102 protein-coding genes (2 of these 102 cut by a window edge) are annotated in these 112577 nt (G+C 66.3%); 47 read left to right on the top strand and 55 right to left on the bottom strand.

All coding sequences use genetic code 11. The features are described 5' to 3' along the window. A protein-coding gene (locus V3596_RS19700) for a TonB-dependent receptor (protein WP_334279537.1) crosses the window boundary here: on the bottom strand, window positions 1-140 show its start. It extends 2923 nt beyond the left edge of the window; only the first 140 of its 3063 coding nucleotides appear in the window; it begins with the start codon at window positions 138-140; its stop codon lies beyond the left edge, outside the window. A 620-nt stretch (window positions 141-760) separates the two neighbouring features. Continuing rightward, window positions 761-2938 carry a malate synthase G gene (locus V3596_RS19705; protein WP_334279538.1) on the bottom strand — a complete coding sequence of 726 codons (2178 nt, stop codon included), beginning with the start codon at window positions 2936-2938 and terminating at the stop codon, window positions 761-763. A 147-nt stretch (window positions 2939-3085) separates the two neighbouring features. Between V3596_RS19705 and V3596_RS19710 the strand changes: the two genes are divergently transcribed. Continuing rightward, window positions 3086-4009 carry a LysR family transcriptional regulator gene (locus V3596_RS19710; protein WP_334279539.1) on the top strand — a complete coding sequence of 308 codons (924 nt, stop codon included), beginning with the start codon at window positions 3086-3088 and terminating at the stop codon, window positions 4007-4009. Here V3596_RS19710 and V3596_RS19715 read toward each other — a convergent pair. The 4 genes from V3596_RS19715 to V3596_RS19730 all read right to left on the bottom strand — a co-directional run bounded on the left by V3596_RS19715 (window position 3999) and on the right by V3596_RS19730 (window position 8226). Continuing rightward, complete coding sequence (locus tag V3596_RS19715) at window positions 3999-5114, bottom strand: YbdK family carboxylate-amine ligase (RefSeq protein WP_334279540.1); 1116 nt, start codon at window positions 5112-5114, stop codon at window positions 3999-4001. The two genes, V3596_RS19710 and V3596_RS19715, sit on opposite strands and share 11 nt — an antisense overlap. A 3-nt stretch (window positions 5115-5117) precedes the next feature. After that, window positions 5118-6326, bottom strand: a complete 1209-nt coding sequence (locus V3596_RS19720) for a cation:proton antiporter (RefSeq protein ID WP_334279541.1) — start codon at window positions 6324-6326, stop codon at window positions 5118-5120. A gap of 81 nt (window positions 6327-6407) precedes the next feature. Beyond that, complete coding sequence (locus V3596_RS19725; RefSeq protein ID WP_334279542.1) at window positions 6408-6803, bottom strand: hypothetical protein; 396 nt, start codon at window positions 6801-6803, stop codon at window positions 6408-6410. 49 nt (window positions 6804-6852) lie between these two features. After that, window positions 6853-8226 (bottom strand): serine/threonine-protein kinase, encoded by a 1374-nt coding sequence (locus tag V3596_RS19730; protein ID WP_334279543.1) that lies wholly within the window; start codon window positions 8224-8226, stop codon window positions 6853-6855. 37 nt (window positions 8227-8263) lie between these two features. Here V3596_RS19730 and argS point away from each other — a divergent pair, with 37 nt between their 5' ends. From argS to V3596_RS19780, 10 genes are all read left to right on the top strand, one after another. Then, window positions 8264-9982, top strand: coding sequence for an arginine--tRNA ligase (gene argS, locus V3596_RS19735; protein WP_334279544.1), 1719 nt, complete (start codon window positions 8264-8266; stop codon window positions 9980-9982). Further along, the gene (locus V3596_RS19740) at window positions 9979-10674 is read left to right on the top strand and encodes an SPOR domain-containing protein (RefSeq protein ID WP_334279545.1); all 696 of its coding nucleotides are present in this window, start codon (window positions 9979-9981) and stop codon (window positions 10672-10674) included. The genes argS and V3596_RS19740 overlap by 4 nt, the downstream gene beginning before the upstream one ends. A 65-nt stretch (window positions 10675-10739) precedes the next feature. Beyond that, the gene (locus tag V3596_RS19745) at window positions 10740-11402 is read left to right on the top strand and encodes a thiol:disulfide interchange protein DsbA/DsbL (protein ID WP_334279546.1); all 663 of its coding nucleotides are present in this window, start codon (window positions 10740-10742) and stop codon (window positions 11400-11402) included. Window positions 11403-11472: 70 nt separating this feature from the next. Further along, window positions 11473-12105, top strand: coding sequence for a lipopolysaccharide transport periplasmic protein LptA (gene lptA, locus V3596_RS19750; RefSeq protein ID WP_334279547.1), 633 nt, complete (start codon window positions 11473-11475; stop codon window positions 12103-12105). Then, on the top strand, window positions 12102-12881 hold the full coding sequence (lptB, locus tag V3596_RS19755) for an LPS export ABC transporter ATP-binding protein (RefSeq protein ID WP_334279548.1): 780 nt from the start codon (window positions 12102-12104) through the stop codon (window positions 12879-12881). Before lptA ends, lptB begins: the two co-directional genes overlap by 4 nt. Window positions 12882-12901: 20 nt before the next feature. Next, window positions 12902-14401 carry an RNA polymerase factor sigma-54 gene (locus tag V3596_RS19760; RefSeq protein ID WP_334279549.1) on the top strand — a complete coding sequence of 500 codons (1500 nt, stop codon included), beginning with the start codon at window positions 12902-12904 and terminating at the stop codon, window positions 14399-14401. Between the two features lie 444 nt (window positions 14402-14845). Then, on the top strand, window positions 14846-18622 hold the full coding sequence (locus tag V3596_RS19765; protein ID WP_334279550.1) for a TonB-dependent receptor: 3777 nt from the start codon (window positions 14846-14848) through the stop codon (window positions 18620-18622). Further along, entirely contained in the window at window positions 18619-20076 is a 1458-nt protein-coding gene (locus tag V3596_RS19770; protein ID WP_334279551.1) for an SEL1-like repeat protein, read from the top strand. Before V3596_RS19765 ends, V3596_RS19770 begins: the two co-directional genes overlap by 4 nt. Window positions 20077-20124: 48 nt before the next feature. Next, the gene (locus V3596_RS19775) at window positions 20125-21381 is read left to right on the top strand and encodes a THUMP domain-containing class I SAM-dependent RNA methyltransferase (RefSeq protein ID WP_334279552.1); all 1257 of its coding nucleotides are present in this window, start codon (window positions 20125-20127) and stop codon (window positions 21379-21381) included. Between the two features lie 70 nt (window positions 21382-21451). Next, window positions 21452-23011: an alkaline phosphatase D family protein gene (locus tag V3596_RS19780; RefSeq protein ID WP_334279553.1), complete on the top strand. Its 1560-nt coding sequence runs from the start codon at window positions 21452-21454 to the stop codon at window positions 23009-23011. Window positions 23012-23015: 4 nt separating this feature from the next. Here the strand turns inward: V3596_RS19780 and V3596_RS19785 are convergent, their stop codons facing one another. Then, entirely contained in the window at window positions 23016-23747 is a 732-nt protein-coding gene (locus V3596_RS19785; RefSeq protein WP_334279554.1) for a 16S rRNA (uracil(1498)-N(3))-methyltransferase, read from the bottom strand. An 80-nt stretch (window positions 23748-23827) separates the two neighbouring features. On the opposite strand from V3596_RS19785, the gene V3596_RS19790 reads away from it, so the two are divergent. Beyond that, window positions 23828-24256 carry a DUF6265 family protein gene (locus V3596_RS19790; protein ID WP_334279555.1) on the top strand — a complete coding sequence of 143 codons (429 nt, stop codon included), beginning with the start codon at window positions 23828-23830 and terminating at the stop codon, window positions 24254-24256. A gap of 34 nt (window positions 24257-24290) precedes the next feature. Here the strand turns inward: V3596_RS19790 and V3596_RS19795 are convergent, their stop codons facing one another. The 4 genes from V3596_RS19795 to V3596_RS19810 all read right to left on the bottom strand — a co-directional run bounded on the left by V3596_RS19795 (window position 24291) and on the right by V3596_RS19810 (window position 28928). Continuing rightward, window positions 24291-25967, bottom strand: a complete 1677-nt coding sequence (locus V3596_RS19795; protein ID WP_334279556.1) for a long-chain-fatty-acid--CoA ligase — start codon at window positions 25965-25967, stop codon at window positions 24291-24293. Between the two features lie 107 nt (window positions 25968-26074). Beyond that, window positions 26075-27499: an NAD(P)(+) transhydrogenase (Re/Si-specific) subunit beta gene (locus V3596_RS19800; protein ID WP_334279557.1), complete on the bottom strand. Its 1425-nt coding sequence runs from the start codon at window positions 27497-27499 to the stop codon at window positions 26075-26077. Next, window positions 27499-27807: an NAD(P) transhydrogenase subunit alpha part 2 gene (locus tag V3596_RS19805; protein WP_334279558.1), complete on the bottom strand. Its 309-nt coding sequence runs from the start codon at window positions 27805-27807 to the stop codon at window positions 27499-27501. The genes V3596_RS19800 and V3596_RS19805 overlap by 1 nt, the downstream gene beginning before the upstream one ends. Window positions 27808-27812: 5 nt before the next feature. Then, window positions 27813-28928 (bottom strand): Re/Si-specific NAD(P)(+) transhydrogenase subunit alpha, encoded by a 1116-nt coding sequence (locus V3596_RS19810; RefSeq protein ID WP_334279559.1) that lies wholly within the window; start codon window positions 28926-28928, stop codon window positions 27813-27815. A gap of 103 nt (window positions 28929-29031) precedes the next feature. Here V3596_RS19810 and V3596_RS19815 point away from each other — a divergent pair, with 103 nt between their 5' ends. The 5 genes from V3596_RS19815 to V3596_RS19835 all read left to right on the top strand — a co-directional run bounded on the left by V3596_RS19815 (window position 29032) and on the right by V3596_RS19835 (window position 33596). Next, window positions 29032-29529 carry an NUDIX hydrolase gene (locus V3596_RS19815; RefSeq protein WP_334279560.1) on the top strand — a complete coding sequence of 166 codons (498 nt, stop codon included), beginning with the start codon at window positions 29032-29034 and terminating at the stop codon, window positions 29527-29529. 40 nt (window positions 29530-29569) lie between these two features. Beyond that, window positions 29570-30403 carry an alpha/beta hydrolase gene (locus V3596_RS19820; protein WP_334279561.1) on the top strand — a complete coding sequence of 278 codons (834 nt, stop codon included), beginning with the start codon at window positions 29570-29572 and terminating at the stop codon, window positions 30401-30403. Window positions 30404-30443: 40 nt separating this feature from the next. Then, the gene (gene mnmA, locus V3596_RS19825) at window positions 30444-31565 is read left to right on the top strand and encodes a tRNA 2-thiouridine(34) synthase MnmA (protein WP_334279562.1); all 1122 of its coding nucleotides are present in this window, start codon (window positions 30444-30446) and stop codon (window positions 31563-31565) included. A 131-nt stretch (window positions 31566-31696) separates the two neighbouring features. After that, complete coding sequence (locus V3596_RS19830) at window positions 31697-32905, top strand: sensor histidine kinase (RefSeq protein WP_334279563.1); 1209 nt, start codon at window positions 31697-31699, stop codon at window positions 32903-32905. Window positions 32906-32912: 7 nt separating this feature from the next. Beyond that, window positions 32913-33596, top strand: coding sequence for a response regulator transcription factor (locus tag V3596_RS19835; protein ID WP_334279564.1), 684 nt, complete (start codon window positions 32913-32915; stop codon window positions 33594-33596). A 23-nt stretch (window positions 33597-33619) separates the two neighbouring features. Here V3596_RS19835 and V3596_RS19840 read toward each other — a convergent pair whose 3' ends face one another. From V3596_RS19840 to V3596_RS19855, 4 genes are read right to left on the bottom strand one after another with little or no spacing between them, the layout of a single operon-like run. Beyond that, window positions 33620-34198 carry a DUF5655 domain-containing protein gene (locus V3596_RS19840; RefSeq protein WP_334279565.1) on the bottom strand — a complete coding sequence of 193 codons (579 nt, stop codon included), beginning with the start codon at window positions 34196-34198 and terminating at the stop codon, window positions 33620-33622. Window position 34199: 1 nt separating this feature from the next. Beyond that, window positions 34200-34721 (bottom strand): SRPBCC domain-containing protein, encoded by a 522-nt coding sequence (locus V3596_RS19845; RefSeq protein ID WP_334279566.1) that lies wholly within the window; start codon window positions 34719-34721, stop codon window positions 34200-34202. Further along, complete coding sequence (locus V3596_RS19850; protein ID WP_334279567.1) at window positions 34718-35092, bottom strand: ArsR/SmtB family transcription factor; 375 nt, start codon at window positions 35090-35092, stop codon at window positions 34718-34720. The genes V3596_RS19845 and V3596_RS19850 overlap by 4 nt, the downstream gene beginning before the upstream one ends. Window positions 35093-35146: 54 nt before the next feature. Further along, window positions 35147-36001, bottom strand: coding sequence for an AraC family transcriptional regulator (locus V3596_RS19855; RefSeq protein WP_334279568.1), 855 nt, complete (start codon window positions 35999-36001; stop codon window positions 35147-35149). A 51-nt stretch (window positions 36002-36052) separates the two neighbouring features. Here V3596_RS19855 and V3596_RS19860 point away from each other — a divergent pair, with 51 nt between their 5' ends. Then, on the top strand, window positions 36053-37423 hold the full coding sequence (locus V3596_RS19860) for a cytochrome P450 (protein WP_334279569.1): 1371 nt from the start codon (window positions 36053-36055) through the stop codon (window positions 37421-37423). Here the strand turns inward: V3596_RS19860 and V3596_RS19865 are convergent, their stop codons facing one another. Both V3596_RS19865 and ssb read right to left on the bottom strand, forming a co-directional pair. Continuing rightward, window positions 37424-39223 (bottom strand): aspartyl protease family protein, encoded by a 1800-nt coding sequence (locus V3596_RS19865; RefSeq protein WP_334279570.1) that lies wholly within the window; start codon window positions 39221-39223, stop codon window positions 37424-37426. It lies immediately after the preceding gene. A gap of 137 nt (window positions 39224-39360) precedes the next feature. Then, on the bottom strand, window positions 39361-39903 hold the full coding sequence (gene ssb, locus V3596_RS19870; RefSeq protein ID WP_334279571.1) for a single-stranded DNA-binding protein: 543 nt from the start codon (window positions 39901-39903) through the stop codon (window positions 39361-39363). Between the two features lie 215 nt (window positions 39904-40118). Between ssb and V3596_RS19875 the strand changes: the two genes are divergently transcribed. Genes V3596_RS19875 through V3596_RS19885 form a run of 3 tightly spaced genes read left to right on the top strand, consistent with a single transcriptional unit; the run spans window position 40119 to window position 42729 of the window. After that, on the top strand, window positions 40119-41225 hold the full coding sequence (locus V3596_RS19875; RefSeq protein ID WP_334279572.1) for a sensor histidine kinase: 1107 nt from the start codon (window positions 40119-40121) through the stop codon (window positions 41223-41225). Next, window positions 41222-42001: a LytR/AlgR family response regulator transcription factor gene (locus V3596_RS19880; protein WP_334279573.1), complete on the top strand. Its 780-nt coding sequence runs from the start codon at window positions 41222-41224 to the stop codon at window positions 41999-42001. Before V3596_RS19875 ends, V3596_RS19880 begins: the two co-directional genes overlap by 4 nt. Further along, the gene (locus V3596_RS19885; protein WP_334279574.1) at window positions 41998-42729 is read left to right on the top strand and encodes a head GIN domain-containing protein; all 732 of its coding nucleotides are present in this window, start codon (window positions 41998-42000) and stop codon (window positions 42727-42729) included. The genes V3596_RS19880 and V3596_RS19885 overlap by 4 nt, the downstream gene beginning before the upstream one ends. Before the next feature lie 10 nt (window positions 42730-42739). Here V3596_RS19885 and V3596_RS19890 read toward each other — a convergent pair whose 3' ends face one another. Then, complete coding sequence (locus V3596_RS19890; protein ID WP_334279575.1) at window positions 42740-43699, bottom strand: sensor domain-containing diguanylate cyclase; 960 nt, start codon at window positions 43697-43699, stop codon at window positions 42740-42742. A gap of 54 nt (window positions 43700-43753) precedes the next feature. Between V3596_RS19890 and recQ the strand changes: the two genes are divergently transcribed. Beyond that, a complete protein-coding gene (recQ, locus tag V3596_RS19895; RefSeq protein WP_334279576.1) occupies window positions 43754-45628 on the top strand; it encodes a DNA helicase RecQ in 1875 nt (624 codons plus the stop codon). A 158-nt stretch (window positions 45629-45786) separates the two neighbouring features. On the opposite strand, the gene V3596_RS19900 is transcribed toward recQ, so the two are convergent. The 3 genes from V3596_RS19900 to V3596_RS19910 form a co-directional block, all read right to left on the bottom strand. Then, window positions 45787-46044, bottom strand: a complete 258-nt coding sequence (locus tag V3596_RS19900) for a hypothetical protein (protein ID WP_334279577.1) — start codon at window positions 46042-46044, stop codon at window positions 45787-45789. Between the two features lie 272 nt (window positions 46045-46316). Continuing rightward, complete coding sequence (locus tag V3596_RS19905) at window positions 46317-46574, bottom strand: hypothetical protein (RefSeq protein ID WP_334279578.1); 258 nt, start codon at window positions 46572-46574, stop codon at window positions 46317-46319. A 678-nt stretch (window positions 46575-47252) separates the two neighbouring features. Next, window positions 47253-47483, bottom strand: a complete 231-nt coding sequence (locus V3596_RS19910; RefSeq protein ID WP_334279579.1) for a hypothetical protein — start codon at window positions 47481-47483, stop codon at window positions 47253-47255. A gap of 71 nt (window positions 47484-47554) precedes the next feature. On the opposite strand from V3596_RS19910, the gene V3596_RS19915 reads away from it, so the two are divergent. The 4 genes from V3596_RS19915 (at window position 47555) to V3596_RS19930 (ending at window position 51759) form a co-directional block, all read left to right on the top strand. Then, window positions 47555-47695, top strand: a complete 141-nt coding sequence (locus V3596_RS19915; protein WP_334279580.1) for a hypothetical protein — start codon at window positions 47555-47557, stop codon at window positions 47693-47695. A 37-nt stretch (window positions 47696-47732) separates the two neighbouring features. Beyond that, window positions 47733-50636 carry an excinuclease ABC subunit UvrA gene (uvrA, locus tag V3596_RS19920; RefSeq protein WP_334279581.1) on the top strand — a complete coding sequence of 968 codons (2904 nt, stop codon included), beginning with the start codon at window positions 47733-47735 and terminating at the stop codon, window positions 50634-50636. Window positions 50637-50722: 86 nt separating this feature from the next. Continuing rightward, window positions 50723-51337 carry a 2-hydroxychromene-2-carboxylate isomerase gene (locus V3596_RS19925; protein WP_334279582.1) on the top strand — a complete coding sequence of 205 codons (615 nt, stop codon included), beginning with the start codon at window positions 50723-50725 and terminating at the stop codon, window positions 51335-51337. A gap of 41 nt (window positions 51338-51378) precedes the next feature. Further along, entirely contained in the window at window positions 51379-51759 is a 381-nt protein-coding gene (locus V3596_RS19930; protein WP_334279583.1) for a response regulator, read from the top strand. Between the two features lie 103 nt (window positions 51760-51862). Here the strand turns inward: V3596_RS19930 and V3596_RS19935 are convergent, their stop codons facing one another. The 5 genes from V3596_RS19935 to V3596_RS19955 all read right to left on the bottom strand — a co-directional run bounded on the left by V3596_RS19935 (window position 51863) and on the right by V3596_RS19955 (window position 57503). Next, the gene (locus V3596_RS19935; RefSeq protein WP_282827914.1) at window positions 51863-52279 is read right to left on the bottom strand and encodes an SWIB/MDM2 domain-containing protein; all 417 of its coding nucleotides are present in this window, start codon (window positions 52277-52279) and stop codon (window positions 51863-51865) included. 192 nt (window positions 52280-52471) lie between these two features. Next, window positions 52472-53596 carry an alpha-hydroxy acid oxidase gene (locus tag V3596_RS19940; protein WP_416384001.1) on the bottom strand — a complete coding sequence of 375 codons (1125 nt, stop codon included), beginning with the start codon at window positions 53594-53596 and terminating at the stop codon, window positions 52472-52474. Further along, window positions 53596-54279, bottom strand: a complete 684-nt coding sequence (locus V3596_RS19945) for a Fe2+-dependent dioxygenase (RefSeq protein WP_334279584.1) — start codon at window positions 54277-54279, stop codon at window positions 53596-53598. The genes V3596_RS19940 and V3596_RS19945 overlap by 1 nt, the downstream gene beginning before the upstream one ends. Window positions 54280-54412: 133 nt before the next feature. Beyond that, window positions 54413-56692: a TonB-dependent receptor gene (locus tag V3596_RS19950; protein WP_334279585.1), complete on the bottom strand. Its 2280-nt coding sequence runs from the start codon at window positions 56690-56692 to the stop codon at window positions 54413-54415. Window positions 56693-56795: 103 nt separating this feature from the next. Next, window positions 56796-57503 carry an energy transducer TonB gene (locus tag V3596_RS19955; protein WP_334279586.1) on the bottom strand — a complete coding sequence of 236 codons (708 nt, stop codon included), beginning with the start codon at window positions 57501-57503 and terminating at the stop codon, window positions 56796-56798. 165 nt (window positions 57504-57668) lie between these two features. On the opposite strand from V3596_RS19955, the gene V3596_RS19960 reads away from it, so the two are divergent. Next, on the top strand, window positions 57669-58025 hold the full coding sequence (locus tag V3596_RS19960; RefSeq protein WP_334279587.1) for a phage holin family protein: 357 nt from the start codon (window positions 57669-57671) through the stop codon (window positions 58023-58025). An 8-nt stretch (window positions 58026-58033) separates the two neighbouring features. On the opposite strand, the gene V3596_RS19965 is transcribed toward V3596_RS19960, so the two are convergent. Continuing rightward, the gene (locus V3596_RS19965; RefSeq protein ID WP_334279588.1) at window positions 58034-59614 is read right to left on the bottom strand and encodes a M48 family metalloprotease; all 1581 of its coding nucleotides are present in this window, start codon (window positions 59612-59614) and stop codon (window positions 58034-58036) included. Between the two features lie 67 nt (window positions 59615-59681). Here V3596_RS19965 and moaC point away from each other — a divergent pair, with 67 nt between their 5' ends. Further along, window positions 59682-60164, top strand: a complete 483-nt coding sequence (gene moaC, locus V3596_RS19970; RefSeq protein WP_334279589.1) for a cyclic pyranopterin monophosphate synthase MoaC — start codon at window positions 59682-59684, stop codon at window positions 60162-60164. 32 nt (window positions 60165-60196) lie between these two features. On the opposite strand, the gene V3596_RS19975 is transcribed toward moaC, so the two are convergent. The 13 genes from V3596_RS19975 to recA all read right to left on the bottom strand — a co-directional run bounded on the left by V3596_RS19975 (window position 60197) and on the right by recA (window position 73481). Further along, window positions 60197-61948, bottom strand: coding sequence for a PglL family O-oligosaccharyltransferase (locus V3596_RS19975; RefSeq protein WP_334279590.1), 1752 nt, complete (start codon window positions 61946-61948; stop codon window positions 60197-60199). Between the two features lie 63 nt (window positions 61949-62011). Then, complete coding sequence (locus V3596_RS19980) at window positions 62012-63619, bottom strand: phosphoethanolamine transferase (RefSeq protein ID WP_334279591.1); 1608 nt, start codon at window positions 63617-63619, stop codon at window positions 62012-62014. Window positions 63620-63887: 268 nt separating this feature from the next. Beyond that, window positions 63888-64343 carry a pilin gene (locus V3596_RS19985; protein ID WP_334279592.1) on the bottom strand — a complete coding sequence of 152 codons (456 nt, stop codon included), beginning with the start codon at window positions 64341-64343 and terminating at the stop codon, window positions 63888-63890. Window positions 64344-64609: 266 nt separating this feature from the next. Continuing rightward, complete coding sequence (locus V3596_RS19990; RefSeq protein WP_334279593.1) at window positions 64610-65389, bottom strand: 3',5'-cyclic-nucleotide phosphodiesterase; 780 nt, start codon at window positions 65387-65389, stop codon at window positions 64610-64612. A gap of 155 nt (window positions 65390-65544) precedes the next feature. Further along, window positions 65545-66204, bottom strand: coding sequence for an FHA domain-containing protein (locus V3596_RS19995; protein WP_334279594.1), 660 nt, complete (start codon window positions 66202-66204; stop codon window positions 65545-65547). A gap of 69 nt (window positions 66205-66273) precedes the next feature. Next, complete coding sequence (locus V3596_RS20000) at window positions 66274-67062, bottom strand: Stp1/IreP family PP2C-type Ser/Thr phosphatase (protein WP_334279595.1); 789 nt, start codon at window positions 67060-67062, stop codon at window positions 66274-66276. A 47-nt stretch (window positions 67063-67109) separates the two neighbouring features. After that, the gene (locus V3596_RS20005) at window positions 67110-68117 is read right to left on the bottom strand and encodes a serine/threonine-protein kinase (RefSeq protein ID WP_334279596.1); all 1008 of its coding nucleotides are present in this window, start codon (window positions 68115-68117) and stop codon (window positions 67110-67112) included. A gap of 9 nt (window positions 68118-68126) precedes the next feature. After that, window positions 68127-68852: a TerC family protein gene (locus V3596_RS20010; RefSeq protein WP_334279597.1), complete on the bottom strand. Its 726-nt coding sequence runs from the start codon at window positions 68850-68852 to the stop codon at window positions 68127-68129. A 126-nt stretch (window positions 68853-68978) separates the two neighbouring features. Beyond that, window positions 68979-69872, bottom strand: coding sequence for a succinate--CoA ligase subunit alpha (gene sucD, locus V3596_RS20015; protein ID WP_334279598.1), 894 nt, complete (start codon window positions 69870-69872; stop codon window positions 68979-68981). Between the two features lie 21 nt (window positions 69873-69893). Continuing rightward, window positions 69894-71054 carry an ADP-forming succinate--CoA ligase subunit beta gene (sucC, locus tag V3596_RS20020; protein ID WP_334279599.1) on the bottom strand — a complete coding sequence of 387 codons (1161 nt, stop codon included), beginning with the start codon at window positions 71052-71054 and terminating at the stop codon, window positions 69894-69896. A 30-nt stretch (window positions 71055-71084) separates the two neighbouring features. Continuing rightward, complete coding sequence (locus V3596_RS20025) at window positions 71085-71681, bottom strand: DUF2889 domain-containing protein (RefSeq protein ID WP_334279600.1); 597 nt, start codon at window positions 71679-71681, stop codon at window positions 71085-71087. Window positions 71682-71882: 201 nt separating this feature from the next. After that, a complete protein-coding gene (locus tag V3596_RS20030; protein ID WP_334279601.1) occupies window positions 71883-72434 on the bottom strand; it encodes a regulatory protein RecX in 552 nt (183 codons plus the stop codon). A 6-nt stretch (window positions 72435-72440) separates the two neighbouring features. Next, complete coding sequence (gene recA / locus V3596_RS20035) at window positions 72441-73481, bottom strand: recombinase RecA (RefSeq protein WP_334279602.1); 1041 nt, start codon at window positions 73479-73481, stop codon at window positions 72441-72443. A 134-nt stretch (window positions 73482-73615) separates the two neighbouring features. Between recA and V3596_RS20040 the strand changes: the two genes are divergently transcribed. Together V3596_RS20040 and V3596_RS20045 are read left to right on the top strand one after the other, a co-directional pair. Continuing rightward, window positions 73616-74287, top strand: a complete 672-nt coding sequence (locus V3596_RS20040) for a response regulator (RefSeq protein ID WP_282827846.1) — start codon at window positions 73616-73618, stop codon at window positions 74285-74287. A gap of 53 nt (window positions 74288-74340) precedes the next feature. Continuing rightward, a complete protein-coding gene (locus tag V3596_RS20045; RefSeq protein WP_334279603.1) occupies window positions 74341-75840 on the top strand; it encodes a sensor histidine kinase in 1500 nt (499 codons plus the stop codon). Between the two features lie 12 nt (window positions 75841-75852). Here the strand turns inward: V3596_RS20045 and rodA are convergent, their stop codons facing one another. From rodA to V3596_RS20070, 5 genes are all read right to left on the bottom strand, one after another. Further along, complete coding sequence (rodA, locus tag V3596_RS20050) at window positions 75853-77013, bottom strand: rod shape-determining protein RodA (RefSeq protein ID WP_334279604.1); 1161 nt, start codon at window positions 77011-77013, stop codon at window positions 75853-75855. Then, entirely contained in the window at window positions 77010-79040 is a 2031-nt protein-coding gene (mrdA, locus tag V3596_RS20055) for a penicillin-binding protein 2 (protein ID WP_334279605.1), read from the bottom strand. Before mrdA ends, rodA begins: the two co-directional genes overlap by 4 nt. A 14-nt stretch (window positions 79041-79054) precedes the next feature. After that, on the bottom strand, window positions 79055-79576 hold the full coding sequence (gene mreD, locus V3596_RS20060; RefSeq protein WP_334279606.1) for a rod shape-determining protein MreD: 522 nt from the start codon (window positions 79574-79576) through the stop codon (window positions 79055-79057). Continuing rightward, window positions 79573-80580 carry a rod shape-determining protein MreC gene (gene mreC, locus V3596_RS20065; protein WP_334279607.1) on the bottom strand — a complete coding sequence of 336 codons (1008 nt, stop codon included), beginning with the start codon at window positions 80578-80580 and terminating at the stop codon, window positions 79573-79575. The genes mreD and mreC overlap by 4 nt, the downstream gene beginning before the upstream one ends. Before the next feature lie 67 nt (window positions 80581-80647). Beyond that, entirely contained in the window at window positions 80648-81691 is a 1044-nt protein-coding gene (locus V3596_RS20070) for a rod shape-determining protein (protein ID WP_334279608.1), read from the bottom strand. Between the two features lie 306 nt (window positions 81692-81997). Here V3596_RS20070 and gatC point away from each other — a divergent pair, with 306 nt between their 5' ends. The 7 genes from gatC to V3596_RS20105 all read left to right on the top strand — a co-directional run bounded on the left by gatC (window position 81998) and on the right by V3596_RS20105 (window position 89803). After that, window positions 81998-82297 (top strand): Asp-tRNA(Asn)/Glu-tRNA(Gln) amidotransferase subunit GatC, encoded by a 300-nt coding sequence (gene gatC, locus V3596_RS20075; protein ID WP_334279609.1) that lies wholly within the window; start codon window positions 81998-82000, stop codon window positions 82295-82297. 22 nt (window positions 82298-82319) lie between these two features. Then, window positions 82320-83819, top strand: coding sequence for an Asp-tRNA(Asn)/Glu-tRNA(Gln) amidotransferase subunit GatA (gatA, locus tag V3596_RS20080; RefSeq protein WP_334279610.1), 1500 nt, complete (start codon window positions 82320-82322; stop codon window positions 83817-83819). Between the two features lie 88 nt (window positions 83820-83907). After that, entirely contained in the window at window positions 83908-85362 is a 1455-nt protein-coding gene (gatB, locus tag V3596_RS20085; protein WP_334279611.1) for an Asp-tRNA(Asn)/Glu-tRNA(Gln) amidotransferase subunit GatB, read from the top strand. Beyond that, the gene (locus V3596_RS20090) at window positions 85359-85973 is read left to right on the top strand and encodes an RluA family pseudouridine synthase (RefSeq protein WP_334279612.1); all 615 of its coding nucleotides are present in this window, start codon (window positions 85359-85361) and stop codon (window positions 85971-85973) included. The genes gatB and V3596_RS20090 overlap by 4 nt, the downstream gene beginning before the upstream one ends. A gap of 14 nt (window positions 85974-85987) precedes the next feature. Beyond that, window positions 85988-86722: an SDR family NAD(P)-dependent oxidoreductase gene (locus V3596_RS20095; protein ID WP_334279613.1), complete on the top strand. Its 735-nt coding sequence runs from the start codon at window positions 85988-85990 to the stop codon at window positions 86720-86722. Window positions 86723-86787: 65 nt separating this feature from the next. Further along, window positions 86788-87693, top strand: a complete 906-nt coding sequence (locus V3596_RS20100; RefSeq protein WP_334279614.1) for a Tim44 domain-containing protein — start codon at window positions 86788-86790, stop codon at window positions 87691-87693. 100 nt (window positions 87694-87793) lie between these two features. Next, window positions 87794-89803: a S9 family peptidase gene (locus tag V3596_RS20105; RefSeq protein WP_334279615.1), complete on the top strand. Its 2010-nt coding sequence runs from the start codon at window positions 87794-87796 to the stop codon at window positions 89801-89803. A 63-nt stretch (window positions 89804-89866) separates the two neighbouring features. On the opposite strand, the gene V3596_RS20110 is transcribed toward V3596_RS20105, so the two are convergent. From V3596_RS20110 to V3596_RS20120, 3 genes are all read right to left on the bottom strand, one after another. Then, window positions 89867-90538 (bottom strand): hypothetical protein, encoded by a 672-nt coding sequence (locus V3596_RS20110; RefSeq protein ID WP_334279617.1) that lies wholly within the window; start codon window positions 90536-90538, stop codon window positions 89867-89869. After that, complete coding sequence (gene pyrE / locus V3596_RS20115) at window positions 90538-91212, bottom strand: orotate phosphoribosyltransferase (RefSeq protein ID WP_334279618.1); 675 nt, start codon at window positions 91210-91212, stop codon at window positions 90538-90540. Before pyrE ends, V3596_RS20110 begins: the two co-directional genes overlap by 1 nt. A 108-nt stretch (window positions 91213-91320) precedes the next feature. Further along, window positions 91321-93555, bottom strand: a complete 2235-nt coding sequence (locus V3596_RS20120) for a TonB-dependent receptor (RefSeq protein WP_334279619.1) — start codon at window positions 93553-93555, stop codon at window positions 91321-91323. Window positions 93556-93717: 162 nt separating this feature from the next. On the opposite strand from V3596_RS20120, the gene V3596_RS20125 reads away from it, so the two are divergent. The 3 genes from V3596_RS20125 (at window position 93718) to V3596_RS20135 (ending at window position 97272) form a co-directional block, all read left to right on the top strand. Continuing rightward, window positions 93718-94506, top strand: coding sequence for an exodeoxyribonuclease III (locus V3596_RS20125; RefSeq protein ID WP_334279620.1), 789 nt, complete (start codon window positions 93718-93720; stop codon window positions 94504-94506). An 18-nt stretch (window positions 94507-94524) separates the two neighbouring features. Next, on the top strand, window positions 94525-96003 hold the full coding sequence (locus tag V3596_RS20130; protein WP_334279621.1) for a tetratricopeptide repeat-containing sulfotransferase family protein: 1479 nt from the start codon (window positions 94525-94527) through the stop codon (window positions 96001-96003). Between the two features lie 114 nt (window positions 96004-96117). After that, window positions 96118-97272, top strand: coding sequence for an NF038122 family metalloprotease (locus V3596_RS20135; RefSeq protein WP_334279622.1), 1155 nt, complete (start codon window positions 96118-96120; stop codon window positions 97270-97272). A 150-nt stretch (window positions 97273-97422) separates the two neighbouring features. Here V3596_RS20135 and V3596_RS20140 read toward each other — a convergent pair whose 3' ends face one another. After that, the gene (locus V3596_RS20140; protein ID WP_334279623.1) at window positions 97423-98547 is read right to left on the bottom strand and encodes an HD-GYP domain-containing protein; all 1125 of its coding nucleotides are present in this window, start codon (window positions 98545-98547) and stop codon (window positions 97423-97425) included. A gap of 121 nt (window positions 98548-98668) precedes the next feature. Further along, the gene (locus V3596_RS20145; RefSeq protein ID WP_334279624.1) at window positions 98669-99349 is read right to left on the bottom strand and encodes a TetR/AcrR family transcriptional regulator; all 681 of its coding nucleotides are present in this window, start codon (window positions 99347-99349) and stop codon (window positions 98669-98671) included. Between the two features lie 103 nt (window positions 99350-99452). Between V3596_RS20145 and V3596_RS20150 the strand changes: the two genes are divergently transcribed. Further along, window positions 99453-99911 (top strand): ABA4-like family protein, encoded by a 459-nt coding sequence (locus tag V3596_RS20150; protein ID WP_334279625.1) that lies wholly within the window; start codon window positions 99453-99455, stop codon window positions 99909-99911. A gap of 12 nt (window positions 99912-99923) precedes the next feature. Then, complete coding sequence (locus tag V3596_RS20155; RefSeq protein WP_334279626.1) at window positions 99924-100727, top strand: hypothetical protein; 804 nt, start codon at window positions 99924-99926, stop codon at window positions 100725-100727. Here V3596_RS20155 and V3596_RS20160 read toward each other — a convergent pair. Further along, window positions 100682-101158 (bottom strand): Cd(II)/Pb(II)-responsive transcriptional regulator, encoded by a 477-nt coding sequence (locus V3596_RS20160; RefSeq protein WP_334279627.1) that lies wholly within the window; start codon window positions 101156-101158, stop codon window positions 100682-100684. The genes V3596_RS20155 and V3596_RS20160 overlap by 46 nt on opposite strands. A gap of 97 nt (window positions 101159-101255) precedes the next feature. Here V3596_RS20160 and V3596_RS20165 point away from each other — a divergent pair, with 97 nt between their 5' ends. Both V3596_RS20165 and V3596_RS20170 read left to right on the top strand, forming a co-directional pair. Beyond that, window positions 101256-101894: a cation diffusion facilitator family transporter gene (locus V3596_RS20165; protein ID WP_334279628.1), complete on the top strand. Its 639-nt coding sequence runs from the start codon at window positions 101256-101258 to the stop codon at window positions 101892-101894. A 186-nt stretch (window positions 101895-102080) separates the two neighbouring features. Further along, window positions 102081-102422, top strand: coding sequence for a LysR substrate-binding domain-containing protein (locus V3596_RS20170; RefSeq protein ID WP_334279736.1), 342 nt, complete (start codon window positions 102081-102083; stop codon window positions 102420-102422). Between the two features lie 14 nt (window positions 102423-102436). Here the strand turns inward: V3596_RS20170 and V3596_RS20175 are convergent, their stop codons facing one another. After that, window positions 102437-103435 (bottom strand): glucokinase, encoded by a 999-nt coding sequence (locus tag V3596_RS20175; RefSeq protein WP_334279629.1) that lies wholly within the window; start codon window positions 103433-103435, stop codon window positions 102437-102439. 278 nt (window positions 103436-103713) lie between these two features. On the opposite strand from V3596_RS20175, the gene V3596_RS20180 reads away from it, so the two are divergent. From V3596_RS20180 to V3596_RS20190, 3 genes are read left to right on the top strand one after another with little or no spacing between them, the layout of a single operon-like run. Next, window positions 103714-105054, top strand: coding sequence for a glycoside hydrolase family 30 protein (locus V3596_RS20180; protein WP_334279630.1), 1341 nt, complete (start codon window positions 103714-103716; stop codon window positions 105052-105054). Then, window positions 105051-106316: an ABC transporter substrate-binding protein gene (locus V3596_RS20185; RefSeq protein ID WP_334279631.1), complete on the top strand. Its 1266-nt coding sequence runs from the start codon at window positions 105051-105053 to the stop codon at window positions 106314-106316. Before V3596_RS20180 ends, V3596_RS20185 begins: the two co-directional genes overlap by 4 nt. A gap of 28 nt (window positions 106317-106344) precedes the next feature. After that, entirely contained in the window at window positions 106345-107238 is an 894-nt protein-coding gene (locus V3596_RS20190) for a glycoside hydrolase family 16 protein (RefSeq protein WP_334279632.1), read from the top strand. A gap of 22 nt (window positions 107239-107260) precedes the next feature. Here the strand turns inward: V3596_RS20190 and V3596_RS20195 are convergent, their stop codons facing one another. From V3596_RS20195 to V3596_RS20205, 3 genes are all read right to left on the bottom strand, one after another. Further along, on the bottom strand, window positions 107261-108067 hold the full coding sequence (locus V3596_RS20195; RefSeq protein ID WP_334279633.1) for a polysaccharide deacetylase family protein: 807 nt from the start codon (window positions 108065-108067) through the stop codon (window positions 107261-107263). Between the two features lie 6 nt (window positions 108068-108073). Then, window positions 108074-109579: a tryptophan halogenase family protein gene (locus V3596_RS20200; protein ID WP_334279634.1), complete on the bottom strand. Its 1506-nt coding sequence runs from the start codon at window positions 109577-109579 to the stop codon at window positions 108074-108076. Between the two features lie 115 nt (window positions 109580-109694). Then, window positions 109695-112577, bottom strand: the 3' portion of a protein-coding gene (locus tag V3596_RS20205) for a TonB-dependent receptor (RefSeq protein WP_334279635.1). It continues 9 nt past the right edge of the window; 2883 of the gene's 2892 nt are visible here — the last part of the coding sequence; its start codon lies off the right edge, out of view; its stop codon occupies window positions 109695-109697.

Consider the following 112577-nt stretch of genomic DNA (forward strand, 5'->3'; position numbering starts at 1 on the left):
ACGGTGCCGGCCTTGGCCGAGCCGACGACGCTGCCGCTGGTGCTCTGGGCCATCACGATGCCTGCCAGGCAGGTGCCGACGGCTGCGGCCACCAGCGAGCGGGTCAAGCGCTTGCCGGCTTGACGGTTGAAGTGACTCATAGATTTCCTCCGATGAAGCAATGGTTGTCGCTTGCGCCTTTGTGTTTTGCAGCGCTTTCGACTTATGAGAATCCCCAGACCTGGCAGTCATGCAAGCGACGCTGCGCTGCTGCTGCAGTTGGCTGGGCACCTTCTCTCTGATGTCGCCGTTCTGGCGGCGGCGCGATATTGCCGCAACAGCCCTGCCGAAAGCCACCCGTGAGAAGGCACACCCCCAGCCGGGGCGGCCGGAAGACAACAGCCACCCCAGCCCCCCCAAGAGTCTGGTTGGCGTGTCATTTGTGCAAATCAGCACCTCCCTGCGCCGCTCGTCCACAAAAACGAAAGCGCTCCAGAAGCTGCGCCTTCGCTTCGGGCGACGCCGCACATCTGCGCCCAAATGCAGCGCTGAACACCGGCTCCCGGCGGCGATCAGCACCCAAGTTGCCGCAGGCCTTCTGCCGCCGCGCATGGCGGCCGCTCACTTGTGGCGTCAACGCATCGGCGCGACCCACCCAAATGGGTAGTCAGGCGGCCTGCTGAGGGCCGCTCGCCGGCACCGCCGCATGGGCAGCAGGGACTTGCGAGCATTGACGAGCGGCCAATGAAAGAGGCCCCGCGGGGCCTCTTTCATTCGGTCATCAAGCCTGCTGCTTCACGCGCAGTCGCCAGGCGTGCAGCAGCGGCTCGGTGTAGCCGCTGGGCTGCGAGCGGCCCTGGAACACCAGGTCCAGCGCCGCCTGGAAGGCCGCACCCTGAGGGTTCGCCGCCAGGCTCTTGTAGGCCGGGTCGCCGGCGTTCTGCTGGTCGACGACGGCGGCCATGCGCTTGAAGGTCTCGCGCACCTGGGCCTCGGTCACCACACCATGGTGCAGCCAGTTGGCGATGTGCTGGCTGGAGATGCGCAGCGTGGCACGGTCTTCCATCAGGCCCACGCCATTGATGTCAGGCACCTTGGAGCAGCCCACGCCCTGATCGATCCAGCGCACCACATAGCCGAGGATGCCCTGCACGTTGTTGTCCAGTTCCTGCTGACGCTCGGTGGCGCTCCACTCTGCCTTGGCCACGACCGGGATGTTCAGGAGCTTCTCGAGGATGGCTTCGCGCTCGGCGTCGGCATCGATCTTCTCCAGCTCGGCCTGCACCGCAGCCACGCTCACCTGGTGGTAATGCAGCGCATGCAGGGTGGCAGCGGTCGGCGAAGGCACCCAGGCGGTGTTGGCACCCGCCTTCGGGTGGCCGATCTTCTGCTCCAGCATGGCGGCCATCAGGTCGGGCATGGCCCACATGCCCTTGCCGATCTGGGCGCGGCCGCGCAGGCCGCAGGAGAGACCCGTCAGCACATTGCTGCGCTCGTAGGCCTGGATCCAGGCGCTCGTCTTCATGTCGCCCTTGCGCAGCATCGGGCCGGCCAGCATGGCGGTGTGCATCTCGTCGCCGGTGCGGTCGAGGAAGCCGGTGTTGATGAAGGCAACCCGGCTGGAAGCGGCGGCGATGCAGGCTTTCAGGTTGACGCTGGTGCGGCGCTCTTCGTCCATGATGCCCAGCTTGACGGTGCTGTCCGGCAGACCCAGCAGTTGCTCGACGCGGCCGAACAGCTCGGCCGCGAAGGCCACCTCGGCCGGGCCGTGCATCTTGGGCTTGACGATATAGATCGAGCCCGTGCGCGAGTTGCCGCGACGTGTCAGGTCATGCTTGGCAATGGCCACCGTGACCAGCGCATCCATGATGCCTTCGGGGATCTCCCTGGCTCCGCCGTCCCACAGGATGGCCGGGTTGGTCATCAGGTGGCCGACATTGCGCACGAACATCAGCGAGCGACCATGCAGCGTGACTTCGCCGCCAGCGGGTGCGGTGTAGACACGGTCGGGGTTCAAGGTGCGAGTGAAGGTCTTGCCGCCCTTGGCCACTTCTTCGGTCAGCGTGCCGAGCTGGATGCCGAGCCAATTGCGGTAGGCCAGAAGCTTGTCTTCGGCATCGACCGCGGCGACCGAGTCTTCCAGGTCGAGAATGGTGGACAGCGCCGCTTCCAGCACCAGGTCGCTGACGCCGGCGGCGTCGCTCGCGCCGATGGCGGTGGCGCGGTCGATCTGGAGGTCCAGATGCAGGCCGTTGTGACGCAGGAGCACGGAGCTGGGTGCGGTCGCAGCGCCTTGATAGCCGACGAACTGCGAGCCGTCGGCCAGGCCGGTGCTGGCGCCGCCGATGAGGCTCACGACCAGCTGCCCGTTCTCAACGCGATAGCCCGCCGCGTCCTTGTGCGAGGCGCCGGCCAGCGGCGCGGCCAGATCCAGCACCTGGCGGGCGTAGGCGATCACCTTGGCACCGCGGGCCGGGTTGTAGCCGCCAGCGCGTTCAGCGCCGCCGTCTTCGGAAATCGCGTCCGTGCCATAGAGGGCGTCGTACAGCGAACCCCAGCGGGCGTTGGCCGCGTTCAGCGCATAGCGGGCGTTCAGGATGGGCACGACCAGTTGCGGGCCGGCCTGCGTGGCGAGCTCGGCATCGACCTGGGCCGTGGTGACCTGCGTCTTCCCCGGCGGCGGCACCAGGTAGCCGATCTTTTCCAGGAAGGCCCGGTAGGCCGGCATGTCGGTGATCGGGCCCGGGTGGGCGCGATGCCAGCCATCGATCTCGGTCTGCAGCCGGTCGCGCTCGGCCAGCAGGGCGGCATTCTTGGGCGCCAGCTCATGGACGATGGCATCGACGCCAGCCCAATAGGCCTCGGGGCTGACGCCAGTGCCGGGCAGCACCTCGGTGTTGATGAAGGCGTACAGGGCGCTGTCGACCTGCAGGCGGTGGAGGGCGGTGCGTTGGCTCATGGCGGACTCCGAAAGGCAAGAAGGAGAAAGTAGCGAATACAGGAACTACCGCCAATTTAGACCCGGCGAACGGAAAGATTGCTGACGCCGGACGCATTGGATTCATTACTTTTATGCAAAGATCCAGCGAAATTCCTGGTTGATTACATGGATCGCCTGAAGCAGATCGAATCCTTCGTCGCCATCGCCACCAAGGGCAGCCTGAGCGCCGCCGCCCAGGCCGAAAGCGTCACGCCGGCCGTGATGGGGCGCCGGCTGGATGCGCTGGAAGCACGCCTCGGTATCAAGCTGATGCTGCGCAGTACGCGTCGGCTCACGCTGACGCACGAGGGCAGCGCCTTCCTGGAGGACTGCCAGCGTCTGCTCATCGACTTTGCCAATGCCGAGGCCTCGGTCAGCGCCGGCGGCATCCAGGCCAGTGGCCATTTGCGCCTGACCGCTCCGGCGGGCTTCGGCCGACGCCATGTGGCGCCGCTGGTGCCTGAGTTCCTGGCCGCGCATCCGGACCTCAGCGTTTCACTCAACCTCAGCGACCGCATCGTCGACCTGGCGGCCGAGGGCTATGACTGCGCCGTGCGCGTGGGCGACCTGCCCGACTCCAGCCTGGTGAGCCAGCGCCTCGCTGACAACCGCCGGCTCTGCGTGGGCGCACCTGCCTACCTGAAGCGGGCCGGCGCGCCGCGCCATCCGGCCGAGCTCACGCGCCACGCCTGCCTGGTACTGAGCTCGGACGCCAGCCAGTCGCGCGGCTGGGCCTTCATGATCGACGGACAACTGGTCCACACCCGGCCCAGCGGCCGGCTCGATTGCAGCGACGGCCAGGTGCTGCACGACTGGTGCCTGGCGGGCCTGGGCCTGGCCTGGCGCTCGACCTGGGAGGTCGAGGCCGACATCGCAGCCGGCCGCCTGCAAGCGGTGCTGGACGACTATGCCGCTGCGCCCAACGGCATCTACGCCGTCTACGCCCAGCGCAAGCATCTGCCGCTGCGGGTGCGGCTGTGGGTGGATTTTCTGAAGGCCCGATACGGCAGCGCGGCCTACTGGCGCGGCGCGTCCGTGCTCAAGACCTGAAGCGCTGCAGCGCGCTGGCCACGACGCCCTCCAGCCCGGCGCTGGATTGCTGGGCGTTGCGCAGAAACTGCGCGCCATTGCCGACGAAAAGCAGCTGGTGCAGCCGCTCCAGCCCGGCCTCGGCCCCCAGCCGCTCGGCCTGCGGTTGCAGGCGGCGCAGCGTGCGCAGCAGGTCTTCACGCAGGCTCAAGGACTCATGGCTGCGCGGGTCGACCAGGCCGCCATCGAGGCCGAAGCGGCAGGCCTGGAAGCGGTTGTAGTTGTAGACCAGGTAGTCGTCCTCGGCGGGCAGCTGGCTGCGGTCCTCCAGCAGCTCGGCGCACAGGCATTGCAGATAGACCGCCAGCGCGGCCGCGTCCTCGACCTGCAGCGGCGTGTCGCAGACGCGCAGCTCGATGGTCCCGTACTCGGGCTTGGGCCGGATGTCCCAGTAGAAATCCTTCATGCTCTTGACCACGCCGGTCGCTTCCATCTTGCGGAAGTAGCCGGTCGCAAACTCGTCCCAGGACAGCGTGAACGGCGCGCGGCCACTGAGCGGGAAGGCGAACACCGAGTTCAGGCGCGCCGAGCTGAACAGCGTGTCGCGGCCCTGCACATAGGGCGAGGAAGCCGCCAGCGCGATGAAATGCGGCACATAGCGCGACAGCGAGTGCAGCAGATACATCGCATCGTCGCCGCTGCTGCAGCCCACGTGCACATGCTGGCCGAAGATCGTGAACTGGCGCGCCAGGTAGCCGTAGAGCTGCGACACCTCCTGGAAGCGCGGCTTGGGAAAGATGCGCCGCTCGGTCCATTGCTGGAACGGATGCGTGCCGCCACCGGCCACGCCGATATTGAGCCGCTCGCCGGCCTCGACCAGGCGGTCGCGGATCTCATGCAGCTGGTCAAGCAGGCCGGCGTGGCCGGTCTGCACATCGGTCGACACCTCGATCATGCTTTCGGTGATCTCGGGCACCACATTGCCCGGGAAGGGCCGGCGGCCGAGCAGCTCCAGCATGTCGCGGCTGGCAGCCGTGAGGTCGTAGTCGCTCAGGCTGACCAGCTGCAGCTCCAGCTCCACGCCAAGCGTCAGCGCCGCCGAGGTCTTGAAGGGTTCCAGCGCCATCGCTCAGCCTCCCTCGCGTTCGTCGGGCAGCTCGCCGCCCAGGCGCAGCGCCAGCTGCAGCACGGCCGGCCCGAGCAGCTCCAGCACCAGGACCATGGCGGCCAGGGCCGGCAAGGCAAGGTTCAGCGACACACCCATATGTCTTGTCTGCTCCAGCAGGAGGATCACGAAGGCCGACAGCGGCGTCAGCGCCAGCCCGGTCAAAAGGCCCTTGCGCACCGTCGTACCGCTGGGCCGCGCCAGCAGGGCCACGGCACCGGCCTTGGCCAGCAGGCGCACGAGCACCAGCGCCAGGCCCAGGCCCAGGCCGGCCACGGCGGCGGACCCGTCGATGCGCGAAGCGATGAAGATGAAAAGCAGCAGCGAGAGCAGCTCGCCCAGCGCACCGAAGCCACGCTGCGCCCGGCCGAACACGATGCCCTGCTGGCGCACCGTCAGGCCGAAGGCCAGGGCCGCCACGATGGGCGAGAGCCGCAGCGAATAGGTCAGCGCCACCAGCAGCGCAACGCCGAGCACGAACAGCGGCGTGCAGTCGCGGTCGCCGCCGAGCAGGCGCAGCAGGCCCGGCACCAGGGCACCGGCCGCCAGGCCGAGCAGGGCCGAACCCATCACCACCACCGAGCTGGCATAGAGCGCCTGCAGCAGATTGCCCGATTGCTGGAACACGAACTGGCCCAGCAGCAGCTTGAAGGCCAGCACCGCCAGCACGCAGTTCAGCGCCGCCAGATGCAGCACCCGCTCAGTGATCTGGCCGGCGCTCCGGCGCTCATGGATCACGCGCAGGATGGCCGCCGGCGACGAGGCCATGGCCAGCACCGCCACCAGCCAGGCGTCCAGGTCCGCCAGGCCGAACAGCCGGGCCAGGCTCAGCACGGCCAGCAGGGTAAGCAGGCTCTCCAGCAGGCCGGCGGCAACCAGCCACGGGTTGCGCCAGAACCAGCGCAGATTGATGCGGTAGCCGAACTCAAAGAGGATCAGGCCGAAGGCCAGATTGGCGCCATACAACGCCAGGGCAGGCGCCGGGGCAGGCAGCCAGCCGAGTTGAGTGGGTGCCGCCACAAAGCCCACCAGCGCATAGACGCAGATGCGGGGCAGGCGCAGGGCGCGGTAAGCCCATTCGCCTGCCAACCAGGCCAGCAGCAACACGAGGGGCCAGGCGAGGTCGCCAAGCGGCAACCAATCGACCCAGCGGCTGGTGTCGGTCTCGAACATCGGCGCAGTGTAGGCGCCAGGGGAAAGTCAGGCCGGCCGCCGCCCAAGACCCCTCGGGCGGTGCCGGCATTCAGGAGGTGCTTACTTGGCGCCCGCGCCAGCGTCGGCCACGCACTTCTTGGTGAAGCTGTTCTTGGCAGCGCCGTGCAGCTTGCTGGCGGCGGCCTTGGCCTCGCAGGCCGCTTCCGGGCCGGCGGTCGCGGCGCCGCCTGCATCGGCCACGCATTTCTTCGTGAAGCTGGCCTTGGCTGCGCCGGCCAATTTCTTCTCGGCTGCCTTGGCGTCACAGGCCGATGCGGCATCACCGCCGCCACCGGCGTCCGCCACGCATTTCTTCAGGAAGCTGGTCTTGGCAGCGCCGGCCAGCTTCTTCTCGGCCGCCTTGGCATCGCAGGCGGAAGCTGCATCAGCAGCGCAGGCGGGCCCCGCCAAGGCGGCAGACAGGACAACGATCAGGGACAGCAGGGACTTCTTCATCACAACTACCTCTTTCTGGACAACAAGGGACAACAGGAAAGGAACTGAACTACATGATCCGCCGCGGATGTGACAGCTGCTCATGTGCCGCATGCAGGCGCCGCACCAGCACCTGGATGAAGGCGCGGTCGAAGCGATGCTGGCATTCGGGGCTCAGCAGGCCCAGCGACTCGGGCGTGAACGAAATCGTGGTGCAGACATCGCTCACGCGGATGTCGGTGCTGTGGCGGCGCAGGTCGGGGTTGGGCGCGAGGTAGGCCATCTCGCCGACCGAGGTGCCCTGGCCCAGCGTCACCACCTTGTTGCCATCGCGGAACACATCCACCGCGCCCTGGGCAATGATGTGGAAGGTATTGCCCTCCTGGCCTCGCCTGTAAAGCGCATGGTCCAGCGGATAGCGGCGCCAGCGCGCCCGGTGCACCACCTCCCAGAGCTCCACGTCGCCGAAGTCGGCGAAGAACTCCAGGTCGCGCAGCATGTTGAAACGCTCGGAGTCGCGCACCTCGTAGAGCCGCGCCAGCGGCACCAATTGCTTGGCCACCAGCTCGGACAAGGCACGCGCAAAGCTGCCCCAGTCCGGATAGCGCTCCTCCGGGTGCTTGGCCAGCGCCCGCGCTATCACCGCCTCCAGCTCCGGCGTCACGCCGCCACGCAGGTCGGCCAGCGAGGCCGGCTGCTGGTGGTAGATCTGGTGCATCAGCGCCATCTGGTTGGGCGCGTCAAAGGGCGGGCGGCCCGCAATCAGGTGGTAGAGCACGGCGCCCAGCGCATAGATGTCGGCGCGGCAATCGACGTCGCCGCCCTCCACCTGCTCGGGCGGCATGTAGGCGAGCGAGCCGACGCGGTGGACCTGCGTCTTGTCCGACATCAGGTTCAGCGCCGAGCCGAAGTCACTGACCTTCACATCGGTGACCTGGCCCTGCGCATCCAGCACCGCCAGCAGGTTGGCGGGCTTCACGTCCCGGTGGATCAGGCCTTGGCGGAACACATAGTCCAGCGCCATCGCGCACTTGAAACCGAGCTCGACGATCTGGTCCAGCGGCAAGAGCCGGTCGCTGCGGCAGAAGTTCTTCAGCGTGACGCCGGGCACGTACTCCATCACCAGATAGGGCGAGTCGGGGTCGGGCACGGCGTCGAGGATCTGCACCACGTTCGGATGCTGCAGCCGGCCGGCCAGCGCGGCCTCGGCGGCGAAGAAGCGGTTGCTGATCTGGCCTTCGATGTCGTCAGCGCCCAGCGCCCAGGAGCGCACGCGCTTGATCGCCACCTCCTTGCCATTGAAGCCGTCCATGGCCAGATAGACGTCGCTGGTGGCGCCTTCGCCGAGCCGGCGCAGCACGCGGTACTTGCCGACATAGGCAGGCAGGTCGGCTGTCGTACTGCCAATCGAGGCCAAGGGGCTGCCGGTCTCCGTGCTGCTCATGCGGCCATCATAAGCATGGACCCGTAGAATTCGGCCCATGATTCAAGCCAAGCAGGAACTGCTCGCCGCCCTGGGCGAAGCCATCCAGGAACTGAACCCCGGCGCCGACCTGGCCGCCGCATTCGAGTCCCCCAAGCAAGCCAGCCATGGCGATTTCGCCTGTACCGTCGCCATGCAGATGGCCAAGGCGCTCAAGACCAACCCGCGCGCGCTGGCCGAACAGCTGATCGCCGCCCTGCAGGCCAAGCCTGCTTTCCAGCGCTGGGTCGAGGGCCTGGAGATCGCCGGCCCCGGCTTCATCAACATCCGCCTGAAGCCCGCCGCCAAGCAGGCCGTGGTGGCCGAGGTGCTGGGCGCTGGCGCAGCTTTTGGCACCCAGCAGGCCAACGATACCCACGTGATGGTGGAGTTCGTCTCGGCCAACCCGACCGGCCCGCTGCATGTGGGCCATGCCCGCCAGGCCGCGCTGGGCGATTCGATCTGCCACCTGTTCGAGACCCAAGGCTGCCAGGTCACCCGCGAGTTCTATTACAACGACGCCGGCGTGCAGATCGCCACGCTGGGCTCGTCGACGCAGAACCGCCTGAAAGGCCTGAAGCCGGGCGATGCAGGCTGGCCCGAGGCCGCCTACAACGGCGACTACATCCAGGACATCGCTGACGACTTCCTGGCCAGGAAGACCGTCAAGGCAGACGACCGAGAGTTCACCGCCTCGGGCGACGTGAACGACCTGGACGGCATCCGCCAGTTCGCCGTGGCCTATCTGCGCCACGAGCAAGACCTGGACCTGCAGGCCTTCGGTCTGAAGTTCGACAACTACTTCCTCGAGTCCAGCGTCTACGCCGGTGGCCAGCTGGAGAAGGCTGTCGAGCGCATGATCGCCGCCGGCAAGACCTACGAGGAAGGCGGCGCGCTGTGGTTCAAGTCGACCGACTACGGCGACGACAAGGACCGGGTGATGCGCAAGAGTGAAGGCGGCTTCACCTACTTCGTGCCGGACGTGGCCTACCACGTCAACAAGTTCCAGCGCGGCTACACCAAGTGCATCAACATCCAGGGCACCGACCACCACGGCACCATCGCTCGCGTGCGCGGCGGCCTGCAGGCGCAGGGCCTGGGCATTCCGCAAGGGTTCCCGGACTACGTGCTGCACAAGATGGTCACGGTGATGAAGGGCGGCGAGGAGGTCAAGATCTCCAAGCGCGCCGGCTCCTACGTGACGCTGCGCGACCTGATCGACTGGACGAGCCGCGATGCCGTGCGCTTCTTCCTGATCAGCCGCAAGGCCGACACCGAGTTCATCTTCGACGTCGACCTGGCCCTGCAGCAGAACGACGAGAACCCGGTGTTCTACGTGCAGTACGCCCATGCGCGCATCTGCTCCATCATCCGCCGCTGGGTCGATGAAGAGAGCGGCGACGAGGCCGCGCTCAACGGTGCCGATCTGGCCCTGCTGACTGCCCCGACCGAGGCCGCCTTGATGCTCAAGGTGGCCGACTATCCGCGCATGCTCAGCAGCGCCGCGGCCGGCCTGGCGCCGCATGACGTGGCCTTCTACCTGCGCGATCTGGCCGGTGCCTTCCACAGCTACTATGCGGCCGAACGCGTGCTGGGCCAGGCTGCAGAGTTGACCCGTGCGCGAGTGGCCCTGCTGGCGGCCACGCGCCAGGTGCTGCGCAATGCGCTGACGGTGCTGGGTGTCAGCGCGCCGGAAGCAATGTCTCGTGGTGAACAAGCAACGACGGAGTCTGCATGAGCAAAGGTCAGGGCGGTGGTGGTGGTGGTGGCGGCAGCAGCGAGCGCGGAGGCTTCGTCCTCGGCCTGATCGTCGGCCTCTTGATCGGCCTGGCTGTTGCCCTGGGCGTGGCGCTCTACATCAACAAGACGCCGATTCCCTTCGTCAACAAGGTGCCGCAACGCACCGCCGAGCAGGACGCCGAAGAGGCCGAACGCAACAAGAACTGGGACCCGAACGCACCGCTGGCCGGCAAGAACGCCAAGGCCGCGAGCGGCGTGGTCAGCGGCGGCGAAGTGAAGCCGGCGGCACCTGCTCAAGCCCCTTCGAGCGCAAGCCCAGCACCCGCACCCGCGCCCGCGCCCGTAACCACGGCACCGGCCGCAGCACCCGCGCCAGCGCCAGCGCCGGCACCCGCCGCCAGCAAGGCCGGCAAGGCTGAGGCCAAGGTGGATGCCAAGGCTCCCGCGGCCGACCCATCGATCTACTTCGTTCAGGCCGGCGCGTATCTGAAGAATGACGACGCCGAAGCCCAGCGCGCCAAGCTGGCCCTGCTCGGCCACAGCGCCAGGATTTACGAATTCGAACAATCGGGCCGCACCGTGTACCGGGTCCGCATCGGCCCGCTGGATGCGCGCGAGGACGCCGAAGGCCTGCAGAAGAAGCTGGAAACCGCCGGCGTCGACGCCAATCTGGTGCGTGTCCAGCGCTGATCGGTCAGCTGTTCTACGATCCCGGCCGTTGCACCCCCTATTCGCAGTTCACAGGTAGCTGATTCATGAATCGTCGCGACTTCTCCGCTCTCGGACTCTCGGCCCTTGCACTTGGCAGCGCCGGCCTCGCCCAGGCACAGGGCGGCCCCATCGAGGGCAAGCATTTCAAGCGCCTCGCCAGCCCGCTGCCCACGACGCCGGGCAAGATCGAGGTCACCGAGTTCTTCTGGTACGGCTGCCCGCATTGCTATGCGCTGGAGCCGATGCTGCAGGAATGGGTCAAGCAGCTGCCCCCCGACGTGGTGTTCCGCCGCGTGCATGTCGGCTTCCGCCCCAATATCAAGCCGCACCAGAAGCTGTTCTACGCGCTTGACGGCCTGGGCAAGGCCGAGGAATACCACCAGCGCGTCTTCGCCGCCTTCCACCAGCAGCGCCTGGAGCTGGACGACGACAAGGCCATCATCGCGCTGGCCACCAAGATGGGCCTGGACACCGCCAAGTTCACCGCGATGTACAACTCCTTCGGCATCGAGAGCAAGCTGTTGCAGGCCAACAAGCTGTTCGAGGCCTACAACATGGACGGCGTGCCGGCGATCGCCATCGGCGGCCGCTTCTGGACCTCGCCCTCGATGGTGGGCGAACGTGGCATGACCGAACAGGAACAGGGCATGCGCGCGCTGCAGGTCGCCAACAGCCTGATCCAGCGCGCGCGCAGCTCAAAGCCGTGACGTAATTGCCAGCGGCCCGGGGGTGGGCTGGGCCTAGAATGGCCTGCAAGTTTTGTGCCGCCCACCCACCATGCGCCCTGCCCATCTTTCCTCCTCGCTGCTGCTGAGCGCCCTCGCCTTGCTGGCCGCTGCGCCGGCGGGCGCCGAAAAGGGCGACCGCTACAAGCCGATGAACATCAGCTATGACGAAGGCGGTCGGGTCGAGATCGCCAACCAGCTGACCGAGCTCACCGGCAACGTGATCCTGAGCCAGGGCAGCCTGCTGCTGAAGGCCGGCAAGGTGGTGATCAAGGAAACCCCCGACGGCTTCTTCCAGGCCTCGGCCACTTCGGACGGCGACAAGCAGGTGAGCTTCAGCCAGGGCCGTGACACGCCGGGCGAGGTGATCGAAGGCAGGGCCGACCAGATCGAATACGACAGCCGCAAGGAAACCGTCCGCTTCGTCGGCAATGCGGTGCTTCGCCAACTGCGCAACGGCCTCGTCACCGGGGAGACCACCGGTGGCGAGATCGCCTATGACAACCGCAGCGAACTCTTCAAGACCAGCGGCGGCAATGTCGAGCGCAGCCCCAACGGCCGCGGCCGCATGGTGTTGATGCCGCGCGCAGCCAGTGCGCCCGAGGCATTGCCGTCCGCCAGCAGCGCACCTACCCAACTGCAGCCCAGCACCACGCTGCAAACCACGCCTCGCAAGCCCTCATGAGCGGCATCGACAGCGCAGCGGCGGCACCGGACCGCCCGAGCCGGCTTGAGGCCGACGGACTGCAGAAGACCTACGGCGTGCGTCGCGTGGTCAAGAACGTGCACCTGGCCGTGGACAGCGGTGAAGTCGTGGGCCTCCTGGGTCCCAACGGTGCCGGCAAGACCACCAGTTTCTACATGATCGTCGGCCTGGTGCGGGCGGACGCCGGCGAGATCCGGCTCGATGGCGAGGCGCTGGAGCGCCTGCCCATCCACCGCCGCTCGCGCCTCGGGCTGTCCTATCTGCCGCAGGAGGCTTCGATCTTCCGCAAGCTCACCGTCGAGGAAAACATCCGCGCCGTGCTGGAGCTGCAGCAGGACGAGAACGGCAAGCCCTGGACCAAGACCCGCATCAACGAGATGCTGGACAGCCTCCTGCACGAGCTCTCGATCGAGAAGCTGCGCGACAGCCCGGCACCCGCGCTCTCGGGCGGCGAGCGCCGCCGGGTCGAGATTGCCCGCGCCTTGGCCACGCAGCCGCGCTTCATCCTCCTGGACGAGCCTTTTGCCGGCGTGGACCCGATCGCCGTGCTCGAGATCCAACGCATCATCGGCTTCCTGAAGGCGCGCGGCATCGGTGTGCTGATCACCGATCACAACGTGCGCGAGACCCTGGGCATCTGCGACCGCGCCTACATCATCAGCGAGGGCGAGGTGCTGGCCGAAGGCACGCCCGACGAGCTGGTGGCCAACGCCGACGTGCGCAAGGTGTACCTCGGCGAACACTTCAAAATGTAGGCTGCTGGGGCTGCGCTGAGATGAAACCCACCCTGCAGGTACGGCTCAGTCAGCATCTGGCGCTGACGCCCCAGTTGCAGCAGTCGATCCGGCTGCTGCAGCTCTCCACACTGGAGCTGCACCAGGAAGTGGAGCAGATGCTGGCGCAGAACCCGCTGCTCGAGACCGACGAGGAATTCGGCAGCGCGGTCACCGCACCCGAGCTCAGCGAAGTCCGCGGCAACGCGTCCGACGAACCCGACTCGGCACCTTCAGGCGATGGTGAGGCCGCGAGCGAGATCAAGGCCGAGGACTTCGGCACCACCGAGCGCGAAGACTGGGAAAACGGCACCGAGGGCGACGACTTCGACGGCATCCGCGAGCTGCCCGGCAGCGCCAGCTCCAGCAGCGAAGACGGAGAAAGGCCCGAGACCGAGGCGCCGTCCATCAGCCTGCAGCAGCATCTGCAACAGCAGATGGCCGGCATGTCTTTCAGCAGCGAAGACCGCGCCGCGCTCCTGGTGCTGATCGAATCGCTGAACGACGACGGCTACCTGGCCGACCCGCTGGAAGAGATCGCCGCCTCGCTCGCCGGTGAAGACGACCCCGAGGCACTCGAGGAATTGCTGGAACGCCTGCAGGTGGCCTTGCGCTGGCTGCAGAGCATGGAGCCCACCGGTGTCGGCGCCCGGGACCTCTCCGAATGCCTGCTCCTGCAACTGCGCACGCGGCCGCGCAGCCAGGTGCAGGTGGTGGCCATCCTGATCTGCAAGAACCACCTGGAGCTGCTGGCCCGGCGCGACAGCAAGAAGCTGATGGCACTCACCGGCGCCGACGAACAGCTGCTGCGCGAGGCGCAGACGCTGATCCAGACACTGGAGCCCAAGCCGGGCCGGCCGTTTGCGCCAGGCGAGGCGGCGGCCGTGGTGCCGGACGTGATCGTCAGCAAGAGCGGCCGCGGATTCCGTGTGATGCTCAACCCCGAGGTCGCGCCCAAGCTGCGCATCAACGAGCTCTATGCCAATGCGCTGCGCGCCACGCGCGGCGGCATCAGCAACAGCGCGCTGGGCGGCCAATTGCAGGAGGCGCGCTGGTTCATCAAGAACATCCAGCAGCGCTTCGACACCATCCTGCGTGTCTCGCAGGCCATCGTCGAGCGGCAGAAGGGCTTCTTCCAGCATGGGGCGCTGGCGATGAAGCCGCTGGTGCTCAGAGAAATAGCCGACGAGCTGGGCCTGCATGAATCGACCATCTCGCGCGTGACCACGGCCAAGTACATGGCCACGCCGCATGGCACCTTCGAGCTGAAGTACTTCTTCGGGTCCGGCCTCAACACCGATGCCGGCGGCAATGCCTCCAGCACGGCGGTGCGCGCGCTGATCAAGCAGTTCGTCGACGCCGAAGACAACAACAAGCCGCTGTCCGACAGCGCCTTGTCCGACATGCTGGAAGAGCAGGGCATCCAGGTGGCGCGGCGCACGGTGGCCAAGTACCGCGAGGCGCTGAAAATTGCGCCGGCCAATCTGCGCAAGGCGCTTTGACGCGACTCTGACCTGGGGTCTGAGCGGGGGTCTGAACGGGGCCCTGAATGCCTGCCGCGCAGCGCGCTGCCAACGCATGACCCAGCGACTTGCTAGGACTTTGCCGCGTCAGTCGCCGCACCGCAACAGCGCCGGCACAAACGATCAAGGCGTTGATTGATGCGCCCTGAATCCGCCCGGGATAACCCGCAAAGTGGGTGACCGGAAACCTTGCCTCCCGGCCGATTCATCCGCTATTCAAAATTCCGATAGTTCGACGCACAAGCGTCATACATCGATTCGGACCCGTCCTCATAAGCTGGACTCCTCACAAGCGCAGGCGGGCCTCATCCGGGCCTTGCAAGCAGGCTTGTAGATCGCCGCCTCGTGAAGCCTCGGGGCGCTTGCGGTGAACACCAGTCAATGACAAAAAGTGCCGGCCAAGCCCGGTGACGGAGACAGCTTGTGAACAAGATTTCGAAACTGGCCTTGCGGCCGGATGGCCTGGCCCTGGCCGTTTCCATGGCCCTCACGCTGATGGCCAGCGAGGCCGCGATGGCTCAAGCGAGCACGACGCCCGTAGCGCCGGCCAAGCCCGCGGCCGAAGCGGCGCAAGGCGGTGAACAGGCCAAGGACAGCAAGGATGACAAGAAGCCGGCAGCGAAGGCCACGGCCGAGCTGAGCTCGGTGCTGGTGATCGGCACGCGGCTCTCGCAGCAGTCCAGCATCGACCGCAAGAAGCGCGCGGCCACGGCCACCGACTCGGTCGTGGCGGAAGACGTCGGTGCCTTCCCTGACCGCAATATCGGCGAAGCGATCTCGCGCATTGCCGGTGTGGCGCTGGACCGCGGCGACTTCGGCGAAGGCGTGAGCGTCTCGGTGCGCGGCACCGGCGCCGATCTCACGCGTGTGGAGATGGATGGCCAGGCCGTGCAGGCTGGTGGCGGCACCGACCTGCTGGGTGGTGGCGGTGGCCGCGGTGTCGAGTTCCGCGAGCTTTCGTCGGACCTGATCAAGAGCGTGGACGTGGTCAAGGGTTCGACCGCCGCGATGACCGAAGGCTCGCTCGGCGGCAGCATCATCATCAACACGCGGACCGGCCTGGACTTCAAGAAGCCCTATTACTCGCTGCGCGTGGCCGCCACCGAGAGCTCCCTGAACAGGAAGACCACGCCCAACCTGAACCTGGTGCTGGCCGACAAGTTCCTGGACAAGCGTCTGGGCGTGCTGGTCAACCTGAACAAGTCCAACTACAACAGCGAGAGCCATCAGCAGAGCAATGGCGGCGTCAACGGCCTGCAAGGCCTGTTGCGCCAGGCGGACTTCGACAACTCGCCGGAGAAGACCTTTGCCTTCAACCCGGCCACGGTCTCCAAGACCGACCCGACGGTCAACGCCACGTTCCTGGCCTCGCCGCTGACGGCCGGCGGCACCTTCAATGCAGCCACGCCGCTGGAGCTGATCACCAAATCGGCCGCTGCGCAGAGCAAGGCCGACTGCTTCACTGCCTTCCCCAATCTCACCACGGCGCAGACCAGCGCGATCAACGGCAGCACGGCGCGCACGCTGGCCATCAACCAGCGCAACAACGAACAGCTGAGCTGCCTGAACCAGTGGAACGACTACACGCCGGCGCTGATCCGCTCCTATGTGCGCGGCCAGGACGACCGTCGCCACGGCGGCGACATCCGCCTGGATTTCAAGGTCAGCGATGAATTGAACATCTACGGCAAGTACGCGTCCAACCAGCGCAAGGTGGCCGACGTGGTGGGCAACTTCTCGGTGGGTGGCACGCCGACCTACAACACGGCCGGCACCTTCGTCGACTCGGCCGCTGGCGTGCGCTCGCTGGGCACCGGCCTGGCCTACCCCTACACCCTGATGCCGACGACCTACAGCTACCGCGCCGGTGCGCCGCTGGCCCAGGGCGCGACGGTGAACATCAAGCCCGGCTACACGGTGGATGACTCGCACCACGTGACGAGCTACACCACCACCGACAGCTACTACAACACCGACATGATCTTCAGCAAGATCGAGACGGATTCGAAGTATCTGCAGACCGGTGGCGAGTACCGCAACGGCCGCCTGAAGGCCGTCTTCATGGGGGGCAAGGCCGACTCGAGCATGTTCCGCTACGACCGCCGTGCGTCCTTCGGCTATCAGTACGGCGAGTCCACCTTCGCCGTGCAGCCCGATGGCTCCTGGAGCTTCGCGCTGCCACCCGGCAGCAGCAACGACCAGCTGAACTTCGCCAAGTACGCCGTGCTCTCGCCGCAACTGGCCAGCGCAGCCGTGCCGGTCTCGGCGACCAACACCGTGGCCGTGCCGGCCTACACCGCGGCCCAGAAGCCGCTGGTCACCCCGACGACCAATGTCCTGATCAGCCGCATCTTCAAGAGCGAGACCTCGGAGAAGACCGGCAAGCTCGACCTCACCTATGACCTGCAGGACAAGCTGCCCTTCCTGAACTCGGTGCAGGGCGGCATCAACCTGCGCAACACCTCGGGCAAGTTCTGGGGCCTGGGCGGTGCCACGATCCAGGAGCCGCTGGGCACCTTCGGCCAGCCCGGCTATGTGGCCGGCATCTACCTGCCGACGGTCAATGTGCGCAGCTCCATCGTCGGCTGCGAGAACACCGCCGGCTCGCTCGCCGTGGGCGGCCAGCCCTGCGCCTACGGCTTCAACCCGAGCACCAACCCGGCCACGCCGCAGAACGGCCAGACCGTGATGACCCAGGCCCAGTACCAGGCGCTCGTGCAGAACGTGCTGTCGGTGGCACCGGCCGGCCAGTTCTATGCCGGCGCCAGCGGCCGCTCGCCGACGCTGATCAATGGCTGGAACCAGATCGATGTGGACAAGCTGTTCCAGGGTGCCGGCATCCCGATCAACCTCAACTGCGTGGTGACCTGCAAGGCCAGCGATGGCAAGGCCTACGAGCAGCCGTTCTCGCGCTTCCAGGAGAAGGCCAATGCCGCCTACCTGATGACGGACTTCGAGCTGGACCGCGTGCCCTTCACCGACTGGAAGCTGCCCTTCGGCATGGAGCTGGCCGGCAATGTCGGCGTGCGTGCGGTCAAGACCGACGTCACCGGCACCGGCTACCTGACCTTCATCTCGCGCAAGAAGACGGCGACCTATGACCCGCTCACCCCCGATGCGGCGGGCGGTATTGTCTCGACCACCTATCGCAAGAACACATCGATCCAGAAATCAACGACGGACGTGATGCCTTCGCTGAACCTGGCGCTGTGGGTCGTGCCCGAGAAGGCCGTGCTGCGCTACAGCGGCGCCAAGACCATTGCCCGCCCGGCCTACAGCTTCCTCCTGCCCTCGGGCACCTGCATCTACGACGAGCGCCGCGAGGACTGGGCCAACGAAAGCGACGGCAGCGACGCCGACCAGAACTGCACCGGCACCATGGGCAACCCGGGCCTGAAGCCCTGGACCAATATCAACCAGAACATCGCGATGGAGTGGTACGTCAGCAAGGACACCATGCTCACCGCCGCCGTCTTCAAGCACCGCGGCCTCGTAGGCGCGCCGACGCGGGTCGTGCCGCGCACCAACGTCAAGGTCTTCGAAGGCACCGACACCATCGATCCGGTCACCGGCAAGCCGCTGTCGGAGCTGGAGTTCGCCTTCAACCAATGGGACAACCAGCAGCCGTCCACGCGCCGGGGCCTGGAACTGGGCATGAAGACCGCCTTCACCTTCCTGCCCTCGGTGTTGCGCTTCACCGGCCTGGATGCCAACTACACGCGGGTCCGCTCCAAGCAGGCTGTGCCCACGCTGGACCTGATCACCGGCCAGGAGCAGCCCATCGTCGGCGAGCCGAAGTATTCGTACAACGCCTCGCTCTGGTATGACGACGGTGGCTTCTCCGCCCGCGTGGCGCTGCAGGTCGTGGCACCTCGCTATGTCTGCTACCAGCCCTGCGGCACCAACTCGACCCTGAACGTCAACAACTATCCGTCCGAAGGCACCTACAACTGGCGCCTGCCCTACAACCCGGGCGTGCCGATCTGGAGCAGCCGCACCCGCTTCATCGACGCCAAGATGGCCTACAAGTTCAAGAACGGCGTCGAGATCTTCCTCGAGGGCCGCAACCTGACCGGCCAGCGCACGCAGACCAACACCGGCGGCTACGAGGAATACAGCGGCGGCATCCCGAGCGTCTACAGCGATGCCTACACCGGCCGCCGCTTCATGGTGGGCTTCAACATCCGGAGCCTGCAGTGAGGCGAACCCGCCTCGCTGTGCTGCTGATCCTGGCCGGGCCGCTTTCGGCGCTGGCCCAGGACGGCGGCAAGAAGGAGCTTTCGCCAGTGCAGGTCAGCGGCAGCCGCAATGGCGGTGTCGACCCGGCGATCGTCACCGCGGCCAAGAGCAAGCTGCTGTCGCGCAACTACGCGTCCTCCTGCGCCTTCATGAGCAGCTACAAGGCCAGCGAAGACTCGGTGACGCTGGCCTACATGCGCGACTTCGGCCTGCAGGACAGCCCGTCCAACGAAGCCGAGCGCCTGCGCGACACCGCGCCAGAAGGCTCGGCGGCGACCAGCATGCCGGGCAGCGCGATTGCGGCAGCGGAAGAAGCCGTCCCTGACCCGAACGCGCCCACGGTCGGCTGCTCCAAGTCCGACCGCGCCTTCGCCGCCGGCCGCAACTGGATCGCCCGCAAGGACAAGTCGCTGAGCCAGGCCTTCGATGCCTTCGAGGCCGAGGACTTCGCCAGCGCGCGCAAGCATTTCGAGCAGGCCTGGGACAAACTCGGCTACGAGGAGGCGGCCATGATGCTGGGCCGCATCCATCTGCTGGGCCTGGGGACAGCGAAGGACACGAAGCAGGCGTTGGCCTGGTTTCGCAAGATCACCGATGGCCGCTTCGACCCGGTGGCCGACCGGATGCGTTTCGATCCGCGCTCGCCGGATCAGCTGACGGTGCGGGTGGACGCCGCAATGATGCTGGCCAAGATCCACATGACCGGCCAGGGCACGAGACGAGACCCGTCCGAGGCCCGCCGCTGGTATGCCAAGGCGCTGGATTTCGGCTTCATGCCGGCGGCCCATCTGCTTGGCCAGGCCGCCTTGATCGGCTATGGCGGCGAGAAAAGCGGCCGCCAGGCCCTTGAACTCTTCAAGCAGGCCGCTGAGCAAGGCCATGCGCCGGCCGCGTACGAGCTGGCCCGGCTCTACCGCGACGGAAGCGACGGCGTGCCGCGCGACCCGCAGCGCGCCGGCGCCTGGTTCCTCGAGGCCGCGAAAGCCGGCCATGTGGAAGCGACCTACACCGCGGCCCGCATGTACGACCTGGGCGTTGGCCTGCCGCTGGACCAGGGCCGCGCCCTGGTCTTCTACAAGGAAGCCGCGCTGAAGGGGCATGCCGACGCGCAGAACGCGCTGGCCACCTACTTCTACAACGGCCAGCTGATCGCGCAGGACATGGCCACGGCCCGCAAGCTCTTCCAGGCCGCCGCCACGCGCGGACAGGCCGAGGCCATGTTCAATCTGGGCGTGATGCTCAGCCGCGCCGAGGGCGGGCCCAAGGACCTGGGCACGGCCTATGCCTGGTTCACGCTGGCCCAGGCTTCGGGGCATGAACAGGCAGCCGCAGCGCTGGGCGCCATCGAGCCGCTCCTGCAGCCTGAAGACCGGGCACGGGCCGACGCGATCCTGAAGCCCCAGCCCAAACGGTAAGCCTGGGGGACAATCGGCGCCTGTTTCCCAAGAAGCCAGGCCCTGCCGATGTCCCGCCCCGAAACCCTCGATCTGTTCGTCTCCTGCCCCGGCGGCGTTGAAGCGCTGCTGGAAGCAGAGCTGCGCACCATCGTGCCCAAGGTTCACACCGAGGCCTTGCGCGGTGGCGTGGCGCTGCACAAGGCGCCGTACGAGGCGGTGCTGGCAATCAACCTCGAGAGCCGCCTGGCGCAGCGCGTGCTGGTCGAGCTGATCGAGGGCGGCTACCGCCATGAGGACGATCTCTACGCGCTGGCGCTGAAGGTCGACTGGACCCGCTGGATCACGCCGCGCGAAACCATCAAGATCGACACCACCGCCCACCGCTCGCCCCTGAAGAGCCTGAACTTCGCCACGCTGCGCATCAAGGACGCGATCTGCGACCAGCTGCGTGAGGAGTTCGGCGAGCGTCCGAGCGTCGATACGCACGACCCAGATTTCCCGGTCGTCCTGCACCTTGGCGAGGAGCGAGCCGCACTCTATGTGGACACCTCAGGCCAGCCGCTGTTCAAGCGCGGCTGGCGCCTGGACAAGGGCGATGCCCCCCTGAAGGAAACCCTGGCCGCCGCCATGCTGGCCGCTGCCGGCTGGCGCGGCACGCCTGAGACTGGCGGTGCCCTGCACGACCCCTGCTGCGGCTCCGGCACCATCCCCATCGAAGCGGCACAGATTGCCTGCGGCATCGCACCCGGCATCAACCGCCGCTTTGCCTTCGAGCGCCAACTGCCGTTCGCGCCGCTGCAGAACCGCTGGTCCGAGATGAAGCGTGCGGCGCAGGCCCGCGTCCATCCGCCGGCTGTGCCGATCTTCGCCAGCGACGTGGCCTTCCGCATGGTCGACTTCTCGCGGCGCAATGCCGAACGAGCCGGCGTGGCCCAGTACATCCAGTTCAATGGCGGCGATGCGCTGGAGCGCCCGGCACCGGCGCTGCCCGAGAACATGCCCGGCACCCTGATGATGAACCCGCCCTATGGCGAGCGGATCGAAGTGCGCGGCAAGGCGGCCGCGGTCCGCGATGCCTCGGGCTCGGAGCAAAGAGATGCCGACGACGAGTTCTTCCCGCGCCTGGCCTCGCACTGGAAGCGCGGCTACACGAGCGAGGAATCGGGCTGGACGGCCTGGATGCTCAGCCCCGACATGAAGCTGCCGAACAAGATGCGCCTGAAGGAATCGCGCCGCTTCCCGATGTGGAACGGCCCGATCGAGTGCCGGCTGTTCCGCTTCGACCTGGTCAAGGGCTCGGCACGCGAGAAGCGCGAGACCTGACCCCGAGCGAGCGCCCGAACGCCCTGGCACCGCCAATCCACCGCTATGCTGCTGCAGCGGAGGTATGGTGATGAATCGACGTGATTGGTTGCGCATGGCCACGGCAGCAAGCCTCGGCCAATGGGGCTCCCTCAGCAAGGCAGCGCCGCTGTTGGAGGTCGACCCCTTCCAGCTCGGCGTCGCCAGCGGCATGCCCAGCGCCACCGGCATCGTGCTGTGGACGCGCCTGCTGCCGCTCAACACCTTGCGCAACCCCTGGGGCGATGCGCCGCTGGACGTGCGCTGGGAACTGGCCGACGACGCCTCGTTCAGCAAGCTCGTACGCACCGGCACAGCGCAAGCACTGCCTCAGTTGGCGCACAGCGTGCATGTGGAAGTCGAAGGCCTGGAGCCCGGCCGGCACTACCACTATCGATTCCTGGTCGGCGGCGCGGTCAGCCCCACCGGCCGCACGCGCACCCTGCCCGCGCCGGATGAGCCGGTGCAGCGATTGCGCCTTGGCGTCGCCTCCTGCCAGCGCCTGGCCAACGGCTACTTCGGCGCCTACTCGCGCATGCTGGAAGAGAACCTGGACGCCATGACCTTTCTTGGCGACTACATCTACGACTCCGGTGCCTGGCCCTCGGCCATCCTGCCGCGCGGCCTGGAGCCGGCCCGCACGCTGGACGGCTACCGCCTGCACTACGAAACCCACAAACGCGAGCAGGCGCTGCAGGAGGCGCATGCGGCCCTGCCCTGGCTCCTGATCTGGGACGACCACGAGGTACTGAACGACTACGCCGGCAGCCCGGCGCGTGGCCTCGCCCCTGGCACCGAGGCACGCCAGCGCCGCGCGGCCTACCAGGCTTACTACGAGCACATGCCGCTTCGCCTGGCCAGCCTGGTGCGCGGCATGCAAGGGCTGACGCAGGACGGCGAAGAGCTGCGCATCTACGGCCGTGCGCAATGGGGCCAGCTGGCTTCAATGCACCTGCTGGACTGCCGCCAGTACCGCGACGCACAAGCCTGCTCAGGTGTGGGCGGCATGATCGAAACACCCGTCTGCGACGCCATGCTGGACCCCAAGCGCACGATGCTGGGTGCCGAACAGGAAGCCTGGCTGCACGCCGGCCTGGCGAAGCAGCGGCGCGGCGAAGGCCAGGCCTGGAACCTGCTCCTGCAGACAACGATGTTCTCGCCGCGCAAGATCCCGGTGCTGGGCAAGCAGCGGGTCTGGAACGATGGCTGGGACGGCTACCCGGCGGCGCGCGAACGCCTGATCGCCAGCCTCGTGGGCCAGGACGTGGCAGGGCCGGTCTTCATCGGCGGCGACCTGCATGAGAACTGGGCCTGCAACGTGCCCGGCGGCAGTGGCGAGGCTGCCCGTCAGACGGTGGCCAGCGAGTTCGTCGTGACGGGCATCACCATGAGTTCCTTCTTCCCCAAGATGATCGCGGACATCAAGGCCGCCAATCCGCACGCGCAGTTCGCGCAGGCGGGTAAATGCGGCTATGCGGTGGTGGAAGTGACACCCAAGCAAGTGCAGACCAGTTTCATGACGATCAACAGCATTGCCACGCTGGAGCCCACGGTCAGCCTGGCCGCCCGCTTCAACGTCGAAGCGGGCGATCCAAAGCTCGTGGCCGGCTGAACGCTCAGCGTTCGCTCAAGGCCAGCCAGCCCAGCACGGCCAATGGCGCGGTGTCGGCACGCAGGATGCGCGGGCCCAGCTGCGCCGCCACAAAGCCCCTGGCCCGCGCCGCTGCTTCTTCAGCCGGGCTCAAGCCACCTTCCGGGCCACTGAGGACCAGCGTCTGGTCCGCCGCCTGGCTGTTCAAGCGCGAGAGCGGCTCGGCCGCCGTGGGGCTCAAGAGCCAGCGGCGTTGATCGGCTGTGGACTCGGGCAGCGACGCCAGCCAGGCAGCCAGCGTCTGCACCGGCGCAATGCGCGTGACCTTGCTGCGGCCGCTCTGCTCGGCCGCGGCAACCGCGACGCCTTGCCAATGGGCCTGCTTCTTCTCGGCCCGCTCGCCATTCAGTCGCAGCACCGAGCGCTCGCTCATCAAGGGCTGCACGCTGGCGGCACCCAGCTCGGTGGCCTTTTCCACGATGCCGTCCATGCGGTCGTTGGCCGGCATCACCACGGCCAGCGTCACCGCGTTCGCCAGCTCGCGCTGGACGAGCTGCTGCGACTGCAGGTGCACCGTCACCTCGCTGCGCCCCATGGTCTTCACCTCGGCCTGCCATTCAAAGCCCGAACCATCGAACAGCGTGAGGGCGGAACCGGGCTGCAGGCGCAAGACCTGGACATGGCGGGCGGCGCCGGGCGGCAGGTTCAGCTCGGTCTGGCCGGCAAGCGCGAGATCAACAAAGAAGCGGGGAGGCATGGTTGAATTGTCCCGCACTCAACGCGGAGTTTTCCATGCGCCCAGCCCTGCCTCTTGTGAGTTTTCTCTGCCTCCTGATCATGACCCCTGCTCATGCCCAGGAGGCAGCGACGCCGCCCGCATGGATGGCCGGTTGCTGGAAGCTCGAGGGCGCCGAAGCCGGCTCGGCCGAGCAATGGATGGCGCCGGCCGCCGGGCAGATGATGGGCATGTCACGCACGCTGCGCCGCGGCAAGCTGGCCGAGTTCGAGTTCCTGCAGATCCGGCCGAATGCCGAGGGCAAGCTGGACTTCATCGCCCAGCCGCAGGGCCGGCCACCCACCGCCTTCGGCTTGAAGGAGCAGGGGTCGCAATCGGTGCTGTTCGAGAACACCGGGCACGACTTCCCGCAGCGCATCAGCTACAAGCGCGAGGGCTTGCAGATGCAGGCCCGCATCGAAGGCATGCGCAACGGTCAGTTGCGCGGCATCGACTTCGCGTTTCGCAAGATCGCCTGCGACGGGGAGTGAGGCCCACGCCTCAGCACCAGCCCGGCATGGGCGATCAGGACTTGTCGCGCAGCTCGCGGCGCAGGATCTTGCCGACCGGTGTCTTGGGCAGCTCGGTGCGGAACTCGACGATCTTGGGCCGCTTGTAGCCGGTCATGTTGGCCTCGCAATAGGCGCGCACATCGGCCTCCGTGAGGTTCGGGTCCTTCTTGACGATCACCACCTTGACCGCCTCGCCCGCTTTCGCATCCGGCACGCCCACGGCCGCAGCCTCGAGCACGCCGGGCATCTGCGTCAGCACATCCTCGACTTCGTTCGGATAGACGTTGAAGCCGCTGACCAGGATCATGTCCTTCTTGCGGTCCACGATCTTGAAGTAGCCGCGCTCATCTTTGACACCGACATCGCCGGTGCGGAAGAAGCCGTCGGCCGTCATGACCTTGGCGGTTTCGTCCGGGCGCTGCCAGTAGCCCGCCATGACCTGCGGCCCGCGGATGGCGATCTCGCCCGCCTGGCCGGGAGCCACCTCTTGGCCGTCGTCGTCCAGCAGCTTGAGCTCGGTGCTCGGCAGCGGCAGGCCGATGGTGCCGGTGTAGGCCTCGCTGTCGGTCGGGTTGCAGGCCGCCACCGGCGAGGTTTCAGAGAGGCCGTAGCCCTCGCAGATCGGGCAGCCGGTCTTCTCGAGCCAGAGCTTGGCGGTGGCCTGCTGAACGGCCATGCCGCCGCCGACCGAGATCACCAGATGGCTCCAGTCCACCGTGTTGAACTGTGGATGGTTGGCCATGGCCATGAACAGCGTGTTCACGGCCGGCAGGCTGTTGAATCGGTGCTTGGACAGCTCGGTGAACACCGCCGGCAGGTCGCGCGGGTTCGGGATCAGGATGTTGCTGCCGCCCACATGCATGGACAGCATCATGTTCGTGGTGAAACCGAAGATGTGATACAGCGGCAGCGCGCAGACGCTGACCAGCTGGTCGCTCGCCGGCACCTTCTTCAAGGCCGGCTGGTACCAGGCCTCGGCCTGCATCACATTGGCCACCAGGTTGCGGTGCAGCAGCACGGCGCCCTTGGAGACGCCCGTGGTGCCGCCGGTGTATTGCAGGACGGCGATGTCGGTCGGCAAGACCTTGGGCGCCTTGTAGCTCAGGGCCCGGCCGCGCGAAACAGCGTCCTTGTAGCGCACCGCGCTGGGCAGCTCGAACTCGGGCACCAGCTTCTTCACCTTGCGCACGACGTAGTTGACGATCATGCCCTTGGCAAAGCCGAGCAGGTCGCCCATCGAGGCCAGCACCACATGCTTGGTCGGCACGTTCTGCATGACCTGCTGCAAGGTGGCCGCGAAGTTCTCCAGGATGACGATGGCCTTGGCGCCGCTGTCCTTGAGCTGATGCTCCAGCTCGCGCGGCGTGTAGAGCGGATTGACGTTGACCACCACGAAGCCCGCGCGCAGCACGGCGGCCACGGTCACCGGGTACTGCATCACATTGGGCATCATCAGGGCGACGCGGTCGCCCTTCTCCAGGCCCAGGCTCTGCAGGTAGGCGGCCAGCGCCTTCGCTTCCAGGTCAAGCTGGCCGAAGCTGATGCTGCGGCCCATCATGGTGTAGGCCTGGCGTTCCGGGTACTTCCGGAATGCCGCCTCCATCAGGTCCACGAGGGACGGGTACTGATCAGCATTGATCTCGGCGCTCACGCCGGCCGGGTAGTGCTGCAGCCAGGTCTTGCTCTCCATTGCCTTGTCTCCAGGGTTCGGGCGGCATTCTCACCGATGCCTTGACCCTTCTGTCATCGGGCGGTAACCGGGGGCGCTGTGCGCCCACCCGGTCAGCCGCCGGTTTGCTATTCCACGGCCTTCAACATGTCCTCGACCACCTTCTTGGCGTCGCCGAAGACCATCATGGTCTTGTCCATGTAGAACAGCTCGTTGTCCAGTCCTGCATAGCCAGCCGCCATCGAACGCTTGTTCACGATGATGGTCTTGGCCTTGTACGCCTCCAGGATGGGCATGCCGTAGATCGGGCTGCCCTTGATGTGGGCGGCCGGGTTCACCACGTCGTTGGCGCCGAGGATGATGGCCACATCGGCCTGTCCGAACTCGGCGTTGATGTCTTCCATCTCGAACACCTGGTCGTAAGGCACTTCGGCCTCGGCCAGCAGCACGTTCATGTGGCCCGGCATGCGGCCGGCCACGGGATGGATGGCGTACTTCACGGTCACGCCCTTTTCGGTCAGCTTGGCGGCCAGCTCCTTCACGGCATGCTGGGCGCGCGCCACCGCCAGGCCATAGCCCGGGACGATGATCACGCTCTCCGCATTGCCCATGATGAAGGCTGCGTCGTCGGCGCTGCCGCTCTTCACGTTGCGCTGCTGCGTGCTACCTGAGGCCGGGCCACCGGCCTCGCCGCCGAAGCCGCCCAGGATCACATTGAAGAACGAGCGGTTCATCGCCTTGCACATGATGTACGAGAGGATGGCGCCGGACGAGCCGACCAGCGAGCCGGCAATGATCAGCATGGAGTTGTTGAGCGAGAAGCCGATGCCCGCCGCCGCCCAGCCCGAATAGCTGTTGAGCATGGACACCACCACCGGCATGTCCGCGCCGCCGATCGGGATGATCAGCAGGACACCCAGCAGGAAGCCCAGCGCCAGCACCAGGCCGAAGTCCATCCAGGAGGCCGAATGCCAGAAGCCGAAGATGAAGAAAGCCGAGGCCAGGCCCAGCACCAGGTTCAGCGGATGCTGGCCGGTGAAGGTGACGGGCGCGCCCTGGAACAGGCGGAACTTGTACTTGCCGCTGAGCTTGCCGAAGGCGATCACCGAACCGCTGAAGGTGATGGCACCGATGAAGGCGCCCAGGGCCAGCTCGATGCGGTTGCCGCCGGGAATCAGCTCACGCGTGGGCGCAATGCCGAAGGCATTGGGCTCCAGCACGGCCGTGCTCGCGATGAAGACCGCCGCCAGGCCGATCATGCTGTGCATGAACGCGACCAGCTCGGGCATCTTGGTCATCTCGACCTTGTTGGCCATGTAGGTGCCCAGGCCGCCACCAATCAGGAGGCCGACCAGCACATAGCTCAGCCCGAAGAGGTTGCCATGCGCCAGCTTGACGATCAGGGCGGCCGTGGTGACCGTGGCGATCAACATGCCGGCCATGCCGAAGAGGTTGCCGCGGATCGAGGTGGTCGGATGCGACAGGCCCTTCAAGGCCTGGATGAAGAAGACGCTCGCAACGAGGTAAAGCAGCGTGACAAGGTTCATGCTCATCACTTGCCCTCCTTCTTCGGCGCCTTTTTCTTGAACATCTCAAGCATTCTTCGCGTGACCAGAAAGCCGCCGAACACATTCACCGCCGCCAGCGCCACGGCCAGCGTGCCCATGAACTTGCCGGCATCGGTTTCAGTCAAGGCCGCCGCCAGCATGGCACCGACGATGACGATGGCCGAGATCGCGTTGGTGACGGCCATCAGCGGCGTGTGCAGGGCGGGCGTGACGGTCCAGACCACGTGGTAGCCCACGTAGATGGCCAGCACGAAGATGATCAGGTTGGTGACCAGGGGGGAGACCAGTTCCATCGCTCTCAGCTCCTCTTGACCGTGCCGCCCTGCGTCATCAGGCAGGCAGCGACGATGTCGTCATCCATCGGAACCTGGAAGCCGCCATCCTTTGGCAGCACCAGCTTGAGAAAGTCCAGCACATTGCGGGCGTAGAGCGCCGAGGCGTCTGCCGCCACGAGCGCGGCCAGATTGGTCTCGCCGACCAGCGTGACGCCATGCTTGACCACGGTGGTGCCGGCCTCGGTCAGCGGGCAGTTGCCGCCGGCCGGGGCGGCGATGTCCACGATCACCGAGCCCGGCTTCATGCTCTTCACCATCTCCTCGGTCACCAGCACCGGGGCGGCGCGCCCGGGGATCAGGGCCGTGGTGATCACGATGTCGGCCTGGGCCACGCGCTTGGCCACCTCGACCTTCTGGCGTTCCAGCCAGCTGGGCGGCATCGGTTTGGCGTAGCCGCCCGAGCCCTGCGCGGCTTCCTTCTCTTCCTCGGTGTCGTAGGACACGTCGATGAACTTGGCGCCCAGCGACTCGACCTGTTCCTTGACCGAGGGCCGCACGTCCGAGGCCTCGATCACCGCGCCCAGGCGCTTGGCCGTGGCAATGGCCTGCAGGCCGGCGACGCCGACGCCCAGCACGACCACGCGTGCGGCCTTCACCGTGCCGGCTGCCGTCATCAGCATCGGGAAGAAGCGCTGGTATTTGTCGGCCGCGATCATCACGGCCTTGTAGCCGGCGATATTGGCCTGGCTGGACAGCACGTCCATGCTCTGCGCCCGGGTGGTGCGGGGCGCGGCTTCCAGGGCGAAGCTCGTGAGGCCGGCGCCTGCCAGGGCCTCCAGGCCCGGCCGGTCGAAGGGGTTCAGCATGCCGACCAGGGCCGCGCCTGACTTCATGAGGCCCAGCTCCTCCGCGTTCGGGCTCTTCACCTTCAGCACCAGCTCGGCGCCGAGGGCGGCCGCACGGTCCACGATCTGGGCGCCGGCGGCCACATAGGCCTCGTCGATGGCACTGGCGCTGACGCCTGCACCGCTCTCGATGAGCAAGGCATGGCCCTGCGCCACCAGCTTCTTGGCCGTCTCTGGGGTGACGGCCACGCGAGTTTCTCCGGCCGCGCTTTCGCGCGGAACACCAATCTGCATGAATCCCTCCTGGGGAAAATCTGAGTTCGGGCCAGCGGCTGCTTTCGCGGAGCTTACACAATAGGGATGACACCCGACACCCGTACAAGCGAGCAAGCCACAGATGCCCAATCACGAACGCTTCCGGCCCTCGGTCACCGTGGCCGCCGTGATCGAGCGGGACGGCCATTACCTGCTGGTCGAAGAGGAGACGCCCGAAGGCCTGATGCTCAACAACCCGGCCGGGCACCTGGAAGAAGGCGAGTCGCCACTGGAGGCGGTGGTGCGGGAGGCGCTGGAGGAAACGGCCAGGCCATTCACACCGGAGTTCTTTCTTGGCGCCTACATGGCACGCTTCGTGCGGCCGGCCCGGCATGAGGATGTGACCTATCTGCGCCTGGCCTTCGGTGGCCGCGCCGGTGATGAGATCGCCGGCAGGGTGCTGGACCAGGGCATCGTCCGCACGCTGTGGATGAGCCTGGAGGAGCTGCGCGCCACCGCTGAGCGGCACCGCAGCCCGCTGGTGCTGCGCTGCTGCGAAGACCATGCGGCCGGGCGGTGCCTGCCGCTGGACGTGATCCGGGTCGATGCTTCGCTCTATGCGCCGCTGGTCAAGTCCTGAGCTCTACACTGCCGCGCAAATTCACTGGAAGCGCTCACTGATGAATCAGCTGCGACGACTGTTGGCCAGCACCTGCCTGCTGGTCGCCCTTTCCCCGGCCTGGTCCGCTGGCTTCGATGAAGCAGTCAAACCGCTGGTGATCGGCGAGACGCTGACCATCAAGTCCCAGGCCGTCGGCGAAAGCCGCCGCATCAACGTCTACCTGCCGGCCGGTTATGCCCAGGCACCCAAGGAGCGCTGGCCGGTGCTCTACATGCCCGACGGCGGCCTGGCGGAAGACTTCCTGCATGTGGCCGGGCTCTTGCAGGTCTCGGCGGCCAACCTGACGATGCGGCCCTTCATCCTGGTGGGCATCGAGAACACCGAGCGTCGCCGCGACCTGACCGGCCCGACCGAACAGGCCTCGGACCGCAAGATCGCGCCTCGCGTCGGCGGCTCGGCGGCCTTTCGCCAATTCATCCGCGAGGAGCTGATGCCGGCGGTGCAGGCGCGCTACCGCACGACCCAGGAGCGGGCCATCATCGGCGAGTCGCTGGCCGGGCTCTTCGTCGTCGAGACCTGGGTGCTGGAGCCGGCGCTGTTCGACACCTATATCGCACTCGACCCCAGCCTCTGGTGGAACAAGGAAGGGCTGATCGCCACGGCCGCCCAGACGCTGAAGACACGCCCGGCCAGCGTGAAGCCGGCGCTCCTCGTGGCCAGCAGCAGCGAGCCGACGATTCTTGAGCCGGCCAGGCGCTTTGCCGAGCTGCTGACCCAGGCCAAGGCCGCCCACTGGAAGTTGCTGCCGCTGCCCGACGAGACGCACATGACGGTCTACCACCCGGCCGCCCTGATCGCCGTGCGCCAGCTGTTCAAGCCGGCAAAGCCCTGACGGCAGCGCCGGGCCTGGGGCTTGCGGGACAATTGCCAGCATGAGTTCCGGGAATCCCAAGAAGCAGCGCGTGGTCGTCGGCCTGTCCGGCGGCGTCGATTCGGCCGTCACCGCCCATTTGCTGAAGCAGCAGGGCCACGAGGTGGTCGGTATCTTCATGAAGAACTGGGAAGATGACGACGACAGCGAGTACTGCTCCTCCAACATCGATTTCGTCGATGCGGCAGCCGTGGCCGACGTGATCGGCATCGAGATCGAACATGTCAACTTCGCCGCCGACTACAAGGACCGCGTGTTCGCCGCCTTCCTGCGCGAGTACCAGGCCGGCCGCACGCCCAACCCCGACGTGCTGTGCAATGCCGAGATCAAGTTCAAGGCCTTTCTCGACCATGCGATGCGCCTGGGCGCCGAAAAGATCGCGACCGGTCATTACGCGCGGGTGCGCGAGCATCAGGGCGAAGTTCAATTGCTCAAGGGCCTGGACCACACCAAGGACCAGAGCTACTTCCTGCACCGCCTGAACCAGGCGCAGCTGGCCAAGACCATGTTCCCGGTCGGCGAGCTCAAGAAGACCGAGGTGCGCCGCATTGCCGAGGAAATCGGCCTGCCCAATGCGAAGAAAAAGGACTCGACCGGCATCTGCTTCATCGGTGAGCGGCCTTTCCGCGAGTTCCTGAACCGCTATCTGGCGCACAAGCCCGGCGCTATCAAGGACGACCGCGGCCGCAAGCTGGGAGAGCATGTCGGCCTGTCCTTCTACACGCTGGGTCAGCGCCAGGGCCTGGGCATTGGCGGCGTGAAGGAGAAGGGCAGCCCGCGCGGCGGCGGTGCGCACGAGCCCTGGTTCGTGGCCCGCAAGGACATGGAAAGCAACACGCTGATCGTGGTGCAGGGCCATGACCACCCCTGGTTGCAAAGCCGGATGCTGGTGGCCGACGACCTGAGCTGGTGCAGCGGCCATGCGCCAACTGAGGTCGACCTGGCCGCCAAGAGCCGCTACCGCCAGGCCGATTCAGCCTGCCAGTTCACCGATCTGCCGCCGGACCGCTTCATGCTCCGCTTCCCCGAGCCGCAATGGGCGGTGACGCCAGGGCAGAGCGCCGTGATCTATGACGGCGAGGTCTGCCTGGGTGGCGGCGTCATCGTCGGCGCCGAGGCCTGACGGCCCGGATGGCACCGGGTCGGGGGATCGCATGACCATCGGCACGGTGATCAAAGTCCCGGCTCTGGCACGCTTCGCACCTTTTGCTCGCCGGGAACTCCGTGGACCGCATTGAACGCCTGCTCCAGCAAATGGCCCGACCCGGGGTCGTGCTGCGCATTGCGGCGTTGTCGATCTGCCTGCTCGAGCTGATTGCCGCCGGCGCCGCGCTGGCCGGCCGCCGCACCGATGCCTACGACGGCATCCTGCCCAATCTCTACCGTCGCCTGGGCGGTGCCAGCGACGACCTGGGTCTCTTGCTCGCCTGCCTGACGCTGCTGGCCCTGTTCGCCTATGGCTGCTGGCGCCTGACCGCGCAAGCCGGCGACACCCCGCCGCGCCATGCGCTGGCCGGCCTGATCGGCCTGAACGCCCTTGCCCTGGCCGTGACGCCGGGCCTGCCCTTCCTCGTGACCGCCCTGGCCACCGTGCAACTGCGCAGCCGCCAGGCGCTGATCTTCGGCCTCGGCCAGGTCGGCATCGGCCTGCTGCTCTACCTCGTGCTGCCGAGCGACAGTCAGCGGGCCGAGCTGCTCAGCTCCGAGCTGCCAGTGTGGGTCAATGCCATGTCTCAGCTGATGGCCCTGGTGGCCCTGCATGGCCTGGCTTTCGGCCTCGGCCGCATGGCGGCGGCAGAAACCGAGAAGCGCCGCTGGCTGCAGGCCATGCTAGCCGAGCGCATGAGCGCCGAGCAGTGGCAGGCCGAGCAGATGCGCTACGCCGAGCGCCAATTGATGGCGCGCGAGCTGCACGACGTGGTCGGCCACCATCTCACCGCCCTGAACCTTCATCTGCAGGTCGGCTCGGCCCTCTTGCAGCGCGACGATGCAGCGGCCGCCGCCCAGGCCGTGGCCAAGGCCCAGCAAGGCGCCGCGGCCCTGCTCGCGGACGTACGCGCCGCCGTCTCGGCCGAGCGCAATGCCCAGCGAATCGACCTGAGCAGCGCGCTGGAGGCGCTGGCCGCCGGCATCAGCCATCCGCGCATCCAGCTGGATATTGCCCCAGCCGCCCGCGACCTGGGCCCGAGAACGGCGCACGCCTTGCTGCGCTGCGTACAGGAGGCGGTCACCAACAGCGTCCGCCATTCGCACGCCAGCGAAATCCGCATATGCTTGTCGGCGCCGAGCGCTGAAGCAGTGCGCGTGAGCGTTGAAGACAACGGCCAGGGCCCCCGCGTCCTGCAGCCCGGCAACGGGCTCAAGGGCATGGCCGAACGGATGAATGAGCTGGGAGGCAGCATGGGCACGCGCTCGCTGCAGCCCGGATTCGCAATCGAATTGCAGTGCCCCAGAACAGCCTGAGTACCCCATGAGCAAGAGCATCAATCCGCAAGCCCCCTCGTCCCACATCAAGCTGCTGCTGGTCGAGGATCAGCAACTGGTCCGCGAAGGCCTGAAGGGCCTGTTGGCCCTGCACGAGGAAATCGAGCTGGTGGGCGAGGCCAGCGACGGTGCGGCCGCGCTGGAGTGGATCTCGGCCGCCCAGGCGGAGCAACTGCCCGACGTGATCCTCTCGGACATGCGCATGCCGCGCATGGACGGCGTCGGCCTGATCCGCGCCCTGGCCGCGCGGGCCCTGAAGATCCCGGTACTCCTCTTGACCACCTTCGACGACAGCGCCGCCTTCGACGAAGCTGTCTCGGCTGGCGCTCGCGGCTTCCTGCTCAAGGCCACCAGCCCCGAGGTGCTGTTCCATTCGCTGCGCGACGTGGCCGCCGGCGGCACGGCGCTGCGCCCCCTGATCACCGAGCGCATCGAGCGCCACAGCGGCGAGCGCGCCTTCAGCGCCACGCCCGAACCCGATCCGCTGTCACCCAAGGAGCTGCAGGTCCTGCGCCTCGTCGCCAGCGGCCGCAGCAACACCGAAATCGCCGCCCTGCTGGGCAACAGCGAGGGCGTGATCAAGAACCACTGCTCGACGGTGTTCTCGAAGATGGGCGTGAGGGATCGGACGCAGGCGGTGTTGAGGGCGATTGATCTGGGGTGGATCTGAGGCGGCTGGCCGGCTGACCAGGCTCAAGCAGCCGCCTGGTAGGCCGCAGCGATCCAGCCCAGCAGCACCGCGTCAACCTGGCTGGCATCGCTGATGCGCGTCGTCGCCTGGCACATGCCGCCGGGCGCCAGGATCTTCAGCCGCGGGTGCGGCGCCAGGGTCTTGCAGTTCAGCCCGATCTCGACCTCGCTGGCCGTGGCCGGCCCGACCATGGCGAACTGCTTGTTGCGGCGCAGGCTGAGATACGTCTTCTTGGGCGCGATCTCGAAATCACCGAGTTCTGCAATGCGCGCCATCACGGCGTCATGCAAGGGCCGCAGCGCTGCCTTCTTGCCGGTGTAGATGGCATCCAGCGGGTCGCCTTCGGCAGCTGGCGGCGCAGCACCCACTTGCACATCGGGCAGCGGCTTGCCGATGAAGTGCACCACGGTGTTGGCGTCGCCATGGCCCAGGCCAAAGCGCTCCATCACCCAGCTGCGCTTCTCGGCGTACTTCTCCTTGCCGCTGGCCTCGATCTGCGCATGCATCTGCGCGAGGGTGAGGCCGGTCTTGGCCTGGATGTTCTTCACCTGCGTGAGCAGGGCTGCTTGGGGGTCTGCCATCTCAGTCGCCTTTTGCTTTCATGGGCCAATTGGCGCTGCGGCAGCGCTGGGGCAGGACGAACTCCATGTGGTTCATCATGAAGTACATCAGCTTGGTCGACAGCGGCAGGCCCTGGCCCTCGGCCAGCAGCTTCAGGTGCTTGAGGATGAAATCGCCACCGCTGGCCATGGCCTTGCCCGTGGCCGTGCCCTCCGGGATGCCGACCACGCGCAAGGTGACCTCGACCTCGCCGCCGCCCAGCTCCTTCAGCTCGTAGTGCACCTCGCAGACCGGGTCGTCGTGCTGCGTGAAGCGGTGCGTGTGCGCAAAGTGGTGCGGCGGATTGCAGACCAGCACCCGGCCATCGACGATCACGTTCTTGCCGCTGCCCGTGCGCATCTGCATCGGCGCGCCGGGACCCAGGACCGTGGTGTGCAGCCAGGCGTCGTAGATCGCGCCCTGCGCCTCGTCGGTCTTGGTCAGCTCGTGCCAGATGCGCTCGATAGGCGCGCTGATCTTGATGCGGAAAACGCGTTCGCTCATGGCTGTGACTTCCTCTTGGGGGTGGGGAACAGGGAATGCACCTCGGCGCCTTCGGCCGCGTACTTCAGAGCCGTCAGTCGGGGCGCCCAGTAGGCGCTGAGCTCGGTACTCCAGCGCTCGTGGATCAGCTGCATGGGCGCGGCATTGAACCAGAGCAGGCGCTCGCGACCTTCTTTGCGGGAGATGACGAGATTGCCGCGCTCCAGCACCTGCAGGTGCTTCATCACGCCGAAGCGGCTCAGCTCGCCCTCGAAGCATTCGCACAGCCGCGCCACATTGCAGCCGGGCTCCTTGACCAGCCAGTCGAGCATGCGCCGACGCGGCTCGGAGGCCAGGGCGTGGAAGGTGGCGTCGAGCTCGTCGGGCTTCATAGGTGACTCAATGGTCACATATAAGGAACGGACTGGCAAGCCCATTCCTGAGCATCAGGTCCAGAGCCGGTAGGGCCAGAATGCCAACTCGCTGCGCATGCGCTGTCGCAAATCCTCGGGGCTGAAGCCGGTCAGGCGGCGCGTCTCGCGACACAAATGGGATTGATCGGCGTAGTCGGTCTGCAGGGCCAGCTCGGCCCAGGACGGCGCTTGCGCCTCAGCCACGGCCGCAAGAAAGGCTTGCTCGCCGCGCGACACCGCCCGCAGCTCGCGCATCGGCAGGCCGGCCCAGGCCTTGATGCGCCGCTCGAACTGCCGCATGCTGCGCCCGGCCGCGCTGCCGGCGGCACGCACGGCCAAGGCCTCCAGCCACTGCGAATAGCGCTGGCCAGCGCCTTCATGCGCAGCAACAGGCTGCCACCTCGGCGCGAGGAAGGCTTCGATCGCCGCGAGCCGGGCTTCGTCGTCCGCGAGCCCGGCCAGGGACGCGGTCCAGTCCAGCCAGTCCGGAGGCAGCAGGCTGGCTGCATCCACGCAGCGGTCCACCAGCGAGGCGGCGTCAATGCCGGTCAGCAGGCGGAAGGCGTCCGGCAGGAAAAGCAGCTGCAAGCCGTGGACGCCCGCGGGCGCCACACGCAGATGCGTCGGGCCCGTGATAGGCCCCGACAGCGCCACCGGCCAGACCCGGAAGCCGGCAGACGGCGGCACGAAGCCGGGCGAGGCCAGCCATTCGGCGGAGCCTGCAAAGGTAAAGGTCAGGCAGACCAGCGGCGAGGCCGGGTAGTAGGTATCGAGCTCATCGCCATGCAGGAGCAGGCTGCGCGTGTCGCGCAGAAAGCCGGCGCGCACACAGCCCGCCAGGCTCAGCGGGGGCAGCCAGAGGCGCGCGCCATCATTCATGCGGATCATTGTGTCGCAATCGTTCTATAGGCCCGCCGCCCCAATGGGCACCATGCCGCCATGCAAATCCACTACGACGATCTCCCCGGCCCTGAGACCCGCTGGTTCGGCCTGAGCAATCTGCTGGCGATGAGCCGCGACTACCTGGGCCTGCTGGAACGCCATCAGCGCGAGCACGGCGACCTGGTACGGCTGCAAATCGTCAACGAGCGCACGCTGGACCTCTTCCATCCCGAGTTGGTGCGCCGCCTGCTGATCGACCATGCGGACGACCTGATCCGGTGGGAGCGGGGCACTGAAGTGTTCGCCGAATCGGTGGGGCAGTCGGTGCTGGTGACCGAAGGGCCGACCTGGCAGCGCCAACGGCGGATGCTGATGCAGGCCTTCACGCCGAAGAAGGTGGCCGGCTATGCAGCACAGATGGCCGAGGCCGGCGAGGCCGGGCTTGCCCAGCTGCAAGCTGGGGTCACTGCGATGGACGCGCTGTTCAGCCAGCTGACCATGGACGTGATCTCGCGCACCTTGTTCAGTCGTCCGATTGGCGCCAACACCAACGAGGCCGCCGCCGCGGTGCAGAAGCTCAGCGAGATCGGCCTGCGCGAGATGTTCTGGCCGATGACCTTGCCGGACTGGCTGCCGCTGCCCGGCAAGGCCGCCAAGCGCCGCGCGCTGCGCCTGCTCAACGGCCTCTTGAATGAACGCATCGACGAGCGCCGCCGATCAGGCGAGGTCCGCACCGATCTGCTGGGCATGCTGCTGGCGCTGCGCGACGACGAGGCAGGTGGCGGCGCGCTCACCGAGCGGGAGGTTTTTGACCAGTGCATGCTGAGCTTCCAGGCTGGCCACGAGACCAGCGCCACGGCGCTGCTGTGGTGGAGCTGGCTGATGGCCCGGCACCCGGCGGCCCAGAAACGTGCGGCCGAAGAAATCGACTCCCGTCTGCAAGGCCGCGCGCCCGGCACCGACGACCTGGCCCATCTGCCCTGGCTCGGTGCCACCTTGAAGGAAGCGATGCGCCTGTATCCGCCCGCCGCTGCGCTGCTGACGCGCCGGCTCAAGCGCGAGATCGAGCTGCAGTTGACGGACGGCCGAACACTGCGCCTGCCGGCGCGCACCATGGTTCGCGTGACGCCTTGGCTGCTGCAGCGCGACCCACGCTGGTGGCCGCGCGGCCCCGACGAATTCCGGCCCGAGCGCTTTCTGCCCGGTGCGCCGGACGAGATTGCGCGCGGCGCCTACATTCCCTTCGGCCTGGGCCCGCGCGTGTGCCTGGGCCAGCATTTCGCGCTGCTGGAGATGAACATCCTCGCCGCCCAGTTGCTGCAGCGTTTCAGCTTGCAGCCGCTTGATGGCGAGGCAGAGCCGGTGCCGCGCCTGGCCGTTACCCTGCGGCCGGCGGGCGGGTTGAGATTGAGGCTGGAGACGCGTTGATCAGATGGGCGATTCGCTCAGCAGCGCACCGAAGCCGGCCTTGCGCACCCCGTCCTCGATCTTTGGATCGAGCTTTCGCGCCGCCTCCAGGTCGCGTTGCGCTGCTTCGGGATTGCCCAATCGTTGCAGGGCGATGGCCCGGCCAAAGTGCGCCCATGCAATGGGCTGACGCTCAATGGCGGCGTCGAAAGCCTTGCGGGCGTTGGCAGCCTCACCGAGCCGCAGGTAGGTCCAGCCCAGGCTGTCTCGATAGGACGGCTCGGCGCCATCCTTGTCGATCGCCTGCTTGCAGTCCTCCAAGGCCTTGGGCAGCTCGATATTCAGGCGCGCGCGCAGCCAGCAGCGCTGGTTGAGCACATGGGAAAACCTGGCGTCGCTGCGGCGCGTCGGCAGCCAGAGCTCCCACTGCCGGAAGGCCTCGGGCGCCAGGTTCAGCTCGGCATAGAGGCTGGCCATATTCATCCGCAAGGGGGATGAGGGGCTCAAGGCGGCATCGAGGGCCTGCAGGTCGGCTTCGGCACCGGCCCGGTTCTTCGTGGCGAAGCGAAAACCAGCCCTGTCCATCTGCGCCTCGGCCAGCGTGGGCTGCAGGCGCAAGGCTTCGTCGAAGTCCGCCAGGGCTTCGCGCGGCTGCCGCAGCGCCAGCTTGACCCGGGCGCGCGCATGGAAATGGTGTGCGTCCGTCGGCGCGAGTTCACAAGCGCGATCCAGGTCCTTCAGGGCAGCCGCGTGATCCCCGCGGGTCACGGCCGCCGCCGCGCGAGCGGCAAATCCGTTGGCGTTCTCGGGCGCAACGTCTGCCGGCACAGCCGCATGGCTCTGGTCGTAAACGCCCTCTTGGCCAGCACGGGCGAAGACCGGGCCGCCGTTCCAGGTGGCGTACAGCTTGTTCTGGCCCCGCGATACATAGATCCGGTGCGACAGGAAATAGTCGAGGCCGATCAGCATGTCGTCGTCGCCCTTGGAGGTCTCGTCGATCGCGAATCGGTTGTTGGCGATCTTCTCGCCGCCGAGCTCGAAGGCCGTCACATTGGCCGTCCAGGAGCGCACCCTGCCATCGCCCGCGCCGCCCACCAGGCCGACCATTTCCATTTCCTTGTCGTCGATGCCGGCACGGCGTGCCGCGCGCATCTTCAGTGCGGTGCCCGGTGCGCCCGTGTCCAGCACCGCAATCAATTTCCTGCCGTTCACGCGCACGGGCACGCGGATCGCACCGTCCCGGCGGTGCAGGTCTTCGCTGATGACGGGCGCATCGCCTGCCCAGTAGGCAAGGTTGGTGTCGCGGCATTCTCCGAGCGGAAAGACCAGGCGGATCACCCCACGCGCCAGGTCGTACTCGGTGTCGCCGGCCGCCAGCAGGTTGCGCCCGAGGATGCCGCGAATGCCTGAGCCCAGCTCGTTGCCCCCGACGATGAATTCAACATTGGGAATCTCGGCGCTCTGGATCTTGATCTTGTCGACCTTCGTGCGCTTGGCCTCGATGCGGCCGGTGTATCCCTCAAGCCGGAGGTCCCCCGGCAGCTCGCGCAAGGGCAGCTGCAGCTCAGCCGCCGTGGAGGCCTGCAGGAAGCTGTAGAACGCACCGCTGTCGACCAGCATTGGCAGCGCGACGCCGTTGACTTCGACCGTCGCAATCGGCCGGTGATTGACCAGGCGAACCGGGATCTCCATCGAACGCAGCTTGCATTCGGCCCAGGCTGGCAGTCCGGCCGAGATCAAGCTGAGGGCTGCCAGCAGCGGCAACCAGCGCCTCGCTGCACGGCTCGCGCCCTGCCCCCTGGAATCAGAGCAAGTCTTCATGTCCACAGCCTCCCTGCTGTTGTTGTCTGCCGTGCCCTGTGCGGGCTACGACATCAATAGAAATGAAATCGAAATGAAAAAAGCCCGCGGCGCCAAGCGCTGCGGGCTTCTTGCCCTTCGATCTTACAAAGAAGATCTCAGAAGGGGATGTCGTCATCCATGTCGTCAAAGCCGGTGGCCGACTTCGGGGCAGGCGCCGGTGCCTGGCGTGCGGCTGGCGCGCGCGGGGCCGGGGCACGGCTTTCGCGCTCGTAGCCGCCACCGCCTTCATCGCCACCACCACCGCCGGCGCCACGGCCGCCGCGGGCATAGCCGCCGCCACCGCTGCCGCCTTCGTCACCGCCATCACGGCCACCCAGCAATTGCATCTGGTCGGCGATGATTTCGGTGGTGTAGGTGTCTTTGCCTTCCTTGTCCTGCCACTTGCGGGTGCGCAGGCGGCCTTCGACGTAGAGCGGACGGCCCTTCTTGGCGTATTCACCGACGATTTCGGCCAGCTTGTCGTTGAAGACGACGCGGTGCCATTCGGTTTCTTCCTGGCGCTCTCCGCTTTCGCGGTTCTTCCACTGGCGCGTGGTGGCCAGACTGATGGTGCAGAAAGCGACGCCGCTGGGGTTGTAGCGCAGCTCGGGGTCGCGGCCGAGGTTGCCGATGAGGATGACTTTGTTGACCGAGGCCATGGTGCAGCGCTCCGCTGGATGGAATCTGAAGGGGGCGATTATGCCGCCCACACCACATCATGGTCGCCAGGGGCCGGCGCCGACCTTGAAGCCTCCGTACGAAGTACTACGGCGCGAGCCCCCTTCGGATCGGCCGGGCGGAGGCTCATACCCACAATCCGGGATTTGGTCTGCCACCCGCCCGGCAGCGTCTGAGCCTTCCCTAAGATGCCGACATGCCCAGCCTGAAGAACTCCAAGACCCCAGCCGGTGCCCGCACGAGCGCCCCGCTGCTGCTGGGCTATGGGGCGGCCTGTCTGGTGGCCTGGCTCCTTTTCGTGCTGGCGGGCACCGAGTTCCAGCGCGGGCTCTGGCAGTTGTGGGAGGCTGTTTACCAGGCCACCCTCACGCTGTGGGCGCCGATGCTGCTGGGCCTGGCCGTGCTGCCGCTGGCCCATTGGTTTGCGCGCCATGAGCCGGCGCTGCCCGTACTGCTCTTCGTCCACCTGCTTGCCGCCCTGCTGTTTTCCATCACCTGGCTGGGGCTGGACTACGGCGCTGCCCTGCTGCTGTTCGGCGCCGAGCATGCCGACGCCACGCTGGAGCAGAGCTTTCTTTGGCGGGCCATCTGGGGCCTCCTGGTCTACGCCGTGCTGGCCACCGGCTTTGTCGCGGCGCTGAACGCGCGCCGGGCCAAGCTGCTGGCGGTGACCGCAGCCCAGGCCGAGTCGGCGCTGGCCCGGGCCGAGCTGGCCGTGATCAGCGGCAAGCTCAATCCGCATTTCCTCTTCAACACGCTCAACTCCATCATCGCCCTGACCCGCAAGGACGCCCGGGCGGCCGAGGCCGCGTTGCTGCGCTTCTCCGGCATGTTGCGCTATGTGCTGGCCACCAAGCGCGAGGCCACCGACCGGGTCACGCTGCAGGAGGAGCTGGACTTCCTGCGCGACTACCTGGCGCTGGAGGCGCTGCGCCTGGGGCAGCGCCTGAAGATCGAATGGGAGCTGGACGAGCGCACGCTGGAAGACGAGATCCCGCCGCTCACGCTGCAGCCGCTGGTGGAGAACAGCATCGTCCACGGCATTGCGCCGCGCATGGACGGCGGCTGCATCACGATCAGCGCGCAACGCGATGCACTGACCGATGGCCTGAACCTGTGCGTGCGCGACGACGGCGAGGGCTGCGACCCGGCCCAGCTGGACGCCGCCTCGGCCCGCCCCGGCATTGGCCTCGGCGCCCTGCGCCGCCGCTTTGCCCTGGACTATGAAGGACGTGCGCGCCTGCGCGTGCACACCGCTCCCGGCGCGGGCTTTCGCGTCGACCTGTGGATTCCGCAATCATGAGCAACACAAAGATCACCACGCTGATCGCCGAGGACGAGCCCTTGGCCGCAGAAAGCCTGGCCGAATGGATCAAGGAGCTGCCACAGCTGGAGCTGCTGGGCATCGCGCCCAACGGCCCTGCTGCTCTGGAAGCGATCCGCGCCAAGCAGCCGGGTCTTGTCTTCATGGACATCAATATGCCCGGAATGACCGGCCTTCAGGTGCTGCGCGCGCTGGCCGAATCTGAAGCCGCGGGCCTGGGCCAGGTGCCGGCGGTGATCTTCACCACCGCCTATGACGAGCATGCGCTCGCCGCCTTCGAGCTGCATGCCGCCGACTATCTGCTCAAGCCTTTCTCGCAGGAGCGCTTCAACGAAGCCGTGGAGCACGCCTTGCAAAGGCTGCAAAGCAGCAGCGCGCTGAGCGAAGCGCTGAGCCAGGCCAGCCACGCAAGCGAAATGCCGGTCGAGCCGCTGCAGCGCATCCTGGTGCGCGACCAGGGCAAGATCTTCCCGATCAATGTCGAGGCGATCGAGTACCTGCGCTCGGACACCAAGTACACAGCTGTGGCCAGCCGTGGCAAGCAATACCTGGTGCGGCTGCCGATCACCGCGTTCGAGCAGCGGCTCGACACCCAGAGGTTCTTGAAGCTGCAACGCAGCTGCATCGTCAACCTGGACTTCGTCGAATCGATGACGCCGGACGACAACTCGCAGCTGGTGGTGCAGATGCAGGACGGCAGCCGCTTCACGGCCAGCCGCGAGGTTTCCAAGAAGCTGAGGGAGCAATCGATATGAGCACGATCAAGCACAAGGCCCTCTTCGCCACCGCACTGCTGCTGGCCTGCACAAGCGGCTGGGCCCAGACGGGCACGCCGCGTACCGGCCAGGTCTACAGCCTCGGCCCCTTCGAACGGCTGGAAGTCGCCGGCTCGGCCAATGTAAAGCTGGTGCAGGGCGACAAGGACGAGATCTTCATCGTCGGCGGCAGCGACATCCAGCGCAGCGTCGAGGTCAGCCTCTCGGGCGACCGCGTGCTGATCAAGCCCACCGGCACCTGGAAGTTCTGGAACAACACGCGGCTGCAGATCGACGTGGAGATGCGCCACATGACCCAGCTGGTGCTGTCAGGCTCCAGCGACCTGCATGCGCCCGGTCCGGTGAAGGCCGAGCAGCTGAAAATCTACATCTCGGGCGCCGGCCTGGCGCGCTTCGACGAGCTGCATTGCGAACAGCTGGGCTTCCACATTTCGGGCGCTGGCGAGGGCCAGCTGCGCGGCAAGGTGCGCGAGCTCGCCCTCAGCGTTTCCGGCAAGGGCAAGCTGCAGGCCGAGGAACTGCAGACGCAGAAGGCCGGCGTGTCGATCAGCGGCATCGGCAGCGCGGCGCTTTGGGTGATCGACGACCTCAGGGTCGGCGTCTCCGGCATCGGCAGCGTCGACTACTGGGGCAAGCCCAATCTCAGGCGCAGCAGCTCGGGCATGAGCACGGTGACCGGGCACGGCGAGAAGCGCACTGCGCAGTGAAGCGCCCGGCCTAACGGCCTCTTGATTGTTTTTGGCGGTACATCAGGCGATCGGCCTCGGCCAGCAGCGCCGCCGCATCTGCATGCTTGTCGGCATCGAAGTCGGCCCGGCCCACGCTGTGGCGCAGCGGATAGGCGGCCATGGCGTTGTGCTCGTAGAGCGCCAGCGTCAGCCGCTCCAGCGCGCGGTCGCAGTCCTGCTGCGTGGCATTGGTCAGGAGCACGGCAAACTCATCGCCACCCAGGCGCGCCACCACGTCAGACTCCCGGAAGGTGGAGCGCAGCAGCCGCGCGAAGGTCTGCAAAGCCTTGTCGCCTTCGGCGTGGCCGTAGTCATCGTTGATGCGCTTGAAGCCATCGAGATCGAAGAACAGCAGCACCGCCGGCCGTTTCATGCGCCGGCACATGCCCAGCGAATGACGGGCCAGCGCCTCGAAGCCGCGCCGGTTGGTCAGGCCGGTCAGCTCGTCCAGCGTGGCCAGCAGGAGGATGGCGAGCTCATGCTCCACCATGTCGGCCAGGTCGCCCAGGAGGGCCAGGTCTTCTTCGTTGAGCTGACGTGGCTGGGTATCGAGCAGGCACAAGGTGCCCACCGCATGGCCCGAGGGGCTGCGCAAGGGCCGGCCGGCATAGAAGCGGATATGGGGCGGACCGGTCACGATCGGGTTGTCGAAAAAGCGCTCATCCAGCAGCGCGTCGGGCACCACCATGGTTTCGGGACGCAGGATGGTGTGGCCGCAGAACGAGAGGTCGCGCGGTGTCTCCGTGATCCCCTCCATGCCCTGGGCCGACTTGAGCCACTCTCGCTCTGCGTCAATCAGGCCGACCAGTGCCATCGGCACATTGAACAAGCGTCGTGCCAAACGAGTAAAGCGGTCGAAACGCTCCTCGCGCTCGCTGTCCAGCAGGTGCAGCGACTGCAGCGCCTGCAGGCGTTCGGCTTCGTCAGCAGGAATGTCGGGAATCTTCATCGCTGGCCTTGTGGAGGGGTGAATCGGCAAAGTCCTCGACAATGCCGGTCTTCCATGACAAGACCAGACCATCATCCCGTGGCCCAGCACATCCTGCAAGAGGTGTTCGGCTACAGCGCCTTCCGCGGCGCCCAAGCCCAGATCGTTGAACAGGTGAGTGCCGGCGGGGACGCCCTGGTGCTGATGCCCACCGGCGGCGGCAAAAGCCTGTGCTACCAGATACCCGCCATCGCACGGCACCGCGCTGGGCAGGGTGTCAGCGTGGTGGTGAGCCCGCTGATCGCCTTGATGCATGACCAAGTTGGTGCACTGGAGGAGGCCGGTGTCCATGCCGCCTTCCTCAACTCCACCCTGAGCAGCGAACAGGCGCTGCATGTGGAGCGCGAAATGATGAGCGGCCGCCTGGTGATGCTCTATGCGGCGCCGGAGCGCGTCACCAATGCGCGCTTCCTGGCGCAACTGGATTCTCTCTACGAGCGCGGCCTGCTGAGCCTGTTCGCCATCGACGAGGCCCATTGCGTCAGCCAATGGGGGCATGACTTCCGCAGCGAATATCTGGCGCTGTCGCTGCTGCATGAGCGCTACCCGGATGTGCCGCGCATCGCGCTCACGGCCACGGCCGACGACCTGACCCGCGCCGACATCATCGAGCGCCTGAAGCTCGAAGAAGCGCGTGTCTTCATCAGCAGCTTCGACCGGCCCAATATCCGCTATTCCATCGTCGAGAAAGACGCCAAGCCGCGCGAGCAGCTCCTGCGCCTGATCCGCGACGAGCATGAGGACGAAGCCGGGGTCGTCTACTGCCAGAGCCGCAAGAAGGTCGAAGAAACGGCCGCCTGGCTGGAAGGCGAAGGCATCAAGGCCTTGCCCTACCACGCAGGCCTCGATGCAGCCGTGCGCCAGAAACATCAAGACCGCTTTCTGCGCGAAGACGGCATCGTGATGGTGGCCACCATCGCCTTCGGCATGGGCATCGACAAGCCCGATGTGCGCTTCGTCGCCCACCTGGACCTGCCCAAGAACATCGAGAGCTACTACCAGGAGACCGGCCGCGCCGGGCGCGATGGCGCGCCGGCCAACGCCTGGATGACCTACGGCCTCGCAGACGTGGTCAACCAGCGCCGCATGATCGACGAGAGCCCGGCCGATGAAGAATTCAAGAAGGGCCAGCGCGGCAAGCTCGACGCGCTCCTGGCGCTGGCTGAGGCCACCGATTGCCGCCGCGTGCGGCTATTGGCCTATTTCGGCGAAGAAAGCCAGCCGTGCGGCAACTGCGACAACTGCCTGAACCCGCCCGCGACCTGGGATGGCACCGACGCCGCGCGCAAGCTGCTCAGCTGCATCTACCGCTTCCAGCAAAACGGCGGCCAGCGCTTTGGTGCTGGCCACTTGATCGACGTCTTGCGAGGCAAGGTGACCGACAAGGTCACGCAATACGGCCATCAGAGCCTCTCCACCTGGGGCATAGGCGCCGACCTGCCCGAGGCGCAGTGGCGCGCGGTGCTGCGGCAATTGATCTCGTTGGGCCATGTGTTCACCGAGGGGGAGTACATGACCTTGGTGCTGGCCGACAGCGCGAGATCGGTGCTGAAGGGCGAGGTGCGGCTGTTGCTGCGCGTGCCCAGCGTGCCGCCCAAGCGCTCATCCCGGACCACTCGCACCGGCAGCGCCAGCAGCCGCGCCAAGGTGGAGGCGCTGGACCTCGACAGCCAGGGCGAGCAGGTCTTCGAGGCGCTCAAGGCCTGGCGCGCCGAGGTGGCCAAGGAGCATGGGCTGCCCGCCTACGTGATCTTCCAGAACGTCACGCTGGCCGAGATGGCGCGCCAGCGGCCGGCCTCGCTGGACGAGCTTTCGCAGATCTCGGGGGTCGGCGCCAAGAAGCTCGAAGCCTATGGGCGTGAGATCCTGCGGGTTCTGGAAAGTTGCTGAGCCCACAAGGGCCCGCGCTTGCGCCCAAGGAAGCACCGGCCGACAGCGGTGACTGGGAAACGTTCTGAATCAGGAAGAGCAAGTCCTTCCAGGCATGCAAAAGGCCCGCCGAAGCGGGCCTTTCCATTTGTTTATCGCGCTGACCTGGGTTTGCCAACTCAGCAGACGGCAGCCTTGCAATCGGCGGCGCTGGCAACTTGGTAGCTGCTGCGGCCTTCGATCACCACGCGGGGCAATTGCACGATCTGTGCATGCTGGGCATCCACCGAACGCTTGCCGACCACCACCACGCGCTCCAGCTTGTGCACCGGCTGGGCATCGGCCACCGACAGATGGTCGGCCATGCTGGTACCGATTGCGGCTGCGCCGGCGACGGCGACCAGGGCAGTGAAGAGGGTCTTGGTGGCTGCGTTCATGGTGGGCTCCTTGGGGTGTTAGGACCGGAGGTCGTTGCGATGATTGAAGTGTCGTCATCGCTCCCTTGCAGAACCAGCGGCAGGCGATGGATGGCAGGCGCAGCGGCGTGAAATGCCGGTGACGACGACCGGCTGTCGCGCGAAGTTGAGAGCTTTCCCTCCGCACATGACTTCCGACATCAGCCTGTTTAAGCCTGCAATCGCCGGCCCAGAAACGACAAAGCCCGGCCTGGGCCGGGCTTCTCGAACACAGGGCTACCGAGCAGCTGTGTTCAGCAGACTTGCCTGTTCAGGCAAGCCGCTGCTTGCGCCACTTGCAGGTCGCTGCCGACCTGGTTGCGGCGGCCTTCGATGAGCACACGCGGCAACTGGGCAATGTGCTCGACACCCATGCGCTTGCCCACGATCACCACACGCTCCAACTTGACGATCTTCGGCTGCGGTGCAGCGCCTTGGTAGGCCAGTGCGAAGGCACTCAACGTGGCGGCGCAGACGGTGGCAAGGACGATGGTCTTGGCGATGATGTTCATGATGGGCTCCTGGTGGGTTTGCTGTGTCGGTACCTGTAGTTTCGGCAAGCCGACTCTTGATTCCCAGGCGCGTGCGATGGGCCGCATGCCGGCACGGGCGAACGGCTTGCAATGCCGATGAACAGTGACTTTCGTCGCCCGCGCCGATTTCCGCCGATGCCTGTTGACGGCACGTTGCGGACTCTTGCCTTCTTCCTCGAAGGTACGTCGAAGATCAGGCCGCCAGCGGGCACCCCTTCGCTCCTGTCCCCCGTCACCGGCCTGCGGCCGGCGCCTCCTCCTTTACCTCGCTGCGGGGCACCCACTGCCGTCCTGCTCCGCACCACCGTGGCCTGCGCCGGGTGGCAGGCGCAGGTTCGGCCGAGGGCGTCGGGTGAGGGTTTGGGCGAGGTAAAGGAGGAGGATCGGGCGAAGCCCGGTCCGGGGGACAGGAGCACAAGCCCTCACCCGATGGCCTCGGCAGCGCGAAAGAAGGAAACAGCGTGTGGCTGCTATGTGCCGGTTGGAGTCTTCCACGCAGGTCGGTGAAGGGACGCGAAAAAGGCCGGATGCTGGTGAGCATCCGGCCCTGATGAAATGACCTGAGCCGAGTCAGCGACGCACCTCGCGGATGCGCCCTTGACTCGGCTCAGTGCAAGGGGACGACGGTTGTTTGATTCATGCAGTCACCGTCCCAGATCAGCCACGCAGTGCGGCGCGACGAGCGTTCAGTGCCAGGCGTGTTTGCTGGCTCAGCAGGCTGCGGCCCTCAACAACGACGCGTGGCAGTTGCACGACTTGCTGGCTCTGCACCGACTTGCCGGTGATGACGACGCGGGGCAGTTGCTCGATCTTCTGCGGGGCAGCAGCGGCAAAGGTGGCGGTGGCCAGCAGGCTGGTGGCGACGAGGGCTTGGATCAGGTTCTTCATGATGGACTCCTTGGGGTTCGGTTTGCTTTGTGTCTTCACAGCCCAATTGCTGTGTCGATGGAGTCAGTATCGTGAGCCACCCCGGCCGCTGCGAGGCGGATGCGATGGATGGCATGAAATACGTCGCCAGCTGCAAGTCATGGCAGCTGAACCGTGCGCCCGCACAGCGTCCCGGCCCGCAGATCACGGCCAAATGGCTGCTCGGCCTATGATGGCGAGTTCTCTTCCCCTGCCCGCTTGCTGTCCGCCATGTCCGATGTTCCCCGCCTCCAGCCAGAAGCCACCTTGATCAAGGTGAGAGGGGCGCGCACCCACAATCTGAAGAACATCGACGTCGACCTGCCGCGCAACCAGCTGGTGGTGATCACCGGACTGTCGGGCTCGGGCAAGTCCAGCCTGGCCTTTGACACGCTTTATGCAGAGGGCCAGCGCCGCTACGTGGAAAGCCTCTCGGCCTACGCCCGCCAGTTCCTGCAATTGATGGACAAGCCGGACGTGGACGTGATCGAGGGCTTGTCGCCGGCGATCTCGATCGAGCAGAAGGCCACCAGCCACAACCCGCGCTCCACCGTGGGCACGGTGACCGAGATCCACGACTACCTGCGCCTGCTCTATGCCCGCGCCGGCACGCCCTTCTGCCCGGACCACCACCTGCCGCTGGAAGCACAAAGCATCGGCCAGATGGTCGATGCGGTACTGGCCATGCCCGACGAAAGCAAGCTGATGCTGCTGGCGCCCGTCGTGCGCGACCGCAAGGGCGAGTTCGCCGAGCTGTTCCAGGACCTGCAGGCCCAGGGCTACGTGCGCTTCCGGGTTGACGGCGTGACGGTCGAGGCGCCGGACATCCCGACGCTGAAGAAGGCCGAGAAGCACGACATCGATGTGGTGGTGGACCGCATCAAGATCCGTCATGACGCTGCCGATACCTTGCGCCAGCGCCTCGCCGAGAGCTTCGAAGCCGCCTTGCGGCTGGCCGAAGGCCGCGCGCTGGTGCTCAACCTGGACAGCAGCGAAGAAACCATCTTCTCCAGCAAGTTCGCCTGCCCGATCTGCAGCTACTCGCTGCCGGAGCTGGAACCGCGACTGTTTTCATTCAACTCGCCGGTGGGCGCCTGCCCAAGCTGCGAAGGCCTGGGCCAGGTCACCGTGTTTGACCCGGACCGCGTCGTGGCCTTCCCGACGCTGAGCCTGGCCAGCGGCGCTGTGAAGGGCTGGGACCGCCGCAACGCCTATACCTTCTCGATGCTGGAAAGCGTGGCCGCGCATTACAGCTTCGACATCGACCTCGCCTTCGAAGATCTGCCGGACCAAGCCCGCCAGGTGCTCCTGCATGGCTCGGGCAGCGAAGACATCCAATTCAGCTACCAGGCCGAAACGGCGACTGGCAAGAAGCGCAGCGTCAAGCGCTCGCATCCCTTCGAAGGCATCCTGCCCAATCTGGCCCGGCGCTTCCGCGAAACCGACTCCAGCGCCGTGCGCGAAGACCTGGCCCGCTACCAGGCCGCCAAGCCCTGCCCGCACTGCGAAGGCTCGCGCCTGCGCCGCGAGGCGCGCCACGTGGTCCTGCAGCCTGCCGATGCCGCGCCGGGCTTCAAGGGCCGGCCGATCTACGACGTCGAGCACGCCACGCTGCGCGAATGCCTGGAGTATTTCGAAGGCCTGCAGCTGAAGGGCGCCAAGGCCGAGATCGGCGGCAAGGTGATCCGCGAGATCGCCTCGCGCCTGCGCTTCCTGAACGACGTGGGCCTCAATTACCTGAGCCTGGACCGCAGCGCCGACACACTCTCTGGCGGCGAAGCCCAGCGCATCCGCCTGGCCTCGCAGATCGGCTCTGGCCTGACCGGCGTGATGTATGTGCTCGACGAGCCCTCCATCGGCCTGCACCAGCGCGACAACGACCGCCTGATCGCCACACTGCGCCGGCTGCGCGACCTGGGCAACTCGGTGCTGGTGGTCGAGCATGATGAAGACGCGATCCGAGCGGCCGACCATGTGTTGGACCTCGGCCCCGGCGCCGGCGTGCATGGTGGCCGCATCATGGCCCAGGGCACGCCGGCCGAAGTGGCGGCCAATCCCGAGTCGCTGACCGGCCGCTACCTCAGCGGCGTGGAGCGCATCGAAGTGCCGGCCGAGCGACACAAGCCAGCGGAGGATGCGGGCAGGCTCAAGATCGTCAACGCGCGCGGCAACAACCTGAAGGGCGTGACGGTCGAGATCCCCATTGGCGTCCTGACCTGCGTCACCGGCGTTTCGGGTTCGGGCAAGAGCACGCTGGTGAACGACACGCTTTACGCGGCCGTGGCCAAAAAGCTCTATCAAAGCCACCAGGACCCGGCGGCGCACGACGAGATCGAAGGCATGGACGCTTTCGACAAGGTCATCAACGTCGACCAGTCGCCGATCGGCCGCACGCCGCGCTCGAACCCCGCAACGTACACCGGCCTGTTCACGCCGATCCGCGAGCTCTTCGCCGAGATGCCCACTGCCCGTGAGCGCGGCTACGGCCCCGGCCGCTTCAGCTTCAATGTCGCTGGCGGCCGCTGCGAGGCCTGCCAGGGCGACGGCGTGATCAAGGTGGAGATGCACTTTCTGCCCGACGTCTACGTTCCCTGCGACACCTGCCACGGCGCGCGCTACAACCGAGAGACACTGGAGGTGCTCTACAAGGGCAAGAACATCACCCAGGTGCTCGGCCTGACGGTGGAAGACGCCTATGCCTTCTTCAGCGCCGTGCCAACGCTGGCGCGCAAGCTGCAGACGCTGCTGGATGTGGGCCTCGGCTACGTGAAGCTGGGGCAGAGCGCCACGACGCTGTCTGGCGGTGAGGCGCAGCGCGTGAAGCTGGCGCTGGAGCTCTCCAAGCGCGACACCGGCCGCACGCTCTACATCCTGGACGAGCCGACCACCGGCCTGCATTTCGCCGACATCGCGCTGCTGCTCAAAGTCCTGCATCAGCTGCGCGACGCGGGCAACACCATCGTCGTGATCGAGCACAACCTGGACGTGATCAAGACGGCCGACTGGCTGATCGACATGGGCCCGGAAGGCGGCTCGGGCGGGGGCCAGCTCTTGCTGGCCGGCACGCCGGAACAGTTGGCCGACCACGAAGGCAGCCATACCGGGCGCTATCTGAAGCCGCTGCTCGGACGCTGACGCCAGCGGGCAAAAACCCCTGGCTGCACACCGGACACGAGCGGACTAGACTGGCTGCCCGCCTTTCCCTTGCAGGAAACCAGACCATGGCCTCGACCCTTTCGGTGGACTACTACTTCGCGCCCAACTCGCCCTGGACCTACCTCGGCCATCAGCGCTTTTCCGAGATCGCCAAACGCCACCGTGCGGTGGTGAGGATCCTGCCCTGCGACCTCGGCGGCAAGGTCTTTCCGGTGTCCGGCGGCCTGCCGCTGGCCAAGCGGGCGCCGCAGCGCCAGGCCTATCGCCTGGTCGAGCTGCAGCGCTTCAGCGAATGGCTGGACGTGCCCCTGACCTTGAAGCCGCGCTACTTTCCGGTGCAACCGGACGATGCGGCCAAGCTGATCATCGCGGTGGACCTGCTCGACGGCGCCGAGGCCGCCATGAAGCTCGCTGGCGCCATCCTGCGGGCTGTCTGGGTGGAAGAGCTCAACATCGCCGACGAGCGCGTGCTGGCCGATCTCGTGGCTCGGCAAGGCCTGGCACCGCGTCGTATCGAGGACGGCCATTCGCAGGCCGCGGCCGAGCGCTACGACCTCAACACGCAGCAAGCCATCGACGCCGGCGTGTTCGGCGCGCCAACCTATGCGGTCGAAGGCGAGCTGTTCTGGGGCCAGGACCGGCTTGATTTTCTCGAGCGCCGCTTGCAGCGCTCGCGCTGATTCGGCCAGGCCCACGCAGAACGCTGCTACGCTCTGCGGCCATGCCCCGCGTCATCTACATCGAAGACGACCGCCTCAATATGGTGCTGATGGAAGAGGTGTTCCGCCTGCTGCCACCCGAGCAGCAATGGCAGCTCGATTGCGCGGAGACCGGTGCCGAGGGCCTGGCGTTGCTGGCCGCCTCGGGGGCGGACCTGATGCTCGTGGACATGAACCTGCCGGACATGAATGGCCTGGAACTGCTCTCGGCGCTGCGCGCGAATGCCGCGCTGCCGCAGCCGCCCTGCATTGCCTTGTCGGCCGATGCGCTGGATGAGCACATCGCCGCCGCGCGAAAGGCCGGCTTTGTCGACTACTGGCTCAAGCCCATTGATGTCTTGAAGCTGCTCGCCGCCCTGCGTCGTCAACTCGGCCTGCCCTGAAGCAAAGGCCTCGTGCACAGGTTGATGGCGCAGGCATAAAAAAACCCGGCCGGGGCCGGGTTTGTTGCTGCGGCGGCGCGGCTGCGAGAGCCGCGCCAGCGCTTCACTTCAAGTGGCTGTTGATCAGCTTGGTCATCTCGAACATATCGGCCTTGGCCTTGCCGAAGATTTCCTTCAGCTTGGCATCGGCGACGATGATGCGCTTCTGCACCGCGTCTTGCAGCTTGTTCTTCTTGATGTACTCCCAGACCTTCTTGGTCACGTCGGTACGCGGCAGCGGTGCCGAGCCGACGATGGCGGCCAGTGCAGCGGAAGGCGTCATGGCCTTCATGAATGCTGCATTGGGAGTCCGCTTCTTCGCGGGAGCAGCGGCCTTCTTGGCGGGTGCAGCCTTCTTCGCAGGAGCTGCTTTCTTCGCCGGAGCGGCCTTCTTGGCCGGAGCCGCCTTCTTGGCCGCCGGAGCGGCTTTCTTAGCCGGTGCCGCCTTCTTGGCGGGGGCGGCCTTCTTCGCAGTTGCCATTTCGATTCTCTCCATCAAAGGTTGTTGATGTGCCGGGTCCGGGGGAAGGTCTTGACCCTTCGTTTCTCTCTAGCACCCTGCGCAGCGAATGGTACTGCGCACCTCTCGCATTGAGAAGGCTCTCATAGAGGAACTTTGCGACAAGACACGATGAAATCGGCCTTGTTTACCCTTGGTTGTCGCTCGCGTGCATCATTCGTGCGCGCTCTGGAGCAACTGCGGCCCGATGTCGGAGCGCGTGCGGCAACCACAGAGGGCCATCGCGATCTCGTATTCATCGCGCAAAAGCCGGATCGCATGCGCCGCTCCATGCGCGCCCGCAGCGGCCAGCGCGAACACATAGGGACGGCCCAGCAGCACCGCATCGGCGCCCAGCGCGAGCGCCTTCAGAACGTCGGTGCCGCGGCGGATGCCGCCGTCCACCAGCAGCGGCACCTCCGGCCCGAGCGCCGCACGCATGCGGCGCAAGAGCGCGGCGGAAGGCGGCAAGGCATCGAGCGTGCGGCCGCCATGGTTGGACACGACAAAGCCTGCAACGCCGAGCGACAGCGCCTGCCGCGCGTCATCCGGGTGGTGGACACCCTTGAGCAGCAGCGGCAGCTTGCTGTGCTCGCGCAGCCATTGCACCTCCGCCCAAGTAGCGGCGCGGGCCATCAGGCCATCGAACATCAGGCTCTGGCCGGGCTGCAGATCGATGGCCTTCTTCAAGCCGCCGAGATTGACCGCGCGCACATCGGCCGGCAATGCGAAGCCGGCGCGGCGCTCGCGGTCCCGCGCGCCATGCACCGGTGCATCGACCGTCAGCACCAGGGCTTCATAGCCTGCGCGCTCGACCCGCTTCAGCAACTCGCTCATGAAGTCGCGGTCGTCTCGCCAATAGAGCTGGAACCACAGCGGCCCGCGTTGCGGCTCGCCGGCGAAGGCAGCGGCAATCGGCTCCATCGGCATGCTGGACTGTGCGCTGAGGATCATGCCGGCAGCTTGCGCGGCTGCTGCATGCGCCACGCCGAGCTCGCCATCGGCATGGGCCATGCGCTGATAGGCAATCGGCGCCAGCAGGATCGGATGCGGCAGTTCGCGGCCAAGCAGCGTGACCCGCGTGTGGCCGCCGCTCAAGTCGCGCAGCACGCGCGGCTGCAAATGAATGGCATCCCAGGCAGCGTGGTTGGCGCGCAGCGTCAGCTCGTCCGCCGCACCGCCGCTGAAGTAGGCCCAGGCCTGCTCGCTCATCCGCGCCTGCGCATGCGCCTCGAAGTCGGTGAGGTTTACGACGCCCGCGGGGATGGGCTCCAGGCCTTGCTGCATCGGGTCGGCCATCAGGTGTCGGCCCACATGCGCAGCAGGTTGTGATAAGTGCCGGCCAGACGTGTGGTGGCCTCGCTGTCGCCATGCTCGGTGCGCAGCTGCATCAGGGCCTGGTCGAGCTCGAACAGCAGGCGGCGCTGCTCGTCGCTTCGCACCATGCTCTCGATCCAGAAGAAGCTCGCCAGGCGCGCACCGCGCGTGACCGGCTCGACGCAATGCACGCTGGTGCCGGGGTAGAGCACCGCATCGCCGGCCTCGAGCTTGATGCGCTGCTCGCCGAAGGTGTCTGCTATCACCAGCTCGCCGCCCTCGTATTCATCGGGCCCGGCCAGGAACACGGTGCAGGAAACGTCGGTGCGCACGCGCTGCATGCCGCCGGGGATGTAGCGGATCGCCTGGTCCACGTGCTTGCCATAGCGGTTGTTCGCGCCGGCATAGCGGTTGAACATCGGCGGCAACACGCGCTTGGGCAGGGCCGCCGAGAAGAACAGCGTGCTGCGTTCCAGCGCGCCCAGCACCAGTTGCTGAAGCGTCTGGCTCTCGGCGCCGTCTCGCGGCAGCTGCTCATTGTGCTTGACCTGTGCGGCCTGGCTGCCGGCGGTCAAGGCGCCGTCGCTCCAGCTGGCACCAGACAGCAGTTCGCGGGCCTGCCGCAGTTCGGCAGGGTTCAGGACTTGGGGAACTCGCAGCAGCATGGTTGCCACCTTAGCAAAGATTGGCCGGCACGCATTGATCCATCACAGCGTCAGCGTCCGGGCAGGCGACCCGAAAAGAAACGGCGCCGGCCGGAAGGTCCGACACGGCGCCCAACATCCCCTGAAGGACAGATCAGAACTTGAAGCTCGCAGTCAGCTGCAGCAGGCGGCCAGCACCCGGAATGTAGTGGCCGGTATAGAGCGAATCGGCGTAGAGCTTGTTGGTCACATTGCTCAGGTTGGCCTTGAAGACCAGCTTCTCCTGCACCATCGTGTACTCGGCCATCAGGTCACCGGTGATGAACTTGTCGGCGTAGAAGCCCGGGTTGCGATTGGGCTGCTGAGCGCTGCGGGCGTTCAGGCCGCCGCCCAGGCGCAGCTGCGGCGTGATCTGGTAGGTGGTCCAGAAGGTGCCGGAGTACTGCGGCGTAAGCGATGGGCGGGAGCCCTGGCCTTCAGCGCCGGGCGCCGCGATGTCGATCTTGGCGACCGGCATCCACATGAAGGACGAGAACACTTCCCAGCCCGGCGCGAGGCGGCCGGTGAAGTCGACTTCGAAGCCGGCAGCATGACGCTTGCCCGACAGCGTGACCAGGTCGACCAGTGGGTCGGTATTGCGCTCGTGCAGCTTGGTCGAGCGGAACAGGGCCAGGCGGGTGGTGAAGTTGCCATCCGAGGAATCGAGCTTGGCACCGAGTTCGATATTGACCGACTGTTCCGGCGGCGTGTTCTGGTTCGAAGCGCCGAGCGAGTAGGCATCGCCCGAGGTGTTGAAGGACGTGGCGCCGCCGAAGTGGAAGGACATCAAGGCATTCGGCTGGAACAGCACGGCAGCGCGCTTGCTCCATTCAGAGACCTTCATGCGATAACTGGTCGTGGTGACCGGCGTGACTGCCGCATTGGGAATGCTGAAGGTGTTGTAGTCGCCCTTGAGCCAGTCGTAGCGCACGCCGGCCAGGACCTTCCATTGCGGTGCCAGCTGGATCAGGTCTTGCAGGTAGGCGCCGGCAGCGTTCGAGGTGTACTCGTTGGCGACGCGGAACTTGCGCAGGCTCTCGTCGATCGAGGCGCCGTCGCTCGGTTTGCCCACCGTGGTGCTCACCTTGGTCGGCGACACGCCGCCCTGGGCAGCACTCAGCGCACCATAGACCTGCTTCTCTTCCTTCGAGTAGTCGACCCCGGCCTGCAGCGCGTGGCCGACACCCAGGGCATCGAACTTCGAGCTGAAGTCGCTCTGGGCCGACAGCGTCTGCAGGTCTTGCACCTTCAGCTGCGTGCCGCGCGTGATGACGGTGTTAGGGCCGAATGTCTCCAGCGAAACGCCCAGGCGGTCAGGCTGCGAAGTCGCGCCTGCGAATCGCACGGTGCCGGCGCGCTGGTCGCGGGTGTAGTCGGCCTTGCGAATCTTGGTGGTGACTTCGGTCCTGGGCGAGAAGCGGTGCGTGTGGCTCAGAAGAGCCCAGGCGGCACTGCCGGCATTGCGGTCACTGGCCATGCCGTAGAAGGCGCTCGGGTCCACCGGAATCGTCGTGGTCTCGCTGGTCGGCGCACTCAGCGTCGGCCGGATCCAGGGCATGCCGTAGTTCATGCCGTTGTCGTTGTCGAGGTAGTACAGCGTGGCGGCGAACTCGTCGACTTCGCCGATACCCAGGCGGTAGGTCGCGGCCAGGCCACGCTTGTCCAGCGAGCTGCCGGCGCCGTTGTTGTCGGCCTTGGTGACCATGGCGCCAATGCGCAGGGCCTCGCCATCGCCGGTCTTCATGTTGAAGTCGCCGACGACGCGGGCGTACTCATGGCTGCCCAGGGTGACATCGATCTGGTTTTCATTCAGCAGGCGAGGGCTCTTGCTGACCTGGTTGACCGCGCCGCCGGTGGAGCCGCGGCCGAACAGCATCGAGGCTGAGCCGCGCAGCAGTTCCAGGCGGTCGTAGAAGAAGGTGTCGCGCTCGTAGAAGGCCGGGTCGCGCATGCCGTCGATGAACACGTCGCCGGTCGCTTGCAGCGGAAAACCGCGCAGGCGGATGTCTTCTTCGCCGCCTTCGGCCGCCATGAACGTGATGCCGGCGGTGTTCTTCAGCACGTCCTTCATCGTGTCGAGGTTGCGGTCGTCGATCAGCTTCTCGGTCACGACCGTGATCGACTGAGGAATGTCGCGCAGTTCCTGCTTGCCCTTGCCGATCTGGGTCTCGGTGGCTTGATAGTCTTCCTTGCCGCTCTTCTCCACTGTGGCCTTGGCACGCACCACGGGCAGCGTGGTTTCAGCTGGCGTGGCCGGTGCGCTCGCTGGCTTGGAAGGTGCAACCGGCGTCGTGGCCGTCTGGGCCAGGCTGGCCGAGGCCAGGCCGAAACCGGCGGCCAGCGCGCCCAGTGGCAGCAGCGCGTGCGGCATGGTCTTCTTGATCTTGTTGGACATGATGTCGGATCTCCTCAAATGAATTCAGGCAAAGCGCTGCCCATGGTCGCCACACGGGCGGCCTTGTCAGCGGTGGATCACTGGGTCTGAGTGCGGCGGCGACTCAGCGCACGAGTTCGTAGGACAGCGGGGCGACCACTTCCCATTCGATCGGCTGACCGTTCTCGGTCTGCGGCACGAAGCGGGCGCTGCGCATGTCCTGCAGCGCCTGCTGATCGAGGCGGTCGAAGCCGCTGGATTTTTTCAAGCTGATTTCGCGCGGACGCCCGTTCACATCGATGATCACGCGCAGGTAGACGATGCCCTGCTCACCCAGCCTGCGCGACAGCGTCGGCACCAGCAGCCGCGGCTCGTTCAGGTAGCGCACCGCGCCGGCAGGAATGGTCTTGATGGCCGGCAGCGCGGGCGGCTGCGTGGGCGCTGTAACGGCGGTGGGCGCAGTCACTTGCGGCTGGACCGGCGCCGGCGGCGGTGGCGCCACGGTCACTTGCGGCGTGACAGCCGGCGCGGTGATCTGCACCTCGGGCACGGGCACGATCAGGGCCGGAATCTGCATCTGCGGCAGCTGCGGCTGTGCCACCACGGCCACCTGCGGCTTGGGTAGCTCGCTGTCTGCAATCAGGCTGACCACGATGGGCTTGGCCTTCTGCACCACCTGGCTCACCAGCTCGTGCTGCAGCAATCCCCACAGGAAGAGCAGATGCAGCGCCAGCACGCCCAGGGCCAGGCGGCGGCGTGGTGCCTCGGCGTAAGGCGCAGTGCCTGGAATGGCGGCACCGAAGTTGGCAGAGAGTGCGAGGGTCTGACTCATCACAAGGGTCAAGCTGGGTCGCGAGCGCATCGACTGGCCTCGCGTTGCCGAAGCTTAACACAAATGCGAACGATTCCTATTGCCATTCATATCTTGTCGCTTCGCGTCGCTTTCCTGCTCCAGCTCCCGATGCCGAGTGCCCGGGCGCGCCTGTATGCTCGGGCCATGAAGACCCTTGTGCGATGGTTCCTACTTGCCACGGCGCTGCTGCTGCTGGCGCACCTCTACCCGGGCGTCGAGGTCAAGAGCTTCGTCTCGGCGCTGATTGCGGCCCTGGTGCTGGGCCTCTTGAATACGCTGCTGCGGCCCATCCTCGTGCTGCTGACCCTGCCGGTCACGGTGCTGAGCCTGGGTCTCTTCCTGTTCGTGATCAACGCGCTGATGTTCTGGGCTGCGGCCAATCTGCTGGAAGGCTTTGCTGTCAGCGGCTTCTGGGCGGCGCTGATCGGCTCGCTGATCTACAGCCTGTGCGGCATGGTGATCGACGTGGCGATGGAGCGCCTGTTCCCGGCGGTTGAATAGCCTGGCTGTCAGGGCCGCTCGGCACCCGGCGGCACGCCGCGCGGGTACATCTCGGCCAGCAACTGGCGCTGCTCGTAGATCAAGGTGCGCAGACGCGCATCGATGACCGATGCTTCGATCTGGTCGGAGTCGCGGCTCCTTGACTGGCGCAGGCCGGAGCGCAGGCGGTCGATGGCGCCGCCCAAGTCACCCACGGCAGCCCGCGCCTCACCCTGCGCGCGCACCGCGCGCAGCGGCTGGTTCAAGCGCTCCCACAACTGCGCCAGCTGATTCCAGGCAGTGGCATCGCGGTTGTTGACGGCGACATAGGTTTGCAAGCCATCGGCAGCATCACGCGCCGTGGCCAGGTCGGGATCGGTCATCCCGATCTTGGCCCGCTCCAGCAGCATCACGCGGCTGCGCTCGCCATCGAGCTGACCCAGCGCCGTGAGTGCAGCTTGCGGACGACCGCGCGCCACCGCCAGTTCAGCGGCGAGATAGTGCAAGGCGCGCAAGCCGCGTGAGTCGGACCCCAGGCGCGCCAGCTCAAAGTAGGCAGCGCCCAAGGCGGCCTCGGCGCGATCAAAGTTGCGCATCTTTATCGAGGCCAGGGCGCTTGCATAGCGAGCGCCCAGCTGCTCGAAGCTCTTGCCATCGACCGTGCGCGCGCCGGCATCGAGGTTCTGCAGCTGCGCCCAGGATTCGGCACGCGGGTCCATCAGCACGCGCGAGCGCGCAGCCATCAGCACATGCTCGGCCGCACTGCGCGGCCGCTCCCAGCTGCCGGTGCCCAGGCGGGCGCGGGCATCGCCGATGCGCTCGCTGGTCAGCGGGTGGGTGCGCAGATAGGGATAGGCGCCGGAATCGTTCAGGTGATTGGCCTGCTCGAGCCGCTCGAACATCGCGTACATGCCGGTGCCGGCATAGCCCGCTTCCGTCAGCACGCCGAAGCCGACGCGGTCGGCCTCGCGCTCCATGTCGCGCGAGAAATTGAGGGAGGCCTGCTGGGCCGCCGCCTGGCCGCCGACCATGGCCGCGTTGGCCACGTCCGCGCTGCCGCCCTTCACTGCCACCAGCAGGCCCGCCAGCATCGCTGCCGTGGCGAGCAGGCTGTTGCGAGATTCCTGCGCCACAGAGCGCGCGATATGCCGCTGCGTGACGTGCGACAACTCATGCGCCAGCACCGAGGCAAGTTCATCGCGGGTGCCGGTCATCGCGATCAGGCCCAGATGCACACCGACATAGCCGCCGGGCAGTGCAAAGGCATTGACGCTGCGGTCCCGCACCAGGAAGGGCTCCCACGCGAAGCGCTCCTTGACGTCCTCACCCAGGTTGCCGGTTCGGGTTGCTGCGCCGACCAGCGGCTGCCAGAGATTGCTGATGTATTCGAACAGCAGCGGATCGTCGAGGTAGTCCGGGTCGAGCTTGATCGAGCGCATCACCTGGTCGCCGATACGGCGCTCGTTGCTGATGCTGAATTCGTCCGAGACCGCGTCGCCCAGCGAGGGCAGGTTGACCTGAGCGTGCAAGCGGGTTTGCGGGCCCAGCATCAGCAGCGCGCTGAGGCAAGCCACGGCCAGGCGGCTGGGTCGGTTCAGGGAACGGGACATGGCATCGGCACCGGGGAGCAAGGCCCCTATCATGGCAGAGACTGTGTCTCCGGATTGTTTCCAACCCATGAACTCGCCTCTGACCCATTTCGACGCTCAAGGCCAGGCCCATATGGTCGATGTGGCCGCCAAAGCCGAGACCCACCGGGTCGCGGTGGCGGCCGGCCGCATTCGCATGCTGCCGGCCACGCTGACGCTGATCCAGAGCGGCACGGCCAAGAAGGGCGACGTGCTGGGCGTGGCGCGCATCGCGGCCATCCAGGCAGCCAAGCGCACGGCAGAGCTGATTCCCCTGTGCCACCCATTGCCCATCACCCGCGTGGCCGTCGATTTCGAGATCGATGAACAAGCCCATGCCGTGAACTGCCGTGCCCAGGTCGAAACGCTGGGCCGCACCGGCGTCGAGATGGAAGCGCTCACCGCCGTGCACATCGGCCTGCTCACCATCTACGACATGTGCAAGGCCGCCGACCGCGGCATGGTCATGGAGCAGATTCGGGTGCTGGAGAAGCAGGGCGGCAAGTCAGGCGAGTGGCGCGCCGAGGTGTAGGCCCCGGCGCAGGCACACACACACTCGAGCGCTCAGCGCATTTCCTTGAAGCTGTAGACGCGGCTCGGTGGGTCGCACTGGAAGGGTCGCGCCGCCCCTTCGGCCAACGGCGCGGCGCACTCGGCCAGCCATTCCTCTGCCTGGGCATTGCGGAATTCTTTCAGGCGCTGCACCAGATAGCGGGCCCGGTCGTCGTCGCCGGTCGCATGCAGTGCCTGCGCCCAGGCCATCATCAGGCGCACATCGATCAGGTTATGCCCAGTGCGCCTGGCCGCATCCAGCGAAGCTTCGCTGACACCCAGGCTCGTTGCTGCCGCGTACTCGGCCTGAGGCGCGAAAAACAGGCTGGCCTGCCCGTCAGCTATGCGCTGCTGCAGCGGGCCGGCGTTTTCGGCCGGCGCATAGATGGCCACCACGGAGCGGTAGTCACGCAATGCAACAGCGCTCCCGAACACCATCAGCAGGCCGCCAAGCAAGAGTACATGGCTGCTGCGCGAGCCCTGTGACGACATGCTCGCCGGTGCCTGGGCAGGCATCAGGCACAGGCCGAAGGCATAGGCTGTCGGAAGCAGAAAGTAGGCATACCAGAGCGGGTACTCCAGCAGGCTGTGCAGGCCGATCATCAAGACCAGCATGAAGGCGCAACGCAGCATCGCCCCCTGCTCCCCGTGCTGGCGCTGCCCCGCCGCGAAGGCCCGCCAAAGCGACCAGAGCAGCAAGCCGAGCACTGCGCAAGCCAGCGGCACGCCCAGCTCGACGAGCAACTGCATCACCAGGTTGTGCGTGTGATCGAAAAAGGCGATCGGACGGTCCGGGAACGGCGTCATCGTCCAGGCGAGATTGAACTCGCCCCAGCCCACGCCAGTGAGCGGATAGGCCAGCACCAGCGACCAGGCATTGCGCAACACGCCCAGGCGCGAGGGCGAGCCGGCACCTTCGGCGAGGCGCGACTCGGCGCCAAAGGCGTGGCCACCCGCATGGGCCCAGGCGGCCACCAGCTCCCAGCTGGCCCACAGCATCAAGGGCGTGAGCAGCAGGGCGATGCGGCTGGTGCGGCTCAGCTTGCCGTCCAGCCAGTCCAGCAAACCCCAGAGTGCCAGCAGGCCGACGCCGATCATGCCGGTGCGGGAGGCCGTCAGCACCACGCAGAACACGAATGCGAAGAGAACCAGGGGCAGAAGCACCATGCGCGAGCGGCGCCAGCTGCCATATCGTTCAGACAGGAACATGGCCGCGATGCAGGCCCACAGCAGCAGGCTGGCCAGATGGTTGGGCTGGCGCATATTGCCGACGGCACGGCCGGCAATGCCCGAGCGCGCGATCCAGCTGCCGTCCGCCCATTGCGGCGCGAACACCTGCACCAGTGACACCCCGACGCTGGCCAGGCCCGCCAGAAGCAGCGCCCAGGCCAGGCCCTCAAAGGCCCGCACCCTCAGTTCAGCGCTGGTGCCCGCCGCCGCCAGCAGGACCAGCAGCGCCGCGCCTACCAGGCCAAGTCCGCTCAGGGCCAGCGAGCTTGGCAAGCCGGTCCAGAACGGTGACGCGACGATGGCCGCCATCAGCAGGAACAAGGCCCAGCCCGCTGCCGGCATGCGCCTTGCCAGGCGCTGCCCATTGGCCGCCAGCAGCGCCAGCACCACACCCCAGGCGGCCAGCGAAGCCAGCTGATTGAACAGCGTGGCGGAAGGAGTGAGGTTGTAGGCCAGCAGGGGCGGGACGGCAGCGGCCAGCAAGATGACCAGCGCAGCCGGGTTCAAGGCATCAGGGCGTGTCGACGGTTGCATCCGGATCGCTTCAGCTCGGGGCGAAATGCTGAACTGTAGCGGCTGGTGCGGCATCACCATTGCCTATGGAACAAGCGGCTGGCTGTCGCACTGCTTGCCCGCCAGATCCTTGTCAAAGTCGCCGAAATGGGTCACCAGGCGGCGCGCGCCGGATCCAGTCGCCAGGCCCAGGTCGGTGTGGGCATGCGGCGCGGCAATGTCAAAACCGGCAAGGCCCGTCAGGGTGGGGAAGACTGCCATCGCACTGACGGGCTCATGGCGGCGGCGCTCGAGCAGTTCCTTGCTGCCGGGCCGGTCGCGCTGCCAACGCTCAGACAACCACAGGAACATCGGCACACGGTAATTGACTGCAGCGGCAAAGCCATGCCCCGCCCGCTTGCAATTGCCGTCGTGGAGTGCCTCGCCGTGGTCGGCCGCATACATCAGGCTTGCGTGACCGCCGGTGCGCGCCAGCAGCTCGATTGCCGCGTCGAGCACATGGTCGGTGTAGAGCACGCTGTTGTCGTAGGCATTGCGCATCTCCTCAACTTGCACGGGCCGCCAGATGTCGGGATTGTCCTGGTGAGACAAGGCCGGCTTGAACAGCTCAAAGGACAGTGGGTAGCGATGCGCGTAGTTCATGTGGCTACCTAGCGTGTGCAGCACTATGAACTGCTTGTCCTCGCCCTTGGCCAGGATTTTCTGCAGCAGGGGGAGCAGATCGCCATCCAGTGCACCAGCACCACGGTAGTCGACACCGTTCACGAAGTGCTGCTCATCGGCTTCTCGAGCCAGCACCGAGATCGGTGTTTCATGCGCACCCGCTGCGCCTTGCGTGCTGAGCCAGTAGGTCTTGAAGCCCGCCTGCTTGAAGGCACTCACCACGGAGGCCTCGCTGGGTGGCGACAGCATCTGCTCTGGCGGGCGACGGGTAAGCATCAAGGGCACGGCCTCGCGCGTCGCGGAGGCGCCGCTGACGGCATCGTTAAATTTCACGATGCCGGCACGTGCAGACAGCCTGGGCGTTGTGGCACGAGCGGCGCCGAACAGGTGCCAGCGATCCGGCCGGCCTGTTTCGCCGATGACGAGCACCACCAGCTGCCGCTGCGAGCTCTCCTGACCCGATCGCCAGCGAACGCCGAAGTCATGACGCGCTGCGGCTTCGCGGTGGGCCGCCAAGGCCTGCTGGTGCTCCCGGAAGTGCTGCCAACGCATCGGCAAACCCCAAGGAAAGCTTCGCTGCAAGTCCGGCACCAAGCCCGGGTTGAAGGTTGAAAGCGAATGCTGCAGATAGCTGTTGGGAAGCGCCGGCCTGATTGCCGTGTCTACCCTGTCGCTCGCCATGTCCAGGACGGCAAACAGCAACATCAGCATCATGCTGCCGCCCGTCAAAAGGAGGCGGGAGCGTCCCCGCCAGTACATGTCAGCTCGATGGATCTGCCGGGCTGTCCAGGCGAGCGCTGCAAGCAGCAAGACCAGCCCAACCACCAGCGGCACTACCCACGGGCCCAGCCAGCTGGAAGCCTCGGCGCCATCCGTGTCAGCAATCACACCGTACACGTGCGGGCCAGAGGGCAATCGGTACTGCAACAGGTAGAAGAACTCGAAAGGTGCGAGCGCGGCCGCGGGCACCAGGACCCACAGCGCCCGACGAAGCCTGCCACACAGCCCAAGCAAGAGGGCCAGCAGCAATCCATGCAGCAGCAAGGGCATCAATGCCATCCGCAAGGGCTTTTCGCGGCGGCCTGTCAAGACAAACCAGGAATCCAACAGGACCGGGATGCTTAGGAGCAGCAAGAGCGCTGCCAGCAGCACTGCGGCAAGAGCGCGCGTTGCGCTCGGCGGAAGCCGCAAATCGTGGTGGGCAAGATCCATGGCGATGAAGAGACGCTGAAACGAGAAAAGGGGCCGAAGCCCCCTCCCGGTTCGAACAGCTTGCGCTGCCGAGATCTATGTCAGCTTAGGTGGTCGCAGAAGCCGCGTTGTTCTTCTTCAGCGCGTTCACGACGGCCTCAGGCAGTTCGGCGGAACCTTCGATCTTCCAGAGGACGGCCGCTCCACCCAGGCTCGGCTCCAGCGTGATCGAACCAGCGGCGGAGTTGCCCATGGCGTTGGCCGGAACAGTAGCGGTGATCTTGGCGGTGGTGGCATCGACAGAGATGGCGCTGACCAGCGGCGTGGCGGTCCACGAAGGAATGCCGGCGGCTGCGTCATTGCAGGCAGCCAGCGTGCCCTTTTCCTGGGCGCAGATCGTGACTGCAGTCTTGACCGAATTCAGGCTGGCCAGGGCCGATGCGGCCTTGGACTTGGCCGTGTAGTCCTTGTACTGGGGAATGGCCACGGCGGCCAGGATGCCGATGATCGCAACGACGATCATCAGTTCGATCAGGGTGAAACCTTGTTGGATACGCTTCATGAGGAACTCCTACAGCAGGGATTGAGGGGTAGAGACACTCCCAATGAATGCAGTTGCCGTGCCAGCCCCATGTCGGCCTGGATTCGTGAGCCTGGTCACGAACCGCCGCTTTCGCCGAGCCACGGGCTGACGGAAATTGTCATCAGCGCTGCCGCATTTGGGCTCACGGCACGTCAGCTGACATTTTTTGTCAGCCTGCAGGGCCCGGCTCTGAAATGAAAACGGCCGCCAGATCGGCGGCCGCGAGGCAGTTGGACCGAGGGTAATCACCAGGTCATCAACTGACCTGCGCTCAGGGCCCGGATGTGGTGAGGGCTTGCCTGAGCGCCGATCTCGCTCATCACGGCGTCCAGCTCGCCGGGCTTGATATGCGTGATGTGCACTTCGACGCTGCCGGCCAGCTGCGCCAGCTCGCGGCCCAGCTCCTGCGGGCAGAGATGCTGGCTGATGCGGGCCAGCTCGGATTCGTCGTCGCCGAAGGCGGTCTCGATCACCAGGTGCGCCAGCTTCATGGTGGCCAGGCGCTTCCACAGGGCCGCGTTGGGGCCGGTGTCGCCAGTAAAGACCCAATGGCTGCCCGACCCGTTGTCGACCGCAAAGCCGCAGGCCGGCACCGTGTGCTCGGCCTTCAGCACTTCGACCTCGCGGCCGGGGCCCAGGGTCAGCCGCTCGCCGATCTGGAAGGGATGAAAGCTCAGGACCGGCGCGTCGGGGCTGGGCAGGCGGCTGAAGTCAGGCCAGATCACGCCGTTGAAAATGTGACGGCGCAGCGCCTCGATGGTCTCGGGCAAGGCATGGACCTGAATCGGCGGCCGCCCGGCCTGGGCGCGCAGGCGCAGCACCGTGTCGGCCAGCAGGCCGATGGCCAGCACATGGTCCAGGTGCGAATGGCTGATCAGGATGTGGTCGATGCCGGCCAGCTCCTGCACCGTGAGGTCGCCCACGCCGGTGCCGGCGTCGATCAGGACGTCATCGTCAAGCAGGAAGGCTGTGGTCTTGTAACCAGCAGCGATGGCGCCGGAGCAGCCGAGAACGCGAATAGTCATGGATGAGGCTTGCGAGCTCCGCGTCCAGGGATTGGCACACGGGCAACAGGCCTTGAATTTACGCGCTGCAAGCGGCGCCGCCCACGCCCTAGTTCACACCGAATGAGCTGATGAACGAGGGCCGCGCGGTGCGGCACCCGCTCACGTGACTTGCTTCACGCGCTCTGGACGAACTGCATCCGGGTGCCGGCCAGCTCGATCACGTCGCCGCTTCGCAGCGCCACGGACTCGGCGGTCAGCGGTGCGCCATTGACGCTGGGGCGCTGGGCGCCTTCCACATGGGCGAACACATAGCCCGACGGACGCTTGGTGATCGACGCCACCTGCACGCCGGGCTTGCCCACCGTGGTGACGACCTTGGTCAGGCTGACTTCACGGCCGGCAGCCGCGCCAGTCAGCACCTTGATCACCGCCGGCACGGTACTGCTGGCCGGGGCCGACAGAGCGCCGAAGCTGGACGGCAGGCCGAAGCCGGTGGGCGCGTTCGCTCCCGGCTTCAGGATCATGGTCTTTTCGTAGTCGGCGCTGTCTTCGACCAGGTACTTGATCTTGTACTTGCCCACTTCGACGATGTCGTTGTTGGCCAGCAGCTGCTTCTTGATCGCCTTGCCGTTGATGTAGGTGCCGTTGGTCGAATTGAGGTCTTCGATGAAGACATCCGCACCCACCATCTGCAACACCGCATGCTCGCCGCTGACGGCGAGGTTGTCGATGACGATGTCGTTGTAGGGCCGACGCCCAAGCGTGGTCTTGTCCTTGGTGATCTGCACCTCCTTGATCACCACTCCGTCGAGCGAAACAACCAGCTTGCCCATTGTTGACCCCATAGTTATCTGCGGCGGACCGACGCCATTGCAGGGATGCTGCTACCGAAGCGCGAGACTTCAGCGTCGGCCAAATGGCCACCAGGTACGACCCGAGGGCCGAGCCCGGCCTTCGGCGCGGACCAAAACGACCGCAATATTATCCTTGCCGCCCATGTCATTGGCGGCATCGATCAGTGCCTGCGCCGCTTCCGACAGAGAAGGGTGGCTAATCAACAACTGTGCCAGCGCATCGTCGTCGAGCATATCGGACAGACCGTCCGAGCACATCAGGTAAACATCACCTGGTTGCACTTCATGCTGGTGCAGCTCCAGCATCACCGCATCTTCGACGCCGACGGCCCGGGTGACCAGATTCTTGTTGCTGGAGAAGACCGCCTCTTCGGGGGTCAGCAGGCCGGCATCGAGCTGCTCCTGCAGCAAGGAATGGTCGCGGGTGATCTGGCTGAACTGGCCATTGCGCAGGCGGTAGGCACGCGAATCGCCGACATGGCCCAGCAGCAGGCCCTCCTCGCGGAACACCGCCAGCACCAGGGTGGTGCCCATGCCGGCATAACGCGGGTTGGTATTGGCGGCATTGAAGATGGCGCGGTTGGCGTTGTCCACGCAGATGTCCATCGCGCGGCGCACATCGGTCGGCGCCACGCTGCTGCCCGATTCCTTCAGCCAGCGGCCCAGCTCGGCCTTGATGAAGGAGGTCAGCATGGAGCTGGCCACCTCACCGGCGTTGTAGCCGCCCATGCCGTCAGCCAGCACCGCCAGGCCCACGGCCTCGTCCATGGCCACCGAATCCTCGTTGTTGTCGCGCGCGCGGCCGACGTCAGTGGCGCTGAAGAACTCCAGGGTCATGGGCGTGAGCGGGCGCGGGTTGAGGTGAGATTGAGAATCGGCAAAGTTCAGGGATTCTGCCCTGGATCGGTCACATTCAGGCGCTGCGTTTGTGCGAAAGGATCCACGGTTTGCGCCGCGGCTTGCACTGAAGCAGGCTCGGCGACGGGCTCGGCTGGCAACTGCGGGAGTACCGCTTCCAGGTCCTGCGCCAGCTGCTCACCGCTGGCATAGCGCAGCTCGGGCCGCTTCTCGAGCGCCAAGGCCAGCACCAGGGCCAGCGACTCGGGCAGCTCCTTGCGGTGGTGGCGGGCGTCGGGGGCCGGCTCGTTGGCGATCCGGTACATCAGCTTGGCCATCGACTCCGACTGATGCGGCAGCTGGCCGGTCAGGAGCTGATAAAGCAGGGCACCGAGCGAATAGAGGTCGCTGCGGCCATCGACCTTCAGGCCCGCCAGCTGCTCTGGCGACATGAAGGACGGCGTTCCCAGCACCAGGCCGGTCCGGGTGCGGCTGCCGTCGGCAATGCGGGCGATGCCGAAATCCATGATCTTCACGGCCGCGCTGGCGCGGTCCAGCATCACGTTGGCAGGCTTGATGTCGCGGTGCACCACGCCCTGGCTGTGGGCATAGGCCAGCGCACGGGCCAGGCGAATGCCCAGCTCCACGGTCTCGCGCAGGGGCAGCAGGTGGCCGGCGCGGGTGAAGTGGCTCAGGTCCTCGCCCGAGACCAGCTCCATGGCGATGAAGGCGTCCTGCTCGGCCTCGCCGGCATCGATTACCCGCAGGATGTCGGGATGCTGCAGATGGCCGGCGGCGCGGGCCTCGCGCATGAAGCGCTGGCGCACCTCGGCCAGGTCTTCGGAGGCGAACTCGCGCTGCAGTGCCAGGCGCTTGATGGCCAACGTCTCGCCGCTTTGCTTGTCGGTGGCGCGGTAGACGACGGCCATTGCGCCGCGGCCTATCTCCTCGCCAATCTCGTAGCGCTGCAAGCCGGCCGGGGCGGCGCGCTCGGCTTCGCTGGCCTCGTTGCCAGCACCGCCCAATACGCGTTTCCAGAATCCGCCTCCGCTCATGCCCGCTCCCTAGGACTTGCGCCGCGCCAGCAGCTTACCAACCAACAGCACCAGCAGCGCGCCACCCACCGCACAAGCGTAGTGGAGGGCCGGCAGCACATCGGGTGCGCCGCCAGGCTTGGCCGCTGGCACGGTGGGCACCCAGGCCAGCAAGGCCGGATCGTCGATGGCCATACCACCAGCGATCCAGCCCAGCAGCATGCCGCCCAGCGTGATCACGAAAGGGAAGCGGTCCATCAGCTTGATCACCAGCTGGCTGCCGCCCACGATGATGGGAATGGACACCAGCAGGCCGAAGATCACCAGCGGCATCTGATGCTCGCCGCCGGCGCTTTCGGCCGCGCCGGCAATGGCCACGACATTGTCCAGGCTCATCACGAAGTCGGCCACGATGACGGTCTTGACGGCCGACCAGAGCTTGTCGCTGGCCTCGATGCCGGCATGCTCGTCATCGTCTTCGGGCACCAGCAGCTTGATGCCTATCCACAGCAGCAGCGCCGCGCCGATCAGCTTGAGGAAGGCGATCTTCAGCAGCGTCAGCGCAAAGAAGATCAGCACCACGCGCAGCAGGATCGCGCCGACGGTGCCCCAAAGGATGCCCTTGCGCCGCTGCGCATCCGGCAGCTTGCGGCAGGCCAGCGCAATCACCACGGCGTTGTCGCCACCCAGGAGGATGTCGATCATGATGATCTGGCCGACTGCCAGCCAGAACTCGGGGCTCAGGAAGTTGTCCATTGCTGATTCGTGTTTTGCCGGGCAACCCAGGTGCGGCCCACTATAGCGAAGGCCTCGCTGGATACCGGCAGAAAAGAGAAAGGGGCCTTGCGGCCCCCTCGGTCTTGGCTGGTGCCAGAGCTTGCCTTACAGCAGGCCCTTGAGCAGCTTGCCCATCTCGGACGGATTGCGCGTGACCGTGAAGCCGCACTCTTCCATGATGGCGAGCTTGGCATCTGCCGTGTCGGCGCCGCCCGAGATCAGCGCGCCGGCGTGGCCCATGCGCTTGCCCGGAGGGGCGGTGACGCCAGCGATGAAGCCGACGACCGGCTTCTTCATGTTCAGCTTGCACCAACGGGCGGCCTCCGCCTCGTCCGGGCCGCCGATTTCGCCGATCATGATGACGGCGTCGGTGTCCGGATCGTCGTTGAAGGCCTTCATCACGTCGATGTGCTTCAGACCATTGATCGGGTCGCCACCGATGCCGACGGCCGACGATTGGCCCAGACCGATTTCGGTCAGCTGTGCCACGGCTTCATAGGTCAGCGTTCCCGAGCGCGAGACCACGCCGATGCGGCCCTTGCGGTGGATGTGGCCAGGCATGATGCCGATCTTGATTTCATCGGGCGTGATCAGGCCGGGGCAGTTGGGGCCCAGCAGCAGCGTGCGCTTGCCGCCGGCGGCTTCCTTGGCCTTCATCTTGTTGCGCACTTCCAGCATGTCCTTGACCGGGATGCCTTCGGTGATGCAGATGGCCAGGTCCAGGTCGGCTTCAACAGCTTCCCAGATCGCGGCAGCGGCGCCAGCGGGCGGCACGTAGATCACGGAAACGGTGGCGCCGGTCTGGCCGGCAGCTTCCTTGACGGTGGCGAAGATTGGGATGTCCGAGAACTTCTCGCCCGCCTTCTTGGGGTTCACGCCGGCGACGAAGGCGTTCTTGCCGTTCGCGTAGGCCTGGCAGCCCAGGGTGTGGAACTGACCGGTCTTGCCCGTGATGCCCTGGGTGATGACCTTGGTGTCTTTGTTGATGTAGATCGACATGGTTTCTTTTCCTTGCTGGGCTTAGGCAACGGCGGCAACGATCTTCGTCGCGGCTTCGGCCATCGAATCGGCGGCGATGATGGGCAGGCCGGATTCGGCCAGCATCTTCTTGCCCAGTTCTTCGTTGGTGCCCTTCATGCGGACGACCAGCGGCACAGACAGATTCACGGCCTTGCAGGCGGTGATCACGCCTTCGGCGATGGTGTCGCACTTCATGATGCCGCCGAAGATGTTCACGAGGATGCCCTTGACGGACTCGTTCTTCAGCATGATCTTGAAGGCCTCGGTGACCTTCTCGGCCGTGGCGCCACCGCCGACGTCCAGGAAGTTGGCCGGCTCGCCACCGAACAGCTTGATGGTGTCCATCGTGGCCATGGCCAGACCGGCGCCGTTCACGAGGCAGCCGATGTTGCCGTCCAGGCTGATGTAGGCCAGGTCGAACTTGGAGGCTTCGACTTCTGCCGGATCTTCTTCGTCCAGGTCGCGGTAGGCGACGATTTCCGGGTGACGGAACAGCGCGTTGGCGTCGAAGTTGAACTTCGCGTCCAGGGCCATCAGGTTGCCCTTGGAATCGCAGTTCAGCGGGTTGATTTCAACCAGCGACGCGTCCGTGTCCATGTAGCACTTGTAGAGCTTGGCGAAGATGTCGACGGCCTGGTCGATGGAGGCGCCGGTGAGGCCGATGGCCGCGGCGATCTTCTTGCTCTGATCGGCGGTCAGACCCACCAGCGGGTCGATCATCTCGGTGATGATTTTCTCGGGGGTCGAGTGGGCGACCTCTTCGATGTCCATGCCGCCCTCGCTGGAAGCGATGAAGGCCACCTTCTGGGTGCCGCGGTCGGTGACCAGCGAGACGTAGAGCTCGTTCTTGATGTCGGCGCCGTCTTCGATGTAGAGGCGGCGGACCTTCTGGCCTTCAGCGCCGGTCTGATGCGTGATCAGCTGCATGCCGAGGATCTTTTCGGCCAGGGCCTTCACGTCGTCCAGGGTCTTGGCGACCTTGACGCCACCGCCCTTGCCGCGACCGCCTGCATGGATCTGAGCCTTGACCACCCAGACCGGGCCGCCCAGCTTTTGCGCGGCTTCCACCGCTTCTTGCACGGTGAAGGCGGGAATGCCGCGCGGCACCGGCACACCGAACTGGCGCAGGATTTCCTTGCCCTGGTATTCATGAATCTTCATAGGGGTCTCGCTTAGAGGGAAAGATAGTCTTCAGGAAGTGCTTGCAGGCGCCACGGCCGGAGCGGCCGCGCGGGCCTCCCCTTGGCGGTACCAGCGCGGGTAATGGGCTTGCACGACTTCGCCATCGCGCCTCAGCGCATGGCAACGGTCGAGTTGGAAAGGGGGCTGGCCGTCGTCGCTGCCTTCCCGCGTGTCGATGACAACGCCGGCAAAGGCCTGGATCACGGCGGTAGGCAGGATCTGGCACAGCTCGGTCAGATGGGTGCAGCCTTGCACCCCGGAGAGCTGCTGCTTGACTGCGGCGCGGAAGCCCTTCAACAGGTTCAGGCCCTTCAGGCGTGCGTAGGCGTTGCCGTGACGGTCGCAATGTCCGGGGTAAGGCATGGCATGGGTGACCGAGCCGGCATCGATGATGTTCAGGTGCTTGTCGACGACGAGGTGCAAGAGCATGTCGTGAACCGGCTCGCCGGCCTTGCGAATGCCGGCCGAGAGCTGCATGTCGCGTGTCTTGATGTCGCGCAGTTCGGCTTCCACGTCGAACAGCCCGTCCTCGCGTGCATAGACCTGCACCAGCGTGGCGCGGCTGTGCATCAAACGACGCTCGGCAGAGGGGGCGTTCGGGGACATCGAGAGGTATTTGCAGGGTTCGCGACAAGACCGCGGGGCACGATGGAACATCGGTTGCCGCGGAGTTTGCGCAAGCCGGCAATGTAGCATGCTGCGCCGCATCAAGGCTTTCGCGGAACTGTCGGCGCGCCCCGTATTGGTGCCTGAAGCGGCCGCTCGGCGCTGCCTTTCCCTTGCTTTATCGAGCTGCCTTGAGCCAGGTCAGGACTCAGTCTCCGACTTGAGCGCGCGGCGGATCGTCTCGGGTGAGAAGCCCCGGGCCGCCAGAAACCTGCTCTGCCTGGCCCGGTCAGCCTGCGCCAGTGGCGCTGGCTCGCCGAACTTGCGGCGGCGCACTTCGCGTGCCCTGTCCAGCTCGCCCTCACGCAGGGCCTGCGCCTGCTCGGGCGAAAGAGCCAGCCCATGCTGGGCGAGCTCCTGCTTGATGCGCAGCCCGCCAAAGCGCTGCGAACGAACATGAACTCGCGATTCGATGAAGCGCTCTTCGTTCAGATAGCCTTGGCTTTGCAGCCAGACCAGCAGCTGCTCAACCTCGGCCGCGACCTCGGCCGCGTTCACCGCCGATTCTTCGTTGGGCTCGGCGAATGCCTCCCGCCTGGCCGCCGCTTCACCAGCTTGAGCAAGGGCAGCTGCTCGGTCACGATCCCGTGCAATACGCAGCAGCTTGCGCCGCAGCTCGGCGCTGCTGTGCTCGCGTTGAGCCAGCAGCGCGATCGCGCGGGCCTTCAGTGACAGCGGCTTGCCGGCCGCCATCGGCGCTTACTCCGCCCCGGGAACGCTGTTGATCAGTGCGATGCCGACCGACTCGCGGATCTTGTTCTCGATCTCGACGGCCACGTCGGGGTTCTCGCGCAGGAACTCGCGGGCGTTGTCCTTGCCCTGGCCGATCTTCTCGCCGTTGTAGGCGTACCAGGAGCCGGACTTCTCGACCACCTTGGCGTTCACACCCATATCGATGATTTCGCCCTCGCGGCTGATGCCTTCGCCATAGAGGATGTCGAACTCCGCCGTCTTGAACGGGGGCGAGACCTTGTTCTTGACGACCTTGACCTTGGTTTCAGAGCCAATGACTTCTTCGCCCTTCTTGATCGAGCCGATACGACGGATGTCGAGGCGCACCGAGGCGTAGAACTTCAGGGCGTTGCCACCGGTGGTGGTTTCGGGGCTGCCGAACATCACGCCAATCTTCATGCGGATCTGGTTGATGAAGATGACCATGCAGTTGGTCTTCTTGATCGTGGCAGTGAGCTTGCGCAGAGCCTGGCTCATCAGGCGGGCTTGCAGGCCAGGCAGGCTGTCGCCCATTTCGCCTTCGAGTTCGGCCTTGGGCGTAAGCGCAGCGACCGAGTCGACCACGATCAGGTCCACCGAGCCGGAGCGCACCAGGGCGTCGACGATTTCGAGGGCCTGCTCGCCGGTGTCGGGCTGGCTGATCAGCAGCTCTTGCAAGTTGACGCCCAGCTTTTGCGCGTACTGGATGTCCAGCGCATGCTCGGCGTCGATGAAGGCGCAGGTGCCGGCGAGCTTTTGCATTTCGGCGATGACCTGAAGCGTGAGCGTGGTCTTGCCGGAGGACTCGGGGCCGTAGATTTCGACCACGCGGCCGCGCGGCAGGCCGCCAACGCCCAGGGCGATGTCCAGGCCCAGCGAGCCGGTGGAGACGACCTGGATGTCTTCGATCACCTCGCCTTCACCCAGGCGCATGATCGAACCCTTGCCGAACTGCTTTTCGATCTGGGCCAGTGCGGCTTGCAGAGCCTTGGCTTTTTCGGTGTTGAGGGCTTTGACCGGTGCGTCCATGTTTTCTCCTGTTGGGGGCTGAAGGCATTATCAGCCGAAATCTGTATATCCGTACAGTAGTTTAACCAGGGTCTGCTGCCAAGGTTTGTCAGCATGTATTGCTCCCTAGAATGGGGGAAACACGGAGACAGCCCATGCGGATACTGATCGCTGAAGACGACCAAGTGCTGGCCGATGGCCTGCTGCGCTCACTGCGCGCCTCGGGCTATGCGGTAGACCAGGTCGGCAGCGGCAGCGAAGCCGACGCCGCGCTGGCCTCCCATGAGTTCGACCTGCTGATCCTGGACCTGGGCCTGCCCAAGCTGCATGGGCTGGAGGTGCTGCGCAAGTTGCGCGGCCGTGGCTCCAGTGTGCCGGTGCTGATACTGACAGCGGCCGACAGCGTGGAGCAGCGCGTCAAGGGCCTGGACCTGGGCGCCGACGACTACATGGCCAAGCCCTTCTCGCTGCAGGAGCTGGAAGCGCGGGTGCGCGCCCTCACGCGTCGTGGCCTGGGCAGTGCATCCACGGTCATCAAGCACGGCCCCTTGTCCTTCGATGCCACGGGCCGCGTGGCCTACATCAACGAACAGATGATCGAACTGTCGGCGCGCGAGCTTTCGCTGCTCGAAGTGCTCTTGCAGCGCGCCGGCAGACTGGTCAGCAAGGACCAGCTGGTGGAGCGCCTCTGCGAATGGGGCGAAGAGGTCAGCAACAACGCGATCGAGGTCTACATCCACCGGCTGCGCAAGAAGATCGAGCAGGGGCCGATCCGCATCGCCACCGTGCGCGGCCTCGGCTATTGCCTCGAAAAGATCCCCGGCTGAATGATTGAACGGGACTCTCCGATGGCTGGCAGCAGCCATCGACCCTTCGTCCAATGAGCGCCGCACCACAGCCCCGCTCGCTGTTCGGCGAGATCCTGGATTGGATGCTTGCGCCGCTCCTGCTGATCTGGCCGATCAGCGTGGCCTTGACCTGGCTGGTGGCCCAGGGCATTTCCGCCCGGCCCTACGACCGCGAGCTCGGCGAGATGGCGCGCAACCTTGGCCTGCAGGTGGCCACCGAGTCGGCGCGCGGCACGCAGAACAAGGCTCGCTATGCCCTCTCCGCGGAAGCCGCCGCGCTCTTGCGGGCAGACGAAAGCGACACCGTCTACTACCAGGTGCTAGGCCTGCGTGGCGAGTACCTGAGCGGCGACCAGGCCTTGCCGGTGCCTCAGGCCGACGCGAGCATCCAGCCCTGGGACCTGCAGTTCCGCGACGACGAGATCAGCGGCGAGAGCGTGCGCGTGGCCTATCTCTGGGTCGCGCCAGAAGGCCAGACCGGCGCCAACCGGACGATGCTGGTCCAGGTGGCCGAGACGCTGGGAAAGCGCTCGCGGCTGACCAACGAGATCATCAAGGGCGTGATCCTGCCGCAGTTCGTGATCCTGCCGCTGGCGGTGCTGCTGGTGTGGCTGGCCCTGGCGCGCGGTATCGCGCCGCTGAATGAATTGCAGCGCCGCATCCGCCGCCGCGAAAGCTCGGACCTGAGTCCCATCGACGAAGGCCGCGTGCCCGATGAAGTGGCGCCACTGGTGCGCGCCATCAACGACCTGCTGGCGCGGCTTGACCAGTCAATCAGCAGCCAGAAGCACTTCCTCGCCGATGCCGCGCACCAGTTGAAGACACCGCTGGCCGGCCTGCGCACGCAAGCCGAGTTCGCGCAGCGCGAGATCGATGAAGGCCGCAGTTCGCCGTCCGAATTGAAGCGTTCGCTGCAGCAGATCGCGCTCTCCAGCCAGCGCGCCGCCCACATGGTCAACCAGCTGCTGGCCATGGCGCGCGCCGAAGACAAGGAACATGCCGCGCGCCGCAGCATGGTCAATCTCTCAGGCCTGGCCATTGAAACAGTGCGCGACTTCGTGCCCCGCGCGATGGAGAAGCGCATCGACCTCGGCTATGAAGGCGCGGAGATCGCCGCCAGCCAGTTGCGCGTGCTGGGCCATCCCCTGCTGATCCGGGAGCTGATACGCAATCTGGTGGACAACGCCCTGCTCTACACGCCAAACGGCGGCACGGTGACGGTGCGCGTCGTGGAAGACCCGTTCGGCCAGGTCGTCGTGCTGCAGGTGGAAGACTCCGGCCCCGGCATTCCCGAAAGCGAGCGCGAGAAGGTATTCCAGCCCTTCTACCGGGCGCTTGGCACCGAGGTGGATGGCTCGGGCCTGGGCCTGGCCATCGTGCGCGAGATCGCGCAACAGCATGGCACCGAGGTGACGCTGGACGACACCCGCGAACGCCGCCCCTCGCCCGGCCACGAAACGCCAGGCGCCCGCTTCACGATCCGCTTCCAGGCCCAGTCGCAGCAGGCCTTGCCGCCGCCCGCTCAGGAGTGACTCGGGAACAGCTCAGGAATGGTGCGATGCGCGGCGGCTGCGGCCAATGCCCATCAGCAGGCCCAGGCTGATGCCCAGCATCACCATGGCCGTGCCGCCATAGCTGATGAAGGGCAAGGGCACGCCCACCACGGGCAGGATGCCGCTGACCATGCCCATGTTGACGAATACATAGGTGAAGAAGCTCAGGGTGATGGCGCCCGCCAGCAGCCTCGAAAACATCGTCGGCGCCTCGCTGGCAATGACGAGCCCGCGCAGGATCAGCGCGGTGAAGCCGATCAGCAGGCCCAGTGCGCCGATCAGGCCGAACTCCTCGCCATAGGCGGCGAACACAAAGTCGGTCGTGCGCTCGGGGATGAATTCCAGATGGGTCTGCGTGCCCTTCATGAAGCCCTTGCCGGTCACGCCGCCGGAGCCGATGGCGATCTCGCCCTGGATAATGTGGAAGCCCTTACCCAGCGGGTCCTTGCTCGGGTCCAGCAGGGTGCAGACGCGGTTCTTCTGGTACTCGCGCAGCACCGGCCACTTGACCTCGGGCTGGCAGATCGCGTCCTCGCTCATCACCAGGGCCGTGATGGCAAGCGCGCCCGCCACCACGGCCGGCACGATCAGCTTCCAGGACAGGCCGGCGAAGAAGATCACATAGAGGCCGGCGGCCAGCACGAGGATCGACGTGCCCAGGTCTGGCTGCTTGGCCACGAGCCCGACAGGAATGGCCAGCAGGATGAAGGCGGCTACGAAGTCCGGCAACCGTAACTGACCCTCGCGCTTCTGGAACCACCAGGCCAGCATCAACGGCACGGCGATCTTCAGGAGCTCGGAGGGCTGGATCTGCGTGACGCCGATATTGAGCCAGCGGGTCGCGCCCTTCTTGCTGATGCCGAACAGCGCCACCGCGATCAGCAGCGCCACGCCGAAGACGTACAGCGGCACCGCCAGCCGCGCCACCTTCTGCGGCGGCGCCTGCGCCACGACGAACATCACGCCCAGCGCCAGCAACATGTTGCGGGCGTGGTCGACGAAGCGCGTGCCGTGGTCATAGCCGGCCGAATACATGCACAGCAGGCCCAGCGCCATCAGCCAGAACATGGCCAGCAGCAGCGGCACGTCGAAGCCGGCAAACAGGGGCCGCATCCGGCGCAAGAGGCTGGGCTTGCTCAGTACTGCGTTCATCTTGAGGCTCCCGATGCCGCCGAACTGGCCTCAGAGGCTGTCGATGCCGGCGCACTGGCGGCGGCCGGGGCGCCCGATGAACCAGGCAAAGGCACATCGACCGCGCGGCGCGGCGTGCCGACCGGTGCGTAAGTCTTGGCCTGCTGGGTCAGCGCGATGTCTTCCTCGCTCGGGTACTGGCCCAGCAGCATGTAGTCGAACACGCGGCGGGCGATCGGCGCGGCGCCGCTGGAACCCCAGCCGGCGTTCTCGACGATCAGGGCCAGCGCGATCGTCGGCGCTTCCACCGGCGCAAAGGCGACGTAGAGCGAATGGTCGCGCTTGCGCTCGTCGGCCTTGATGTCCTTGTACTTCTCGCCGGCCTTCAGGCCCACGGCCTGGGCCGTCCCTGTCTTGCCGCCGCTGGTGTAGGGCGCGCCGAGGAAGACCTGGCGCGAGGTGCCTTCAAGCGTCACGCCGTTCATGGCATTGCGGATCACTTCCACATGCTCGGGCTTCAGCGGCAGCGGCGGCAGCGCGTCGCTGGCCATGCGGCGCTGCTTGTGCTGCACCACGTCCTCGATCTCGCGCACCAGGCGCGGCTTGAAGCGCTGGCCGCCCGAGGCGATGGTGGAGTAGGCGTTGGCCATCTGCAGCATGGTGAAGTTGTTGTAGCCCTGGCCGATGCCCAGCGAGATCGTCTCACCGGCAAACCACTTCTGGTTGGCCGGGTTCTTGGCGAAGTAGCGGCGCTTCCAGTCCTGCGAGGGCAGCACGCCGGTGACCTCGCCCTGCACGTCAATGTCGGTCTTGCGGCCGAGACCGAAAGGCTCCAGCTGGTCGTGGATCAGGTCCACGCCCATCTCGTTGGCCAGGCTGTAGAAGTAGACGTTGGACGAGCTGACGATGGCCAGGCGCATGTCCTTGGGGCCGGCCCGGTCGGTCTCGGGGCTGCCGAACACCTTGTTGCCAAAGGTGTAGTTCAGGTTGTCCATGATGACCACATTGGCTGCCCGCTTGCCGCTGTTCAAGGCCGCCATCGCCATCAGCGGCTTGAAGGTCGAGCCGGGCGGATAGGTGCCGCGCAGCGCCCGGTTCAGGAGCGGCTTGTCGGGGTTCTCGTTGAGCTCGCGCCAGCTGTCGGCATCGATGCCGTCGACGAAGAGATTGGGGTCGAAGGTTGGCTTGGAAACAAAGGCCAGCACCTCGCCATTGCGCGGGTCGATGGCCACGAGCGCGCCACGCCGGTCCTTGAACAGCTCTTCCACCAGCGCCTGCAGCCGGATGTCGATGGACAGAACCAGCGTATTGCCCGGCGTGGGCGGCCGGTGCGCCAGGCGCCGCACGGCCTTGCCGCCGGCGCTGGTCTCGACCTGCTCGAAGCCGGTCACGCCATGCAGCTCGCGCTCGTAGGCCTGCTCCAGGCCCAGCTTGCCGATGTACTCGGTGCCGCGGTAGTTGGCGATGTCTTCCTCGGGCCAGTCGTCCTGTGCCTTCTTCTCGGCCTGGTTGATGCGGCCGATATAGCCGATCAGGTGGCTGCCGATCTCGCCCAGCGGATAGTTGCGGAACAGCCGCGCCTTGATCTCGACACCGGGAAAGCGGAAGCGTTGCGCGGCAAAGCGCGCCACCTCCGCATCGCTCAGCTTGGTGCGGATCGGCAGCGACTCGAAGTTCTTGCTTTCCTCGATCAGGCGCTTGAAGCGCTTGCGGTCGCGCGGCTGGATCTCGATCACGCCGGCCAGCTCGTCGATGGTCTTTTCCAGGTCCACCACCTTGCTGGGTGTGATCTCCAGCGTGTAGGCCGAATAGTTGCTGGCCAGCACGATACCGTTGCGGTCCTTGATCAGGCCGCGGTTGGGCACGATAGGCACCACGGTCACGCGGTTCGATTCGGCGCGCTCCAGCAGCGCGCTGTGCTGCGCCACCTGCAGCCAGAGCAGGCGCGCCAGCAGCAAGAGGAAGCAGAAGAGCACGAAGGCGCCGGCCGCCAGCACGCGCAAGCGGAAGCGGCTCAGCTCCTGGTGGAGATTCGTAATCAGGGTCACGGGCTAGGCCAGCCTCACAGCGGACGGTGGGCGTCGGGATCGGGCGGCCGGCGCTGCGGCGCGAGCAGGAGGGTCGTGGCAATGGGCCACAGCGCCGTCTCGATCAGCGGCGCGAAGATCAGCGTCCAGCCCGGCCACATGCCACCCACCATCAGGCGCACGATCAGGGAGACCGCATGCGCGCCGATGAAAAGCGGCAGCACATGCAGGGCCTGCTCGCGCAGCTTGAACCACAGCAAGCGGCGATGCAGGGCCACGGCGCCAAAGCTGAGCATGCTGTAGGCCAGCGCGTGCTGACCCAGCAAGGCGCCATGGTGCACGTCCACCAGCAGTCCGAAGCTGAAGGCCCAGCCCACGCCCACGCGGCGCGGCTGGTGCACATTCCAGAACACCAGCACCAGGGCCAGCAGGTCGGGCATTGCGGCCACGCGGCCGATGGGCACCATGTCGAAGATCAGCGCCAACAAGAGGCTCATGGCGATGAACAGAGGGTTGACCGGCAGGAGCAGCTGGCCGGTGCCGCGCGGCATGATCATCGTTCGCCCCCTTGCGCGGGCTTGCTCGCTGCGGCGGCGCGTGCTTCGGCGGCCTTGGCCTTGGCATCGCTCTTGATTTCCGCCTTGCGCTGGGCGGCGCTCGCTGCCTCGGCCGAATTGGCTGCCGCGGCTTCGCTGCGCGCTGCTTCGTGCAGGGCCAAGGGCTCCAGCACCAAGACATGGCGGGCCGCGTCCGGCGACGAGGTCGGCTTCAGGCTGACGCGAGCAAAACTGGTATCGCCACGGCGCTCGACGGTGGCCACGGTGGCCACCGGCAGGCCGGGCGGGTAGACGCCGTCCAGGCCCGAGGTGGAGAGCAGGTCGCCTTCCTTGATGTCGGCATTGGCGGCCATGAAGCGCAGTTCCATCGGACCTTCGCTGCGCTCGCCGCCAAAGGCAACGCCACGCTGCTGCGTGCGGTTGTTGAGCACGGGAATGGCAGCGTCCTTGTCGCCCAGCAGGGTCACCTCGCTTGAGAGCAGGTAGACCCGGGTGACCTGACCCAGCACGCCGGCATCGTTGATGACCGGCGCGCCGGCGCGCACGCCATGGCGGCTGCCGTGGTCGATGACGACGCGGCGCGAGTACGGATCAGCCGCTTCATAAAGCACCTCCGCCGCCATCGATGGCACGGATTGCGCTGCCTGGATCTTCAGGAGCGCACGCAGGCGGTCGTTCTCGGCCTGCAACTGGCTGGCACGCGAAAGCTTCTCGGCCTGCAGTACCAGCTGTCGCCTGGCCTGGTTCTCGGCCTCGGTGGCTCGCTCCATGCCGCGCAGATAGTCGCCACCCGCTTCCCAGGCATCCACCGGGGCCAGCAAGGCGCGCTGCATCGGATGCAGGGCCGTGGCCAGCACCATGCGCAAGGGTTGGGTCAGCTTGAAGCGCGCATCGGCCACCATCAGGAAGATGGCCAGCGCCGCGTAGACCGCCAGCTTGCTGGCGGCCGACAGGCCCTGTCGGAACAAGGGCGGCGGATTGCGATCTAGGGTACCGAGGCTCATGGGCGCCAAACGGAGAAAAGCCGGCCCGTCGTACAACGTGCCGGCTTGCTCGGGAACATGGAGGGGATTACTCGGAGGCGAAGATCAGGCCCAGGCGCTCCATGCGCTCCAGCGCCATGCCGCAACCGCGCACCACGCAGGTCAGCGGGTCTTCGGCCACCAGCACCGGCAGGCCGGTTTCCTCGGCCAGCAGGCGGTCCAGGTCGCGCAGCAGCGCCCCACCACCGGTCAGCATCATGCCGCGTTCGGCGATGTCCGCGCCCAGCTCGGGCGGCGTCTGCTCCAGCGCGTTCTTCACGGCCGAGACGATCTGATTCAGCGGGTCGGTCAGGGCTTCAAGGATCTCGTTGGACGAGATGGTGAAGCTGCGCGGCACGCCTTCGCTGAGGTTGCGGCCCTTGACTTCCATTTCCTTGACTTCGGAGCCGGGAAAGGCCGAGCCGATGTTCTTCTTGATTGCTTCAGCCGTGGGCTCGCCGATCAACATGCCGTAGTTGCGGCGGATGTAGTTGATGATGGCTTCGTCGAACTTGTCGCCGCCAACGCGGACCGAGCCCTTGTACACCATGCCGCCCAGCGAGATCACGCCGACTTCGGTGGTGCCGCCGCCGATGTCGATGACCATCGAGCCCGAGGCTTCGGAGACCGGCAGGCCGGCACCGATGGCCGCGGCCATCGGCTCTTCGATCAGGTGCACTTCGGAGGCGCCAGCGCCGAGGGCGGCATCCCGAATGGCGCGCTTCTCGACCTGGGTAGAGCCGCAGGGCACGCAGATGATGATGCGGGGCGAGGGGCGCAGCAGCTTGGTGTCGTGCACCATCTTGATGAACTGCTTGATCATCTGCTCGGTGATCACGAAGTCGGCGATCACGCCGTCCTTCATCGGGCGGATCGCCTCGATATTGCCGGGCACCTTGCCCAGCATGGCCTTGGCCTCGCGGCCGACGGCCTGGATGGTCTTCTTGCCGTTGGAACCGCCTTCATGACGGATGGCGACGACCGAGGGCTCGTCGAGCACGATGCCTTTGCCGCGGACGTAAATCAGCGTGTTGGCGGTACCCAGGTCAATGGCGAGGTCGGTGGAAAAGTAGCGGCGCAGGGAGGCGAACATGGTGTGTTTGGATGCCAACGCGGCGCATCTGTCGCTGTGGCGGCAGAGGTCGCGCTGCTGGCTGGGCGCATTGTTGGGTCGAGAAACGGCGGTCGTTTGGCATGAGGCCCACCCTGAGGTTGACCTTCACGCCAGGCGGCCGCGGGCGGTGTTCGCACCATATGCAACGAGGCTGCCTGAACCTTGCCGGTAGGGCAGCCCCGTAGCTATGGAGATAAGCGGAGATAATACCCGATCACCCCCTAAATTACGCATGAGGGAAGGCCCTTGGGGCTCTTCTTTCGCAGGCTTTGGAGCCCCCACCCGATGGCCCTGACATCCGACGACGTGAGCCGCATCGCCCATCTGGCGCGGCTGGAACTTTCCCCGGCCGAAGCGGCCGCGCTGCTCCCGCAGCTCAATGGCTTTTTCTCCATCGTCGAGCAGATGAGCGCGGTGGACACCAGCGGCGTCGAGCCGCTCTACACCCCCCTCTCGGCCGTGCAGGACGTGCACCTGCGCCTGCGCGACGACAAGGTATCGGAGAGTAACCAGCGCGAGCTGAATCAGAGAAGCGCACCGGCGGTCGAGGACGGCCTGTTCCTGGTGCCCAAGGTCATCGAATAACAAGAGCGAGCGGATCTTCTCCATGAAACCATTGCATGAACTGGGCGTGGCCGAGCTGGGTCAGGCCCTGCGCCAGCGCCAGACCTCCAGCCGCGAAGTGACGCAGGCCCTGCTGGCTCGCGTCCAGGCCCACGAATCGCTGGGCGCTTTCCTCCATGTGGACGCCGATGCCGCCCTGGCCCGTGCCGATGCGGCGGACGCCCGCCTCGCGGCCGGTCAAGGTTCACAACCCGGCGGCGCCCTGATCGGCATTCCGCTGGCCCACAAGGACATCTACGTCACGGCCGACATGCCGACGACGGCCGGTTCCAAGATCCTGGCGAACTACCGCAGCCCCTTCGACGCCACCGTCGTGGCCCGGCTGAACGAAGCCGGCACCGTGGCCCTGGGCAAGCTGAACTGCGACGAATTCGCCATGGGCTCGGCCAACGAGAACTCGGCCTATGGCCCGGCGCACAACCCCTGGGATGCCGGCCGCGTGCCCGGCGGCTCCTCCGGCGGCTCTGCCACGGCTGTCGCGGCGCGCCTGGTGCCCGCCAGCACCGGCACCGACACCGGCGGCTCGATCCGCCAGCCAGCCAGCTTCACCGGCATCACCGGCATCAAGCCGACCTACGGCGTGTGCTCACGCTACGGCATGATCGCCTTCGCCTCCAGCCTGGACCAGGCCGGTCCGATGGCCCGTTCGGCCGAAGACTGCTCGCTGCTGCTGTCTGCCATGAGCGGCTTTGACGAGCGCGACGCCACCAGCGTGCAGCAGCCGCCGCAGGATTTCCATGCCCAGATGCTGCAGGCACGGGATGGCGCCACGGCTGCTCAGCCCTTGAAGGGCCTGCGCATCGGCGTCGCTGCTGAATTCTTCCCGCAAGGCTTGTCGGCCGACGTGAACAGCGCCGTTCGCCAAGGCCTGGCGGAGCTGGAAAAGCTCGGCGCCACCCTGGTAGACGTGAGCCTGCCACGCACCGAACTGGCCATTCCCGTGTACTACATCATTGCCCCGGCCGAGGCGAGCTCCAACCTCAGCCGCTTCGACGGCGTGCGCTTCGGCCACCGTGCCGAGAAGTACACCGACCTGCTGGACATGTACAAGAAGACCCGCGCCGAAGGCTTCGGCCCCGAGGTCAAGCGCCGCATCATGATCGGCAGCTATGTGCTCTCGCACGGCTACTACGACGCCTATTACCTGCAGGCCCAGAAGCTGCGCCGCATGATCGCGGACGACTTCCAGCAAGCCTTCGCGCAGTGCGACGTGATTGCCGGCCCGGTGGCGCCGAGCGTGGCCTGGAAGGCGGGCGAGGGCTCGGACGATCCGGTCAAGGCCTACCTCGCCGACATCTTCACCCTGCCCGGCTCGCTGGCCGGCCTGCCCGGCATGAGCGTGCCGGTGGGCTTTGGCGAAGGCGGCATGCCCGTCGGTCTTCAATTGATCGGCAACTACTTCAAGGAAGGCCAGCTCCTGCACACGGCCCACGCCTTGCAGCAGGCCACCGACTGGCACCAGAAGGCACCGGCAGGTTTCTGACGAATGTTGACCCCCACGCTCACTTTGTTCGCTGCCCCCACGGGGGCGCCAGCCTCCTTGAGGCGGCTCGGCGGAGGCTGATCTCGCAATGACGACAAAACCCAAACTCATCCGTGGCTACGAGGTCGTGATCGGCCTCGAGAACCACGTCCAGCTCTCGACCCAGTCGAAGATCTTCAGCGGCAGCTCCACGGCCTTCGGCGCCGAGCCGAACACGCAGGCCTCGCCCGTGGACCTGGCCCTGCCCGGCACGCTGCCGGTGCTGAACCGCGCGGCCGTCGAGCGGGCCATCCGCTTCGGCCTGGCCGTGGGCGCCAAGGTCGCGCCACTGTCGATCTTTGCGCGCAAGAACTACTTCTACCCGGACCTGCCCAAGGGCTACCAGATCAGCCAGTTCGAGATCCCGGTGGTGCAGGGCGGCCAGGTGGAGTTCTTTGTCGGCGATGTGAAGCACAAGGTCAACCTGACCCGTGCCCACCTGGAAGAGGACGCGGGAAAAAGCCTGCACGAGGACTATCACGGCCAGAGCGGCATTGACCTGAACCGCGCCGGCACACCGCTGCTGGAGATCGTCTCCGAACCCGACATGCGCTCGGGCGCCGAGGCCGCCGAATACGCCAAGACCCTGCATGCGCTGGTGATGTGGCTCGGCATCTGCGACGGCAACATGCAGGAAGGCTCATTCCGCTGCGACGTCAACGTCTCGGTGCGCAAGCCCGGCGAGCCCTATGGCACACGCCGCGAGATCAAGAACCTCAACAGCTTCCGCTACCTGCTGCAGGCGGTGGACTACGAGGTGAACTGGCAGATCGACCAGATCGAGGACGGTTTCAAGATCCAGCAGGCCACGGTGCTGTTCAACCCGGACACCGGCGAGACCCGCGCGATGCGCAGCAAGGAAGACTCGGCCGACTACCGCTACTTCCCCGACCCCGATCTGCCGCCGCTGGTGATCGCGCCGGAATGGGTGGAGCGCGTGAAGGGCGAGATGCCCGAGCTGCCCGCCGTGATGGCGGCGCGTTTCCAGTCGGCCGACGGCCTGCCGGAATACGACGCGACGATGATGACGCAGAGCCTGGCGACGGCGCGCTATTACGAGGCCGCCAAGGCCGCGGGTGCCGCGCCAAAGCTGGTGGCCAACTGGGTGATGGGCGAGATCAGCAAGCGACTCAATAGCGAGGGCCTGGCCATCGACGCTGCGCCGGTCGGTGCCGAGTTGCTCGCGAAACTGATCGCCCGCATCACCGACGGCACGATCTCGAACAACTCCGCCAAGCAGGTCTTCGATGCGCTGTGGGCCGGCGAAGGCTCGGATGTCGACGCGATCATTGCCGCCAAGGACCTGAAGCAGTCCAACGACACCGGCGAGATCGAACGCATCCTCGACGAAGTCCTGGCCGCCAACCAGAAGTCGGTGGAAGAGTTCCGCTCTGGCAAGGAGAAAGCCTTCAACGCCCTGGTCGGCCAGGCGATGAAGGCGACCAAGGGCAAGGCCAATCCGACCGTCGTCAACGAGCTTCTGAAGAAGAAGTTGGGCGGTTGAAAGAAGCAGGCGAGCTGGTCTGGCTGCATGTCGACGAGACCTGTGTCGTCGTCGACAAACCAGCCGGCCTGCTCTCCGTCCCTGGTCGCGGTGAAGACAAGCAGGACTGCGCCGCCGCGCGCGTGCAGGCCCGCTATCCGGATGCACTGATCGTCCACCGGCTCGATCAGCCCACCTCCGGCCTCCTGCTGTTCGCCCGTGGCGCCGAAATGCAGCGCGCTTTCAGCTACGAATTCATGCAGCGGCGGGTGCACAAGCGCTATGTCGCCGTCGTCGAGGGCTTGCTGCCCCTCGACGGCAACTGGCACGAGATCGAACTGCCGCTGATTGCCGATTGGCCGAACCGACCGAAGCAGAAGATCGACCACGCAGCCGGCAAGCCGGCGCTGACCCGCTGGCGCGCGCTCTCGCACGAGGGGCAGCGAACCCGCGTGGCGCTGGAGCCCGTCACCGGGCGATCGCACCAGTTGCGCGTGCACCTGATGGCTATCGGCCACCCGATAGCGGGCGACGCGCTGTATGGCAATGAATCCGGCGCCGAGCGACTGCTCCTGCACGCCTGCGAACTGACGGTGGGCGCGCTGACCGTCGAGAGCCCGGTGCCGTTCTGAGTACCATGCGCGCAATGAACAGCAAGCAGCACCTCTTCATCGTCACCGGCAGCTCGCGCGGCATGGGCGCCGCCATCGCCCGCCGACTCACCGGCCCGGAGCACCGCGTGATCGGTATTGCCCGCCTGGCAGGGCCCGAGGTGTCCGGTCTGGAGCCCTGGCAGCAGGACCTGTCCCACCCCTTGGAAGCCGCGGAGCGGCTCCAGGACTGGCTGGGAAAGCAGAGCCCGTTTGCCAGCGCGACCCTGATCAACAACGCCGGCGTGATCTCGCGGCCCGGTCCCATCGACCAGGCCTCGCTGGCCGAGCTGTCGAATGCCATCCGTGTCGGGCTGGAGTCGGTGCTGCTGCTGTCTGCCGCCTTCCTGCAGGCCACGCGCGCCTGGGGCGTGCCCTTGAAGATCCTCAACATCAGCTCGGGCCTGGGCCGCCGCGCCATGGCCGGCAGCGCGCCCTATTGCGCCGCCAAGGCCGGCATGGACAACCTCTCGGCCTCGATGGCACTCGACGAAGCAGAACGCGCGAACGGCGCACGCATCGTCTCGTTGGCGCCGGGCGTGATCGACACCGACATGCAGATCCAGCTGCGCACGGCCGACCCGGCGGGCTTCCCCGAGCAGCAGCGTTTTATCGACTTCAAGGCCAGCGGCGCCTTGATGAGCCCCGACGAGGCGGCGGGCAAGGTCATTGCCTATCTGCGCCGCCCTGACTTTGGCAGCCAGCCCATCGCCGACGTGCGCCAGGCTTGAAATCGTCTACCCTCACCCCAATTTCGTACTCTGCCCCGTTCTCGGGGCGACTTCCGGAGATCCAGTTGAACTTTCTGAACAAGCTCGTGCTGAGCGCAATCATCGTGGGCCTGAGCCTCGGCAGCGTTGGCGCTGACGCCAAGCGCATCGGCGGCGGCGGCATGAAGCGCACCGTGCCGCAGCAGACGGCACCGGCTGCCCCGGCCAAACCTGCCCCGACGCAGAACGCGGCAGCGCCCGCCGCGCCGGCTCCTGCTGCAGCGCCCGCCCCGGCTCCCAAGCGCTCGTGGATGGGTCCGCTCGCCGGCCTCGCCGCTGGCCTGGGCCTGGCGGCGCTGGCCAGCCACTTCGGCTTCGGCGCCGCCATGGCCAACATCATGACCATGGTCCTGATCGGCCTGGTCGCCATGCTGGTGATCGGCTTCCTGGTGCGGCGCTTCGGCGCTGCCAAGCAAGCGCAGCAACCCGCCTTCGCCGGTGGCAACGCTGGCGGCAATGGCAGCGGCTATGCACCGGTGCAACGCCTGGATCCGCAGCCCTTCGCGGGCTCTGGCGCAGCAGCGGCGGCAGCACCGGAGGCCGCAGCTGCCGCCACGGCTGCCGTCTCGAGCGAAGACGCCGAGTTCGCCCAACTGGCCAAAAAGGTTTTCATTCGCCTCCAGGCCGCCAATGACAGCGGCGACCAGGCCGACCTGCGCCGCTTCACCACGCCCGAGATGTATGCCTCGATCCAGCAGGAGCTGCTGGACCGCAAGGGGGCCACGCAGCAGACCGAAGTGCTGCAGCTCGACGCGACGGTGATCGACCGCGCCGAAGAGCAGGGCAACCAGGTCGTCAGCGTGCGCTTCTGGGGCCTGGTGCGCGAGCGCAGCGAAGACGCGGCGAGCGGCTTCGATGAAGTCTGGCATCTGGCACGCCCGCTGGACGGCAGCCGCGAATGGGCGATTGCGGGCATCCAGCCCACGAACTGACGATTGAAGCCATGCCCCGCCCTGGGGCATGACCTATGAGGGGCCATGCTGACCGCGGTCAGAATGGCCCCTCGTCATTTCTGCTGTACGGGAGTTCAAGATGCAACGATCACTGTCTTCCCTGCGCCTGGCGGCGCTGCTGCTGGCCTTGGCCGGCGCCGGCCTGGTCCAGGCCCAGGACAAGCCTGCTGCCGCCGTGCTCGCGCCCAATGCCAACCTGGTCGTCCAGGGCATTCCGGCCGTGCCCCAAAGCCTCGCCGATGCCGTCGCCGCCTATGCCGATTTCCGTGGCCATGGCTTTGTCAGCTGGCATCCGACCCAGCGCGAAATGCTGGTCTCGCACCGCAAGGCCGGCGCCAATACCAGCCAGCTCTATCGCCTTGCCAGCCCGATGGGCGAGCTGGAGCAGCTGACCGACTCGCAAGACCCGGTCGGCGGCGCCACCTACGAGCCCAAGCATGGCCGCTACATCGTGTTTGCCCGCGCCACCGGCGGCAATGAAGTGGCACAGCTCTACCGCCTGGACGGCAAGGGCAAGGAGCCGGTGCTGCTGACCGACCCCGACCAGCGCCATGCGCTGAACGGCTGGCTGCACAACAGCAGCCAGTTGCTCTTCACTTCGGTGCCGCTGGACCGCACCGCGCAGGGCGGTTCGCGCGCCCAGGTGATGACGCAGCTGTGGATCATGGACCCCGAGAAACCTGAAGCGAAGCGCAAGCTGACCGAGTTCCCCGGCGGTGGCTGGGGCGTGGGCTCGATCTCCTGGGACGACAAGCAGGTGGCGCTGACCGAGTACGTGTCGGCCGCCGAGTCGCGCATCTGGATCATGGACCTGGCCACCGGCGAGAAGCGCCAGGTCTTGCCGGCCGCCGGCCAGACCGAGCGCGCGAGCTATTCGCCAGCCGGTTTTACGCACGACAACAAGCAGCTGTTCATCACCACGACCAAGTTCAGCGAGTTCCGCGAGTTCGGCCGCATGACGCTGGCAGACGGCAAGCTGGAGCGCCTGGACAGCGGCCTGCCCTGGGACCTGAGCGGCGGCACCATCACCGAGGATGGCAAGACGCTGGCGCTGCAGTTCAATATCGATGGCCGCGACGAGCTGCGCTTCTTCGATGCCAAGAGCTTCAAGCCGCTGCCCGCGCCCAGGCTGCCGGCCGGCTCTGTGGGCAACGCGCGCTATGACAAGCAGCGCAACGAGCTGATGTTCTCGCTGGACAGCGCGCAAGGCCCGGGCCAGATCTTCTCGGTCGACAAGGCCGGCAAGGTTCAGCAATGGACCAAGGCCTACGCGCCACCCAGCATCGACACCGCCAAGTTCGGCGACCAGCAGATCGTGCGCTGGAAGAGCTTCGACGGCCGCCAGATCTCCGGCCTGATCAACCTGCCGCCGGCCGACAAATTCCCGGGCAAGCGCCCCGTGCTGATCAACATCCATGGCGGGCCGGAAGGCCAGTCGACGATGGGCTTCATCGGTCGCAACAACTACTTCGTGCAGGAGATGGGCATCGCCATGATCCAGCCGAACGTGCGCGGCTCGACCGGCTATGGCAAGACCTTCCTGGACCTGGACAACGGCTTCAAGCGCGAGGACTCGGTCAAGGACATCGGCGCGCTGCTGGACTGGATCGCCACGCAGCCCAACCTCGATGCCAGCCGCGTGATGGTGGTGGGCGGCAGCTACGGCGGCTACATGGTGCTGGCCGTGTCGACGAACTATGCGGAGCGCATCGTCGGCGCGATCGACATCGTCGGCATCTCGCACTTCGTCACTTTCCTGAACAACACCGAGAGCTACCGCCGCGACCTGCGTCGCGTCGAGTACGGTGATGAGCGCGACCCGGCGATGAAGGAGTTCCTCGACAAGATCTCGCCGCTGACCAATGCCGCCAAGATCAAGAAGCCGCTGTTCGTCGTCCAGGGCAAGAACGACCCGCGCGTGCCGTACACCGAGGCCGAGCAGATCGTGGCCAAGGTGCGTGAGCAGGGCACGCCGGTCTGGTACCTGCGCGCCGAGAACGAGGGCCATGGCTTCCAGCGCAAGGAAAACCAGGACTACCTGTTCTATTCGATGATCGGCTTCATGCAGCAGAACCTCTTGAAGCGCTGAGCGCAGCGTGCTTCAAGAGAAAAGGCCCGCTTGCAGCGGGCCTTCTTCTTGAGCCCCGCGGTCTCAGTTCGACGCGGCCGAGGCGGAAGGAATGCTGCCAAGCGGCGCGCCGGCCCACAGGCGCTTGAGACGCGCCAATTCCTGGTCGTAGAGCTTGTTGACGCGCACCAGCTCGGCCTTCTGGTTCTCGATCAGGACGCGCTGCGCTTCGGCCGCAGCGTCGTTGGCATCGAGCTGTTGCTTGAGCTTGGGCGGCAGGGGCTTGCCGACGTAGAACTCGGCCTCGTCGGTCAGCGGCTTGCGGTCGGTGGCCAGGTCCTGCAGCCGGCGCTCCGAGGTGCGCATGGCGGTTCTCACGTCGTCCAGCGCGGCGTCGCGGGCGCGCTTGTGTGCAGCCTCGTTGGGAAAGCGCAATTTTAGGTTGCGGTCACGCCGCACCGCGTCGGCCTGGGCCGAGCGCTCGACCGCCAGCTTGCGGTCCTGCTCTTCCTTGGCAGCCCGCTCTTCCAGCGAGAGCGTGGGTGGCAGCACACTGCGCAGCGAGCCGTCGGCATTGAGCACGCGCTGCTCGCGGGTCATGCATTCAGCAATCGGGCGGTCGCCGGTCAGCTTGCGGCCGTCTGGCGTGGTGCAGGTGTAGATGGCCTTGCCACCCCCGGCGGGCGCCTGCGCATGGGCGCAGGGCAGCGCAACAGCGAGGGCGACCAGCGGCAGGAGAGCGGGCAAATGGCGCATCAGACCCCGTAGCGTTGGCGGTAGGCCAGCACGGCCGCGGCATGCGACTGCACAGCCGGGTTGCTGGTATTGCGGAGATAGTCGAGCAGGTCGGCCAGGGCGGCGATGGCCACCACCGGCAGGTTCAGGTTCTTGGTGACGTATTGCACGGCGCTCCACTCCATGTCGACGCCGTTCTCGGCCGCCTTTTCCTGGCGGTCCAGCGCGATGGTCACGCCGCAGGGCGTGGCGCCAGCGGCGGAGATCATGGCGATGGACTCGCGCACCGAGGTGCCGGCCGAGATCACGTCGTCGATGATGAGAACGCGGCCCGCCACCTTGGCGCCGACAAGCGTGCCGCCTTCGCCGTGGTCCTTGGCTTCCTTGCGGTTGTAGGCAAAGGGTTTGTTGTGGCCGAGGCGCGCCAGCTCGATGGACACGGCTGCCGCCAGCGTGATGCCCTTGTAGGCGGGGCCGAAGATCATGTCGAACTGCAGACCCGAGGCCAGCAGCGTCTTCGCATAGAACTCGGCCAGGCGGGCCAGCTTGGCGCCGTCGTCGAACAGGCCGGCATTGAAGAAGTAGGGGCTCAGGCGGCCGGCCTTGGTCTTGAACTCGCCGAAACGCAGCACGCCGGCGTCCACCGCGAAGGCGACAAATTCCTGGGCGAGCGAGGCGGAGGCGGCAGCAGTCATTGCAAGGCGGGCACGAATGGGGTCGGCGCATTGTAGGCAGAAGGCCGGGCCGCAGAAAAAAAGCCCGCCCCGGCGGGGGCGGGCCAATTCAGCGGGCGGAACCCGGGCTCAGAACAGCGCCTTGAACTGCACGCCGTAGCTCCGCGGCTCGTTGATGAAGCCCGTCAGGTTGTTGAAGGCGATCGCTCCGTTGACCACGACCTTGTTCGTGATGTTGCGGCCGAAGGCGGCGACTTCATACTTGCCGTTGTCCCAGTTGTAGCCGACGCGCAGCCCGCCTTCGAGCAGCGGCTTGCCGACGAATTCGACCGATCGCATCAGGAAGAAGTTGATCTTGGAGCGATAGGCCCAGTCGGTATAGACGAAGTACTCGCTGCCGTCCGACATCGGGATGCTGTAGCGGGCGGTCACGTTGGCAATCCACTTGGGCGCGTTGGGCATCGGGTTGTTGTAGAGGCTGTAGCGGCCCTGCGAGTCCGCCGTGCCGATGGGCACGGCACCGCTGCCGGCCCGCACGTCGTACAGGCTGGCATCCTTCAGCTTCGTGTCGTTGTAGCTGGCGCCCAGGGTGAGCATCAGCTGATCGGTGGGCAGCAGGTCCAGGTTCACCTCGAAGCCCTGGCCCGTGGCCTTGCTGGCATTCAGCAGCGTGTTGGTGTTGCTGGTCGAACCCACGGCGGTCAGCTGCTGGTCCTTGACGCGGTACGAGAACGCGCTGGCCGACAGGCGGGCGCGCCGCTCCCAGAAGTCGCTCTTGACACCGAATTCCATGGACAGCACGTTCTCCGGACGGGCCTGACTTTGCGGACCGAAGGCACTGGCCGGATAAATCGAAGCGGCGCGGAAGCCGGTGGCAGCGCGGGCGTACAGATTGGTCTGCTTGTCCAGGGCATATGTGCCTGACAGGTCCCAGTTGACCTTGTTGTCATCGGTCTTTGCACTGGTGCCGGCCGTGGCGTTCACCGCGCCGGCCAGGATCGCGAGCGACTTCTTGTCCTGCGTGTAGCGCAGGCCGGCTCGCAGCTTGAAGTCGGCCGTCACGTCGTAGTTGACCGAGCCGAACACGGCATAGGCCCGGTTGGTCTGGCTCGTCAGGACGCGACCGTCGGGCAGCGGCACGAAGTAGTCGATCTGGTCCATCGTGTAGCGCTCGTCGAACAGGTACACGCCGCCCTGCCAGCGCAGCGGGCCGCGACCGTTGGACTCGAGACGGAACTCCTGGGTCAGCTGGCGGTGGTCCGTCAGCGCATCAGATGTCTCGACCGGGAAAAACACGTCGCCTTCCTTGGCATAGGGCGGCAACTGGAAGTTCGGGCCCAGGTGCACGTTGTAGCCACCGTCCACATCGGCGCGGCTGAACGGCTGGACGGTCTCGATGGCGCTGATCGAATGCAGCGTCACGTCGCCCAGATTGAGCTTGAGCTTGATGCTGCCGCCGGTGGCATGCAGGCGTTGCTCGTTCTTGCCGTCGATATACATCTTGGCGGGATCAAAGCCGTCCACCAGCTCATTCGTGCCGGGCTTGATGATGCTGGCACGGAACATGCGCGGGCTGCCATCGAGCTCGCGGTTGTGGATGTTGAACAGGACGCTGAAATCCTTGCTGGGCGCATAGAGCGCCTGGATGCGCACGGCGCGGTCGTCAAAACCTTCGGTTTCAGGCGTGACGGCATTGGGTACCTGGTTCTTGACCCAGTTGTCGCGGTGCTGAACCTGGGCCGAAATGCGCGCCGCCCAATCGCCCCCCAGGGGCAGATTGAATGCGCCTTCGACGCTGGTGCTGCCATGCGAACCATAAGACGCGCTGAGATAGCCATCCTGCTTCTTGGAGGGCAGGACCGAGTCGAACTTGACCACGCCGGCAGGCGTGTTGCGCCCAAACAGCGTCCCCTGCGGGCCGGCCACCACCTCGACCGCGCGCAGGTCGAAGACCGGGAAGCCCTTCAGGATGGGGTTTTCCTGCACCACGTCGTCGTAGATCAGCGAGACCGGCTGCGACGCATTCAGGCGGAAGTCGGTGTTGCCGTAGCCGCGAATGTAGAAGCGCGGGAAGGCGCGGCCATAGGACGATTCGATGTTCAGGCTGGGCACGCGGCCGGACAGGAAGCGCAGGTCCTCCCCGCCAGAGGCCAGCACTTCCAGCTTCTCGCCGCTGAGCGTCGAGACAGCATTGGGCACGTCCTTGATGTTCTCGACCCGGCGCTCGGCGGTGATCACCACGGTCTCGAGCTGGTTTTTCTCGGCCGGTTTTGCCTCCTGGGCCAGGGCGGCAGAGAGAGGCCAGGCCGTCAGGGCCAGGCCGATGGCCAAGTTCAGTGCTTGAGGCTTGCGGGGATGCTGCATGAGGTACTCCTTGGGGATACAAACGAAACCCGACGAATCTAGCGCTTGCGCTCTGGTCTCGTCACCTCGGAAGGCCGGCTGTTTCAAGCGCTGTGCCGGTCGCGCAACAGGGGCTGGACAGCGCTGCCACAATGCGCGCGCAGCAACGCTTGAGTCGCACCGATGAAACTGATCACCGCCAACCTGAACGGCATCCGCTCTGCCTCGACCAAGGGCTTCTTCGACTGGGCCCCGTCCCAGCGGGCCGACGCCATTGGCGTGCAAGAGGTCAAGGCCCAGGCCGATGTGGTCGACGGCCAGTTCGACAGCATCGGCAAGCTGCAGGGCCACTTCCATTACGCCGAGAAGAAGGGCTACTCGGGTGTGGGCCTGTACACCAGTGACGAGCCCAGCGAGCTGATCATCGGCTTCGGCTCGCCCGAGTTCGACGCCGAAGGGCGCTGGGTCGAGAAGCGCTTCGACAAGCCCGGCCGCAAGCTCAGCCTCATCTCCTGCTACTTCCCCAGCGGCAGCAGCGGCGAGGACCGCCAGCAAGCCAAGTTCCGCTTTCTGGCCCTGATGTACCCGCACCTGATGGCCCTGAAGGCTGAGCGCGAGTTCATCCTCGTCGGCGACATCAACATCGCCCACCAGCAGGCCGACCTGAAGAACTGGCGCAGCAATCAGAAGAACTCCGGCTTCCTGCCCGAGGAGCGCGCCTGGCTGACCCAGCTGTTCGGCGAGGGGGGCCTGGTGGACGTCTATCGCCAGCTGGAGCCCGACACGACGGACGATTGCTACACCTGGTGGAGCAACCGCGGCCAGGCCTACGCGAACAACGTGGGCTGGCGGCTGGACTACCACTTCGCCACGCCCGCGCTCGCCGCCCTTGCCAAGCGCTGCGCGATCTACAAGGAGCAGAAGTTCAGCGACCATGCGCCGCTGACGATCGATTACGACTTCAAGCTCTGAACAGCAAAAAAGAACTGAATGGCAACCTCCCCCTGGACGCCCCTGCTGGAAGAGCTCAAGCGCGCGCTCGCGGCTCATGATCGCGCTTCGACCAACGCTGCCGTACAGAAGCTGCTGGACCAGCGCGCGCCGCTCGGCCAGCAGTGGCGCTCGGTCTGCGAGCTGATGCGCATCAGCGGCGAGTACACGCTGGCCCATCGCGCCATGGACAGCTTTATCGCAGCCGTCGGCAGCTCGCCGCAGGCGCTCTATTCCAAGGTGGTGCTGTTGACCCAGACCGGGCGCATGCGCGAGGCCTACGACTGCATCGCCAAGCTTCCGGCCGACGTGCCCGACCGCGCAGGCCATGCCTATGTGCTGGGCAATGTCGCAATGACCTTGGGCCGCGTCGAAGAGGCGCGAGAACGGCTCGAGACTGCCGTCAAGTACCGCCCGGGTTGGGGCCCCGCATGGCTGACGCTGGTTTCCGCGGTCAACCTTGCCAATGATCCGCTGGGCGAGCAGTTGCTGGCCGACGGACCAGCGGCTGAGAAGCAGGGTCCGGCCGACCTGGCCCGCTATTTCTATGCCTTGGGCAAGCTGCATGTCGACCGCAAGGACCCGGACGCGGCCTTCGCCGCCTACGACCGCGGTGCCAAGCTCCTGAAACAGGAGACGCCCTACAGCCGCACCGGCAACAAGAACATTGCCACGTCGGCAATGAGCGGCTATCCCGACGGCATGATCGAAAGGTTCAATGCCCGGAAGCAGCGCAACACCAGCCGACCGATCTTCGTCACCGGCCTGCCGCGCTCGGGCACAACGCTGATCGAGCACATCCTGGCCAGCCACAGCGAGGTGGCCGACGGCGCCGAGCTGAACATCGTTCAGCATCTGGCGGTACAGGCGGGCGGCGTTTCCGGTGAAGCGCTGGAGAGCTACTTTGCCAAGGGTGGCTCGCCCGATGCACTGGCCCAGCTCTATCTGCATCTGCTGGAGGAACGCTTTGGCCCGAACGGACGCATCGTCGACAAGACCATCGACGCCGGCCGATTCTTCGGCCTGGTAGCCACGGCGCTGCCGGATGCGCCGCTGATCTGGATGCGCCGCGACCCGCTGGACAGCGCCTGGTCCTGCCTGCGCACCTTCTTCATCCATGGCGTCGGCTGGAGCTACGACCTGGCCGACATCGCCCACCATTTCCAGATCGAGGATGCCTTGCTGGCCTTCTGGAAGGCCCGCCTGGGCGAGCGCCTGCTGGTGGTGCCCTATGCAGAGTTCGTCGAAGCGCCGGAAACCTGGACCCGGACCTTGCTTGCACATTGCGGGCTGGAGGAAGAGTCGGCCGTACACCGCTCGCACACGACGGATCGGGTGGTGCTGACAGCCAGCGCCTTGCAGGTGCGCAAGCCCATCAACCGTGATGGCCTGAACGTCGCGGCGCCCTATAGAAGGCACCTGCAACCCTTTGTCGATCTCTACTATGGCGAGGGTCAGGTCGTGCCTGGCACCCGCTAGAAAGCGGTAAATCCCTATCCTGGTTTTCCTGCCCCGCGAACACGGGGGAGCATGCGCACCGCACAAATGTGCGCGCTGCTAATCTGTCCTCCTGCCCAAACCAGGATGAACGTCATGCGTCTGAAAGCCATCAAATCCGCCCTCGCCACCGCTGCGGCGCTCACCGCCACCTGCGCCAGCGCCACCACGATCAACTTGGTCGACCTGGGCGGCGTGACCGGCTCGGTCGCCGAGAAGGACTTCAAGCTCGCGGCCCAGTTCTGGGGCAACATGTTCACCAACTCCGCGACGATCAACCTGGGCGTGAAGTTCGGTACGTTGGGTGCCGGCATCATCGGTTCGACCGGCAGCACCCGCCAGGACCTCAGCGTTGCCACCTGGGAGTCGCTGGTCAACGCGACCAAGAGCAGCTCCTACATCGACCAGAATGCCATCCTGCCGACCCTCACGACCGGCGGTGTCAGCGGCATCACCCAGGGCACGGTCAGTGCAGCCAACCAGAACAACAGCGCCTTGACCTCGCAGTTGCTGGACGGCACCCAAACAGCTTCGCGGGTGCTGTATGCCAACACCTCGCTGATCAAGGCGCTCGGCGGTTCGGTGGCGGACCCAACCGCCCTTGACGGTTCGGTGACCTTCAGCAGCGCCTTCGCCTTCGACTACGACCCGTATGACGGCATCACCGCCGGCACCATGGACTTCCTGGGCGTGGCGATCCATGAAATCGGCCATGCACTCGGCTTTGTTTCCGGTGTCGACCTCTTTGACGTCTACAGCTATGGAGCTGGCCCTGGCCGCGGCTTGCTGGGCTACGACCTGAACGACACGTCGATCTTCAGCGCGTTGGACATGTTCCGCTACAGCGCTCCCGGCACGCTGGACTTCCACACCGGCGGCACCAAGTACTTCTCGATCGACGGCGGCGCCACAGCCCTGTTCGGCAACACCATGTCCACCGGCCGGTACAACGGCGACGGCAAGCAAGCTTCGCACTTCAAGGACACGGTCGGCTGCACCGGCCAGCTGGGCATCATGGACCCGACCTTCTGCTACGGCCAGATGGGCGAAGTGACGGGCCTGGATATGGCAGCCTTCGACGCCATGGGCTGGAACCTCAGCGTCAACGCGATGACCATGGGCACCCTGAGAACCGCCGACATCTACGTGCCCGAACCCGCCACCTACGCACTGATGTTCGCGGCCCTTGGCATGATGGGCGCCGTCACCCGCAAGCGCAAATCAGCGCAGGGCAGCAGCGACAAGGCCTGAGGCCTGCCGCGCCGGCACCGCTCGGCGCAGCTCTGCTGACAGCCTCGAAAGGCCCGCATCGCGCGGGCCTTTTCCATTGTGGCTTGGCCTGGCTTCGGCTCCGGCAGCAGCCGCCTGGAAGTGCCGCGCCCGCTGCGTTGACCGCCGGCTTCAGCCCGCGCCAATGAGGCTGGCGATCTTCTCGTCGGTCAGCCGCATCGGCAGTGCCTGCAGCGGCAGGAGCGCGGCCACCGCATAGGCATCGCGGGCGCAGTCGCGCAGGAGCGGGCTCATGCGCGGCTCGCCCATCGCATCGGTCAGCGTGGCCACCTGGGGGCAATGTGCCTTGTCGCCATTGCGCACCACGAGGCCGATCTCGCCCGACGCCAGGCGCACGATGCTGCCGGGCGGAAAGATGCCGAATGACTTGATCAAGGCTGCCGCCAAGGGGCTGGCAGCAGCCATCTGGTGCAGCTCGCGGCCGGCCTGCATGGCACTCATGGCCGGCCGGTTGGCACGGCTGCTCAGGCGAGCGGTGTAGATATCGGCATAGCGCAAGAGCTCGGCCAGCGGTTCGACCTCCCTGAGCTTGTGCGGATAGCCCGAACCATCGGGCAGCTCATGGTGCTGCCGGATGGCGACCAGCCAATCCTGGTCATCGATGCCGGCCTCGGCCAGCATCTCGGCACTGCGCAGCGGATGCTCGTTGATCGCCTCGCGCTGCATTGCGGTCAGCGGCGAGACCTGCGTGGCCAGCTTGGCCTGCAGGTCGAGCATGCCGACGTTCATCGTCAGGGCGGCCTGGAAGGCGCGGCGCTGCTCGGTCGGGCTCCAGCCCAGCAGCCGCGCTGCGGCATGGCAGGCGGTGGCCGCCTGGATGGAGTGGCGCACGCCGTAGTGGCCTTCGCTCTGGCGCACGATCTGCGACAAGGCCACCTCGGGCGAAGCGTCGATCAGTGAAAGCAGGAGGTCGGTGCTGCCATGGACCGCAGCCGCCATCTGCGCAGGTGCGGCGCCCAGGGCCAGGCGCACATCATGGCCGACCCGCTCCCACTCGGCAGGCAAGCGGGCCAGGCGCTGTTCGGGGTCCAGACGGCGGGTTGGCTGGATGGCTGCGGCGAGCTCCTCCACCTCGACCACGGCGCCTCTCTTGAGCAGGGCCTCGAGCTGTTCATCGTCGGCGATGACCTGGCCACGGGCCAGCAGCAGCAAGCGGCCGGCATCGCGCACGCTGAATGCCAGCGGCTGACCGAGCACGATGCGTTCCCTGACGGAGATGAGTGAGCAGACGCGCATTGACAGCGTTAATGCGGCACGGCTGCCGGCAGATTGCGACCGGGCGGACTCTAACCGCAGCATTCGCGCGCCACTCGGCAATGAGCGCCGCATCCCTCTTTTGGCGGGCGCTATGCGCGCACTATTTCGCGGGCGAAGGCTTGCGGCGGGGCGCGGGGCGCAGCGCCTGGAGCTGCAACTCCAGCATGCCGGCCAGTGTCGCCCTCAGGCTGGCTGCCCGTTCGCTGGCCGGCAGCAGGTCGTCGAACTGCCCGGCCAGCGCCAGATGGGCAAAGCCATGCACGACCGACCAAACCATCAGCAAGGCCTGGAACTGCTGCGGCGACAGGTTGGCGCCCGCGGGCAGGCCATACAGACGACGCATGCCATCCTCCAGCACGCCGAAGGCTGCCCGGCCGCTGCGCTCCAGGGCTTCGTCCTTGTAGCCTTCGCAGCGGAACATCAGCCCGAAGCGGCCGGGATGCTGGAGCGCGAAATCCACATAGCCCAGGCCCTGCTCGCGCAGCTGCGCCACCGGGTCCGGGCCACCGCGCTGGTCGCCCGCCTTCAGTGCCGCGCTCAGGCCATCGAAGGCCAGGGTCGCCACGGCGACCAGCAGCCCCTGTGCATCGCCGAAATGATGGGCCGGCGCCGCCGGCGACACGCCCGAGCGGCGCGCCACCTCGCGCAGCGAGAAGCCCTCGAGCCCACGCTCGGCCAGCACGGTCTCGGCGGCGGCGATCAGCGCCTCGCGCAAGGCACCGTGGTGATAGGCGTCGCGCGGCGCCTGCGTGGCCTGGCGAGAGGGTTCGGGCTTGCTCATGGAAGGGCACTCGACTTTTGAAACTTGACAGCGTTCAGATCATAGGCGAAGATCTATCTGAACATTGTTTAGATCTCGATCCACAACACCCGAGGAACTCGGCATGCCCCCACTTCCGATCACTCCCGACGCGCTGTTCTCCGCCGGCAGCGCCCTGGCCATGTCCGGCTGGCTGGCCCTGGCGCTGTCGCCCGCGGGCAGGCCTTGGGCACCGGCCGTGCGCCGCTATGCCGGGCGCGTCGTGCCGCTGCTGCTGGCGGTGGCCTATGTAGCGCTGTTCGCCAGCAATGGCATGGGCGACGGCGGCTACGACTCGATGGCTGCCGTGCAGCGCCTGCTGGCCCAGCCCGCCTTGCTGGTGGCCGGTTGGCTGCATTACCTGGCTTTCGACCTGTTTGTCGGCAGCTGGATCGCCGAGCATGCGGGCGCCTTGGGCCTGCCGCACTGGCTGGTGCTGCCCTTGCTGGCGCTGACCTTCCTGTTCGGCCCGGCCGGGCTGCTGGCATTCGCCCTGTTGCGCAAGTTCTGGCGTCAGCGCCCGGCACAGGCGATGGCTCTTTGAGGAACAAGGCACATGAACCACAAGCTCAATCCATCGATCATGCAAGCGGCTGGCCTGGCGGAGTCCTCGGCCATCTCGAGCCTCTGGCAGGAGTTGCTGCACCGCGAGCGACGCCTGGCCCTCTTCGGTGCGCTGCTGCTCGCCCTCATCCTGCCGATGGCCATCGCCTGGGGCCTGGACGATCGCATGCTGCGCGGCGCCAACATCTGGATCAAACCGATCAAGTTCGCCCTCTCGATTGCCCTGCTGGCCTTCACCACCGCCTGGTTCGTCGGTCATCTGCCAGCGGCAAGCCGCCAGGGCCTGGCGGTGCGCCGCATCGTCTGGCTGCTGATCGCCAGCGGCGGCTTCGAGTTCGTCTACATCACCCTGCAGGCGGCGCTGGGGCAGGCCTCGCACTACAACGTTGGCGACCTCTGGCACGGCGTGATGTACACACTGATGGGCCTGGGCGCGCTCTTGCTGACAGCCACCCAGCCGATGCTGGCCTGGCAGCTCTGGCGCCACCCGGACTCGCAGCAGGCGCCAGTGCATCGACTGGCCATGCTGCTCGGCCTGCTGCTGACCTTTGTGTTCGGCGCCGGTGTGGGCATCCTGCTTGGCAATCAACAGCCACCAAGCGGCGGCGCCAGCCTGCCACTGCTGGGCTGGGCCCTGGGCGGCGGCGACTTGCGACCGGCGCACTTCCTGGGCATCCATGCCGAGCAATTGCTGCCGCTGGCAGCCCTGGCCCTGCCCAGGCGCGGCTGGCTGATCGGCTTCACGGCGATCTACAGCCTGGCCTTTCTAGCCTTGCTGATCCGGGGGCTCGCCTGAAGCGGCGGTTCATGGCAAGCGCAAGCTTCGCCATGCGCGGCAGCGACCAGCTCTTCCAGCACGCCACAGCCATGGTGGGCATGGTCTGAATCGCAGCGGGCCTTCAAGGCGGCCAGCTGCCTTTCAAGCGCCTTCATGCTGGCCAGGCGGGCGCGCACCTTGGCCAACTGCGCATCGACGAGGCCGTCCACGGCCGCCAGCGTCTGTGCGGCACCGTCATCGAGTGCGGCCAGCAGCAGCCCGACGTCGGCCAGGCTCATGTCCAGGGCCCGGCAGTGCCTGATGAAGGCCAGGCGCTCGAGTTGCGGCTGGCCATAGTCGCGGTAGCCATTGGCTTCGCGCGTCGGCGCCTGCAGCAGGCCGCTCTTCTCGTAGAAGCGGATAGTTTCGATGTCGACGCCGGTGGCCTGGCTCAGTTCGCCTATGCGCATGGATGCACTCCTGCAGGGTCTGGTCAGTATCGCTTGACTCTGGAGTTGCTACAGGCTTTCCAATGCCGACATTCGCAACGAAGCAAAGCCAGGAACCATGAGCGACGCCTGCTCCCACGATCACGACCATGGTCATCATCACGCCCACCTCTCAGTCGCCGACTCGCCGCGCTACAGGCGCGTGCTCTGGGCGGCCTTGGTAATCAACCTGGCAATGTTCTTCGTCGAGCTGCTGGGCGGATGGAGTTCGCGCTCGGTCTCGCTGCTGGCCGACTCGGTGGACTTCTTTGGCGACGCGGCCAACTACGGCATCGCACTGGCGGTGATGGGCTTGTCCCTGCGTTGGCGCGCCGGCTCGGCGCTGATCAAGGGGCTCAGCATGGGTGCATTCGGCCTCTTCGTGCTGGGCCGCGCGGCCTGGTCGTTCTGGCAGGGCGACGTGCCGGAGCCTCTCACCATGGGCGTGATCGGCACGTTGGCGCTGATGGCCAACCTCGCCGTGGCCTGGATGCTCTACGCCTGGCGCGAGGGCGACGCCAACATGCGCTCGGTATGGCTGTGCACGCGCAACGACGCCATCGGCAACTTGGTCGTGATGGCTGCGGCGCTGGGCGTGTTCGGCACTGGCAGCGCCTGGCCCGACCTGGCGGTGGCTGGCGTGATGGCGCTGCTGGCCCTCAGCGCGGCGCGTTCGGTGATTGGCCAGGCGCGCGCTGAGCTGGACGAGGCCTGGTAAGGGCCGGCGCTCAACTTTCAGGATGGTGGAGGCGCCATTCCTGCGTCCGACCGCCATGGCCATGGGCGGCGGCGCGCACATCGTTCACGTGGACATGGCTCTCGGTGGCAAGGGCATGGTCGGTGTCGGCCCTTCACGGGGCGCTGTTCGGCACCGGGGCAGGGCCTGCGCGACGCTGCAGCGGAGCTGGCCAATCACCGCCTGATCGGCAACACCGCCAGTCCCATCCTCAACCAATGGCAGCTCGGCAGCGGCCGAGAAGCCCGCGAGCTGAGCGTGCGCGGCCACACGCGCGCAGACAACAGTGGCGTGGTGCTCTCATTGGTGCAGCACGGCGCGGGCATCGGCCGCCTCATCAGCATCGTGGCGGATCCGCTGGCAGCGGCGGGCGCATTGGTGCGGGTGCTGCCCGAGTTGGCCGCCCAGGCAGCGATGCCGGTCTATGCGGTGATGCTGCAGGAGCGTCACCGCCTGCCAGAGCTGCGCGCCTGCATCGAGCACTGGGCCGAGTGGGTGGCACGCGTCTGAGCAGCTGACACGCGTCAGTGGTCGGGGCAGCGGTAGCGCTCGATCTCCAGGGCCCGCGAGGCGCCGATCAAGGCCGGCGAGACCGCCGCATTGATCAGGAGGCAAGGGATCTGCGCCAGGTAGCTCTGGAAGCGGCCCTTGCCCTCGAAGCGCTCGCGAAATCGCGAGGCCCACAGCTCGGGCAAGAGGCGCGGCGCAATGCCGCCGCCGATATAGACACCACCGCGCGCGCCCAGCGTCAAGGCCACATTGCCAGCGAAACTGCCGAGGAAACGGCAGAACAGGTCGATGGCTTCCTCGCAATGCGGGTCACCGGCCTGGCGCGCCTTTTCAACGATCTCGGACGGATCCAGATGCGAGCCCACCTGCGCTGACAGCGCCGTCACCGCCTCATAGAGATTCACCAGGCCGGGTCCGGACAGCACGCGTTCGGCCGAAACATGACCAAAGCGCTTGCGCAGGTGCTCGATCACGGCGGCCTCGCGCTCATCGTTGGCCGCCAGCGTGCTGTGCCCGCCTTCGCCAGCCACCGGCAGATAGCCACCGCCAGGCGCCGGCAGAAGCCCTGAGACCCCAAGGCCAGTGCCCGGCCCGAGCACCGCCATCGCCTCACCCGTACTGGCCACACCGCCGCCGATGGGCAAGAGGTCCTGCGGGCCCAGCGCGGGCAGCGACAGCGCCAATGCGGTGAAGTCGTTCACCACCGCCAGCTGCTCGACGGCGAGCTCGCGCTTGAGTTGCGAGATCGAGAATGACCAGTGATGGTTGGTCATCTTCACCTCATCGCCGGTGACCGGATTGGCGATGCCGATGCCGCAGGCGCGCGGACCTTCTTGCTTGCCATGCTCGCTGAGATAACTCTGAATCGCAGCGGCCAGGGAACCATGATCGGCACAGCGGTAGCGGGCGATGTCGGTGAGCGGCGCACCGGGGCTGCTGGCCCAGGCCAATCGGGCATTGGTGCCGCCGATGTCGCCGAGAAGGCGCGGATAGGTCTGCTGAGCTTGAAGCATGGATGGTCCGGTTCGAATGCTGCTGGCATAGTATTGAAAGCGCTTTCACGAATCAAGCGCTGATTTACCCGAAGCGCTTGCTGCTTGATGGATACGCCATTGACCGCGACTCGTCGAGCCACTATTCTCGCGCCACGAAAGCGCTTTCATAGATCGGGAAAATTCGACATGGAGCGCCCTGTTCAAGCATCTCGCGGACAGAACTCGCGAGCAACCTCTATCGCATGACTCAAGCAGCCGCTTCTTCAACAGCCCTTCTCCAATGGTTTCTCACTGCCATGGCGAGCGACGGCGCCGCGGCCCAGCGGCTCGCACCGCAGCATGAACTCCCTCTGCAGCCGGCCGCTGCACTGATGGCCAGCCCCGAGGCCGCTGGCCTGTCGCGGCTGATGGTCAACAGCGAGCGGCGCTTCCAGCGCATCGAGGGTTTCGGCGGCGCCTTCACCGAATCGGCAGCAAGCGTCTGGCAGCAGTTGCCGCCGGCTGAAGCCGATGCACTGCTGCGGGCGTACTTCGACAGCGCCGCCGGCCACGGCTACTCCTTGTGCCGGGTGCACATGAACAGCTGCGACTTCTCGCTGGGCAACTATGCGCATGCCGAGGTGCCGGGCGACGAAGCGCTGCTGCACTTCAACATCGACCGCGACCGCAGGGCGCTACTGCCGATGATCAAGGCGGCGCAGGCGGTGGCCAACCAGCCCATCCAGCTGCTGGTCTCGCCCTGGAGCCCGCCGCCCTGGATGAAGAGCAATGGCGAGATGAACAACGGCGGCAAGCTGCTGCCTCGGTACGCCAGCGCCTGGGCCCAGTGCTATGTGCGCTTCATCCAGGCCTACGAGGCCGAAGGCGTGCCGGTCTGGGGCGTCACGGTGCAGAACGAACCCGAGGCCGTGCAACGCTGGGATTCCTGCATCTACACAGCCGAGGAAGAGCGCGATTTCGTACGCGACCATCTGGGCCCGGCATTGCATGCCGCGGGCCTGGCGCGCGTGCGCATCATCATCTGGGATCACAACCGCGACCAGATGGTGCAGCGCGCCGATACGGTCTACGCCGACCCAGATGCCTCGCGCTATGTCTGGGGCTGCGGCTTCCACTGGTATGGCGAAGATCACTTCGACCATGTGCAGCTGGTGCACGACGCCTGGCCCGACAAGCAACTGCTGTTCACCGAAGGCTGCCAGGAAGGCGGACCGCATGTCGGCTCCCATGTGCCGGCCGAGCGCTACGCCCGCAACATCATCAACGACCTGAACCGCTGGACCGTCGGCTGGATCGACTGGAACCTGCTGCTCGATGAAACCGGCGGCCCCAACCATGTCGGCAATCTTTGCAGCGCACCCATGTTGGCGGACCGGGCAAGCGGTGACTTGATGCCGCAGAGCTCCTTCGACTATCTCGGCCATTTCGCCCGCTTCATCAAGCCTGGCGCCGAGCGCGTGCTGTGCGCGGCAAGCAAGCAGGACCTTGAGTGCACGGCCGCCGTGAACCCCAATGGTCGCGTGGCGCTGGTGGTGCTCAATCGCAGCGAGGTCGCGCACCGGTTTGTCCTGTGCGTGGATGGGCAAGCCTGCCTGGCCGAGCTGCCGCCACGCGCCATCGCCACGTTCCTGCGATGACAAGCGACTCGTCGATCAGCCGCCGCGCGCTGCTGGCCAGTGCCCTGCCACTCGCAGCGTCAGCCCATGCCAGCGAGGGGCAGACGCTGACCATCGCGGCCTTTCCGCTGGTCGACGAGATCGTCCGCGCTGCCATCCCCGCGTGGCAGAAGCGGCATCCCGAGGTGGAGCTGCGCATCCTGAGCCGCCAGTACAGCGACCATCACACGGCGATGACCACGGCCTTGTCCACTGCCGTGGCGCTGCCCGATGTGATGGCGCTCGAGTCCAGCTTCGTCGGCCGCTTCGCGCAGGGCGGCGGGCTGGAAGATCTGCGGCAGGCACCCTACGGCGTGGAGCGCTTCCGCGAACGCCTGGTGCCCTTTGCCTACGACCAGGCCATCGCCCGCAACGGCGCCGTGGTGGCGATGCCGGCGGACATCGGCCCCGGCACCTTGATCTACCGCCACGACATCCTCGCCAAGGCCGGTGTGCAGGAGGCCGAGCTGACCGGCAAGTGGGAAGACTATGTCGCGGCTGGCGCGCGCATCAAGGCCCGCACCGGCGCCTACCTGATCGCGCATGTGCAGGAGATCAAGGACATCATCATCCGCGGCGGCCTGAACGCGGGCGAAGGCCTGTACTTCGACACGCAATCGCGTGTGCTGGTGAACTCGCCACGCTTCGAGCGCGCTTTCGAGATCGCGCTGCTCGCCCGCAGGCAGGGCCTCGATGCGCGCGTCTCGGCCTGGTCGAACGACTGGGCAGAAGGCTTCAAGCGCGGGCGCCTGGCCACTGAGCTCTCGGGTGCATGGGTCGTGGGCCAGCTCAACAGCTTCATCGCACCCAGCACCAGCGGCCTGTGGCGCGCGGCACCCTTGCCCGAGAACGGCGCGGCGGCCTATGGCGGCGCCTTCTACGCGATGCCGCGCCGCGCGGCGCCCGAACGCAAGGCGCTGGCCTGGGAGTTCATGCAGCTGATGACGCTGGACCCTCGCTTGCAATTGCAGGCCTTCAAGGACTACGACGCATTCCCCGCGCTGCTGTCCACGCATGAGGACCCCTTCTTCGACCAGCCGCTGCCCTTTCTCGGCGGCCAGCGGGCACGCCAGCTCTGGCGCGAGGCGGCACGGCGCATCACGGCCTTGCCGGTGCACAAGCAGAACCAGTTCGCCGAAGAGGTGGTGCAGACCGAGCTCGACAAGGTCCTGCTCCGCGACAAGCCGATACGCGCGGCGCTGGCCGATGCAGAACAGCTGCTGCAGCGAAGAGCGCTGCGCTGAGAACACAATCAACTGGAGACAAGAAGACATGAACTCGAGAATTTCCCAACGCTGGCGCTGGGCGCCCCTGCTCGCAGCCTTGAGCCTGTGCGCCTGTGGTGGCGCAGGCGGTGCTTCGGGCGGGTCAACGCCAGCACCGACGCCCACACCCACGCCCACGCCGCCCGGCGACACCCTGGGCATTCCGGCGGGCTATCAATTGGTCTGGTCCGACGAGTTCGATGTCGCCGGCCTGCCTGACACGAGCAAGTGGGCCTACGACGTCGGCATGAACAAGCAGGGCTGGCACAACAACGAGAAGCAGTACTACAGCGGCCCGCGCGCGCAGAACGCCGAGCAGCGCGGCGGCAACCTGGTCATTACTGCGCGCAAGGAGCAGATGAGCTCCGCCGCGGATTGGGGCGGCCAGAGCTACACCTCGACACGCCTGATCACCGCCGGCAAGGCCGACTGGACTTACGGCTATTTCGAGATCCGCGCCAAGCTGCCCTGCGGCAAGGGCACCTGGCCGGCGATCTGGATGCTGGGCAGCACCGGCGGCTGGCCGGCCGGCGGCGAGCTGGACATCATGGAGCAGGTCGGCAGCAACCCGACCCGCGTCTTCTCGACCACGCACACCACCTCGGGCAGCGGCGGCAATGGCTCGGGCGCAGCCACGGTGGTGGCCGACCCCTGCACGGCTTTCCATACCTACCAGATGGAGTGGAACGCACAGCAGATCCGCTTCGGCATCGATGGCAAGAGCCACTTCACCTACAAGAACGCCGGCACGGGCAAGGCGCAGTGGCCGTTCGACGCGCCGCAGTTCCTGATCCTCAACATCGCCATCGGCGGCGACCTGGGCGGGCCCATCGACGATGCGATCTTCCCGGTGACCATGGAGGTCGACTACGTGCGGGTGTACCAGGCGCCCAAGCAGTGATGAACCAGCGCGGCGGCTGCCTTCAGCGGCCGCGCTGCGCTTTCACGTGGCGCATGATGTTGACGAAGCTGTCGACCCAGAAGCGCTCGGGATGGCGCGCCAGATGGCGCAGCAAGGCTTCGTGCGCCTGCTTCGAGACGCTCAGGTGATCACCCCCGACGCCATGGAAAGTCAGGCTCACCATGGTGCCACGCGCGGCGGCCTGCTCCACCAACGCAATCAGCTGCTCCCCGCTGGCCGCGGCCGGGTCTGCCGTCTCCACGTCTTCAGGATCGAGGGTCGCCATGTCCTGGACCACTCCGCCGCCGCGCGACTTGATACCGACAAAGACGCCACGCACCAAGGGCAGGTAGGGCTGACCTGCAGCGAGCAGGTCGCCACAAGGCACGGTGAAGGTGCGCTCGCTGCGGCCATCAATCGCCTGCAGGAAAACATTGGCCAGCAGCAGCTCTTCCCGCTGCGCTGCGGGGCTGATCTTGTCCAGATCGTGGTGCAGCGGCACCCAGTCACGCCCCGGCCCGCTGCGCGAGCAGGGGTGGTAGAGCGTGTGGTTGCCGAGCTCGTGGCCGCGCGCGGCGGCGGTCCGCCACTCGGGCAGGCGCTTGGCCACGGCCTCACTCGCCATCGTCAGGTAGAACGTGGCCTTCAGCCCATGGGCGTCGAGTGCCGGCAGGGCATGGTCTAGCTGGGAATTCAGTGCGTCGTCATAGGACAGGCTGACGGCCGCCTTCGCGCCTTTCGGCCAAGTGAAGGGCTTGCCTGAATCAGCCGCGGCGGGCTGCGCGGCCAGCGTCGCTGCGATGAAGAGCCCGAGGCAGCCGGAGCGCATCACGCCTCAATCCAGCGTGGCCGCGCAATGCCTGGCAATGAACTCGGCATGAGCCGGCATCGCATTCGCGCACTTGGCGACCACCTGGCGCACATTGTTCACATGCGCCAGTACTTCTTCTTCAGACGGCTGATCGGCAAACGGGTGGTGGCCACGCGGCATCAGGCCCTGGCCGACCATCACCTGGATCCAGCTTGTCTCCACAAACAGTTCCACGCCATCACGGTAGGTGCGGCCGTTGGCGGCGAACAGGTCCATCTTGCGCTGCAGGCCCTCCGGAATTTCCATCGTCCGGCAGTAGTTCCAGAACGGCGAATCGTCGCGGCGTGTCAGCTTGTAGTGCAGGATCAGGAAGTCGCGGATGCGCTCGAACTCGACGCTGGTCAGGGCGTTGTATTCGGCGATGTCCGCCGGCTCGAAACCCTGGCGCGGGAAGAAGTCGAGGATGCGCGCCACCGACATGTGGATCAGGTGGATGCTGGTCGACTCCAGAGGCTCCAGGAAGCCGCTGGACAAGCCCACGGCCACGCAGTTGCGGTCCCAGAATTTCTTCGCGCGGCCGGTGCGGAACGAGAGATGGCGCGGCGCGGCGGTGGCGGCCCCATCCAGGTTGTTCATCAGAATGGACTCGGCCTCTTGCTTGTCCATGTACTGGCTGCTGTAGACATGGCCATTGCCGATGCGGTGCTGCAGCGGGATGCGCCATTGCCAGCCCGCCGAATGCGCGGTGGAGCGCGTCATCGGCAAGAGTGGCGCGACCGATTCGCAGGGGACGGCGATGGCCCGGTCGCAAGGCAGCCACTGCGACCAGTCCTCGTAGCCGACCTGCAAGGACTGCTGGATCAGGAGGCCCCGCATGCCGGAGCAGTCGATGAAGAAGTCGCCGGCGACCCGCTCGCCGCTCTCCATCACCACCGCCTCGATGAAGCCATCGGCGTCGCGCAGCAGCACCTGCTGCACCTTGCCCTCGAGGCGCCTGACACCGCGCTGCTCGGCAAAGCCGCGCAGGAACTTGGCGTACAGGCCCGCATCGAAGTGATAGGCATGAGCAATGTCGCCCAGCGGCGAGCCGGCCATGTCGGCACGTGCCCGCATGAACTTGGCCTGGCGCGGTGCCACTGTGTTGATTGAGTATTCGCCGAGCGGCTCGGCCCGGCCCGCCTGGGCCGCACGCAACCAGAAGTGATAGAAGGGCAGCGCCTCGTCGGCGCCGCCGATCTTGCCGAAGCCGTGGATGTAGCGCTCACCGACCGCGCCCCAGTTCACGAACTCAATGCCCAGCTTGAAGCTGCCACGCGTCGCGCGCAGGAATTCGTCTTCGTCGATGCCCAGCGCCCGGTTGTACTCGGTGAGGTTCGGAATCGAGGCCTCGCCGACACCGATGATGCCGATCTCGTCGGACTCGATCAGCCGGATCGAATAGGTCGGGCCCAGCGCCTTGGCAAATGCAGCGGCCGTCATCCAGCCAGCCGTGCCGCCGCCGACGATGACGATGTTGCGGATGGTGTTCATGGACTTGATTCTCCGAGCTAAAAGAAAGGCCGGGCTGCTGATAAACCATCAGCAACACCGGCCAAGAGGAGACATTCATGGCCTGGCCGCCCGCACGCGACCAGGCTCCACCCCGTCAGAACTTGTAATTGACGCCCAGCAAGGTGGTGCGGCCGTAGTAGCGGATGTAGTTCGGCAGCAGCTGCGAAGCATCCGGCGCGTTGGCGCCCACCGACTTGCGATTCATCGTCGGCTTGTCACCCACATTGCCCATCTGCAGGAGGATGGACAGGCCCTTGTAGGCGCCCTCCTCGAACGCATAACCGAGCTGAATGTCGACCACCTTGTCGGCCGCCTGTTGCAGGGTCGTGTTGTTCAGGAAGATGTCGCGGGTCGTGGCCGTGAACGGCGAGCGGTAGCGCTGGCTGATACGGGCCGAGATGCCGTGGTCCTCATAGTAGAAGGTCACGCTGTTGGAGCGGCCGGAGAGGCCGTTCAGCGGCACATTGCGCTCGGTGCTGACCGTCGGGTCCGGGTTCTGGTCCTTGATCGAGCTGCTCAGCTTGGAGCCGCTGAACACGAGGCCGAAGCCGCTCAGGCTTGGGTGCAGCAGGCTGCCTTCCAGCGACGTGGCGAACTCGATGCCCTCGACCTTGCCGCCTGTACCGTTGAGCGGCTGGATCATCGGGGCGATGAGCTTGGGCGTCACGCCGACGGGCGGTGTGGACGGGAAGCCCACGGTGCTGACCGCTGTCAGCTGGTTGTAGATGTAGCTGAGCAGGTTCTTGCGGAAGGCTGCCATCGACACATAGCTGCGCTTGCCGAAGTAGCGCTCGACCGAGAGGTCGATGCCCGCTGCACGCCAGGGCTTCAGGGCCGGGTTGCCGGCATAAGCCGTTGTCCATTCGCCAGCATGCGGCGTACCGGCCGGGTCAAGCAGCACCGTCGGCGTGCTGGTGCCGGCGCGCATGTCGACGATGTTCGGGCGCACGATGGTCGTGGCCAGGCCGAAGCGGGCAATCCAGTTGTTCTTGAAGTCGAATACCAGGTTCAGGCTGGGCAGCGTGTCGGTGTAGCTGGTGCCGCCGGTGCGCTTGAACAGGAGCTTGGGATCGGGCTTCTCGTCTTCGCCGCGGTATTCCCAGCCCTGCGAATCCTGCTTGGCATGGACGACCTGCAGGCCGACATTGCCGCGCATGGAGATGCCGGCGAATTCGCTGTCGATGTCGAACTTGGCAAAGCCGGTGCTGACCTTCTCGTTGACGTTCGAGTTGTTGGCCACCCACTTGCTGAACTGCCCCTCTTCCAGGGTCACCGTGCCGCTGGCGACCAGTGCGGGCACATCAACGCGCAGCAACTGCGGAATGCCCGCCCAGCTCATGTCGAAGGGCGCGCGGACCACCGAGTTCGGTATCGTGCGGATGTAGTTGCCGCCCGAGTCCTTGGACATCAGGATGCGGTCTTCGTTCTTGGCCACGTCCTTGCCGCGCTGCGTGAAGTTGACGCCGCCGGTGAAGCCGCTGAAGAAGCCGTCCATCTCGCGCTTGAGCGCGAGGCGGATCGTCTTGATCTCGTCCTTGATTTCCGGATGGCGGATCGCGCCGATCCAGGCCTCGTTGGGCACCCAGTCCATGCCGGCCACGTCGCCGAAGGCGAGGTTGGCGGGGTTGGACAGATAGCCCGCCTGCACCGGCGTGAAGGTCTGCGGGTCGCCGTTGGTCGGCACGTTCCAGTTGTACGCGCCGAAGGTCCACTGCTTGCTGCCGTGGTTGTACGGGCCGCCGTAGGCCTCGACATAGCGCTCGTTGCGCTTGTCACGCGAGTAGCTCAGATCGGCCACGCCCTTCCACTTGTCGGCCAGCTTCAGCTCGGTGTTCCAGCCGACTGCGACGATGTCGTCGGTACGGCGGGTGTCCATATTGCCGATGTTGGCAACCAGCTGCGACGTGGTGGCGCTGGTGGCGTAGGTGTTCTGGCCGATCTGCGTGGTGCCGACATTGGACAGCGCAGGCGCGATGCCGGCCGACCAATTGCCGAACAGGCTCTGCGCAAACTTGCCGCCCACCTCATGCGTCTTGAACTTCGAGTAGTAGAGGTCCAGCTGGTTGTGCATGTCCTCGTTGGGCTTGTGCTCCAAGACGATCATCAGGCCGTCGCGCACGTTCTTCTTGGTTGCCGTGGTGGCGGTCCAGAACATCGGCAGCATGGCCTGGCCGGTGCCCACCTTGGAAGCCACATTGCCGGACAGCGGCAGGCCGAAGGGCGTGTAGTCGCCGTATTCGACCAGCTCGGTCTGCTTGGTCTGCGATGGCGAATCCAGGCGTGCAAAGCCGACCGCCAGGCCAATCGTGTTGTTGGCGAACTGGTCGACATAGGAGAAGCTGAAGCGCTTGCCGGTCTCGCTGGTCACGCCGGGCACCATGGTGCCGTTGGAGTTGCGTTCGCCGCGCAGGTTCACCGCCATCTGGCGGCCGCGCAGGTTCAGCGGGCTCAGGGTGCGGATGTCCACGGTGCCCGAGAGCCCCTGGCCGATCAGGCCGGCATCAGGCGTCTTGTAGACCGTGGCGGAGCCGGCCAGTTCAGACGGGAACTGGTCGAACTCGACCGCCCGGCTGTCATTGGAGCTGACCATCTCGCGGCCGTTCAGGAGCACGCCGGAGAACTCGGGCGACAGGCCGCGGATCGAGATCACGTTGACCCGGCCGTCCGGGCCCCGCTGGCCGGTCAGGCCGGGCAGGCGCGCCAGCGATTCGGCGATGCTGGCGTCGGGCAGCTTGCCCAGGTCTTCCGCCGAGATGACTTCGATGATGGAGTCGGACGTGCGCTTCTGCGCCACGGACGACTCGATGCTGCGACGGATACCCGTCACCACCACGGTTTCGATCTGCTTGACTTCGGGCGTCGTCGAGCTGGCCTGCTGGGCCTCGGCCGGCGCGGCCGCAATGAAAAGCAGGGCACAGGCGGCAGCCACGGGCTGGCGCTGCAAGCTGCGGCCATGCCGCAGGCGGTGATGGTGAGC

Source organism: Roseateles microcysteis (assembly GCF_036880965.1).
Lineage (GTDB): Bacteria > Pseudomonadota > Gammaproteobacteria > Burkholderiales > Burkholderiaceae_C > JAUASW01.

Excerpts from the sequence above, each read along its gene's own strand:
- V3596_RS19705 (WP_334279538.1), bottom strand. The coding sequence starts at position 2,938 with ATGAGCCAACGCACCGCCCTCCACCGCCTGCAGGTCGACAGCGCCCTG.
- V3596_RS19710 (WP_334279539.1), top strand. The coding sequence starts at position 3,086 with ATGGATCGCCTGAAGCAGATCGAATCCTTCGTCGCCATCGCCACCAAG.
- V3596_RS19715 (WP_334279540.1), bottom strand. The coding sequence starts at position 5,114 with ATGGCGCTGGAACCCTTCAAGACCTCGGCGGCGCTGACGCTTGGCGTG.
- V3596_RS19720 (WP_334279541.1), bottom strand. The coding sequence starts at position 6,326 with ATGTTCGAGACCGACACCAGCCGCTGGGTCGATTGGTTGCCGCTTGGC.
- V3596_RS19725 (WP_334279542.1), bottom strand. The coding sequence starts at position 6,803 with ATGAAGAAGTCCCTGCTGTCCCTGATCGTTGTCCTGTCTGCCGCCTTG.
- V3596_RS19730 (WP_334279543.1), bottom strand. The coding sequence starts at position 8,226 with ATGAGCAGCACGGAGACCGGCAGCCCCTTGGCCTCGATTGGCAGTACG.
- argS (WP_334279544.1), top strand. The coding sequence starts at position 8,264 with ATGATTCAAGCCAAGCAGGAACTGCTCGCCGCCCTGGGCGAAGCCATC.
- V3596_RS19740 (WP_334279545.1), top strand. The coding sequence starts at position 9,979 with ATGAGCAAAGGTCAGGGCGGTGGTGGTGGTGGTGGCGGCAGCAGCGAG.
- V3596_RS19745 (WP_334279546.1), top strand. The coding sequence starts at position 10,740 with ATGAATCGTCGCGACTTCTCCGCTCTCGGACTCTCGGCCCTTGCACTT.
- lptA (WP_334279547.1), top strand. The coding sequence starts at position 11,473 with ATGCGCCCTGCCCATCTTTCCTCCTCGCTGCTGCTGAGCGCCCTCGCC.
- lptB (WP_334279548.1), top strand. The coding sequence starts at position 12,102 with ATGAGCGGCATCGACAGCGCAGCGGCGGCACCGGACCGCCCGAGCCGG.
- V3596_RS19760 (WP_334279549.1), top strand. The coding sequence starts at position 12,902 with ATGAAACCCACCCTGCAGGTACGGCTCAGTCAGCATCTGGCGCTGACG.
- V3596_RS19775 (WP_334279552.1), top strand. The coding sequence starts at position 20,125 with ATGTCCCGCCCCGAAACCCTCGATCTGTTCGTCTCCTGCCCCGGCGGC.
- V3596_RS19780 (WP_334279553.1), top strand. The coding sequence starts at position 21,452 with ATGAATCGACGTGATTGGTTGCGCATGGCCACGGCAGCAAGCCTCGGC.
- V3596_RS19785 (WP_334279554.1), bottom strand. The coding sequence starts at position 23,747 with ATGCCTCCCCGCTTCTTTGTTGATCTCGCGCTTGCCGGCCAGACCGAG.
- V3596_RS19790 (WP_334279555.1), top strand. The coding sequence starts at position 23,828 with ATGACCCCTGCTCATGCCCAGGAGGCAGCGACGCCGCCCGCATGGATG.
- V3596_RS19795 (WP_334279556.1), bottom strand. The coding sequence starts at position 25,967 with ATGGAGAGCAAGACCTGGCTGCAGCACTACCCGGCCGGCGTGAGCGCC.
- V3596_RS19800 (WP_334279557.1), bottom strand. The coding sequence starts at position 27,499 with ATGAGCATGAACCTTGTCACGCTGCTTTACCTCGTTGCGAGCGTCTTC.
- V3596_RS19805 (WP_334279558.1), bottom strand. The coding sequence starts at position 27,807 with ATGGAACTGGTCTCCCCCCTGGTCACCAACCTGATCATCTTCGTGCTG.
- V3596_RS19810 (WP_334279559.1), bottom strand. The coding sequence starts at position 28,928 with ATGCAGATTGGTGTTCCGCGCGAAAGCGCGGCCGGAGAAACTCGCGTG.
- V3596_RS19815 (WP_334279560.1), top strand. The coding sequence starts at position 29,032 with ATGCCCAATCACGAACGCTTCCGGCCCTCGGTCACCGTGGCCGCCGTG.
- V3596_RS19820 (WP_334279561.1), top strand. The coding sequence starts at position 29,570 with ATGAATCAGCTGCGACGACTGTTGGCCAGCACCTGCCTGCTGGTCGCC.
- mnmA (WP_334279562.1), top strand. The coding sequence starts at position 30,444 with ATGAGTTCCGGGAATCCCAAGAAGCAGCGCGTGGTCGTCGGCCTGTCC.
- V3596_RS19830 (WP_334279563.1), top strand. The coding sequence starts at position 31,697 with ATGGCCCGACCCGGGGTCGTGCTGCGCATTGCGGCGTTGTCGATCTGC.
- V3596_RS19835 (WP_334279564.1), top strand. The coding sequence starts at position 32,913 with ATGAGCAAGAGCATCAATCCGCAAGCCCCCTCGTCCCACATCAAGCTG.
- V3596_RS19840 (WP_334279565.1), bottom strand. The coding sequence starts at position 34,198 with ATGGCAGACCCCCAAGCAGCCCTGCTCACGCAGGTGAAGAACATCCAG.
- V3596_RS19845 (WP_334279566.1), bottom strand. The coding sequence starts at position 34,721 with ATGAGCGAACGCGTTTTCCGCATCAAGATCAGCGCGCCTATCGAGCGC.
- V3596_RS19850 (WP_334279567.1), bottom strand. The coding sequence starts at position 35,092 with ATGAAGCCCGACGAGCTCGACGCCACCTTCCACGCCCTGGCCTCCGAG.
- V3596_RS19855 (WP_334279568.1), bottom strand. The coding sequence starts at position 36,001 with ATGATCCGCATGAATGATGGCGCGCGCCTCTGGCTGCCCCCGCTGAGC.
- V3596_RS19860 (WP_334279569.1), top strand. The coding sequence starts at position 36,053 with ATGCAAATCCACTACGACGATCTCCCCGGCCCTGAGACCCGCTGGTTC.
- V3596_RS19865 (WP_334279570.1), bottom strand. The coding sequence starts at position 39,223 with ATGAAGACTTGCTCTGATTCCAGGGGGCAGGGCGCGAGCCGTGCAGCG.
- ssb (WP_334279571.1), bottom strand. The coding sequence starts at position 39,903 with ATGGCCTCGGTCAACAAAGTCATCCTCATCGGCAACCTCGGCCGCGAC.
- V3596_RS19875 (WP_334279572.1), top strand. The coding sequence starts at position 40,119 with ATGCCCAGCCTGAAGAACTCCAAGACCCCAGCCGGTGCCCGCACGAGC.
- V3596_RS19880 (WP_334279573.1), top strand. The coding sequence starts at position 41,222 with ATGAGCAACACAAAGATCACCACGCTGATCGCCGAGGACGAGCCCTTG.
- V3596_RS19885 (WP_334279574.1), top strand. The coding sequence starts at position 41,998 with ATGAGCACGATCAAGCACAAGGCCCTCTTCGCCACCGCACTGCTGCTG.
- V3596_RS19890 (WP_334279575.1), bottom strand. The coding sequence starts at position 43,699 with ATGAAGATTCCCGACATTCCTGCTGACGAAGCCGAACGCCTGCAGGCG.
- recQ (WP_334279576.1), top strand. The coding sequence starts at position 43,754 with ATGACAAGACCAGACCATCATCCCGTGGCCCAGCACATCCTGCAAGAG.
- V3596_RS19900 (WP_334279577.1), bottom strand. The coding sequence starts at position 46,044 with ATGAACGCAGCCACCAAGACCCTCTTCACTGCCCTGGTCGCCGTCGCC.
- V3596_RS19905 (WP_334279578.1), bottom strand. The coding sequence starts at position 46,574 with ATGAACATCATCGCCAAGACCATCGTCCTTGCCACCGTCTGCGCCGCC.
- V3596_RS19910 (WP_334279579.1), bottom strand. The coding sequence starts at position 47,483 with ATGAAGAACCTGATCCAAGCCCTCGTCGCCACCAGCCTGCTGGCCACC.
- uvrA (WP_334279581.1), top strand. The coding sequence starts at position 47,733 with ATGTCCGATGTTCCCCGCCTCCAGCCAGAAGCCACCTTGATCAAGGTG.
- V3596_RS19925 (WP_334279582.1), top strand. The coding sequence starts at position 50,723 with ATGGCCTCGACCCTTTCGGTGGACTACTACTTCGCGCCCAACTCGCCC.
- V3596_RS19930 (WP_334279583.1), top strand. The coding sequence starts at position 51,379 with ATGCCCCGCGTCATCTACATCGAAGACGACCGCCTCAATATGGTGCTG.
- V3596_RS19935 (WP_282827914.1), bottom strand. The coding sequence starts at position 52,279 with ATGGCAACTGCGAAGAAGGCCGCCCCCGCCAAGAAGGCGGCACCGGCT.
- V3596_RS19940 (WP_416384001.1), bottom strand. The coding sequence starts at position 53,596 with ATGGCCGACCCGATGCAGCAAGGCCTGGAGCCCATCCCCGCGGGCGTC.
- V3596_RS19945 (WP_334279584.1), bottom strand. The coding sequence starts at position 54,279 with ATGCTGCTGCGAGTTCCCCAAGTCCTGAACCCTGCCGAACTGCGGCAG.
- V3596_RS19950 (WP_334279585.1), bottom strand. The coding sequence starts at position 56,692 with ATGTCCAACAAGATCAAGAAGACCATGCCGCACGCGCTGCTGCCACTG.
- V3596_RS19955 (WP_334279586.1), bottom strand. The coding sequence starts at position 57,503 with ATGAGTCAGACCCTCGCACTCTCTGCCAACTTCGGTGCCGCCATTCCA.
- V3596_RS19960 (WP_334279587.1), top strand. The coding sequence starts at position 57,669 with ATGAAGACCCTTGTGCGATGGTTCCTACTTGCCACGGCGCTGCTGCTG.
- V3596_RS19965 (WP_334279588.1), bottom strand. The coding sequence starts at position 59,614 with ATGTCCCGTTCCCTGAACCGACCCAGCCGCCTGGCCGTGGCTTGCCTC.
- moaC (WP_334279589.1), top strand. The coding sequence starts at position 59,682 with ATGAACTCGCCTCTGACCCATTTCGACGCTCAAGGCCAGGCCCATATG.
- V3596_RS19975 (WP_334279590.1), bottom strand. The coding sequence starts at position 61,948 with ATGCAACCGTCGACACGCCCTGATGCCTTGAACCCGGCTGCGCTGGTC.
- V3596_RS19985 (WP_334279592.1), bottom strand. The coding sequence starts at position 64,343 with ATGAAGCGTATCCAACAAGGTTTCACCCTGATCGAACTGATGATCGTC.
- V3596_RS19990 (WP_334279593.1), bottom strand. The coding sequence starts at position 65,389 with ATGACTATTCGCGTTCTCGGCTGCTCCGGCGCCATCGCTGCTGGTTAC.
- V3596_RS19995 (WP_334279594.1), bottom strand. The coding sequence starts at position 66,204 with ATGGGCAAGCTGGTTGTTTCGCTCGACGGAGTGGTGATCAAGGAGGTG.
- V3596_RS20000 (WP_334279595.1), bottom strand. The coding sequence starts at position 67,062 with ATGACCCTGGAGTTCTTCAGCGCCACTGACGTCGGCCGCGCGCGCGAC.
- V3596_RS20005 (WP_334279596.1), bottom strand. The coding sequence starts at position 68,117 with ATGAGCGGAGGCGGATTCTGGAAACGCGTATTGGGCGGTGCTGGCAAC.
- V3596_RS20010 (WP_334279597.1), bottom strand. The coding sequence starts at position 68,852 with ATGGACAACTTCCTGAGCCCCGAGTTCTGGCTGGCAGTCGGCCAGATC.
- sucD (WP_334279598.1), bottom strand. The coding sequence starts at position 69,872 with ATGTCGATCTACATCAACAAAGACACCAAGGTCATCACCCAGGGCATC.
- sucC (WP_334279599.1), bottom strand. The coding sequence starts at position 71,054 with ATGAAGATTCATGAATACCAGGGCAAGGAAATCCTGCGCCAGTTCGGT.
- V3596_RS20025 (WP_334279600.1), bottom strand. The coding sequence starts at position 71,681 with ATGTCCCCGAACGCCCCCTCTGCCGAGCGTCGTTTGATGCACAGCCGC.
- V3596_RS20030 (WP_334279601.1), bottom strand. The coding sequence starts at position 72,434 with ATGGCGGCCGGCAAGCCGCTGTCACTGAAGGCCCGCGCGATCGCGCTG.
- recA (WP_334279602.1), bottom strand. The coding sequence starts at position 73,481 with ATGGACGCACCGGTCAAAGCCCTCAACACCGAAAAAGCCAAGGCTCTG.
- V3596_RS20040 (WP_282827846.1), top strand. The coding sequence starts at position 73,616 with ATGCGGATACTGATCGCTGAAGACGACCAAGTGCTGGCCGATGGCCTG.
- V3596_RS20045 (WP_334279603.1), top strand. The coding sequence starts at position 74,341 with ATGAGCGCCGCACCACAGCCCCGCTCGCTGTTCGGCGAGATCCTGGAT.
- rodA (WP_334279604.1), bottom strand. The coding sequence starts at position 77,013 with ATGAACGCAGTACTGAGCAAGCCCAGCCTCTTGCGCCGGATGCGGCCC.
- mreD (WP_334279606.1), bottom strand. The coding sequence starts at position 79,576 with ATGATCATGCCGCGCGGCACCGGCCAGCTGCTCCTGCCGGTCAACCCT.
- mreC (WP_334279607.1), bottom strand. The coding sequence starts at position 80,580 with ATGAGCCTCGGTACCCTAGATCGCAATCCGCCGCCCTTGTTCCGACAG.
- V3596_RS20070 (WP_334279608.1), bottom strand. The coding sequence starts at position 81,691 with ATGTTCGCCTCCCTGCGCCGCTACTTTTCCACCGACCTCGCCATTGAC.
- gatC (WP_334279609.1), top strand. The coding sequence starts at position 81,998 with ATGGCCCTGACATCCGACGACGTGAGCCGCATCGCCCATCTGGCGCGG.
- gatA (WP_334279610.1), top strand. The coding sequence starts at position 82,320 with ATGAAACCATTGCATGAACTGGGCGTGGCCGAGCTGGGTCAGGCCCTG.
- gatB (WP_334279611.1), top strand. The coding sequence starts at position 83,908 with ATGACGACAAAACCCAAACTCATCCGTGGCTACGAGGTCGTGATCGGC.
- V3596_RS20095 (WP_334279613.1), top strand. The coding sequence starts at position 85,988 with ATGAACAGCAAGCAGCACCTCTTCATCGTCACCGGCAGCTCGCGCGGC.
- V3596_RS20105 (WP_334279615.1), top strand. The coding sequence starts at position 87,794 with ATGCAACGATCACTGTCTTCCCTGCGCCTGGCGGCGCTGCTGCTGGCC.
- V3596_RS20110 (WP_334279617.1), bottom strand. The coding sequence starts at position 90,538 with ATGCGCCATTTGCCCGCTCTCCTGCCGCTGGTCGCCCTCGCTGTTGCG.
- pyrE (WP_334279618.1), bottom strand. The coding sequence starts at position 91,212 with ATGACTGCTGCCGCCTCCGCCTCGCTCGCCCAGGAATTTGTCGCCTTC.
- V3596_RS20120 (WP_334279619.1), bottom strand. The coding sequence starts at position 93,555 with ATGCAGCATCCCCGCAAGCCTCAAGCACTGAACTTGGCCATCGGCCTG.
- V3596_RS20125 (WP_334279620.1), top strand. The coding sequence starts at position 93,718 with ATGAAACTGATCACCGCCAACCTGAACGGCATCCGCTCTGCCTCGACC.
- V3596_RS20130 (WP_334279621.1), top strand. The coding sequence starts at position 94,525 with ATGGCAACCTCCCCCTGGACGCCCCTGCTGGAAGAGCTCAAGCGCGCG.
- V3596_RS20135 (WP_334279622.1), top strand. The coding sequence starts at position 96,118 with ATGCGTCTGAAAGCCATCAAATCCGCCCTCGCCACCGCTGCGGCGCTC.
- V3596_RS20140 (WP_334279623.1), bottom strand. The coding sequence starts at position 98,547 with ATGCGCGTCTGCTCACTCATCTCCGTCAGGGAACGCATCGTGCTCGGT.
- V3596_RS20145 (WP_334279624.1), bottom strand. The coding sequence starts at position 99,349 with ATGAGCAAGCCCGAACCCTCTCGCCAGGCCACGCAGGCGCCGCGCGAC.
- V3596_RS20150 (WP_334279625.1), top strand. The coding sequence starts at position 99,453 with ATGCCCCCACTTCCGATCACTCCCGACGCGCTGTTCTCCGCCGGCAGC.
- V3596_RS20155 (WP_334279626.1), top strand. The coding sequence starts at position 99,924 with ATGAACCACAAGCTCAATCCATCGATCATGCAAGCGGCTGGCCTGGCG.
- V3596_RS20160 (WP_334279627.1), bottom strand. The coding sequence starts at position 101,158 with ATGCGCATAGGCGAACTGAGCCAGGCCACCGGCGTCGACATCGAAACT.
- V3596_RS20165 (WP_334279628.1), top strand. The coding sequence starts at position 101,256 with ATGAGCGACGCCTGCTCCCACGATCACGACCATGGTCATCATCACGCC.
- V3596_RS20175 (WP_334279629.1), bottom strand. The coding sequence starts at position 103,435 with ATGCTTCAAGCTCAGCAGACCTATCCGCGCCTTCTCGGCGACATCGGC.
- V3596_RS20180 (WP_334279630.1), top strand. The coding sequence starts at position 103,714 with ATGGCGAGCGACGGCGCCGCGGCCCAGCGGCTCGCACCGCAGCATGAA.
- V3596_RS20185 (WP_334279631.1), top strand. The coding sequence starts at position 105,051 with ATGACAAGCGACTCGTCGATCAGCCGCCGCGCGCTGCTGGCCAGTGCC.
- V3596_RS20190 (WP_334279632.1), top strand. The coding sequence starts at position 106,345 with ATGAACTCGAGAATTTCCCAACGCTGGCGCTGGGCGCCCCTGCTCGCA.
- V3596_RS20195 (WP_334279633.1), bottom strand. The coding sequence starts at position 108,067 with ATGCGCTCCGGCTGCCTCGGGCTCTTCATCGCAGCGACGCTGGCCGCG.
- V3596_RS20200 (WP_334279634.1), bottom strand. The coding sequence starts at position 109,579 with ATGAACACCATCCGCAACATCGTCATCGTCGGCGGCGGCACGGCTGGC.